General features: G+C 56.6%; 103 protein-coding genes, 1 tRNA gene and 1 pseudogene (2 of these 105 only partly in view). 56 read left to right on the top strand and 49 right to left on the bottom strand.

All coding sequences use genetic code 11. From position 1 onward, the window contains the following. From mdlC to metK, 5 genes are all read left to right on the top strand, one after another. Positions 1–361 carry the 3' end of a benzoylformate decarboxylase gene (gene mdlC / locus HMPREF1487_RS07895; RefSeq protein WP_010796105.1) on the top strand. The gene continues 1,226 nt to the left of window position 1, outside the view, so 361 of the gene's 1,587 nt are visible here — the last part of the coding sequence; the start codon falls outside the window, past its left edge; it ends in the stop codon at positions 359–361. Positions 362–437: 76 nt separating this feature from the next. Next, positions 438–1,787, top strand: a complete 1,350-nt coding sequence (locus HMPREF1487_RS07900; RefSeq protein ID WP_010796106.1) for an MFS transporter — start codon at positions 438–440, stop codon at positions 1,785–1,787. Positions 1,788–1,803: 16 nt separating this feature from the next. Beyond that, entirely contained in the window at positions 1,804–3,282 is a 1,479-nt protein-coding gene (locus HMPREF1487_RS07905; RefSeq protein WP_010796107.1) for an aldehyde dehydrogenase family protein, read from the top strand. 101 nt (positions 3,283–3,383) lie between these two features. After that, positions 3,384–4,367 carry an ArsR/SmtB family transcription factor gene (locus HMPREF1487_RS07910; RefSeq protein ID WP_010796108.1) on the top strand — a complete coding sequence of 328 codons (984 nt, stop codon included), beginning with the start codon at positions 3,384–3,386 and terminating at the stop codon, positions 4,365–4,367. A 102-nt stretch (positions 4,368–4,469) separates the two neighbouring features. After that, positions 4,470–5,660, top strand: coding sequence for a methionine adenosyltransferase (gene metK, locus HMPREF1487_RS07915; protein WP_010796109.1), 1,191 nt, complete (start codon positions 4,470–4,472; stop codon positions 5,658–5,660). Positions 5,661–5,710: 50 nt separating this feature from the next. On the opposite strand, the gene HMPREF1487_RS07920 is transcribed toward metK, so the two are convergent. From HMPREF1487_RS07920 to dadA, 5 genes are all read right to left on the bottom strand, one after another. Beyond that, entirely contained in the window at positions 5,711–6,139 is a 429-nt protein-coding gene (locus HMPREF1487_RS07920; RefSeq protein ID WP_010796110.1) for a c-type cytochrome, read from the bottom strand. Positions 6,140–6,159: 20 nt separating this feature from the next. Then, positions 6,160–6,714 (bottom strand): cupin domain-containing protein, encoded by a 555-nt coding sequence (locus HMPREF1487_RS07925; RefSeq protein WP_010796111.1) that lies wholly within the window; start codon positions 6,712–6,714, stop codon positions 6,160–6,162. 152 nt (positions 6,715–6,866) lie between these two features. After that, positions 6,867–7,943 (bottom strand): alanine racemase, encoded by a 1,077-nt coding sequence (gene alr / locus HMPREF1487_RS07930; RefSeq protein ID WP_010796112.1) that lies wholly within the window; start codon positions 7,941–7,943, stop codon positions 6,867–6,869. Between the two features lie 84 nt (positions 7,944–8,027). After that, positions 8,028–8,381, bottom strand: a complete 354-nt coding sequence (locus HMPREF1487_RS07935; protein ID WP_010796113.1) for a RidA family protein — start codon at positions 8,379–8,381, stop codon at positions 8,028–8,030. Further along, the gene (gene dadA / locus HMPREF1487_RS07940; RefSeq protein WP_010796114.1) at positions 8,356–9,654 is read right to left on the bottom strand and encodes a D-amino acid dehydrogenase; all 1,299 of its coding nucleotides are present in this window, start codon (positions 9,652–9,654) and stop codon (positions 8,356–8,358) included. The genes HMPREF1487_RS07935 and dadA overlap by 26 nt, the downstream gene beginning before the upstream one ends. 157 nt (positions 9,655–9,811) lie before the next feature. Between dadA and HMPREF1487_RS07945 the strand changes: the two genes are divergently transcribed. Beyond that, positions 9,812–10,300 (top strand): winged helix-turn-helix transcriptional regulator, encoded by a 489-nt coding sequence (locus HMPREF1487_RS07945; RefSeq protein WP_010796115.1) that lies wholly within the window; start codon positions 9,812–9,814, stop codon positions 10,298–10,300. Positions 10,301–10,384: 84 nt separating this feature from the next. Further along, positions 10,385–11,698, top strand: coding sequence for an NAD(P)/FAD-dependent oxidoreductase (locus HMPREF1487_RS07950; protein ID WP_010796116.1), 1,314 nt, complete (start codon positions 10,385–10,387; stop codon positions 11,696–11,698). Between the two features lie 45 nt (positions 11,699–11,743). On the opposite strand, the gene argC is transcribed toward HMPREF1487_RS07950, so the two are convergent. After that, positions 11,744–12,697, bottom strand: coding sequence for an N-acetyl-gamma-glutamyl-phosphate reductase (argC, locus tag HMPREF1487_RS07955; protein WP_010796117.1), 954 nt, complete (start codon positions 12,695–12,697; stop codon positions 11,744–11,746). Between the two features lie 290 nt (positions 12,698–12,987). Between argC and HMPREF1487_RS07960 the strand changes: the two genes are divergently transcribed. The 8 genes from HMPREF1487_RS07960 (at position 12,988) to HMPREF1487_RS07995 (ending at position 19,774) form a co-directional block, all read left to right on the top strand. After that, a complete protein-coding gene (locus tag HMPREF1487_RS07960) occupies positions 12,988–13,227 on the top strand; it encodes a DUF1127 domain-containing protein (RefSeq protein WP_010796118.1) in 240 nt (79 codons plus the stop codon). Positions 13,228–13,274: 47 nt separating this feature from the next. After that, positions 13,275–13,592, top strand: coding sequence for a DUF2388 domain-containing protein (locus HMPREF1487_RS07965; RefSeq protein WP_010796119.1), 318 nt, complete (start codon positions 13,275–13,277; stop codon positions 13,590–13,592). A 95-nt stretch (positions 13,593–13,687) separates the two neighbouring features. Then, on the top strand, positions 13,688–13,978 hold the full coding sequence (locus HMPREF1487_RS07970; protein ID WP_371106374.1) for a DUF2388 domain-containing protein: 291 nt from the start codon (positions 13,688–13,690) through the stop codon (positions 13,976–13,978). A 32-nt stretch (positions 13,979–14,010) separates the two neighbouring features. Continuing rightward, positions 14,011–14,331, top strand: coding sequence for a DUF2388 domain-containing protein (locus tag HMPREF1487_RS07975; protein ID WP_010796121.1), 321 nt, complete (start codon positions 14,011–14,013; stop codon positions 14,329–14,331). Positions 14,332–14,354: 23 nt separating this feature from the next. Further along, a complete protein-coding gene (locus HMPREF1487_RS07980) occupies positions 14,355–16,331 on the top strand; it encodes a DUF7844 domain-containing protein (RefSeq protein WP_167670395.1) in 1,977 nt (658 codons plus the stop codon). 101 nt (positions 16,332–16,432) lie between these two features. After that, on the top strand, positions 16,433–17,359 hold the full coding sequence (locus tag HMPREF1487_RS07985) for an AEC family transporter (protein ID WP_019367304.1): 927 nt from the start codon (positions 16,433–16,435) through the stop codon (positions 17,357–17,359). Positions 17,360–17,584: 225 nt separating this feature from the next. Next, positions 17,585–18,922 carry a CitMHS family transporter gene (locus HMPREF1487_RS07990; RefSeq protein ID WP_010796124.1) on the top strand — a complete coding sequence of 446 codons (1,338 nt, stop codon included), beginning with the start codon at positions 17,585–17,587 and terminating at the stop codon, positions 18,920–18,922. Between the two features lie 87 nt (positions 18,923–19,009). After that, entirely contained in the window at positions 19,010–19,774 is a 765-nt protein-coding gene (locus HMPREF1487_RS07995) for a TerC family protein (RefSeq protein ID WP_010796125.1), read from the top strand. Between the two features lie 118 nt (positions 19,775–19,892). On the opposite strand, the gene typA is transcribed toward HMPREF1487_RS07995, so the two are convergent. Beyond that, a complete protein-coding gene (typA, locus tag HMPREF1487_RS08000; RefSeq protein WP_026004159.1) occupies positions 19,893–21,713 on the bottom strand; it encodes a translational GTPase TypA in 1,821 nt (606 codons plus the stop codon). A 217-nt stretch (positions 21,714–21,930) separates the two neighbouring features. After that, complete coding sequence (gene thiI, locus HMPREF1487_RS08005) at positions 21,931–23,385, bottom strand: tRNA uracil 4-sulfurtransferase ThiI (protein WP_010796127.1); 1,455 nt, start codon at positions 23,383–23,385, stop codon at positions 21,931–21,933. 369 nt (positions 23,386–23,754) lie between these two features. On the opposite strand from thiI, the gene glnA reads away from it, so the two are divergent. From glnA to ntrC, 5 genes are all read left to right on the top strand, one after another. Continuing rightward, positions 23,755–25,161: a glutamate--ammonia ligase gene (glnA, locus tag HMPREF1487_RS08010; RefSeq protein ID WP_010796128.1), complete on the top strand. Its 1,407-nt coding sequence runs from the start codon at positions 23,755–23,757 to the stop codon at positions 25,159–25,161. Positions 25,162–25,295: 134 nt separating this feature from the next. Then, complete coding sequence (locus tag HMPREF1487_RS08015; protein ID WP_010796129.1) at positions 25,296–25,823, top strand: DUF4124 domain-containing protein; 528 nt, start codon at positions 25,296–25,298, stop codon at positions 25,821–25,823. 9 nt (positions 25,824–25,832) lie between these two features. Beyond that, positions 25,833–26,471: a DUF4124 domain-containing protein gene (locus HMPREF1487_RS08020; RefSeq protein ID WP_010796130.1), complete on the top strand. Its 639-nt coding sequence runs from the start codon at positions 25,833–25,835 to the stop codon at positions 26,469–26,471. A gap of 198 nt (positions 26,472–26,669) precedes the next feature. Further along, entirely contained in the window at positions 26,670–27,746 is a 1,077-nt protein-coding gene (gene glnL, locus HMPREF1487_RS08025; RefSeq protein WP_010796131.1) for a nitrogen regulation protein NR(II), read from the top strand. After that, positions 27,743–29,173 carry a nitrogen regulation protein NR(I) gene (ntrC, locus tag HMPREF1487_RS08030; protein ID WP_010796132.1) on the top strand — a complete coding sequence of 477 codons (1,431 nt, stop codon included), beginning with the start codon at positions 27,743–27,745 and terminating at the stop codon, positions 29,171–29,173. The genes glnL and ntrC overlap by 4 nt, the downstream gene beginning before the upstream one ends. A 371-nt stretch (positions 29,174–29,544) precedes the next feature. Here ntrC and HMPREF1487_RS08035 read toward each other — a convergent pair whose 3' ends face one another. Further along, positions 29,545–30,138, bottom strand: coding sequence for a hypothetical protein (locus HMPREF1487_RS08035; RefSeq protein ID WP_010796133.1), 594 nt, complete (start codon positions 30,136–30,138; stop codon positions 29,545–29,547). Positions 30,139–30,237: 99 nt separating this feature from the next. On the opposite strand from HMPREF1487_RS08035, the gene HMPREF1487_RS08040 reads away from it, so the two are divergent. After that, entirely contained in the window at positions 30,238–30,702 is a 465-nt protein-coding gene (locus tag HMPREF1487_RS08040; RefSeq protein WP_010796134.1) for a tRNA (cytidine(34)-2'-O)-methyltransferase, read from the top strand. A 52-nt stretch (positions 30,703–30,754) separates the two neighbouring features. On the opposite strand, the gene secB is transcribed toward HMPREF1487_RS08040, so the two are convergent. The 3 genes from secB to HMPREF1487_RS08055 are packed head-to-tail and all read right to left on the bottom strand — an operon-like array spanning position 30,755 to position 31,953. Beyond that, positions 30,755–31,225 carry a protein-export chaperone SecB gene (gene secB, locus HMPREF1487_RS08045; protein ID WP_010796135.1) on the bottom strand — a complete coding sequence of 157 codons (471 nt, stop codon included), beginning with the start codon at positions 31,223–31,225 and terminating at the stop codon, positions 30,755–30,757. A gap of 28 nt (positions 31,226–31,253) precedes the next feature. Continuing rightward, positions 31,254–31,508: a glutaredoxin 3 gene (gene grxC, locus HMPREF1487_RS08050; protein ID WP_010796136.1), complete on the bottom strand. Its 255-nt coding sequence runs from the start codon at positions 31,506–31,508 to the stop codon at positions 31,254–31,256. Between the two features lie 22 nt (positions 31,509–31,530). Further along, entirely contained in the window at positions 31,531–31,953 is a 423-nt protein-coding gene (locus tag HMPREF1487_RS08055; protein ID WP_010796137.1) for a rhodanese-like domain-containing protein, read from the bottom strand. A gap of 152 nt (positions 31,954–32,105) precedes the next feature. Between HMPREF1487_RS08055 and gpmI the strand changes: the two genes are divergently transcribed. The 4 genes from gpmI (at position 32,106) to HMPREF1487_RS08075 (ending at position 37,215) form a co-directional block, all read left to right on the top strand. Continuing rightward, entirely contained in the window at positions 32,106–33,641 is a 1,536-nt protein-coding gene (gene gpmI / locus HMPREF1487_RS08060) for a 2,3-bisphosphoglycerate-independent phosphoglycerate mutase (protein WP_010796138.1), read from the top strand. A gap of 179 nt (positions 33,642–33,820) precedes the next feature. Next, entirely contained in the window at positions 33,821–35,086 is a 1,266-nt protein-coding gene (locus HMPREF1487_RS08065; RefSeq protein ID WP_010796139.1) for a murein hydrolase activator EnvC family protein, read from the top strand. A gap of 24 nt (positions 35,087–35,110) precedes the next feature. Further along, positions 35,111–36,457 (top strand): S41 family peptidase, encoded by a 1,347-nt coding sequence (locus HMPREF1487_RS08070; protein WP_010796140.1) that lies wholly within the window; start codon positions 35,111–35,113, stop codon positions 36,455–36,457. Next, positions 36,454–37,215: a divergent polysaccharide deacetylase family protein gene (locus HMPREF1487_RS08075; protein ID WP_010796141.1), complete on the top strand. Its 762-nt coding sequence runs from the start codon at positions 36,454–36,456 to the stop codon at positions 37,213–37,215. Before HMPREF1487_RS08070 ends, HMPREF1487_RS08075 begins: the two co-directional genes overlap by 4 nt. Positions 37,216–37,266: 51 nt before the next feature. Here the strand turns inward: HMPREF1487_RS08075 and HMPREF1487_RS08080 are convergent, their stop codons facing one another. From HMPREF1487_RS08080 to HMPREF1487_RS08110, 7 genes are all read right to left on the bottom strand, one after another. Then, positions 37,267–38,022: a substrate-binding periplasmic protein gene (locus HMPREF1487_RS08080; RefSeq protein WP_010796142.1), complete on the bottom strand. Its 756-nt coding sequence runs from the start codon at positions 38,020–38,022 to the stop codon at positions 37,267–37,269. 63 nt (positions 38,023–38,085) lie between these two features. Beyond that, positions 38,086–38,805, bottom strand: coding sequence for a substrate-binding periplasmic protein (locus HMPREF1487_RS08085; protein WP_230382179.1), 720 nt, complete (start codon positions 38,803–38,805; stop codon positions 38,086–38,088). Positions 38,806–38,916: 111 nt separating this feature from the next. Then, positions 38,917–39,687 carry an imidazole glycerol phosphate synthase subunit HisF gene (gene hisF, locus HMPREF1487_RS08090; RefSeq protein WP_010796144.1) on the bottom strand — a complete coding sequence of 257 codons (771 nt, stop codon included), beginning with the start codon at positions 39,685–39,687 and terminating at the stop codon, positions 38,917–38,919. A gap of 27 nt (positions 39,688–39,714) precedes the next feature. Beyond that, positions 39,715–40,452 (bottom strand): 1-(5-phosphoribosyl)-5-[(5-phosphoribosylamino)methylideneamino]imidazole-4-carboxamide isomerase, encoded by a 738-nt coding sequence (gene hisA / locus HMPREF1487_RS08095; protein WP_010796145.1) that lies wholly within the window; start codon positions 40,450–40,452, stop codon positions 39,715–39,717. Positions 40,453–40,597: 145 nt separating this feature from the next. Further along, entirely contained in the window at positions 40,598–41,236 is a 639-nt protein-coding gene (gene hisH / locus HMPREF1487_RS08100; RefSeq protein ID WP_010796146.1) for an imidazole glycerol phosphate synthase subunit HisH, read from the bottom strand. Next, positions 41,236–41,829: an imidazoleglycerol-phosphate dehydratase HisB gene (hisB, locus tag HMPREF1487_RS08105; RefSeq protein ID WP_010796147.1), complete on the bottom strand. Its 594-nt coding sequence runs from the start codon at positions 41,827–41,829 to the stop codon at positions 41,236–41,238. Before hisB ends, hisH begins: the two co-directional genes overlap by 1 nt. A 160-nt stretch (positions 41,830–41,989) precedes the next feature. Further along, a complete protein-coding gene (locus tag HMPREF1487_RS08110; RefSeq protein ID WP_010796148.1) occupies positions 41,990–43,648 on the bottom strand; it encodes an OFA family MFS transporter in 1,659 nt (552 codons plus the stop codon). 308 nt (positions 43,649–43,956) lie between these two features. Between HMPREF1487_RS08110 and HMPREF1487_RS08115 the strand changes: the two genes are divergently transcribed. The 6 genes from HMPREF1487_RS08115 (at position 43,957) to HMPREF1487_RS08140 (ending at position 49,920) form a co-directional block, all read left to right on the top strand. Continuing rightward, complete coding sequence (locus HMPREF1487_RS08115; protein ID WP_010796149.1) at positions 43,957–46,176, top strand: AsmA family protein; 2,220 nt, start codon at positions 43,957–43,959, stop codon at positions 46,174–46,176. Further along, positions 46,173–47,237 carry an A/G-specific adenine glycosylase gene (mutY, locus tag HMPREF1487_RS08120; RefSeq protein WP_010796150.1) on the top strand — a complete coding sequence of 355 codons (1,065 nt, stop codon included), beginning with the start codon at positions 46,173–46,175 and terminating at the stop codon, positions 47,235–47,237. Before HMPREF1487_RS08115 ends, mutY begins: the two co-directional genes overlap by 4 nt. Continuing rightward, positions 47,234–47,506: an oxidative damage protection protein gene (locus tag HMPREF1487_RS08125; protein ID WP_010796151.1), complete on the top strand. Its 273-nt coding sequence runs from the start codon at positions 47,234–47,236 to the stop codon at positions 47,504–47,506. The genes mutY and HMPREF1487_RS08125 overlap by 4 nt, the downstream gene beginning before the upstream one ends. 114 nt (positions 47,507–47,620) lie before the next feature. Beyond that, positions 47,621–47,696, top strand: a tRNA-Phe gene (locus HMPREF1487_RS08130). 190 nt (positions 47,697–47,886) lie between these two features. After that, positions 47,887–48,639 carry a transporter substrate-binding domain-containing protein gene (locus tag HMPREF1487_RS08135; RefSeq protein ID WP_010796152.1) on the top strand — a complete coding sequence of 251 codons (753 nt, stop codon included), beginning with the start codon at positions 47,887–47,889 and terminating at the stop codon, positions 48,637–48,639. A gap of 57 nt (positions 48,640–48,696) precedes the next feature. Further along, positions 48,697–49,920: a methyltransferase gene (locus tag HMPREF1487_RS08140; RefSeq protein WP_010796153.1), complete on the top strand. Its 1,224-nt coding sequence runs from the start codon at positions 48,697–48,699 to the stop codon at positions 49,918–49,920. Here HMPREF1487_RS08140 and nikE read toward each other — a convergent pair. The 5 genes from nikE to nikA are packed head-to-tail and all read right to left on the bottom strand — an operon-like array spanning position 49,917 to position 54,830. Beyond that, positions 49,917–50,720 (bottom strand): nickel import ATP-binding protein NikE, encoded by an 804-nt coding sequence (nikE, locus tag HMPREF1487_RS08145; RefSeq protein WP_010796154.1) that lies wholly within the window; start codon positions 50,718–50,720, stop codon positions 49,917–49,919. The genes HMPREF1487_RS08140 and nikE overlap by 4 nt on opposite strands. Next, positions 50,717–51,490 (bottom strand): ATP-binding cassette domain-containing protein, encoded by a 774-nt coding sequence (locus tag HMPREF1487_RS08150; RefSeq protein WP_010796155.1) that lies wholly within the window; start codon positions 51,488–51,490, stop codon positions 50,717–50,719. The genes nikE and HMPREF1487_RS08150 overlap by 4 nt, the downstream gene beginning before the upstream one ends. Then, a complete protein-coding gene (gene nikC, locus HMPREF1487_RS08155) occupies positions 51,490–52,335 on the bottom strand; it encodes a nickel ABC transporter permease subunit NikC (protein WP_010796156.1) in 846 nt (281 codons plus the stop codon). Before nikC ends, HMPREF1487_RS08150 begins: the two co-directional genes overlap by 1 nt. After that, positions 52,329–53,273 carry a nickel ABC transporter permease subunit NikB gene (gene nikB / locus HMPREF1487_RS08160; RefSeq protein ID WP_010796157.1) on the bottom strand — a complete coding sequence of 315 codons (945 nt, stop codon included), beginning with the start codon at positions 53,271–53,273 and terminating at the stop codon, positions 52,329–52,331. Before nikB ends, nikC begins: the two co-directional genes overlap by 7 nt. Positions 53,274–53,276: 3 nt before the next feature. Then, positions 53,277–54,830 (bottom strand): nickel ABC transporter substrate-binding protein, encoded by a 1,554-nt coding sequence (gene nikA / locus HMPREF1487_RS08165; RefSeq protein WP_010796158.1) that lies wholly within the window; start codon positions 54,828–54,830, stop codon positions 53,277–53,279. A gap of 97 nt (positions 54,831–54,927) precedes the next feature. On the opposite strand from nikA, the gene nikR reads away from it, so the two are divergent. The 10 genes from nikR (at position 54,928) to HMPREF1487_RS08215 (ending at position 67,763) form a co-directional block, all read left to right on the top strand. Beyond that, a complete protein-coding gene (gene nikR, locus HMPREF1487_RS08170) occupies positions 54,928–55,362 on the top strand; it encodes a nickel-responsive transcriptional regulator NikR (RefSeq protein WP_010796159.1) in 435 nt (144 codons plus the stop codon). A 225-nt stretch (positions 55,363–55,587) separates the two neighbouring features. Continuing rightward, positions 55,588–57,075, top strand: a complete 1,488-nt coding sequence (locus HMPREF1487_RS08175; protein ID WP_051370176.1) for an MDR family MFS transporter — start codon at positions 55,588–55,590, stop codon at positions 57,073–57,075. Between the two features lie 523 nt (positions 57,076–57,598). Then, positions 57,599–59,017 (top strand): undecaprenyl-phosphate glucose phosphotransferase, encoded by a 1,419-nt coding sequence (locus HMPREF1487_RS08180; protein WP_010796161.1) that lies wholly within the window; start codon positions 57,599–57,601, stop codon positions 59,015–59,017. A gap of 194 nt (positions 59,018–59,211) precedes the next feature. Continuing rightward, on the top strand, positions 59,212–59,649 hold the full coding sequence (locus tag HMPREF1487_RS08185) for a low molecular weight protein-tyrosine-phosphatase (protein WP_019367274.1): 438 nt from the start codon (positions 59,212–59,214) through the stop codon (positions 59,647–59,649). Positions 59,650–59,666: 17 nt separating this feature from the next. After that, positions 59,667–61,889 (top strand): polysaccharide biosynthesis tyrosine autokinase, encoded by a 2,223-nt coding sequence (locus tag HMPREF1487_RS08190; protein ID WP_010796163.1) that lies wholly within the window; start codon positions 59,667–59,669, stop codon positions 61,887–61,889. Between the two features lie 195 nt (positions 61,890–62,084). After that, positions 62,085–62,960, top strand: a complete 876-nt coding sequence (locus HMPREF1487_RS08195) for a glycosyltransferase family 2 protein (RefSeq protein ID WP_010796164.1) — start codon at positions 62,085–62,087, stop codon at positions 62,958–62,960. Then, complete coding sequence (locus HMPREF1487_RS08200) at positions 62,953–63,711, top strand: WecB/TagA/CpsF family glycosyltransferase (RefSeq protein WP_010796165.1); 759 nt, start codon at positions 62,953–62,955, stop codon at positions 63,709–63,711. Before HMPREF1487_RS08195 ends, HMPREF1487_RS08200 begins: the two co-directional genes overlap by 8 nt. Before the next feature lie 90 nt (positions 63,712–63,801). Next, positions 63,802–65,067, top strand: coding sequence for a hypothetical protein (locus HMPREF1487_RS08205; protein WP_010796166.1), 1,266 nt, complete (start codon positions 63,802–63,804; stop codon positions 65,065–65,067). 60 nt (positions 65,068–65,127) lie between these two features. After that, complete coding sequence (locus HMPREF1487_RS08210; protein ID WP_037029841.1) at positions 65,128–66,363, top strand: flippase; 1,236 nt, start codon at positions 65,128–65,130, stop codon at positions 66,361–66,363. Positions 66,364–66,650: 287 nt separating this feature from the next. After that, positions 66,651–67,763: a polysaccharide biosynthesis/export family protein gene (locus tag HMPREF1487_RS08215; protein WP_010796168.1), complete on the top strand. Its 1,113-nt coding sequence runs from the start codon at positions 66,651–66,653 to the stop codon at positions 67,761–67,763. Positions 67,764–68,082: 319 nt separating this feature from the next. Here HMPREF1487_RS08215 and HMPREF1487_RS08220 read toward each other — a convergent pair whose 3' ends face one another. From HMPREF1487_RS08220 to glyA, 9 genes are all read right to left on the bottom strand, one after another. Then, positions 68,083–69,135, bottom strand: a complete 1,053-nt coding sequence (locus HMPREF1487_RS08220; protein WP_010796169.1) for an acyltransferase family protein — start codon at positions 69,133–69,135, stop codon at positions 68,083–68,085. 504 nt (positions 69,136–69,639) lie between these two features. Further along, positions 69,640–69,936, bottom strand: coding sequence for a YciI family protein (locus tag HMPREF1487_RS08225; protein ID WP_010796170.1), 297 nt, complete (start codon positions 69,934–69,936; stop codon positions 69,640–69,642). Between the two features lie 105 nt (positions 69,937–70,041). Then, the gene (gene fdhA / locus HMPREF1487_RS08230) at positions 70,042–71,241 is read right to left on the bottom strand and encodes a formaldehyde dehydrogenase, glutathione-independent (RefSeq protein WP_010796171.1); all 1,200 of its coding nucleotides are present in this window, start codon (positions 71,239–71,241) and stop codon (positions 70,042–70,044) included. 366 nt (positions 71,242–71,607) lie between these two features. After that, complete coding sequence (gene purU, locus HMPREF1487_RS08235) at positions 71,608–72,465, bottom strand: formyltetrahydrofolate deformylase (protein ID WP_010796172.1); 858 nt, start codon at positions 72,463–72,465, stop codon at positions 71,608–71,610. A gap of 182 nt (positions 72,466–72,647) precedes the next feature. Further along, entirely contained in the window at positions 72,648–73,280 is a 633-nt protein-coding gene (locus tag HMPREF1487_RS08240; protein ID WP_010796173.1) for a sarcosine oxidase subunit gamma, read from the bottom strand. Continuing rightward, on the bottom strand, positions 73,273–76,290 hold the full coding sequence (locus HMPREF1487_RS08245; protein WP_010796174.1) for a sarcosine oxidase subunit alpha: 3,018 nt from the start codon (positions 76,288–76,290) through the stop codon (positions 73,273–73,275). Before HMPREF1487_RS08245 ends, HMPREF1487_RS08240 begins: the two co-directional genes overlap by 8 nt. Then, positions 76,287–76,610 carry a sarcosine oxidase subunit delta gene (locus HMPREF1487_RS08250; protein ID WP_010796175.1) on the bottom strand — a complete coding sequence of 108 codons (324 nt, stop codon included), beginning with the start codon at positions 76,608–76,610 and terminating at the stop codon, positions 76,287–76,289. Before HMPREF1487_RS08250 ends, HMPREF1487_RS08245 begins: the two co-directional genes overlap by 4 nt. A gap of 12 nt (positions 76,611–76,622) precedes the next feature. Beyond that, positions 76,623–77,873: a sarcosine oxidase subunit beta family protein gene (locus HMPREF1487_RS08255; protein ID WP_010796176.1), complete on the bottom strand. Its 1,251-nt coding sequence runs from the start codon at positions 77,871–77,873 to the stop codon at positions 76,623–76,625. 124 nt (positions 77,874–77,997) lie between these two features. Next, on the bottom strand, positions 77,998–79,251 hold the full coding sequence (glyA, locus tag HMPREF1487_RS08260; RefSeq protein WP_010796177.1) for a serine hydroxymethyltransferase: 1,254 nt from the start codon (positions 79,249–79,251) through the stop codon (positions 77,998–78,000). A gap of 348 nt (positions 79,252–79,599) precedes the next feature. Between glyA and HMPREF1487_RS08265 the strand changes: the two genes are divergently transcribed. Continuing rightward, complete coding sequence (locus tag HMPREF1487_RS08265; RefSeq protein ID WP_010796178.1) at positions 79,600–80,478, top strand: sugar phosphate isomerase/epimerase family protein; 879 nt, start codon at positions 79,600–79,602, stop codon at positions 80,476–80,478. A 6-nt stretch (positions 80,479–80,484) separates the two neighbouring features. Here HMPREF1487_RS08265 and HMPREF1487_RS08270 read toward each other — a convergent pair whose 3' ends face one another. The 3 genes from HMPREF1487_RS08270 to pap all read right to left on the bottom strand — a co-directional run bounded on the left by HMPREF1487_RS08270 (position 80,485) and on the right by pap (position 83,422). Beyond that, positions 80,485–81,168 (bottom strand): DUF2238 domain-containing protein, encoded by a 684-nt coding sequence (locus HMPREF1487_RS08270; RefSeq protein ID WP_010796179.1) that lies wholly within the window; start codon positions 81,166–81,168, stop codon positions 80,485–80,487. Between the two features lie 122 nt (positions 81,169–81,290). Continuing rightward, entirely contained in the window at positions 81,291–81,914 is a 624-nt protein-coding gene (locus HMPREF1487_RS08275; RefSeq protein ID WP_010796180.1) for a class I SAM-dependent methyltransferase, read from the bottom strand. A 17-nt stretch (positions 81,915–81,931) separates the two neighbouring features. After that, positions 81,932–83,422: a polyphosphate:AMP phosphotransferase gene (gene pap, locus HMPREF1487_RS08280; protein ID WP_010796181.1), complete on the bottom strand. Its 1,491-nt coding sequence runs from the start codon at positions 83,420–83,422 to the stop codon at positions 81,932–81,934. Positions 83,423–83,579: 157 nt separating this feature from the next. Between pap and HMPREF1487_RS08285 the strand changes: the two genes are divergently transcribed. The 3 genes from HMPREF1487_RS08285 (at position 83,580) to HMPREF1487_RS27280 (ending at position 86,303) form a co-directional block, all read left to right on the top strand. After that, a complete protein-coding gene (locus tag HMPREF1487_RS08285; protein ID WP_037030590.1) occupies positions 83,580–84,365 on the top strand; it encodes an ion transporter in 786 nt (261 codons plus the stop codon). Positions 84,366–84,703: 338 nt separating this feature from the next. Then, positions 84,704–85,666 (top strand): CHAD domain-containing protein, encoded by a 963-nt coding sequence (locus tag HMPREF1487_RS08290; RefSeq protein WP_010796183.1) that lies wholly within the window; start codon positions 84,704–84,706, stop codon positions 85,664–85,666. A 346-nt stretch (positions 85,667–86,012) separates the two neighbouring features. Further along, the gene (locus HMPREF1487_RS27280; RefSeq protein WP_010796185.1) at positions 86,013–86,303 is read left to right on the top strand and encodes a PepSY domain-containing protein; all 291 of its coding nucleotides are present in this window, start codon (positions 86,013–86,015) and stop codon (positions 86,301–86,303) included. Positions 86,304–86,354: 51 nt separating this feature from the next. On the opposite strand, the gene cydB is transcribed toward HMPREF1487_RS27280, so the two are convergent. The 4 genes from cydB to HMPREF1487_RS08320 form a co-directional block, all read right to left on the bottom strand. Then, on the bottom strand, positions 86,355–87,362 hold the full coding sequence (gene cydB / locus HMPREF1487_RS08305; RefSeq protein WP_010796186.1) for a cytochrome d ubiquinol oxidase subunit II: 1,008 nt from the start codon (positions 87,360–87,362) through the stop codon (positions 86,355–86,357). A gap of 4 nt (positions 87,363–87,366) precedes the next feature. Then, positions 87,367–88,740 carry a cytochrome ubiquinol oxidase subunit I gene (locus HMPREF1487_RS08310; protein ID WP_010796187.1) on the bottom strand — a complete coding sequence of 458 codons (1,374 nt, stop codon included), beginning with the start codon at positions 88,738–88,740 and terminating at the stop codon, positions 87,367–87,369. 116 nt (positions 88,741–88,856) lie between these two features. Further along, positions 88,857–90,386 carry a sensor domain-containing diguanylate cyclase gene (locus tag HMPREF1487_RS08315; RefSeq protein WP_010796188.1) on the bottom strand — a complete coding sequence of 510 codons (1,530 nt, stop codon included), beginning with the start codon at positions 90,384–90,386 and terminating at the stop codon, positions 88,857–88,859. A gap of 73 nt (positions 90,387–90,459) precedes the next feature. Then, positions 90,460–92,862, bottom strand: coding sequence for a sensor domain-containing diguanylate cyclase (locus tag HMPREF1487_RS08320; RefSeq protein WP_037029843.1), 2,403 nt, complete (start codon positions 92,860–92,862; stop codon positions 90,460–90,462). A 736-nt stretch (positions 92,863–93,598) separates the two neighbouring features. On the opposite strand from HMPREF1487_RS08320, the gene HMPREF1487_RS08325 reads away from it, so the two are divergent. Continuing rightward, positions 93,599–93,937, top strand: a complete 339-nt coding sequence (locus HMPREF1487_RS08325; protein WP_010796190.1) for a hypothetical protein — start codon at positions 93,599–93,601, stop codon at positions 93,935–93,937. 107 nt (positions 93,938–94,044) lie between these two features. Here the strand turns inward: HMPREF1487_RS08325 and HMPREF1487_RS08330 are convergent, their stop codons facing one another. Then, complete coding sequence (locus HMPREF1487_RS08330; protein WP_051370177.1) at positions 94,045–95,337, bottom strand: sensor domain-containing diguanylate cyclase; 1,293 nt, start codon at positions 95,335–95,337, stop codon at positions 94,045–94,047. A gap of 248 nt (positions 95,338–95,585) precedes the next feature. Between HMPREF1487_RS08330 and HMPREF1487_RS08335 the strand changes: the two genes are divergently transcribed. Genes HMPREF1487_RS08335 through HMPREF1487_RS26735 form a run of 3 tightly spaced genes read left to right on the top strand, consistent with a single transcriptional unit; the run spans position 95,586 to position 97,376 of the window. Further along, positions 95,586–96,332: a 2OG-Fe dioxygenase family protein gene (locus tag HMPREF1487_RS08335; RefSeq protein ID WP_010796192.1), complete on the top strand. Its 747-nt coding sequence runs from the start codon at positions 95,586–95,588 to the stop codon at positions 96,330–96,332. A gap of 43 nt (positions 96,333–96,375) precedes the next feature. Continuing rightward, positions 96,376–97,080, top strand: a complete 705-nt coding sequence (locus tag HMPREF1487_RS08340; protein ID WP_010796193.1) for an AzlC family ABC transporter permease — start codon at positions 96,376–96,378, stop codon at positions 97,078–97,080. Next, a complete protein-coding gene (locus HMPREF1487_RS26735) occupies positions 97,059–97,376 on the top strand; it encodes an AzlD domain-containing protein (RefSeq protein ID WP_010796194.1) in 318 nt (105 codons plus the stop codon). The genes HMPREF1487_RS08340 and HMPREF1487_RS26735 overlap by 22 nt, the downstream gene beginning before the upstream one ends. Here HMPREF1487_RS26735 and HMPREF1487_RS08345 read toward each other — a convergent pair. Further along, on the bottom strand, positions 97,293–98,216 hold the full coding sequence (locus HMPREF1487_RS08345) for a LysR family transcriptional regulator (RefSeq protein ID WP_010796195.1): 924 nt from the start codon (positions 98,214–98,216) through the stop codon (positions 97,293–97,295). The genes HMPREF1487_RS26735 and HMPREF1487_RS08345 overlap by 84 nt on opposite strands. A gap of 218 nt (positions 98,217–98,434) precedes the next feature. Then, a complete protein-coding gene (locus tag HMPREF1487_RS08350) occupies positions 98,435–99,532 on the bottom strand; it encodes an FAD-binding oxidoreductase (RefSeq protein ID WP_010796196.1) in 1,098 nt (365 codons plus the stop codon). A 318-nt stretch (positions 99,533–99,850) separates the two neighbouring features. Here HMPREF1487_RS08350 and gbcA point away from each other — a divergent pair, with 318 nt between their 5' ends. The 7 genes and pseudogenes from gbcA (at position 99,851) to HMPREF1487_RS08380 (ending at position 107,044) form a co-directional block, all read left to right on the top strand. Next, positions 99,851–101,149, top strand: coding sequence for a glycine-betaine demethylase subunit GbcA (gene gbcA, locus HMPREF1487_RS08355; protein ID WP_010796197.1), 1,299 nt, complete (start codon positions 99,851–99,853; stop codon positions 101,147–101,149). A gap of 213 nt (positions 101,150–101,362) precedes the next feature. Further along, positions 101,363–101,938: a DcrB/PsbP domain-containing protein gene (locus tag HMPREF1487_RS08360; protein WP_010796198.1), complete on the top strand. Its 576-nt coding sequence runs from the start codon at positions 101,363–101,365 to the stop codon at positions 101,936–101,938. A gap of 165 nt (positions 101,939–102,103) precedes the next feature. Beyond that, positions 102,104–102,871, top strand: a pseudogene (locus HMPREF1487_RS28340) (MCP four helix bundle domain-containing protein); the annotation flags it as partial. 78 nt (positions 102,872–102,949) lie between these two features. Continuing rightward, positions 102,950–103,726, top strand: a complete 777-nt coding sequence (locus HMPREF1487_RS28345; protein ID WP_371106375.1) for a methyl-accepting chemotaxis protein — start codon at positions 102,950–102,952, stop codon at positions 103,724–103,726. Positions 103,727–104,252: 526 nt separating this feature from the next. Then, positions 104,253–105,872, top strand: a complete 1,620-nt coding sequence (locus tag HMPREF1487_RS08370; RefSeq protein WP_010796200.1) for a methyl-accepting chemotaxis protein — start codon at positions 104,253–104,255, stop codon at positions 105,870–105,872. A 108-nt stretch (positions 105,873–105,980) separates the two neighbouring features. Beyond that, complete coding sequence (locus HMPREF1487_RS08375; RefSeq protein ID WP_010796201.1) at positions 105,981–106,628, top strand: HAD-IA family hydrolase; 648 nt, start codon at positions 105,981–105,983, stop codon at positions 106,626–106,628. Continuing rightward, complete coding sequence (locus HMPREF1487_RS08380; RefSeq protein WP_010796202.1) at positions 106,625–107,044, top strand: DUF2141 domain-containing protein; 420 nt, start codon at positions 106,625–106,627, stop codon at positions 107,042–107,044. Before HMPREF1487_RS08375 ends, HMPREF1487_RS08380 begins: the two co-directional genes overlap by 4 nt. 829 nt (positions 107,045–107,873) lie before the next feature. On the opposite strand, the gene HMPREF1487_RS08385 is transcribed toward HMPREF1487_RS08380, so the two are convergent. The 6 genes from HMPREF1487_RS08385 to HMPREF1487_RS08410 form a co-directional block, all read right to left on the bottom strand. Further along, positions 107,874–108,653 carry an electron transfer flavoprotein subunit beta gene (locus HMPREF1487_RS08385; RefSeq protein ID WP_010796203.1) on the bottom strand — a complete coding sequence of 260 codons (780 nt, stop codon included), beginning with the start codon at positions 108,651–108,653 and terminating at the stop codon, positions 107,874–107,876. 63 nt (positions 108,654–108,716) lie between these two features. Next, positions 108,717–109,958, bottom strand: a complete 1,242-nt coding sequence (locus HMPREF1487_RS08390) for an electron transfer flavoprotein subunit alpha (protein ID WP_010796204.1) — start codon at positions 109,956–109,958, stop codon at positions 108,717–108,719. A gap of 81 nt (positions 109,959–110,039) precedes the next feature. Beyond that, complete coding sequence (dgcB, locus tag HMPREF1487_RS08395) at positions 110,040–112,022, bottom strand: dimethylglycine demethylation protein DgcB (protein WP_010796205.1); 1,983 nt, start codon at positions 112,020–112,022, stop codon at positions 110,040–110,042. Between the two features lie 140 nt (positions 112,023–112,162). Continuing rightward, positions 112,163–114,223 carry a dimethylglycine demethylation protein DgcA gene (gene dgcA / locus HMPREF1487_RS08400; protein WP_010796206.1) on the bottom strand — a complete coding sequence of 687 codons (2,061 nt, stop codon included), beginning with the start codon at positions 114,221–114,223 and terminating at the stop codon, positions 112,163–112,165. Positions 114,224–114,282: 59 nt separating this feature from the next. Further along, positions 114,283–114,813, bottom strand: a complete 531-nt coding sequence (locus tag HMPREF1487_RS08405; protein ID WP_010796207.1) for a DUF5943 domain-containing protein — start codon at positions 114,811–114,813, stop codon at positions 114,283–114,285. Between the two features lie 146 nt (positions 114,814–114,959). Beyond that, positions 114,960–115,343, bottom strand: partial view of a dipeptidase gene (locus HMPREF1487_RS08410; RefSeq protein ID WP_010796208.1) — the 3' end only. It continues 594 nt past the right edge of the window; 384 of the gene's 978 nt are visible here — the last part of the coding sequence; its start codon lies beyond the right edge, outside the window; the stop codon is at positions 114,960–114,962.

The following is a 115,343-nucleotide window of genomic DNA, read 5'->3' on the forward strand; positions in this document are numbered from 1 at the left end:
AGCAGTGGGCGTTCAATTGGCGCAACCACAGCGCAGGGTTATTGGAATCATAGGTGACGGCTCAGCCAATTACGGAATTACCGCGCTGTGGACGGCGGCCCAGTATCGCATCCCTGTCATTTTCATCATTCTCAAGAACGGCACCTATGGAGCGCTTCGCTGGTTTGCCGGCGTGCTTAAGGTTGACGATGCTCCCGGCCTGGATGTGCCCGGCCTTGATTTCTGTGCCATTGCCCAGGGCTATGGTGTGAAAGCCATACATACCGATAACCGAGAGACCTTCCGGCGCGCATTAACGGAAGCACTGGCTGGCAACGAACCTGTACTGCTCGAGGTACCTACCGTGACTATCGAGCCGTAACCGCGGGTATAGCTATCCGATCGGACACCTATACCCCTGCGCTGCGACACCCACAACAAAAACAAAAGAGGTGGATATGCAACAGACATCAGTTGCCGAAGTCATTGGCAAAGCACGCTTGAACCGCACACACTTTACGATTTTGTGCTGGGGCTGTTTCATCATGTTGTTTGATGGCTATGACATGGTGATTTATGGATCGGTAGTCCCGCGATTGATGCAGGAGTGGTCCTTAACGCCTGTACAAGCCGGTACGCTGGGCAGCTGCGCCCTGTTCGGCATGATGTTTGGTGGAATGCTGCTTGCCCCACTGGCCGATAGGCTGGGTCGGCGAAAGCTGATCATTTCCTGCACATTGTTGGCCAGTGCTGCAGCCTTCACGACAGGCCATGCCACGACACCGTGGATGCTAGGCACCTGCCGTTTTGTCACTGGGCTTGCCTTGGGCGCGCTAGTACCTAGCTCGATCAACCTGATCAGTGAGTTTGCGCCTGCCTCACGGCGCAGTACGGCTGTTACCGTCATGTCAAGCTTTTATTCCGTGGGTGCAGTACTGTCAGCCTTGATTGCTATCGTCCTTATTCCCCGCTGGGGCTGGCAATCGGTGTTTTACGTGGCGGTCCTTCCTGTTCTGGCCATTCCATTGATGCTGCGTTATCTGCCGGAGTCCGTAGCGTTCCTGGCGCTTAAAAATCGTCGTGATGAACTGGACGGGCTACTGCGAAAACTCGATCCAACTTACCAGCCCGGGATGCCACTGAATCTGAATACTCCAACCGCAGCCCAGCAGCGTGCTCGGTTACCGCAATTATTCGAGGGGCGTCAGGCGCTATGCACGCTGCTGTTATGGGTAGGCTTCGCAATGTGCATGCTGATGAGCTATGGACTTAATACTTGGCTGCCCAAGCTGATGGTGGCTGCAGGGTACCCGCTGGGGTCAAGCCTATCTTTTCTGGTAACCCTGAATATAGGGGCCACGCTTGGTGCACTATTTGGCGGCTGGCTGGCCGACCGTTGGGGTGCACGTGGCACACTCTGCCTATTTTTTGCCCTGGCTGCGGTCTCTTTGGCTTTACTTGGTTTGAAACCCGGCCCCATCTTACTCAACGCGCTTCTTCTTGTTGCAGGCGCAACCACTATTGGTGGTCTAGCGGTCATTCACGCCTTCGCTGCTTTACTGTACCCCACCCATATTCGCTCGACGGGCGTCGGCTGGGCGGCGGGAGTTGGTCGTCTGGGAGCCATTGCCGGCCCGCTGTTAGGGGGCAGCCTGTTCGCCTTGAACCTACCATTCCAGCAGAATTTTCTGGCATTTGCATTGCCAGGACTAATAGGGGCTATAGCTATTGGCTGCATTCACGGTCAGTCCCACAACCCTTACTCTGCAAACAAGCAGGCTCGCCCTACCGTAAAAAAACTCGTTTGAACGAAAGGAAACCGGAATGACCGATTCTACACCGAATGCCTTTACCGACTTTCATCTGCAGCCCCTTGGTGGGCAATGGCGCAAGGGTCGCGCAGACAAAACGCTAACGGTCAGTGATCCGTTCAACGGCGAAACTCTAGTCAACATTCCCCAGGCGAACCGGGATGATCTTGACGAGGCCTATCAAAAAGCAGCACAGGCACAACAGGAATGGGCCGCCCAAGGACCTTCTGTACGCGCAGCCGTTCTGCTCAAGGTGGTCGAGATTTTCGATCGCCGCCGCGAAGAGATTATCGACTGGATCATTCGGGAATCCGGCAGCACTCGCTTGAAGGCTCAGATTGAGTGGAGCTCAGCACGCAGTATTACCCTGGAAGCGGCTTCATTCCCCAAACGTGTACACGGACGTATCGTCGAGTCTGACGTGCCAGGCAAGGAAAGCCGCGTTTATCGCTCGCCTATTGGCGTCATCGGTGTGATAAGCCCATGGAATTTTCCGCTCCATCTGACTCAACGCAGCCTGGCACCTGCATTGGCGCTAGGCAATGCCGTGGTGATCAAACCGGCCAGCGATACGCCGATCTGCGGAGGCCTGTTGCTGGCTCGTATTTTCGAGGAAGCCGGCCTTCCCTCTGGTGTCCTCAGTGTTGTTGTAGGGGCTGGTAGTGAGATTGGTGACGCTTTTGTTGAACATCCGATTCCAGGGCTCATCACCTTTACAGGCTCCACACCCGTTGGCCAGAACATTGCGCGTCTAGCGGGAGGAGGCAAGTATCTCAAACATGTTGCCTTAGAACTGGGCGGGAACAGCCCCTTCGTCGTTATGGCAGACGCAGACCTGAATCAGGCCGTTAATGCAGCAGTCATGGGTAAATTTTTACATCAAGGTCAGATCTGCATGGCGGTCAACCGCATTATCGTTGAGGAAGATGTCTATGATGACTTTGCTGCACGTTTTGTAGAGCGCGTCAGACAACTCAAGGTAGGCGACCCTTCACGTGCAGAAACGGTCATTGGTCCGATTATCAACAAGCGCCAGTTGGAAGGGCTTCAACAGAAAGTCGAACAGGCCCGCCAGGAAGGTGCCAAAGTGCTGCTTGAGGGCAATGTCGATGGACAGCTTTTGTCACCTTATGTGTTTGGCGAAGTGACACGCGACATGGATATTGCACGCAACGAAATTTTCGGCCCGCTCGTTGGACTTCTACGTGCCCGAGACGAAGCCCATGCCCTTGAGTTGGCAAACGACAGCGAATTCGGCCTTTCCAGCGCCGTCTTCAGCGGCAATACAGATCGAGCTGTACGGTTTGCCAGGCAAATCAAGGCTGGCATGACGCATGTGAATGATATCTCCGTCAGTGATGAGACCAATGCGCCCTTTGGAGGTGAAAAGAACTCTGGGATTGGTCGGTTCAATGGCGATTGGGCGATTGACGAATTCACGACTGACCATTGGATCACCGTCCAGCACGTCCCGCGTCACTATCCCTTCTGATCAGTAGGCCGGTCATGCCACCATGACCGGCCTCTTTCAATATCAAAACTTTTTGATGCTTCTCTTGCAGCTGGTCTCGGCGGCCACTAGACTGCGCACCCATGAACCATTTGCGCGTGCCTACATTTCGCCATGATGACTGCGACGAGCTGGCCGCGCTGTGCAAGGCGGGCGGTGATCCGCTGCGCCTGAATGTGTTACGTGCCTTGGCAAACGATTCGTTTGGTGTACTGGAGCTGGCTCATATCTTCGATACTGGGCAATCCGGGATGAGCCATCACCTGAAGGTACTGTCACAGGCGCGACTGGTGGCAACACGCCGGGAAGGCAACGCGATCTTTTACCGTCGCGCCCTGCCCCGGCTGGACACTCTGGGTGGCGCGCTCCACGCAGCGCTGCTGGCAGAGGTGGACGGGTTGCAGTTGCCAGCTGAAGCGCAGGCACGTATTGAGGCGGTACATGCTCAGCGGGCCGAGGCGAGCCGGGATTTTTTCGCCAGGATGGCGGACAAGTTTCAGGCGCAGCAGGATTTGATTGCCGGATTGCCTCAGTATCAGGAGAGCCTTCTGGCCCTGCTGGACACGATGGCTTTTTCGCCAGAGGCAACAGCGATCGAGATCGGGCCTGGAGATGGAGGGTTTCTGCCCGAACTGGCAAGACGCTTCACGTCGGTCACGGCGATTGATAACAGCCCAGCCATGCTGGAGCTGGCATGTCAGCGATGTGAGCGCGAGCAATTAAACAATGTATCGCTGGTATTGGCCGATGCCTTGGACAATGCCTTACTGAGCGCCGATTGCGTGGTCTTGAACATGGTGCTGCATCATTTTGCGGCACCCGCTGAAGCCATGAAATATCTGGCGGACTGGGTCCGTCCCGGTGGCAGTTTATTGATTACAGAGTTGTGCAGCCACGACCAGAGTTGGGCCCGGACGGCCTGCGGCGATCTCTGGCTCGGGTTCGATCAGGAGGAATTGGCCCGTTGGGCCGTTGCCGCAGGGCTTGTGCCAGGCGAAAGCCTCTATATAGGTTTACGCAATGGCTTCCAGATCCAGATCAGGCATTTCGCCCGTCCTGGTTCGTAGACGATGCATAGGGTTGGCAGCTTGTCTGTCCAATCCGCAAGAGTGACTGTTTTAGACATGGCCTTCGGGCCGCCTCACCCACCGGTATATAGGAACCGTTAGATGAGCGAATACTCCCTGTTTACCTCCGAGTCCGTGTCTGAAGGACATCCGGATAAAATCGCCGACCAGATCTCCGATGCGGTGCTCGACGCCATCATCGCAGAAGACAAACACGCCCGTGTAGCCTGTGAAACGCTGGTCAAGACCGGTGTGGCCATTGTTGCCGGTGAAGTGACCACCTCCGCCTGGGTAGACCTTGAGCAGCTGGTTCGCGATGTCATCGTCGATATCGGTTACAACAGCTCCGATGTCGGTTTTGATGGCGCTACCTGCGGTATTGTCAACATTATCGGCAAGCAGTCCGTGGACATTGCCCAAGGCGTTGACCGCAGCAAGCCGGAAGACCAGGGTGCAGGTGATCAGGGCCTGATGTTCGGTTATGCCTGTAACGAAACCGACGTGCTGATGCCTGCTCCGATCCGCTTCTCCCACGCACTGGTCGAGCGCCAGGCCGAAGCTCGCAAGTCAGGCCTGCTACCTTGGCTGCGTCCGGATGCCAAGTCCCAGGTGACCTGCCGTTACGATGGCAACAAGGTTGTAGGTATCGACGCAATCGTCCTGTCTACCCAGCACAACCCCGAGGTCAAGCACACCGACCTGCAGGAAGCTGTGATGGAGCTGATCATCAAGCACGTCATTCCGGCTGAACTGCTGCACAAGGACACCAAGTTTCACATCAACCCGACTGGCCAGTTCATCATTGGCGGCCCGGTGGGTGACTGTGGCCTGACCGGCCGCAAGATCATTGTGGACACCTACGGCGGCATGGCCCGTCATGGCGGCGGCGCGTTCTCCGGCAAGGACCCGTCCAAGGTTGACCGTTCCGCAGCATACGCGGGTCGTTATGTTGCCAAGAACATCGTGGCCGCCGGCCTGGCTGACCGCTGCGAGATTCAGGTGTCCTACGCCATTGGCGTGGCTCAACCGACGTCCATCTCGATCAACACCTTTGGCACTGGCAAGGTGAGCGACGAGAAGATCATTCAGCTGGTTCGCGAGCATTTCGACCTGCGTCCCTACGCAATCACCAAAATGCTTGATCTGCTGCACCCGATGTATCGTGCTACAGCGGCTTACGGCCACTTCGGCCGTACTCCCTATGAGATGACTGTAGGTGAAGATACCTTCACTGCATTCACCTGGGAGAAGACAGACAAGGCTGAAGCGCTGCGCGCGGCGGCTGGCCTGTAAGGCTACAACCGACAAGAGAAACCCCACCTGGTGTGGGGTTTCTCTTGTGCCTATTCGAGGCCGGACATCATCTGGATTGCACGGCGTAGATCATCGTTCGTACAGTCAGAACAGGCACCTTTGGGCGGCATGGCGTTTACACCTTTGATGGCGTTGCGCAGCAGGCCATCCATTCCCCCTTTCTGGCTCGCCAGAACCTCCCAGCTGGCTTTGTCACCTATTTTGGGCGCTCCCAGGAGCCCACTGGCGTGGCAACTTCTGCAACTGCGGTCGATGACCTGAGCGGGATCTTTTCCGGCAGGCTTTTGCTCATGGCTTCCCTTACCGGACTCTGCAAGGCAGTCCTGTCCTTGAATACAAACCTTGCCCACCGGCGCCAGCCGCTTCTCCAGGGCGTCTCTGTCTACCTGTTCGGCCTGTGCAGAGAACGTCCAGATCAACAGCATAAAGGCATATACCAGGATGTCTCGGGCGTTCATACCCAGTCTTTTAAGCACTGCTAGAAGTTGGCCGGAGTCGTGGCGCTGATCAAACGCGCCGGCTCATCGAATGGATTACGGAAGCGATGCGGGCGGCTGCTTTCAAAATAATAACTATCGCCTGATTCCAGCAGGTAGGTTTCCCCACCAACCGTAAGCTCCAGACGGCCTTCAATCAGCAGTCCTGCTTCCTCCCCCTCATGAGCCAGCATATCCATGCCAGTGTCGGAGCCTGGCGGGTAGGTCTCGTCGAGAAAGGCAATGGCGCGGCTGGGATGTGCCTTGCCGATCAACCGCATACTGACGGTATTGGCGCCACTGGAAATGTCGATCAGCTCGCTGGCCTTGTATACCACTTGAGTAGCGGACTCGTCCGCCAGATCCATGGAAAAGAACTCCACCAGGGACATGGGAATGCCGCTCAGGACTTTTTTCAACGAGCTGATGGAAGGACTGACACTGTTCTTCTCGATCATCGAGATGGTGCTGTTCGTCACACCGGCCCGCTTGGCGAGTTCACGTTGTGAGAGACCTTTGAGTTTGCGAATGGTTTGTAGACGAGCACCGACGTCCAAGGGGGGTGTCCTCCTTCTCATGACAGACAGGCAGAGGTGAACGGCAGGCGCCGCAGAGCGCCGGGCGCGCCGTATCATGGCAACAGCGTTCAGTATTTACAACAGAACGATGGAAAATCCTGCGCAACCCGACGAGCGCGGTGCTTTAACGGTTATTCACCCATGTATTGGCGTGGAACCCGTTTCAGGTTGCAAAACAGCTGATAGGGGATCGAGCCACAGAGACCGGCCAGCTGACTGGCGGATACTTGCCTACCCCAAAGCTCTACCTGACTTCCCACCCCCGCCTGCGGCAGGTCCGTGAGATCAACCGTCAGCATGTCCATCGATACGCGACCGACAAGACGAGAGGCGTGGCCATCAATCATGACAGGAGCGCCATCAGGCGCATGACGTGGATAACCATCCGCGTAGCCCATGGCGACTACACCAATACGGGAGGGCTGGCGGGTAACAAAGCGTGCGCCATACCCAACCGGCTCACCAGGCGGTAGCTCACGCACACTGATGATCCGCGACTCCAGTGTCATGACCGGCTGCAGCTGATCGGCCACAGGCTGTTCGGTTTCAAACGGCGTAGCACCGTACAGCATGATGCCAGGGCGAACCCAGTCACTGGGCACTTCTGGCCAACCGAGCACGGCAGGCGAGTTCCGCAGACTGGTTGCGCCTTCCAGGCCGGCCGTAGCCCGCTGAAAGGTCTTGAGCTGACCGATAGTGGCTGAGCAATCCAGCTCATCGGCACGGGCGAAGTGCGTCATTTTCACAACCTCGTCAACCTTGCCTGTCGCCTTGATCCGCTTATAGGCTGCTGCGTAATCCTCAGGAAAGAACCCTACCCGGTGCATGCCGGAGTCCAGCTTCAGCCAGACACGGATAAGCCCTGATAGAGCGGTACGTTCAAGCGCCTCGATTTGCCAGGGCGAATGGATGACGCACCACAGATTGTGGCGAGCGATCAATTCCAGCTCGCTGGCTTCGAAAAATCCTTCCAGCAGAAGTATCGGTGCCTTGATACCGGCTTCGCGCAGCTCCAACGCTTCTTCGATACAGGCAACCGCGAAACCATCCGCCTCATTCATCAGTGCCTGCGCACATCGAACAGCACCATGTCCGTAGGCATCCGCCTTGACAACAGCCAGCGCCCTTGCCCCGCTACTGAGTTCACGAGCAAGCCGATAGTTCTGGCGTAAGGCGTTAAGGTCGATCAAGGCACGGGCGGGGCGCATGGTTATCTCTCAGAAAACAGGCGGGTAATGAAAAGACAGGACGTATAAAAAACCCGGCAGGCGCCGGGCTCTTTGGTTCTTTATTTACGGTAGCGCAGCCACCACGCTCATTTCGACCAGAATTTCCGGTTCACAGAGTTTGGCTTCCACAGTTGCCCGGGCAGGCGCTACACCTTCAGGCAGCCATTCGTCCCAGACACTGTTCATGCCGGCAAAGTGGGCGTCGATATCTTTCAGATAAACCGTAACGGACAGAATATGGTGGGTATCCGTACCGGCTTCCTTGAGTAGACGCTCGATGTTGGCCAAGGTCTCACGAGTTTGTTGTTCCACACCGGAGTTCAGGTCTTCACCGACCTGACCGGCCAGATAAACAGTACCGTTATGAACAACGATTTCACTCATGCGGCGATTAGTGTGCAGGCGCTGGATGGCCATTCTTACGGGTCTCCTTGGAGTCGCTGTAGCGAGAAATATCAAGGCCTTCGGCGCTGATCTGTGGACGTTTCCTACCGATGACATCGGCCAGGAAACGTCCGGAGCCGCAGGCCATGGTCCAGCCCAGTGTACCGTGACCGGTGTTCAGAAACAGGTTGCGATAACGGGTAGCGCCTACGATCGGAGTACCATCCGGTGTGGTGGGCCGTAGTCCAGTCCAGAAAGTTGCCGCCTGCAGATCCCCTCCCTGCGGGTACAGGTCGTTTACGATCATCTCCAGGGTCTCGCGGCGGCGGGGGTTAAGCGAAAGGTCATAACCCGATATTTCCGCCATGCCACCTACACGGATACGGTTATCGAAACGCGTCAGCGCCACTTTGTAGGTTTCATCCAGAATCGTGGACTTAGGGGCCATATCGCCATTGGTGATCGGCACGGTAAGCGAATACCCCTTGAGCGGGTATACCGGTGCCTTGATGCCAATGGGTGCCAACAGCTGAGGTGAGTAGCTACCCAATGCCAGGACATAGTGATCGGCTGTTACCAGCTGACCGTCAATCCAGACGCCATTGAGACGATCTCCTACCGCTTCGAGCCGTTCGATCTTCTGACCAAAGCGGAATTCCACACCCAACTGACGCGCCAGCTCGGCGAGGCGATTGGTAAAGAGGAAGCAGTCACCTGTCTGGTCATTCGGCAACCGCAGCGCACCAGCCAGCTTGTCCTTGACATGGGCGAGCGCAGGCTCGGCGCGGGCGATACCGTCGCGATCCAGCAACTCATAGGGTACGCCGGAACGTTCCAGCACAGCGATATCCTTGGCAGCGGCATCGACCTGCTGCTGCGTTCGGAATACCTGAGTCGTCCCTAACTGGCGTCCTTCGTAGGCAATACCCGTTTCGGCACGCAGCTCATCCAGACAGTCGCGACTGTACTCGGACAACCGCACCATGCGCTCCTTGTTGATCGCATAGCGCTCGGCCGTGCAGTTGCGCAGCATCTGAGCCATCCAGAGGTACTGATGAATATCGCCGGTCGGCCTGATTGCCAGAGGCGCATGCTGAGTCACCAGCCATTTGATGGCCTTGAGGGGCACGCCAGGAGCCGCCCACGGCGAGGCATAGCCAGGAGATACCTGACCTGCGTTGGCAAAGCTGGTTTCCAGCGCAGGGCCTTCCTGGCGGTCCACCACCACCACTTCAAAACCGGCCCGCGCCAGGTAATAGGCACTGACGGTACCGATTACACCACTGCCAAGCACCAGTACTCGCATAACTGTGTCTCCTCGCCGCGAAGAATCGCCTACGTTTCATAAAATCTGAGGCAGATATGAAAAGTATAAAAAGCCTTAAGCAGTGGTATTCACTAAATGAAAGGCTATATTTGGTGTAATTCTTCGGTTAAGACACTATTTTTGGAGACGCCTAGGTATGCGAACCCAGCACCAAGCGAGACGCGAGCTCGACAAGATCGATCGTAACATCCTGCGTATCCTGCAGGAGGACGGCCGCATCTCGTTCACCGAGCTGGGCGAGCGAGTCGGCCTGTCCACGACACCCTGCACGGAGCGGGTACGCCGGCTGGAGCGGGAAGGCGTGATACTGGGCTACTCGGCGCGCCTGAATCCGCAGCATCTCAAGGCCAGCCTGCTGGTCTTCGTCGAGATCAGTCTAGATTATAAATCGGGTGATATCTTTGAGGAGTTCCGCCGCTCCGTCCTGAAGCTGCCTCACGTTCTAGAGTGTCATCTGGTTTCCGGCGCATTCGACTATCTGGTCAAGGCGCGCATTTCAGAGATGGCGTCCTATCGTAAGCTTTTGGGTGACATCCTGCTCAAACTGCCCCATGTGCGGGAGTCGAAGAGCTATATCGTGATGGAAGAGGTCAAGGAGTCCCTGACGCTTCCCGTACCGGACTGAGCCAGGTCTGCACTTCCCTGGCTTGGCGCAGGCGCCTACAAACGTTTATTGTCCGACCTCAACGCTTCGCCAGGATTGTCTTTCATGGATGCAACGACCCATTCATCCACTGACCCACACGCACATGCTTCGTCTTACTACGCGGCAACGGTTAACCGAGCGCTGCAGTTCGCCCCGATCAAGGGTGAGATTCGGGCAGATGTCTGCGTAGTAGGTGGCGGGTTCTCCGGGCTCAATACGGCTATTGAGCTAGCAGAACGTGGGTATTCGGTTGTGCTGCTAGAGGCCCACCGGATCGGCTGGGGTGCTAGCGGGCGTAACGGCGGACAGCTGATCCGAGGCGTTGGCCATGATGTCGAGCAGTTTCGCCCAGTCGTTGGGGATGAGGGCGTACAGGCATTCAAGCAGATGGGGTTTGAAGCGGTAAACCTGGTACGCCAACGTATCGAGCGCTACGGCATCGAATGCGACCTTACCTGGGGTTACTGCGACCTGGCCCTGAAACCGCGTCACCTGGAAGACTTCAAGGCCGAACTGGAGGAGTTGCATCAACTAGGCTATCCCCATGCGGTTCAGCTCGTTGCGCGCGACAGAATCCGCTCCGTAGTGGGTTCGGAGCGCTACCTGGGTGCGCTCATAGACTCCGGCTCCGGTCACCTGCACCCGTTGAACCTTGCCTTGGGCGAGGCAGCCGCCGCCCAGTCACTGGGGGTGCGTCTGTATGAGCAATCTGCGGTCACTCACATCGAGTATGGGTCGGAAGTATGCGTTCATACTGCGCGAGGTCAGGTGCGAGCCGAAACGCTGGTCCTCTGTTGCAACGCCTATCTCAAGGATCTGGAACCGGCTCTCTCCGGGAAGGTGCTTCCGGCAGGCAGCTACATCATTGCAACTGAGCCACTTCCCGAAGCGTTGGCCGAGGAAATCCTGCCCCATAATCGAGCCGCGTGCGATCAGCAGATTACTGTCGATTATTTTCGACTCTCACGTGATCGCCGATTGTTGTTCGGAGGCGCCTGCCACTATTCAGGCCGTGACCCGAAAGACATAGCAGGCTACATGCGCCCCAAAATGCTGAAGGTGTTTCCTCAACTCGATCGGGTCACCATCGATTTTCAGTGGGGCGGCATGATTGGAATCGGGGCCAACCGACTTCCACAAATCGGCCGTCTCAAGGATCATCCCAACGTTTTTTATGCCCAGGCTTATGCCGGCCATGGGCTGAACGCCACGCACCTGGCAGGCCATTTGCTCGCGGAAGCCATTGCTGCCCAGTCGAAAGGGTTCGACCTGTTCAACAGCGTTCCTCACGCCACGTTTCCAGGAGGGCAACGCTTCCGCTCTCCTCTGCTTGCCTTGGGTATGCTCTGGTATCGCCTGAAAGATGCCTTCCACTAAAAAGCCGCGGCAGTTACCCGGCGCGGCTTTTTGAACACAAAGCGTTTACAGACCAGTGTTCAGGCTGGTTGCTTCGTCTGCGCCAATGTGGATGTTCATGCATTGAACCGCTGCGCCTGCAGCCCCTTTGCCTAGATTATCCAGACGAGCCACCAGGGTCAGACGCTCCTCATTTCCGAACACGAACAGGTCGGCGCGGTTGGTATCGTTGCAGCCCTGTACATCGAAGAATCCCTCGCCAAGATTGCCGGCATCCTCAACCGGCATGACGCGAATGAACTGCTCGCCCGCGTAATGCCTGGCGTATGCCGCCTGGATCGCCTCGGCATTGGCGCCTTGGGCCAGGTGCTTGACATGCAGAGGAATCGTCACGGCAAGCCCCTTCAGGAAACTGCCCACAATTGGACTGAATACGGGCGCCTCATCAATACGACTCTGCACCTGCATCTCAGGGAGGTGCTTATGCCCCTGGGTCATGCCGTATGGCCGTGGACTGGCCAGCTTGGGCTCATTCCCAGCCTCGTAATCGGCAATCATCTTCTTGCCACCACCGCTGTACCCCGTGAGGGAAAAAGCCGACAGTGGATAATCAGGCGGTAGAAGACCAGCCTCCACCAGAGGGCGAACCAGCAGGATAAATGCCGTGGCGTGGCAGCCGGGATTGGCAATGCGCTTGCTGGTACGGATTTTTTCACGCTGTCCAGCGGCCAGCTCAGGCAGGCCATAGGTCCAGCTGCTATCGGTACGAAACGCCGTGCTTGCATCGATGATGCAGGTGTTGGGGTTATCTACCAGCGCCACGGCTTCGCGAGACGCAGCATCGGGCAGACACAGAAAGGCTACATCCGCTGCGTTGAGGAAACGAGCACGCTCGGCTGGATCCTTACGCTTGTCATCGGCGATACGTAGCAGCTCGATGTCATCGCGGCCGGACAGATAATCGAGCAGACGCAACCCTGTGGTGCCTTCCTGCCCGTCAACGAATACTTTGAACGTCATGACTTGCCCTCATGCAAAACGCGCCGGCCAGGCGTTGTATGAAACGGACCTAACAGCCGCAATGGAACATGCATTGTAGCCAGACCCTACTGTTTGACGCAGCCCTATTGCCAAACAGTTATCGGCCTGATGATCGGATCAGCACGCTTCATTGCCCTGCCGGGTGAGCTTTTTACCGGTACAGCAGGCTGCGTCACGAGGCTGTACCTCCTTCATTTCAACATGTTGTGTCTGGAGAACACTGGTGGTTGAAGCCACAGTAAAATGCCGTCCTGAACCTGGATATTGCCATGCGAGATCTATCTGCGCTGCCTTCTCTCAGATCAATCCATTTGTCTGTTCATGGTTGTCATTGGCTGGCACGCTGTGCCCTGGGTGTATTACGCGCCGTCTACTGTATGCTGCAGAAATGGCAGCAGAACGCCAAAACGCGAAGACAGCTGGCTTTTTTGAACGACCGTGAACTAGCGGACATCGGTCTGACCAAAACTGAGCAACAATGCGAGCTGAACAAGCCGTTCTGGCGCTAGTCTTGTAAGGACGGTACATACCGCGCCTTATTGTTCAGGAGAGATTCATGACCCGTTTGCACCTGCTGGGCGCTGCTGCCCTGCTCAGCCTGTCTACTGCTGCGTCAGCATCCAGTTTCTTTGTGACCACCGACATGATCGTCGACGCCATTGATGCGACGTCCGACGCCACATCCGGTATCACCCATTCCATTCGTGACGACAAGATCGTCCTGGCTGCACGTGACGATGCCGCCAGTTTTGTGGCTACCGAAGGCGGCATTCGCGGCGTACGCCTGGAAGCGGCCCTGGATCGTATCCGTGCCCTGCAACCGCAGCTCGAGGCAAGCGACGCTCAGCTGGCCCAGGCCATTCTCACGTTGTAAGTCCATCGGAACGGCACCGCTGGTGTCAGCGGTGCCGTTCCGTTAGCCTTGGCCTGTAGTTTTTCTTGAAAGAGTTACCCTACCTGCCTATGCGCCTGCGTTATCTGTTCATTCTAGGCATTGCCGTTACGACCATGCCCGCCTTCGCGTTCGATCCCACTACAGGATTTATTGTTCGCAGCCTCTATGTCACCAGCAAGGTGACGTCCGCTCCGTTCGATAACAAAGTAGTACGTGATGCACGTGACGATGCGGCATTATTTGTTGCCAGCGGCGGGGCTCAGCGTAGCGTTGAGCTTGAATCCGCCTTACGTTGGCTGCGTTCACATAATCCAACGCTGACCGCCAGCGATGAGGAACTGGCTGAGGCCATCCTCGCTCAATAAGCTGCTTTACCGTTCCGTTCAGGAGATTTTCCATGCGTCGTTCCTTATTTCTTGCAGCCGCGCTAGTTTTGGGTACGTCCAGCGCCGCGCACGCTCATACCGTTGTGGCGACCAGCAACATCATCGTGCGTGCGCTGGATCGCAGTATCGATTTCACTTCCGATACCACGACCTCCATCCGTGACATGAAAGTGGTGCAGGAAGCCCGTGGCGATGCGGCCAGCTTCGTTGCATCCGATGGAGACATCCGAGGCGCTCAATTGGAAGCGGCCTTCATGACCCTGCGTGAGCGTCTGCCGGAAGCACGCCAGGCCAGTGATACCGAACTTGCCCAGGCGATCCTTGCACTGTGAAACCTGCCCTTCGCCGAGCGCTCCTGGGAAAGCTCGGCCGCCTCGCCAGACCAAGCCTTCTCTGCACCGCGTTTATCGCCTGGCTAGGGGCCGGTAACGCTCACGCGGCGTTGAACCTGCATCTGGACGATCACTCATTGTCGCCAGAGCAGGCCCAGGCCACCCAGCAGTTACTCAACGAGGCACTAGGCAAGCTGCCTCCCCGCTTCAAGCAAGCATTAGATGAGGATATCTCCGTCCGCTGGAGCCAGGACCTTGAGCCGCAGGCATACGGTCGTGCAGACCGTCGTACCCTGCTGCTCAATGAGCGCCTGCTACCGGCATTGACTGACGGCAGCGATGCTCATATTCAAACCGGTCGCCCCCATGGCACCCAGCGAGAAGAAATGCTGGCGACCGTTCTGCATGAGCTTACTCATTTTTATGACCGGGAGCGGGCCTGGACTCCAGCTGAGCGCAAGGAAATAATCGCCTGTAGCACCCTGGCCTCCTCGACCAAATCTGCTGACCTTCCTATCCATTGCCAGGGTCAGGCCGGTCGCCGCTATACCTTGTCCGATGATCCCCGCCTGCTGGATCTGGCTGGCTGGCAGGTCAAGGTCAAAAAGCATGGCGCTCGCGAGAGTCGCAACAACTTCATTGCACGCAGCCCCGATATCTACGAGGTAACCAACCCTCGTGAGTTCGTAGCAGTGAACATGGAGTACTTCCTGCTGGATCCCAGCTACGCTTGCCGTCGCCCGGCCCTGGCGCGCTATTTCACCGAGCACTTTGGTTGGTCTCCCCCTCATGATACCTGCTCCAGCAAACTACCCTATCTGAACGCGGGCAGTGACTTTGGCAAGACCCCGCTAGGCTGGCTTGATCCTGAGCGCGTCTACGAGGTGGACTATCTGTTCGCCGAGGGTAACGAGCATGTCATGAGCCGCTGGGGACACAGCATGCTGCGTCTCGTCGTGTGCGCCCCCGGACGTCCGCGTGGCCCCGACTGTCGCCTGGACTTGCAGGAGCATCTTGTGCTGTCGTTCCGGGCCTTCGTCAACGATGTACAGATCTCCAATTGGGATGGCTTGACCGGTTCCTATCCTTCCCGGTTGTTCGTGCTTCCGCTGGCTCAGGTAGTCGAGGAATACACCAAGATCGAGCTGCGCGGCTTGCAATCCGTTCCGCTCAAACTCAGCCGTCAGGAAATCGCCGATCTCCTGGAGCGGACCGCTCAAACCCACTGGGGTTATGACGGGCATTATTACTTTGTCTCTAATAACTGTGCCGTCGAGACCTTCAAGCTCCTGCATGACAGCGTGCCGCGTCTGCAACAGACTCCGCTCGACAGCATTACGCCAATCGGCTTGCTGGACGCCCTGCGAATAGAGGGTGTCGCCGATACCTCCGTATTAAACGATCAACGTGAAGCCTTGCGCCTGGGTTATCGATTCGACTCCTTCCGGGACCGCTTCCAATCCATGTTCAAGGTTGCTCGTGATCGGCTTAACCTACCTCAGCAGAAAGTCGAAGACTGGCTTGAGCTGGAGCCACGGCAGCGCCGCGAATGGTTCGACCGAGCCGACCTGCGTGCCAGTGCCGCGTTGCTGTTATTGGAACAGGCGGCGCTCAGACGCGAGCTGCTCCGCGCCCAGAATGAGCTCAAGGATCGCTACCTGGGCCAGAATGGCGCTCAGGAGAAGGCTCGCTTCAGCAAGGCGGGCGAGGCATTACAACAACTGCTAGCCGATAGCGGTTATCTCAGCCGACCTTCGGAGCTTTTGGGAGCCGGTGGCTATGGGCTTCCACAGCCAGGCGAATGGGATAAATTGACGGCTGAAAGTCAACGACGCCAAACCCACCTGCTCAGCTTACGCGAAACCCTCAACACGGAAGTCCGCACGCTATTAGATAGCCAGATACAGCGAGGTCTTGACGACACCGAAGCCAACCTCAAACAGCTGGGTGATCACTTAAGAACCCTGCACAAGGCTTCGGGAGGACTGGAGCTGCCATGAGGCAGCTCCCTATTTTTCGCGTCATTCACAGGTACTGGGAACTGCTAATATTGTCCGTGCCTTGATCTATAACGATAAGAAACCAACTGGCTGCGCCCTTTGTGACTACCATCCTTCTTGCTCTCTGGCCGCTGTTCGCCCTCATCGTGGCGGGATATTGGATGCGCCAAAAAGGCTTTCCTGGCGACGCGTTCTGGCCCGCAGCGGACCGACTCAATTACTTCATTCTTTTTCCATCGCTTCTGTTCAACAATCTCGCTACAGCACCACTTGATGACCCCGCTCTGGCGCATCTGGCGCTGGCGGCCCTGACGGGGCTGGGTGCTTTATGGATTGCCCTGTTGCTTGCTAGACGTTTTTACCACTGGCCCGCCGAGCGATTCGGCGTCATTGCCCAGGGCACCCTGCGCTTCAATACCTACCTGGGGCTAGCAACCGTAGGCAGTCTGTTGGGCAAATCGGGCCTGGGACAGGCTGCGTTACTGCTGGCCCTGATGGTGCCTACCGTAAATGTCATGTCGGTTTGGGCACTGAAAGCCGAGCGCGGCGCTCGCTTGGGTGAGTTGTTATTACCCGTCCTACGCAATCCCCTTATTCTGGCCTGCGCAGCAGGCGCGTTGGTGAATCTGCTGGGATGGGGACTGCCCTTTGGCACGGATCGGCTACTGGGGCTTCTGGCAGCAACCAGCCTGCCTCTAGGACTTTTCTGCGTAGGCGCCGCCCTGAAACTTCAACAGATCGCCGGCGAATGGCGAGCCATTGGCACCATGACACTGTTCCGCCTGCTGGCATGCCCTCTCCTGGCAGGGTTGATCGCTTACCTTCTAGGCCTGCCACCTCATGAGAGGCTTCTGCTCGTTCTGTTTTTCTCGCTGCCTACCGCACCGACCGCTTATGCATTGACCCGCCAGCTGGGTGGGGACAGCGCGCTCATGGCAGGTGTGATCACATTGCAGACACTTGTGGCTGCGTTCACATTACCACTGGTGATTTCGCTGCTGGGGGGCAGCCTCCCGCAAGGTTCATGAAAGCTTGCCCGGTTAGGATCAATTATCCAAAGGGTTAATGGCCCACTTATGGCAATGCCATGACGTGCACCTGCGGTACTAACAAAAACAAAGGATTAACTCCATGATTCGCTTGTCCCCAGCAGTGGCCCCCGCCGCTCCATGCCTCTCCATACGCTACTCGTGAGCCCTGAATCGCGCTTCGGTCGTTTCTTCACCTTTCACGCGTAACCGTTGGAGTTTTCCATGCTGACATTCCTTGGCTTCGCCATGGTCGTGACCTTCATGTTCCTGATCATGACCAAGCGGCTCACCCCTCTCATTGCGCTTACTATGGTCCCGATTCTCTTTGCCGTACTGGCATGGGCGTTGGGTAATCACTTTGCCAGTCTTGGGCATATCCAGCTCAATTCGCTCGGTCCCATGATGCTGGATGGATTGCGCACACTGGCGCCTACTGGCGTGATGCTGCTGTTCGCCATCCTCTATTTCGCTATCATGATTGATACCGGCCTGTTCGATCCGGCAGTTCGCTGGATTCTGAAACTGGTAAAGGGCGACCCGCTCAAAGTTGCCATCGGTACGGTCTTCCTGACCCTGGTGGTATCGCTCGACGGTGACGGTTCGACGACTTACATGATCTGCGTGGCAGCCATGTTCCCGCTGTACAAGCGTCTGGGTATGAATCCGCTGATCATGACGTGCCTGATGCTGCTGTCCAGTGGCGTCATGAACCTTACGCCTTGGGGTGGCCCGACGGCACGCGCAGCCAGTGCGCTGCACGTAGACCCGGCAGATGTTTTTGTCCCGATGATTCCTGCCATGTTGGCCAGCATTGCCTGGCTGTTTGTCCTCGCCTATCTCTATGGACGCCGTGAACGGGCGCGCCTGGGCATTCTGGAAATCCATGAAAGCGAAGGTGCCAAGGTTACCGTTTCTCAGTGCGAAGAAGCCCGCCGTCCTCATCTGCGCTGGTTCAACGGCCTTCTGACCCTGGCCCTAATGGCAGCGCTGGTCAAAGGCATTCTACCCATGCCAGTGCTATTCATGATTGCCTTCGGCATCGCCATGACTATCAACTACCGCAATATCGATCTGCAAAAACAGCGTGTTGCCGCTCATGCGGAAAATGTTCTTGCGGTAGTTTCACTGATTTTCGCCGCCGGGATCTTCACAGGCATCCTATCAGGCACCGGCATGGTGGACGCTATGTCCAAAAGCCTTTTGGCCGTTATTCCGGAAGCGCTTGGCCCGTATATGGCCGTCATCACTGCGCTAGTAAGCATGCCGTTTACCTTTTTCATCTCCAACGATGCGTTCTACTTTGGCGTACTGCCCGTATTGGCCGAAGCAGCTGGTCACTACGGTATCGCTCCAGTGGAAATTGCCCGTGCGTCCATCGTAGGCCAACCGGTGCATCTCCTAAGCCCATTGGTACCTTCGACCTACCTGCTGGTGGGTTTGGCTAAAGTAGAGTTTGGCGATCATCAACGCTTTACTTTGAAGTGGGCAGTCGTGACATGTCTGGCTATGCTGGTAACAGCTTTGTTACTAGGTGTGTTTCCGCTGTTCAGTGGTGCCTGAACTAACGAAATTTTCACATTTACCTGATTAGTTTTGTCGGTTTGTTTTCGGTACTCGTCGTACCGACGTTAATGAAGAGGAATTGGAATGGAGTGGCTGACAAGCCCGGAAATCTGGGTGGCTTTCTTTACCCTGACGGCCCTAGAAATCGTATTGGGTATCGACAACATCATCATGATCTCGATCCTGGTGAGCCGTATGCCCAAGGCGATGCAACCACGCACACGTTTCTTCGGCCTGGCACTGGCCATGGTGACACGGATCCTGCTGTTGCTCTCGATCACTTGGGTGATGCGCCTGACGGCCGATCTGTTCCATGTGTTTGGCCAAGGCATCTCCGGGCGCGACCTCATTCTGTTCTTTGGTGGCCTGTTCCTCCTGTACAAGAGCAGTACCGAGATCTATCACGGCCTGGAAGGTGAAGAGGAAGAAAGCGACGAGCCCAAGGGCAAGGGCGGCAGCTTTATCTCTACCATCGTCCAGATCGCGATCATCGACATCGTGTTCTCGCTGGACTCGGTCATTACGGCAGTGGGTATGGTGCAACATGTACCAGTGATGGTTGCGGCGATCATTGTTGCAGTACTGGTGATGATGCTGGCAGCGGGTGGTATCAGCAGCTTCATCGACAAGCACCCTAGCCTGAAGATGCTCGCACTGTCCTTCCTGATCGTAGTAGGTACTGTGCTGATCGCTGAGAGTTTTGAGATTCACGTACCCAAGGGCTATGTCTACTTCGCCATGGCGTTCTCGCTGGCAGTGGAAGCCATCAATATCCGCATGCGTACCGCAGCCGCCCGCAAGAAGGCCCAGCAAGGGCATCCTGTGAAACTGCGTAAGAATACGCCGTAAGCCCTACGGCAGTGAAAGCCCCGGTTTACCGGGGCTTTTTTATGGCTTCCTTTCACCAGGCATAAAAAAGCCCACCCGCCTTTCAGCGAGTGGGCTTTTCAGTCGCGCGGTCGGGTTATTACACCTTGCTGCGCTCGTAACGCTTACGATCGTTTTCGTTGAGCAGCTTCTTGCGCAGACGAATCGACTTCGGGGTTACTTCAACCAACTCATCTTCAGCGATGAATTCCAGGGCCTGTTCAAGGGTGAACTTGATTGGCGGAACCAGGGCGATAACCTCGTCCTTGCCGGAAGCACGCATGTTATCGAGCTTCTTGCCCTTGGTGGGGTTCAGCACGAGGTCATTGTCACGGCTGTTGATACCGCACAGCTGGCCTTCATAGATTTCATCGCCAGGCGCGAGGAACAGCTTGCCGCGGCTCTGCAGAGTTTCCAGCGAGTACGTCAGTGCAGTACCGGTAGCCATGGACACCAGCACACCGTTCTGACGGTTAGTCACTTCGCCAGCCTTGATCGGACCATAGTGGCTGAAGGTCGAGGTAAGGATGCCAGTACCCGAGGTCAGAGTCAGGAAGTTGTTACGGAAGCCGATCAGACCACGTGCCGGAATGGTGTACTCCAGACGAACACGGCCTTTTCCGTCAGGGATCATGTTGCTCAGATCGCCCTTACGCAGCCCCATTTGCTCCATCACGGGACCCTGGTGCTGCTCTTCGATGTCGATGGTGACGTTCTCGTACGGCTCCTGCTTCTCGCCGTTTTCGTTCTCGATGATCACCACCTCTGGACGACCTACCGCCAGTTCGAAGCCTTCACGGCGCATGTTCTCGATCAATACGGACAGGTGCAGCTCACCACGGCCAGAGACCTTGAACTTCTCAGGAGATTCGCCCTGCTCAACACGCAGTGCCACGTTGTGCAGCAGCTCCTTGTCCAGACGGTCCTTGATGTTACGGCTGGTCACGAACTTGCCTTCTTTGCCAGCGAACGGCGAGTCATTGACCTGGAAGGTCATCGAAACGGTCGGCTGGTCAACGGTCAGCGGAGGCAGCGCCTCGACGGTCTGCTGGTCACACAGGGTATCGGAAATGAACAGCTCGTCCATGCCGCTGACGCAAACGATGTCACCGGCCTGCGCCTCAGGAACCTCGACACGCTGCAGACCGTGGTGACCCATGATCTTCAGAATGCGGCCGTTACGCTTCTTGCCATCGGCACCGATAGCGGTTACCGGAGTGTTGGCCTTGATGGTACCGCGTGCGATACGGCCAATGCCGATCACACCAAGGAAGCTGCTGTAGTCCAGCTGGGAGATCTGCATCTGGAACGGGCCGTTTACGTCGACCTGGGGAGCCGGTACGTGGTCAATGATGGCCTGGAACACGGCATCCATATTGTCGTCCATCTTCTCGTAGTCCATGCCGGCGATGCCGTTCAGGGCGCTGGCGTAGACGATCGGGAAATCCAGCTGCTCATCAGTGGCGCCCAGGTTGTCGAACAGGTCGAAGATCTGGTCGATAACCCAATCTGGACGCGCGCCCGGACGGTCGATCTTGTTCACGATCACGATCGGACGCAGGCCCGCCTTGAACGCCTTCTGGGTCACGAAACGGGTCTGAGGCATGGGGCCGTCTTGCGCGTCCACAACCAGCAGTACGGAGTCAACCATCGACATTACACGCTCTACTTCACCGCCGAAGTCAGCGTGACCGGGTGTATCCACGATGTTGATGTTATAGCCGTTCCACTTGATCGCCGTGTTCTTGGCCAGGATGGTAATACCACGCTCTCTTTCCTGGTCGTTGGAGTCCATGACGCGCTCGCCTTCGGCTTCCTTGCGGTCCAGCGTACCGGACAGCTTCAGCAGCTTGTCTACTAGCGTGGTCTTGCCATGGTCAACGTGGGCGATGATGGCGATATTACGAAGATTCTCGATCACTTTTTCAGTCTCGTTATCAAGTTGAGCCGGGCCGCAGCGGCTGATCACAGCAAGCCCGACACGACATTCAGCAAAATTCATTCAAGCCCAAAGGGCATTTAATCCAGAGAAACAAAGGCGCCAATGAGATCTGCGCCTACGAGCAGCCCGACAGGCCTGCCCTCAACCCCGGTCGGGAGGGCGATGGCGAATGCTGCCGCCAAACAGCCCGGGCTGTTTAGTCCGGGCGATAAACACGTACATTCGCATGCCCCTCATTGAGCAAATGATGAGCATGCAGGCGACTCATGACACCTTTGTCACAGTAGAGAAGGTACTGGCGACTCTCGTCCAGTTCCTTGAATCGATTGTTCAGTGCAAAGAATGGCATAGCCTGCACTTCGACACCGTCCACGGCCAGAGGATCATCCTCCTGACTATCTGGGTGACGAATGTCGAGCACGATCTGACCAGGCAGCGCCTGGCTGACTTCCTCAACCTTCAAATCCTTGCCAAGCTCGTCGATCACCTTGTCGACTGTCATCATCGTAGCGCGCTCAAGGGCTGCGTCCAGGATGGTCATGTCGAATTTGGTTTCTTCGTGCTCGATACGGTAGCCCTTGGCCTTGGTCGTCGGGTTCACCGAAATCACGCCGCAGTACTCCGGCATGTGCTTGGCAAATGCCGCCGTGCCGATCTGTTCGGCCGTGTCGATGATGTCCTGCTTGTGACTGGCCAGCAGTGGACGCAGCACCAGCGTATCGGTGACACGGTCGATTACGGCCAGGTTGGGCAGGGTCTGGCTGGAAACCTGCGAGATCGCCTCGCCCGTGACCAGCGCATCGATGTCCAGGCGCTCAGCCATGCGGCTGGCTGCGCGCAGCATCATGCGCTTGAGGATGACGCCCATCTGGCTGTCATCCACCTTGGTCAGGATCTCGCCGACCACCTCTTCGAACGGCACGCTGATAAACAGCACGCGCTGGGAACGGCCGAATTTCTCCCACAGATAATGGGCAACCTCCATAACGCCCAATTCATGAGCACGCCCACCCAGATTGAAGAAGCAGAAATGACTGACCAGGCCGCGACGCATCATTTGGTAGGCGGCAACGGTTGAGTCGTAACCACCGGACATGAGCACCAGCACCTGTTCGAGAGCACCCAGTGGATACCCTCCCAGACCGTCGTGCTGCCGATCAATCACGAACAGGCGGTCATGGCGGATCTCGATGCGTGCAAGCACCTCGGGATCCTTGAGGGAAATCCCCGCACCGCCACAGCGCTGGCGCAGTCCGCCCCCGACGTAGCGCTCTATGTCCATGGAGCTGAAATCATGTTTGCCGGCCCGCTTGCAGCGCAAGGAGAATACCTTGCCGCGAATGCGCTCACCGAAATGCTGGATGCATTTGTCGAGAATATCTTCGAAGTCGCCCAGCGGGTATTCATGGACCTCCAGGAAATGACCGATCCCTGGCGTGCAGGTCAGGCGCTCGATCATCTCGCGCAGAACCTTCGGCTCGGTCTGCTGTGTTTCGACTTCCAGGTTATCCCACTCACCCTCCACCGTCAGGTTCGGGTCCAGATCCCTCAAGACCACCCGGATATTCTTCGCCAGCTGGCGAATGAAACGCTTGCGCACCGGACGACTTTTGATAGTGATTTCCGGAAAGACTTTGACGATGAGCTTCATGAAATTTTAAAGAAGAGCGGAAACGACGAGAAAAGGTCGACAAGTATAGCTCAAACTGAAAGTTCTGACTTCCATTGGTCTAAATACATAAAAGCACCAATTTGGTGCTATAAAAAATATAAAGCACGCTTTTGGTGCTCAGTGGTCTATTCCAAAGGCACTATTAACGGCCAAGGCCTAGTGTTAGTGCGGCCCTGTCCATTACAGGGCACTGGCACGCTACTTGCTCCCTTGTGAGGCAGTAGCCCTTAGGCGAGGATAGGGCTCTTCTGAAAGCGCAACCGTTTTCAGAAGTGCCCTTGCTACGGGTACACCTGATCCTGGGAGTTACGCCAACCGCTCCCAGCCTCAATCCCTCTGGAGGAAAACATGTCGAAGGCGGTTCAACTGATCAAAGAAAACGACGTGAAGTGGATAGACCTGCGCTTCACGGACACCAAGGGAAAGCAGCAGCACGTTACTATGCCCGCTCGCGACGCCCTCGATGAAGACTTCTTCGAACACGGCAAAATGTTCGACGGCTCCTCCATTGCTGGCTGGAAAGGTATCGAAGCTTCCGACATGATCCTGATGCCGGACGACAGCACCGCCGTGCTGGATCCGTTCACTGAAGAGCCGACCGTGATCCTGGTCTGCGACATCATCGAACCGTCCACCATGCAGCCTTATGAGCGCGATCCCCGTGCTATTGCCAAGGCTGCCGAAGAGTATCTGAAGTCCACCGGTATCGGTGACACTGTATTCGTAGGTCCAGAGCCCGAGTTCTTCATCTTCGACGAAGTGAAGTTCAAGTCTGACATCTCCGGCTCCATGTTCAAGATCTTTTCCGAACAAGCATCCTGGAACACTGACGCTGATTTCGAAAGCGGCAACAAGGGTCACCGTCCGGGCGTCAAGGGCGGTTACTTCCCGGTTCCGCCGGTCGACCACGACCACGAAATCCGTACGGCCATGTGTAATGCGCTGGAAGAAATGGGTCTGGTTGTTGAAGTTCACCACCATGAAGTGGCGACTGCCGGCCAGAACGAGATCGGCGTGAAGTTCAACACGCTGGTAGCCAAGGCGGACGAAGTCCAGACGCTGAAGTACTGCGTACACAACGTCGCTGATGCCTACGGCAAGACCGTAACCTTCATGCCGAAGCCGCTGTATGGCGATAACGGCTCGGGCATGCACGTTCACATGTCTATCTCCAAGGAAGGCAAGAACACGTTCGCAGGCGAAGGCTATGCCGGCCTGTCCGATACTGCCCTGTACTTCATCGGCGGCATCATCAAGCATGGCAAGGCTCTGAATGGCTTTACCAACCCGTCCACCAACTCCTATAAGCGTCTGGTTCCCGGCTTTGAAGCACCGGTCATGTTGGCCTACTCGGCTCGCAACCGTTCCGCCTCGATCCGTATCCCCTACGTTTCCAGCCCGAAAGCCCGCCGTATCGAAGCGCGCTTCCCGGACCCGGCGGCCAACCCTTACCTGTGCTTCGCTGCACTGCTGATGGCGGGTCTGGATGGTATCCAGAACAAGATTCACCCTGGCGATGCTGCCGACAAGAACCTGTACGACCTGCCGCCAGAAGAGGCCAAGCAGATCCCGCAGGTATGTGGCAGCCTGAAGGAAGCACTGGAGTCCCTGGACGCTGACCGCGCGTTCCTGACCAAGGGTGGCGTCTTCACTGATGAGTTCATCGATACCTATATCGAGCTCAAGAGCGAAGAAGAGATCAAGGTTCGCACCTTCGTTCACCCGCTGGAATACGACCTGTACTACAGCGTCTAAGCCACCGGTTGTACAGCAGAGGCCTCCTTCGGGAGGCCTTTTGCTTATGGGCGCTTGTCATAAGGGCCTGTCAGTGCAACGCTTATGACTTACCTCTTTCTCTATGTGACGCCAGTGTCACCCTAGGAACAGATATGCGCCTGCTGTTCGCCAGCCTAGTGTTTGCCATGACCTTGCCTGTTCACGCCGAAATCTATCGCTCGGTAGGCCCGAACGGCCAAACAGTCTTCAGCGACCAGCCGCCAGCGAACGCGCCTGCCGAACGGGTCGAACTGCAGCGCCCCAACACCGTGAAAGCCGAGACGCCGGCGTCGACCGCGCCCTCTCCGTCCCCGCCCGACACGGGCGCAGCCACGAGTCAGCCCTATCAAACCCTGCGCCTGGATGCGCCTGACGATGAAGCGCTACGAGCGAACAATGGCACTTTTTCCATTAGCGCGACCATAACGCCTGCCCTATCGCCCGGCCATGAACTTCGCCTGCTGGTGGATGGGCAACCTTATGGTGAGCCGACCCGAGCACCTTTTTTTCATCTGACTAACATAGACCGTGGCACACACAGCCTGGCCATAGAGGTGGTCGAAGGTACACGTGTCGTACAACAGAGCGAGCCCGTTGAGATCACGGTGCAACGCATCAGCCTCAACAGTCCGAGTCGTTGATCCTTACCGATGCGCTTCATTTATCTGCTTGTACTACTCTTCCTGACGCAGCCGACCTTTGCAGCCGTGTACACCTACACCGATGCCGAAGGTAACCGCATCTTCACAGATAGCCCTCCAAAGGGCATCAAGGCCAACCCTGTTACGATTCAGCCTTCCAACAGCATGCCGTCGCCTGCTGCACCACGTACGATCAAGCTGTCACCCTCTAATCCGGATATTCGTAAACCGGTGCAGCCATCCGCCCCACCGCCACCGGCTCAGATCGCGTCCTACCAGATGCTGCGCATTCTTGTACCGGAGCCGGACGCTACGATTCGGAGCAATGCCGGTGAGCTGATCGTAACAGCCACCAGCGATCCAGAACTGATGCCTACTCATTTCTACCGGCTGATTCTGGATGGCCAACCCGCAGGAGCCCCTGGGCGCAGTCCGGTATTTCCACTTGAAAACCTGGATCGGGGCACGCATCAGATCGCGGTGGAGATCGTTACGGAAGGCGGCGTCGTGGTCGAGCGTACGCCTAGCCAACCTTTCCATATGAAGCGCATGTCGCTGTCTCAGCGGCGTCTGGCCAACCCCTGCAAGGACGGTGAGTGGGGTATTCGTCCCGAATGTCCGCTTTCTGAAAAACCCGAAGAAGAATAAAGCGCCAGCCCCTTATGCACCATATCAGTGCAATACTGTAGGTCGCACCAAAACGAGACATCCTGATTAGCTAGAAAACAGCTTAAGGCTACGTGCAGTGCACAGGTTATGGGCTTGCCCTAACACAGGGCAGCCTATTTACGTAGCTTGGTTTGTTTCTTGCATTTTCATGGGTCGTCACATCAAAGCTGATTCGCCATGCCTACGGAAATGATGCATCGTCTGCTGCTGGATAACCTTACGACGGCAGTCATTCTGCTCAACGCCGAGCTGCGCCTTGAGTACATGAATCCGGCAGCTGAAATGCTGTTGGCCGTCAGCGGTCAGCGTAGCCACGGTCAATTCATCAGTGAATTGTTCACCGAGTCGCCGGAAGCGCTCCAAGCCCTTCGTCAGGCAGTGGAGCACTCGCACCCGTTTACCAAGCGTGAAGCACTGCTGGTGTCCACTACAGGCAACAACCTGACGGTGGATTATGCTGTTACGCCTGTGCTCAGCCCTTCTACGACCTACCTGTTGCTGGAAGTGCATCCCAGGGATCGTCTCCTGCGAATTACCAAAGAGGAAGCCCAGCTTTCCAAGCAGGAAACGACCAAACTGCTGGTTCGCGGGCTTGCCCATGAGATCAAGAATCCCCTAGGGGGCATCCGTGGCGCTGCGCAACTCCTCTCTCGGGAGTTACCGGACGAGTCCCTGAAAGATTACACGAACGTCATCATTGAGGAGTCTGACCGCCTGCGCAACCTGGTGGATCGCATGCTCGGCTCCAACAAGCTGCCCAAACTGGCACGTACCAATATTCATGAGGTGCTGGAGCGTGTTTGCAGTCTGGTGGATGCTGAAAGCCAGGGTGGTATCTCCCTGGTACGCGATTACGACCCGAGCATCCCGGACCTCCTTATCGACAAGGAGCAATTGATCCAGGCGGTCCTCAATATTGTGCGAAACGCCATGCAGGCCATTTCCGAACATAATGAGCTGCGCCTGGGGCGTATCACGCTGCGGACGCGTGCGCTCCGCCAGTTCACTATTGCCCATGTTCGCCATCGGTTGGTGTGCAAGGTCGAAATCATCGATAACGGCCCAGGTATTCCTGCCGACATGCAGGAAACCATCTTCTATCCGATGGTCAGCGGTCGCCCAGACGGGACCGGTCTGGGCTTGGCCATCACGCAAAACATCATTTCTCAGCACCAAGGCCTTATCGAGTGCCTGAGTCAACCTGGACACACTGCCTTCAGTATTTTCCTGCCGTTGGATAAGGAGCCTTTATGAGCCGTTCGGAGACCGTCTGGATCGTCGACGACGACCGTTCCATTCGCTGGGTACTAGAAAAGGCCCTTCAGCAGGAAGGCATGACGACCGTTGCCTTTGAGAATGCGGACAGCGTCATGAATCGGCTCGGCCGCCAGCAGCCGGATGTCATCATTTCCGATATTCGCATGCCTGGCGCCAGTGGCCTGGATTTGTTGTCTCGCATTCGGGAGGTTCACCCTCGTCTGCCTGTGATCATCATGACGGCACATTCGGATCTCGACAGCGCTGTCGCCTCCTATCAAGGGGGCGCGTTTGAATACCTGCCCAAGCCGTTCGACGTCGATGAGGCCGTCGCGTTGGTCAAGCGCGCCGGCCAGCATGCCCAGGAACAGCAGGGATTCGAGGAGCCCGCTCACCTGACGCGAACACCGGAAATCATTGGTGAAGCGCCGGCAATGCAGGAGGTGTTTCGCGCCATCGGCCGGCTCTCCCATTCCAACATTACGGTTCTGATCAATGGCGAGTCGGGCACAGGTAAAGAGCTGGTTGCCCATGCCCTGCACCGCCACAGCCCGCGTGCGGCTGCGCCTTTCATTGCGCTGAACATGGCCGCCATTCCCAAGGACTTGATGGAGTCCGAGCTGTTCGGCCACGAAAAAGGGGCCTTCACAGGCGCGGCCAACCAGCGTCGAGGCCGTTTCGAGCAGGCCGATGGCGGAACCTTGTTTCTTGATGAAATCGGAGACATGCCAGCTGATACCCAGACGCGCCTGCTGCGGGTCTTGGCCGATGGTGAGTTCTATCGCGTAGGGGGCCATACCCCAGTCAAGGTGGATGTCCGCATCATTGCCGCAACCCACCAGAACCTGGAGGGTCTGGTCCGGGATGGCAAGTTTCGCGAGGACTTGTTTCATCGCCTCAACGTGATTCGTATCCACATCCCTCGCCTGGCTGATCGCCGGGAGGATATTCCGGCGCTGGCCCGGCATTTCCTGGCACGAGCGGCGCAAGAGCTGACGGTAGAACCCAAGACGCTAAGACCGGAAACCGAGGAGTACATGAAGGGCCTGTCCTGGCAAGGTAACGTCCGGCAACTGGAAAATACCTGTCGCTGGATCACGGTGATGGCGTCCAGCCGGGAGGTACTGATCGATGACCTGCCGCCGGAACTCCTTAGCCAGCCGCAGGATGCGCAACCCGCCGCCAACTGGGAACAAGCCTTGCGTCACTGGGCGGATCAGGCATTGACTCGTGGACAGTCAAGCCTTCTAGACAGTGCCGTGCCTGCTTTTGAGCGAATCATGATCGAGACCGCGCTCAAGCATACCGCCGGCCGCCGTCGTGATGCCGCGGTTCTCCTGGGCTGGGGACGCAACACGCTGACCCGGAAGATCAAAGAGCTGGGCATGAAAGTCGATGGCCCCGATGAAGAGGGTGAAGACTAAGCCCTGTAGGCTAAAAGGCGCCTTAAACGGCGCTTTTTTATGCCTGAACTTTTTGTTCAGAAAATTATGAAAAGTTGGCACGCCGCCTGCTATGTACTTGGTAACCAACCTTTTTGGGGACCTCGGTACAGGCAGGCTGGGGAATCCCCTTTTTATTTCAAGACCACCTTCGGGTGGTCTTTTTTTGTTCTGAGATAAAAGGCTACTTTTCAGGCCTTTAAAATCAATGGGTTACAGATACAAAGCTGAAACCCTTCAATTGCACTGGCTTTACAAGGAACACAGCACCATAAAAGAAGAATAATGTTTAGCATTCAAGGCTTGCACCAAAAATGTGCAGCAATTGAAATTTGCCTTAATTGTGCGCACGTTTACTGGCCAGCTGAGATCAGTGGAACCTCAATGACCAACTCCCAGTGGTCGCCTTCCTTTTTGTCCAAGTGGTCCTGAGTAGCCAGGGCTCCTCCTAGTCCAACTACAAGCACGTTGACGTCCTTGCCCTGCTGAATGACTGACCAGGAAAAGCTGCGTGACTCTTTTGTTTTTACCTGAGCACTTTGATTGCCGCCTACCAAACTTATGTTGGGCAAACGCAGATTCAACGCACCGTCTGGGCGATAGCGCTCATACTGAAGGGCCTTGTTCAGGGACAGCACCAGACGATACATAGGCCTCCCAGAGCCTTCGTCAACGTATTCTGCAGCCTGAGCCACGCGTACCTGAGGAACGATTGGCTGCCGAGGCCCTACATCGCCGTGATAGATCCGGCCGACCATCAGCCCGAACAGCAGCCCGCCCAGTGACATGGCGCCCAACCACACTAGGAGGCGGCGATTGCGAGTCTGTAGCTCACGGCGTAGCTCTTCAGGGTCATCCACCCGTTGGAGTTCTCTTTCACGAGCAGCCTTGGCTTCGCGTACCTCGAGAAACAGACGGCGTACGGCATGAAACAGACGTCTCAACATGCCATCGTTCCGCAACCAGCCCATATCCACCGTACGAAGCAGCAGCCATTGTCGCCGGGTGGCGTTACCATACCGCTCTTTATTCCTGTGTTAGCTACCATGTTTGACGTCATTTTGTTCGAGCCGGAAATTCCGCCCAATACGGGCAATATCATTCGCTTGTGTGCCGTTACCGGCTGCCGTCTGCATCTGATCGAGCCACTTGGCTTTGCGCTTGACGACAAAAAGCTGCGTCGCGCCGGGTTGGACTACCATGAGTGGTCGACCGTGCGGTGTCACGCATCGCTGTCAGCTTGTATAGCAGATTTACAACCCCGTCGGCTGATGGCCTTTTCTACCAAGGCTACACAGTCCTATGCCGATGTCCGCTATGAAGTAGGCGATGCCCTGCTGTTTGGTCCCGAGAGCCGCGGGCTGCCAGCCGAGGTGCGTGATGCCCTTCCCCACGAGCACCTGCTACGCCTGCCCATGCTACCGGATCGTCGCAGCCTCAATCTCTCCAACGCGGTAGCCATTACCGTTTACGAAGGCTGGCGCCAGCTGGGCTTTTTCATGCCGGAATAAATCACTGCGGCATAAAAAAACGCCCCGAAGGGCGTTTTTTCTACAGCGTAGATCAGGCCTGACCTGCAGTCTGCATGCGCGACAGCTCTTGAGCGTACAGCGCATCGAAGTTCACCGGCGACAGCATCAGCGCCGGGAAGGAACCACGCACGACCATGCTGTCCAGTGTTTCACGTGCATAAGGGAACAGGATGTTCGGGCAGAAGGCGCCCAGCGCATGACTCATAGAAGAGGCATCCAGACCCTTAATCAGGAAGATACCGGCCTGTTGTACTTCAGCAACAAAAGCGGTGTCTTCACCGTTCTTCACCGTTACGGTCAGCGTGAGGACGACTTCGTAGAAATCTTCGTTCAGCGCCTTCTGGCGGGTGGATAGATCCAGGTTGACGTTTGGCTGCCAGTCCTGACGGAAGATGTCCGGGCTCTTGGGCGCCTCGAAAGACAGGTCGCGAATATAGATACGTTGCAGGGAGAACTGAGCGCCTTCTTCAGTCTGCTGCGCTCCGTTTAGGTTATCAGTCATGACAGAACCTTATTGTTTATCGGTTAATTCAGGCAGAGAGGAGCGGGTCGAGACGGCCTGAGCGCTCGAGCGCATACAGATCGTCGCAGCCACCCACATGGGTTTCGCCAATCCAGATCTGCGGAACACTGGTCCGGCCGGCCTTGCGTGTCATTTCACTGCGCACTGCAGGCTGGCCATCGACGGCAATTTCTTGGTACTTCACACCTTTACTGTCGAGCAGGTGCTTGGCTCGATGGCAGTAAGGACACCAGGCACTGGTGTAGATGATGACTTCAGGCATGAGAGTACCTCCTGTCCGACAATTAGTTTTTCACGAGCGGCAGGTTTTCCCCACGCCAGGTAGAGAGACCTCCCGTCAACCGGGCCGTAGTGAATCCGGCCTGTTGTAGCGGCGTGCAGGCAGCGCCGGCCTGCTGACCATTGCTGTCGACAACGATAAGGGTCTTATCCTTGTGCTTCTCCAGTTGGGACAGGCTGCTGGCCAGTTTGTCCTGAGGAATGTTCACTGCCCCGACGATATGACCGGTAGCGAACTCCTTCTTCGGACGAATGTCCAGCACAATGCCCTGCTCTGTATTGAGAAGCTTGGTCAGCTCCGCCGTTGACAGGCTGCGCCCGCTACGACGTGTCTCGTGTATCAGCAGAAGGATCAAGAGCACCAACAAGGCGCCAACAAGCAAGTAATGGTGAGTGGCGAACTCGATCAGCCGGGAAACGAATTGCATGGCACGAAGTATCCGGAGTCAAAAAATGCTGGCCAGTATACACACGCGACCTCATGCACCATACCCTGCATGCGTGGCGTCGCTAGGCGTTTGGCAGTTACACTTCAGATAACCGTTGCCTTTCGAAACAGCGCTAACAAGAGTCCGAAATCATGGCATTCACACCCAAACCTCTGGTCCTGATCATCCTCGACGGCTTTGGCCACAGCGAGGAAACCAAGCACAATGCCATTTACGCGGCAAAAAAGCCGGTCTGGGATCGCCTGCTGGCGACACAGCCCCATGGTCTGATCTCCGGCTCCGGCATGGATGTGGGCCTGCCTGACGGCCAGATGGGCAACTCCGAGGTAGGACACATGAACCTGGGAGCCGGCCGTGTGGTGTATCAGGATTTCACCCGTATCACCAAGGCCATCCGCGATGGCGAGTTCTTCGAGAATCCGGTCATTGGCGAAGCCGTCGACAAGGCAGTCGGCGCAGGCAAGGCCGTCCATATCCTGGGCCTGATGTCCGATGGCGGCGTCCATAGCCACCAGGACCATCTGGTTGCCATGGCAGAGCTGGCGGCCAAGCGTGGCGCCGAGAAGATCTACCTGCACGCCTTCCTCGACGGTCGCGATACACCGCCCAGGAGCGCGCAAAGCTCGATCGACCTGCTAGACGCCACGTTTGCCCGCCTGGGCAAAGGTCGTATCGTGTCGCTGATTGGCCGCTATTTCTCCATGGACCGCGACAATCGCTGGGACCGCGTATCCGCTGCGTATAACCTCATTACGGACGGCACCGCGGAATACCATGCGGCAACGGCCACCGAAGGCCTCAACGCAGCGTACGAGCGCGGCGAGAGCGATGAATTCGTCAAGGCAACGACCGTCGGGACTCCCGTCAAGGTGGAAGACGGTGACGCCGTGGTCTTCATGAACTTCCGTGCTGACCGCGCCCGTGAACTGTCCCGTGCGTTTGTCGAGCCGGACTTCAAGGAATTCCCCCGTACCCGGACGCTAAACCTGGCAGGCTATGTCATGCTGACCCAATATGCTGCCAGCATTCCTGCACCCAGTGCCTTTGCCCCGGAAAGCCTGAACAATGTCTTGGGTGAATACCTGGCCAAGAACGGCAAGACTCAGCTGCGGATTGCCGAAACCGAGAAATATGCGCACGTCACGTTCTTTTTCTCGGGCGGTCGGGAAGAACCCTTCGAGAGCGAGGAACGTATCCTGATCCCCTCCCCCAAGGTTGCCACCTATGACATGCAGCCTGAAATGAGCGCCCCGGAAGTGACCGACAAGATTGTCGATGCGATTGAAAACCAGCGCTACGACGTCATCATCGCCAACTATGCCAATGGCGACATGGTGGGCCATACCGGTGTATTCGAGGCGGCAGTCAAAGCAGTGGAATGCCTGGACGCCTGCATGGGACGCATTGTGGAAGCGCTGGACAAGGTCGGCGGCGAGGCCATCATTACGGCAGACCACGGCAATGTCGAGCAGATGGAAGATGAATCCACGGGTCAGGCGCATACTGCGCATACCACCGAGCCGGTTCCGTTCGTCTATGTAGGCAAGCGCTCCGTTCACATTCGTGAAGGCGGTGTACTGGCCGATGTAGCGCCCACCTTGCTGACGCTTATGGGTATGGAGCAACCCAAGGAGATGACCGGTCGTACGATCATTACCGTGAATTAAATATCACGGCCTGCTCATTTACCCGATTGGGAGTATCGTTGCGTCTCTGAGGACTCAGCGGTACTTCTGATCATCAACCAATAAAAGAGCACCTAGTCATCTACGGCTCGTCTCGCCGTTTTTTTTGCTAGCCGCCCCGTGCATACTAGGGCGCTTCCTCATGGGATATTTGTTACTCGATGCTTCGCGCCCTTACCCTCGTTCTTCTTGCATGTCTGCTTACTCCGGCCGTGGCCGATCAGCGCGAGGATACCCAGCGCCAGCTGGAAGCCACCAAGCGTGACATCGCCGAACTGCAGAAGCTCTTGCAAGGCATCCAGACCGAAAAGTCCGGCGTGCAAAAGCAGCTCAAATCGACCGAAACGGAGATGGGCGACCTGGAAAAGCAGGTCAAGGATCTCCAGGATCAGTTGGATCAAGGTCAGGAAAAGCTGAAGAAGCTGGATGACCAGAAAAAAAAACTCGATCAGTCACGCCTTGAGCAACAAAAACTGATCGCTATTCAGATTCGTGCCGCTTATCAAAGCGGCCGTCAGGAATACCTGAAGTTGCTCCTCAATCAGGAACAACCGGAAAAGGTCAGTCGCACCCTGACCTACTATAACTATGTCAATCAGGCCCGCCTCGACCAACTCGCGACATTCAACGACACCCTGAAACAGCTAGCCGGGGTAGAGAGTGACATTCGTAACGAGCAATCGCAGCTGACCGCTCAGCAAGCCGCTTTGCAGGAGCGGCAGGACAAGCTGGCCGAAGTCCGCAAGGCACGCCAGGAGACCCTGGCCAAGCTGAACAGCAACTACTCCGACCGCAACCGTGCGCTGCAATCGCGTGAGCAGGATCAGGCTGAACTCGGCAAGGTCCTGAAAACCATTGAAGAGACACTGGCCCGCCAGGCTCGTGAGGCTGAGCAGGCTCGCCAGCGTGCACTGGCACAGGCGCGGGAAGCGGAAGAGCGTAGTCGCGCAAGCAGCAAAACGACACGGCCAACGAACACACCGGGCCTTGCGGTGTCTAGTTCTGCACCAGGCTTTGGCGGTCCGTTTGCCAGCGCACAAGGCAAGCTGCCTTGGCCTGTGAACGGTCGCCTGCTGGCACGCTTTGGCAGTCCGCGTGGCGATGACCCGCGCGCCAAATGGGATGGTGTACTGATTTCAGCCAGCGCAGGCACCCAGGTACACGCTATTCATGCGGGCCGGGTAGTGTTTGCCGACTGGTTACGAGGGGCCGGACAGCTGGTGATCATTGATCACGGCAACGGCTATCTCAGTTTATACGGGCATAATCAAAGCTTGTTAAAGAGTGCAGGTGATCAGGTCAAGGCGGGCGATGCGATTGCAACCGTCGGGACCAGCGGAGGTCAGGACACCCCTGCCCTCTATTTCGCCATACGTCAGAAGGGTCGTCCGTCGGATCCGCTTACCTGGTGCCGTGCCCAGGGTTAGTGCCGGACACATTAGGAGCTACGCATGCCGCATTGCTTTCGTCTCACCGCCTTGGCTTTCTCGCTGATAGGGCTGAGTGGCGTTTCAACCGCCTGGGCCCAGCAACAGACGCCAGGAGAAGTGCCCGCCGCGGTGACCCCGGTCGAAGGGGCAGCAGCGCCCATCAACAACGCGCCGCTTCCACTCGAAGAGCTGCGTACGTTCGCTGAGGTGATGGACCGCATCAAGGCAGCCTATGTCGAGCCGGTGGATGACAAGACTCTGCTCGAAAACGCCATCAAGGGCATGCTGAGCAACCTGGACCCGCATTCGGCATACCTTGAACCCAAGGATTTTGCTGAGCTTCAGGAAACCACCAGCGGCGAATTTGGTGGTCTGGGGATCGAAGTGGGTCAGGAGGACGGTTTCGTAAAAGTGGTCTCCCCTATTGATGACACGCCGGCTGCCAAGGCCGGTATCCAGCCGGGAGACCTGATCGTCAAGATCGATGGCCAGCCCACCAAGGGTCAGTCCATCAGCCAGTCCGTAGACAAGATGCGCGGCAAGATCGGCAGTCCGATTACCCTGACTATCGTACGCGGCGGTGGCCGCCCCTTCGATGTCAAACTCAACCGGGCCGTCATCAAGGTCAAGAGCGTCAAGGCGCAACTGCTGGAGCCTAACTATGGCCTGCTGCGCATTTCGCAGTTCCAGGTAAACACGGGCGATGAAGTAACAAAGGCCTTCCAGCAGCTTCGCAAAGAGAACAAGGGCAATAAGCTCAACGGCCTAGTGCTCGACCTGCGAAATAACCCCGGCGGCGTTTTGCAGGCCGCTGTCGAGGTTGCGGATGCCTTTATGACCAAGGGGCTGATCGTCTATACAAAGGGTCGCATCCAGAACTCCGAGCTGAGCTTCTCGGCCGACGCGGCTGACCCCAGCGAAGGTGTTCCGCTGGTCGTCCTCATCAATGGTGGCAGCGCGTCGGCGGCGGAAATCGTGGCGGGCGCGCTGCAGGATTCCAAGCGCGGAATCCTGATGGGTACGGATACGTTCGGTAAAGGCTCGGTGCAAACAGTTCTGCCGCTTAACAACGACCGCGCACTCAAATTGACCACAGCGCTGTACTTCACACCCAAGGGCCGATCCATTCAAGCGCAGGGCATCACCCCTGATGTGGCGGTCGCACCCGCCAAGGTCACCCCGGAAGACAATCCTGAGTTCTTCAAAGAAGCTGATCTGGCCGGTCACTTGGGTAATGCCAACGGCGGCCCGGATCGTCCTACCGGAAGCAAGGCGCCTAACCAGACGCCCCGCCCGCAAGATGATGACTTCCAGCTGTCCCAAGCCCTCAGCCTCCTGAAAGGGCTGAGCATCACGCGCAATCAGTGATCAGGCGTTGGATTGGCTCGCTCCTGCTGCTCGCTCTGGCAGCTGGAGCCGCTGCGGCTGAGCCACCACGCCTGAGCATCGTAATCGATGACCTGGGACAGAACCTCTCCCAGGATCGTCGCGTTCTTGGTCTGCCCGGGCCGGTGACCCTGGCCATCATGCCGGGCACATCCTTCGGCGCGACATTGGCTCGCGAAGCCCATAAGGCAGGCCGTACGGTCATTCTGCATCTGCCTATGGATCCCGCGGGCGGCCCCTTCGCCTGGCATCCCGAGCTTTCCGGTGAGGAGCGCCTTAAGCGCCTCGAAAACGCCCTGGCGACTGTCCCCTATGTCAGCGGGGTCAACAACCATGAAGGTAGTCGGATGACGGCTGATCGTCCGGCCATGAGTCAGCTCATGCAAACCCTGCAGGCCAAATCGCTATTTTTCCTCGATAGCCGTACCAGTGCAGCCACGGTTGCAGCCGCCGAAGCTCAGAGGATTGGGCTGGCGAGCCTTTCCCGCGATGTGTTCCTGGACAATGTAAACCAAGCTGATGCAATCGCAGCGCAATTGCAGGAAGGCGTCAGGCTGGCACGCAAGCAAGGCACGGCCGTTCTGATTGGTCATCCTCGTCCAGCCACGCTAAGCGTTCTGGAGCGAGAGCTGCCCACTTTGATCGCTAATGGCATCGAGATTATCGATGTCGAGCAGATGATTGCTCTACGCAGCAATAAAGCCATGGCCGGTCATGGCAAGAATGGTGTGTACCGCTGAAACAAAAAACCGGAGCCCAGGCTCCGGTTTTGCTACAGGGCCCCTGAAGGGTCACAGGTAGTTATTGGTAATCTGATCGACTATGCCTTCCTTGCGCATCTCATCCAGCGTCTTCTGCAGCTTGGCAACTACATCATCCGGCGTATCCTTGTTGACCGCCAGGTATAGGTCTGCCTCATCGATGACCAACGCGGTTTGCAGATTGGACACCCCTTCCTGTTTGGCCAGATACCGAGCCACAACATCGGTCGTTGCCCAGAAGTCGATTTCGCCCCTCTCCAGCTTGCCGACGTTTTCCTGGTCGCGAAGGGACTCGGTAAACGGAATCTTCTTGTCAGCCAGGATCTGGCTGACCGCCGAGCTTTTGTAAGTACCGATCTTGTACTTGTTCGCGCCTTCCAGGTTGGTCAACTTGATATTGCTGGCGTTAGTCGACATTAACACCTTACGCGTCTTGCCCAGGGGCCCTACCCATTTGAACTGCGACTCGCGGGCAGGTGTGCGGGACGTGGAGAACAGCGCGTAATTAGGGTTTTCCAGCGCCAGGTTATAAAGCCTGTCCCAGGGGAAACGCAGAGAAAGGGAATAGTTGACTCCGGCACGCTTGAACATTTCACGGACAATATCCGTGCTGATGCCGTCAATCCCGTCATCCTTGGCGAAATTCTTTTCGTCGACAGCCATATTGAATGGCGGGAAATTCTCAGTCAGCAGGACCATCGAGTAATTATCGGAGACCGCAGCCTTTGCTGCGCCTGCTCCCAATAACAACCCCAACATCACCACACGCAATATCGACTTGGACATCACTTCAGCTCCTTGTTTCTTATAACTGCTGTGCCACCGGCAAAGGCACAATCGAATGCTTATTTAAAGGTAATGCTCCAGGATGCGCTGGACTTCACCATCCTTGCGCATCTGCTCCAGTGCGTTTTGCAGTTTTTGCACCACATTGTCAGGTGTCTGCTTGTTCAAGGCTAAAAAGAGCTGGCTTTCGTTAAACCGCAGAACGGTCTTGAAGTCAGTAACCCCTTGTTGACGCGCCAGATAACGGCCCGCCGGATCGCCGGTGGCCCAGACGTCAATCTGCCCTGCCTGAAGTTTTTGAACGTTTTCCTGATCCCGCAGTGAGAGGTCTAGGTTTATGCCTTGCTTCACTAAACTTTCGGCGATCGCGTCACCTTTATAGGCGCCAATGCGCAAACCCTGACGCTTTACGTCATCCAGGCTGCCAATTTTTAGCGATGAGTCCGCACGGGCAAGCAGAATCCAGTCATCAGGTCCTATCGGCCCCACCCACTTGAAAGAATCTTCCCGTTCGGGGAGACGAGCCGTCACGAAAACACCGTAGCCAGGCTGCTCCAGCGCGGTCTTGTAGATACGCTCCCAGGGAAAGCGGAGCGTCATCGAGTAAGCAACCCCGGCCCGCTTACAGGCTTCCCGGACGATATCCACGGCTATTCCGCTCAGGCTTTCCTCCTGTGCGAAGTTCTTGCCATCGACCGACATGTTGTAAGGGGGAAAATTTTCTGTCAGCAGATCAATACGATTGTTGGCACTGGCTGCCTGGGCGGCCCCAGCACTCACCATCAATACACTGACCCAAAACGCCATGACAACGTTGAACATGGACACGCCTCCTGCTTTGTTTTGGGCAATTTCTTTAACAGGAAGCGTGCCAAGCGTGACGCAAATCTCTATTTATCGGACCACAATACCCCGTTCAGCCATATAGGCCTTGGCTTGAGGCACGCTGTATTCTCCAAAATGGAAAATGCTGGCAGCCAATACCGCCGAGGCCTTGCCTTCCAGAATACCGGCAGCCAGGTGCTCAAGATTACCGACACCACCTGATGCGATAACAGGAATATTGATGGCCTCACTGATGGCACGTGTCACTCCGAGGTCGAACCCGCTCTTGGTGCCGTCCTGATCCATGCTGGTCAGCAGGATTTCACCCGCTCCCAAGTCCTCCATCTTGCGTGCCCAGGCAACGGCGTCCAGCCCGGTCGGCTTACGGCCACCGTGGGTAAAGATCTCCCAGCGCGGCGTTTCGCCCGGTGCCGAGACCTTCTTGGCATCGATGGCGACAACGATGCATTGCGAGCCAAAACGGTCTGCGGCTTCTCCGACGAACTCGGGCGTAAAGACTGCTGCAGTATTGATCGAGACCTTGTCTGCACCCGCGTTGAGCAGGTTACGAATATCCTGCACGGTACGAACGCCACCGCCCACGGTCAGCGGAATGAACACCTGACTCGCCATACGTTCGACCGTATGCAGGGTGGTATCGCGGCCTTGGTGGCTGGCGGTGATATCCAGAAAGGTGATTTCATCTGCGCCCTGCTCGTTGTAACGACGGGCAATCTCTACCGGATCTCCGGCGTCACGGATATTTTCGAATTTGACGCCCTTCACCACGCGGCCATTGTCCACGTCGAGGCAGGGAATGATTCTCTTGGCAAGTGCCATACGGTATCCCTCGTCTGTCGGCCTGTCTTATGCCTGATAACGATCGCACAGGGCCTGAGCCTCTGCGACGTCCAACGTGCCTTCGTAGATCGCGCGACCGGTAATGGCACCGATGATGCCGGGTGCCTTGGCATCCAGCAGATTCTGGATATCGCCTAGGTTATGGATACCGCCCGATGCGATGACAGGAATTCGGGTAGCGTTTGCCAGCGCGGCAGTAAACGGTACGTTGCATCCCTGCATCATGCCGTCACGGGCAATATCGGTGTAAACAATCGCCGAAACGCCGTCTGCCTCGAAGCGCTTGGCCAGATCGATTACCTGTACCTGACTGACTTCCGCCCAGCCATCAGTCGCCACGAAGCCGTCTTTGGCATCCAGTCCAACGATGACCTTGCCTGGAAAGGCTCGGCAGGCTTCAGCCACGAACGCCGGCTCCTTTACGGCTTTGGTGCCGATGATCACGTAGCTCACGCCAGCCTTTACATAGTGCTCGATGGTTTCCAATGAGCGGATACCGCCACCGATCTGGATAGGCAGGGAGGGATAGCGCTTGGCGATCGCGGTAACCACTTCGCCATTGACCGGCTGGCCTTCGAACGCTCCGTTAAGATCGACCAGGTGCAAACGACGGCAGCCGCCTTCGACCCACTTGGCCGCCATGCTTACAGGATCGTCGGAGAAAACCGTGGAATCTTCCATACGGCCCTGGCGTAGACGCACGCAGGAGCCATCTTTCAAATCAATCGCAGGAATAATCAGCATAGATCTCTACCCAAGGCATTCGGGGCGGCCTGCATGGCACAGGTTCAGCGCCAGGAATGCGTTCGCTAATGGTGATAAAACGCCACGGGTTGGTTTTGTGCTTGCGCTCAAGCCTTGCCATGGCGGCTAGTACAGTCAGCCAGGCTTACCAGCGGCCATCCCAGGCAACGAAGTTCTGGTAGAGCTGCAAACCGCAGGTTGCGCTCTTTTCGGGATGGAACTGCGTGGCAAAGCGCGGACCGTCAGCCAAGGCGGCGGTAAAGTCCACGCCATAATGGCCTCGGCCGGCTACCTGGCGAGCGTTGGCGGCCTCGATGTAGTAGCTGTGCACAAAGTAGAAGCGGCTCTGGTCTGGAATACCATGCCAAAGCGGATGATCGAGGGTATGCGCCACCTCGTTCCATCCCATGTGCGGGACTTTAAGCTTTTCACCATTCTCTACCATATCGGCAGGGAAGCGGCGCACCCGACCGGGAAACAGGCCGACACAGTCAACACCGTTGTTTTCCTCGCTGGTTTCCATCAAGGCCTGCATGCCCACACAGACGCCCAGGAAGGGACGATCCTGGCTGACTTCGCGAACCAGCACATCAATGCCCAGGCGGCGGATCTCAGCCATACAATCGCGGATAGCGCCTACGCCGGGCAGGACGATGCGGTCTGCCTCCCGAATGATCTGCGGATCGCCCGTGACCAGCACGCGTGCGCCGCCTGAATACTCAAGCGCCTTGGCAACCGAGTGCAGGTTGCCCATGCCATAGTCGATGACTGCTACCGTCTGCATCAGAGGCACCCCTTGGTAGACGGCATCTGTCCGGCCATGCGCTCGTCCTGGCTGACTGCCATGCGCAGCGCGCGTCCAAACGCCTTGAAGACCGTCTCGATCTGGTGGTGAGTGTTGATGCCACGCAGGTTATCCACATGCAGCGTTACCTGCGCATGGTTGACGAAGCCCTGGAAAAACTCGATGAACAAATCGACGTCGAAGCCTCCGACCGTAGCCCGGGTAAACGGTACATGCCAGTGCAGACCGGGACGCCCGGAAAAATCGATGACGACCCGGGACAGGGCTTCGTCCAGTGGCACATAGGCATGTCCGTAACGGTAGATGCCTTTCTTGTCGCCAATGGCCTGGGCAAAGGCCTGACCCAGCGTGATGCCCACGTCCTCAACGGTATGGTGATCGTCGATATGCAGGTCGCCCTTGCAATGGATGTCCAGGTCGATCAACCCGTGGCGGGCGATCTGATCCAGCATGTGCTCAAGAAAGGGAACCCCGATGTCGAATCGGGCTTGCCCGGTGCCATCCAGATTGATGGATACCTTGACCTGGGTTTCCAGGGTATTGCGCTCGACGGCTGCCTTGCGTTCGGCCATTACCTGCTCCGCGAAATGAGAGGGCAAAAAAGGGTAAACAGTATAGAAGCCATAGCCAGGAAGCAGAAGCCGTGAAAGGTACCTAAACGCAAACGAGAGGAAGGATGGGACGAGTGGCGGGAAACGCGGCAGGCATTGCACCTGCCGCGAGCGGTATCGCTTAGCCGAACAGCACAGCCGTTTTGCCCAGGGTAATGAGAACACCCCATGCCAACGGAATGACGACCACAGCCCACGCCAGAATGACCCAAGTCTTGCTGGACGGGTCAGCCGACCATTCGATCACTAGATTGTCGAAGTTGTTGTCGTTGCTCTTGGAACGCTCAACAGCCAGCTCGGCCTCGGTCATGAAGTGCTTGTCTGCCACCGGGCGTACCAGCAGGTTACAGATAAAGCCGAGGATCAGCAGGCCCGACAGGATATAAAGCGTAGTGTCATAGACAGCTGCACGCGGAACCCCCAGGCCCAGCTGGTACTCACGCAGGTAGTTCACCAGCACCGGACCGAAAATACCGGCAGCGGCCCAGGCCGTCAGCAGACGACCATGGATCGCCCCCACCATCTGCGTACCGAAGAGATCCGCCAGATAAGCCGGCACGGTAGCGAAGCAGCCGCCGTACATGGACAGAATCAGGCAGAACGTGAACACGAACAGCGCTACGCTGCCCATGTGGCTGGTCCACGGAATGATCGCGTACAAGGCAAAGCCCAGCGCAAAGAACACGAAAAACGTGATCTTGCGACCGATAAAGTCCGAGAACGATGCCCAGAAGAAACGACCGCCGATGTTGAACAGACTGAGCAGGCCAGTAAAGCCGGCAGCGATCGTGGCGATCTGCGCCAGCTGATCCTTGTTCAGGTCATTGAAGCGGATACCAACGCTGATCAGGCGACCACCGAATACTTCCTGCAGCATGGGCGATGCCATACCCAGGATACCGATACCAGCGGAAACGTTCAGACAGAGTACCGCCCACACCAGCCAGAATTGAGGCGTGCGCCAGGCCTTGCTGACATGCACGTGGCGACTGGTGATCATGTCATTGCCGGTCTTTTTCAGCGAAGGCGACCATCCTTCCGGACGCCAGCCAGGCGGCGGTACACGGTACGCAAGCGCGCCACCTATCATGAAGACAAAATAGACGCCGGCCAGGACCAGGAAGCACTGCCAGACACCAACATCTTCAGCCGTTGCGAAATGGCGCATCAGCATGTCGGCCAGGGGCGCACCGACCATCGCACCGCCGCCGAAGCCCATGATCGCCATGCCGGCCGCCATGCCCCGCTTGTCAGGGAACCACTTCATGAGTGTCGAAACTGGCGAAATATAGCCAAGCCCCAGCCCGATCCCCCCGATCACACCAGCCCCCAGCCAGAGCAGCCAGATGTGGTGGGTATACACGCCCATGGCCGAGATCACCAGACCGCCGCACCACAGGAATGCCGACACGACGCCTGCCTTGCGAGGACCGGCGTGCTCCAGCCAGCTACCGAAAAAGGCAGCCGAGCAGCCCAGGAACAGGAAGAACAGGGTATACATCCAGCCTAACTGGGAGATTTTCCAGTCGCAGCCCGTGGCGAAAAGCTGATCGAAAAAACCCATGGTGGGCGCGCAGGCAATGGGTGCATCAATGCCAACGGCACGAGACAGCGGCAACCAGAATACGGAGAAACCGTAGGCCATGCCGATACACATATGAATGGCCAGTGCTGCTGGCGGTACCAGCCAGCGGTTGAAGCCATGGGTGGCAACGATCCGTTCCTTGGATAGGAAAGCGGGACGAGCGGAAGTGCCGCTCTGTGTGAGCGTAATGCTCATGAGAAATCCCCTATATGAAGTGTTGACGACTCGCTGAAGTGTTCGCAGAAAAGACCGGGCATTCCCCAATGCACCGTTTTTTCAAAAACGCGAACGAATTCTCCTTTAGTCGGGGCGCGACAATAGAGCGCATGCCGTGTAAATACCAGAGCACAGCACTCAATTTTCGTGCCTACACGCCAAACGGCATTTACAGCGCGACAGAGAGTCTGAGGCCGATATCGCGCTTCTGACGTTCATCCAGCCAAAACGACCACTTGGCAGCGTTATACTCGGCCATTACTTAAGCTTTAGATAAGGACCCGTCAATGAAAGCGTTCGGAAAAGTGCTCGGCCTTGTCTTTCTTGGGCTGCTGCTGATCATCGTGGCGCTGGGCTTTGCCTTGACCCACTTGTTCGACCCCAACGATTACAAAGACGAAATCCGCCAACTTGCTCGGGACAAGGCCAACATCGAGCTGACCCTTAATGGCGATATAGGCTGGAGCCTCTTTCCATGGCTTGGCCTGCAACTTCATGATGCGACCATCGCCAGTGCCACCACACCACAAAAGCCGCTTGCCAACGTACAGCGGTTGGGCTTCTCGGTGCGCGTATTGCCGCTGCTTCGCCATGATGTCGAGATGAGTGATATTCGCGTGGACGGCCTCAACCTGACGCTGGCACGCGACGAACAAGGCCAGGCCAACTGGGAAAACATTGGCCGCCCCGCACCCGATAAAACCCCCGGTACGCCAAACGACCAACCGGCGGAGCAGCCAGCCGGCCAGGATGACTCGCCACGCCGTCCACTCAAGCTGGATATCGATAGCCTGACGGTCAAGGACTCACGCCTCGATTACAGCGATGCCCGCAGCGGCGTGCATTATGCGTTCGAAGGCCTTGACCTGAGCACTGGCAGCATCCGCGAAGGTACCAATATTCCGCTGAAACTGCTGGGCACCCTCACGACCAATCAACCGCCCGTCAATGCCTCGGTGGTCTTGACTGGCGAGCTGCGCTTTGACAATGCCTTGCAGCGCTACCAACTGGACAATGCCAACCTGTCCGGCGATGCCACAGGCGAACCCTTCGGCGGACAGCTGCTGAAATATTCAGCGGAAGGTCAACTTCTTCTGGACCGGGCCGCTAAGGTTGCTGAGTGGAACGGCCTCAAGCTGACTTTCAACCAGCTCAAGGCGCTGGGTGAACTCAAAGTGCATGACCTTGAAAAGGCACCCAAGCTTGAAGGCGGCCTGTCCATTGCACAGACCGATCTGCGCGCCTTTCTGACCGGCATTGGTGTTGCCCTGCCGGAAATGGCTGACGCCAACACGCTCAAGCAAGTTGAGTTCAATACACGCCTGTCCGGCAGCCAGAACAGCCTGGCGCTGGAAGACCTGAACCTTGTACTGGATGGCGGCACCTTCTCGGGTCGTATTGCCGTAGAAGACTTCGCCCGTAAAGCCTTGAGTATTGACCTCAAAGGTGATCGCCTCGACCTGGATCGCTACCTGCCCGCCAAGACGGCTGCCGCTCAGCACGAGAGCAATACGGCTCGCCAGAACGAAGTGACTACAGCCGATGCGGTTGCCAGCCAGGGCAATTCACCGCTTCCCTCCTCCCCCACTCAGCATGCCTGGAGCAGTGAGGACATTCTTCCTGTAGAGCGGCTCAAAGCACTGGATCTGAACGCTTCGCTCAACCTGGATCACTTCGTGGTCACCAAGCTGCCTATTGATAACGCCAGCCTCAAGCTCAACGGTAAAGACGGCCTCGTCACACTGAGCGAATTGCGTGGCGACTTGTTCAGCGGTCGCTTTCAGGCCAATGGTGCCCTTGATGTTCGAGGAATCACACCCAAACTCAATGTGACCGAACGTATTGCTCAGGTACCGGTTGAAAAAATTCTCCAGGCCCAGGGCCAAAAGCCACCCGTACGGGGGGCGCTGGATCTGGATGCCAACCTGACCGCGCAAGGCAATAGCCAGAAGGCATGGATGGATAGCCTGGATGGAACGGCGCGCTTTCGTCTGAGCAATGGTGTACTGGCCAATGCCAACCTAGAGGGCCAGCTCTGCCAGGGCATCGCGCTGCTCAACAAAAAGACACTTGCCAGTGCGCATGATGGCCAGGACACTCCGTTCCGCGAGCTGAGCGGTAGTCTGACCATCAATAATGGAGTCGCCAGCAACCAGGACCTGATTGCCCGCATTCCCGGCCTGACGGCCAAGGGCAACGGTGATATCGACTTACGCGTGCTGGGCTTGGACTACCGCATTGGCGTAACCGTCGAAGGCGACAAGAGCGACATGCCCGACCCGGCCTGTCAGGTCAATGAGCGCTATACCGGCATCGAGTGGCCGTTGCATTGCCGGGGTCCGCTGGAGCTGGGCGCCAAGGCCTGCCGCCTGGATCGCGACGGCATGAGCAAGATCGTCGCCCGACTGGCGGGTGATCGACTTAATGAGAAACTGGATGAAAAGCTCGGAGACAAGGTCAGTCCCGAACTCAAAGATGCCATCAAGGGGTTATTCCACAAACGATGAATCCGGAACGCTTTTCCAGCGCAGTCCTGAACTGGTACGACATTCATGGCCGTAAGGACCTGCCCTGGCAGCAGAATATTACCCCTTATCGGGTCTGGGTCTCGGAGATCATGCTCCAGCAGACCCAGGTCAGTACAGTGCTGGGCTATTTTGACCGTTTCATGCAGGCGTTACCCGATGTCCAGGCGCTTGCCGCTGCCTCTGAAGACGAAGTACTGCACCTCTGGACGGGACTGGGGTATTACAGTCGCGCCCGAAATCTGCACAAGACGGCAAAGATTGTCGTCACCGAGCACAACGGTGAGTTTCCACGCAGTGTCGAAGCCCTCGTGGTCCTGCCAGGCATAGGCCGCTCGACGGCAGGTGCCATTGCCAGCCTGTCCATGAACATTCGCGCGCCGATTCTGGACGGCAACGTCAAGCGGGTTCTGGCTCGCTATTCGGCACAGTCCGGCTATCCCGGCGAGCCCGCCGTCGCCCGAGCGCTATGGGACGTGGCAGAGCGCTATACACCTCACATTCGTGTGGGCAACTACACTCAGGCCATGATGGACCTGGGCGCTACACTGTGCACACGCAGCAAGCCCACCTGCCTGCTCTGTCCATTGAAAGAAGGCTGCCAGGCCCATCGGCTGGGACGTGAAACCGATTTTCCCGAACCCAAGCCACGGAAGACCTTGCCGCAAAAGCGGACCCTGATGCCACTGATCATCAATGATGACAATGCCATCCTGCTCCACCGGCGCCCTTCTTCCGGACTCTGGGGTGGTCTCTGGAGTCCACCTGAGCTCGATACGGTCGATCAGCTGGGGGCCCTGACTGAGCGCCACAGCCTGATCATGGAGCAGCGTCAGGCCTTGCCTGGCCTTACACATACCTTCAGCCATTTCCAGCTCAACATCGAGCCCTGGCTGATTCATGTGGACAGCCGCAATCAATCCATGACCGAACCGGACTGGCTTTGGTATAACCTCGCCAATCCGCCACGCCTGGGGCTGGCAGCCCCGGTCAAGAAATTGCTCAAGCGCGCCGAAGAGGCGTTGAAAGGAGAAACCGTATGACCCGCACTGTCATGTGCCGCAAGCTCAAGCAAGAACTGCCTGGCCTGGATCGCCCGCCTTATCCGGGCGCCAAGGGCGAGGACATTTACCTGAATGTATCCAAGCAGGCCTGGGATGACTGGCAGAAACATCAGACCATGCTGATCAACGAGCGCCGTCTGAACATGATGAATGCCGATGACCGTAAATTCCTTCAGCAGGAAATGGATAAATTCCTTTCTGGCGAAGAGTACGCGCAAGCCGAAGGATACGTACCGCCAAGCGAATGATCTGGGGCTAGCCCTTCTGATTTTGGGCTAAACACTTAAGTCACGGTAAAAATTGAATTTTTTTTCAACTCGCGCTTGACACAAATCGTTTATAACGGTTTAATGCGCCCCGTTGCCCAGGTAGCTCAGTTGGTAGAGCAGGGGATTGAAAATCCCCGTGTCGGCGGTTCGATTCCGTCCCTGGGCACCATGATTCTAAAAGCCCGATCACTGATCGGGCTTTTTTTTGCCTGCATTTTTGTCCCGCCTCGTATCACTGCCCTGAAAGGCTTCAGCACGATTCTCTCCCGCTCGCCCAATTGCTCATCTTGGGTCTTTTATTTGACAACCTGCGGTTAAACAGCTGTAAAGCTTATACAGACCTGTAGATGGAGGAATGAATGAAGCGGCTCAAGCGATGGGTTATTTCTTTGATGACGGGTTTAAGCCTGTGCGGCACAGCTCTGGCGGCCGACGTTCTCAAAGTGGGCGTTCAAGGCTCGCTCCCCCCGTTCAGTAGCGTTAGTGGTAACGGCAAGCTGACCGGCTTCGATGTGGATATTGCCCAGGCACTGTGTGCAGAACTCAAGGTACAATGCCAGTTCGTGATCACCAGCTGGGATCGCATGCTGCCTTCACTGAACGCACGCAAGTTCGACGCCATCATTTCCTCGATGTCGATCACACCGGAGCGCGAGCAGCTCGTCTCCTTCACTATCCCCTACTACATGAACAGCATTCAGTTCATTGCCCCCAGGGATAAACCGTTCAGCACAGACCCCCGCGGACTCAAAGGCAAGGTTATCGGTGCCGGCCGCGCGACGCTTTCGGCAGATTGGCTCTCTAACCATCTGGGCGGTCAGGTCAACATGCGATTCTACGACTCCCAGGAGGAAGCCAACCAGGCCCTTGCAGATGGGCGTGTGGATGCCGTATTGGGAGACCGCTTTGCGCATTACGCCTGGCTGCAGACCCCAGAGGGGCAACGCTTCGAGCTTAAAGGCGAACCCGTTTTGCAAAAGGACCGCATTGCGATAGCGGTACGCAAGAACGATCCGCTGAAGGCCCGCCTGGATGAAGCTCTCAAAGGTATTCTCGCCAACGGGACATACCAGCAGATCAACGCCCGATACTTTCCGTTCAGCCTCTACTGATCACAGCGACAGGGCGGTGCGTTATGCTTCGCCGCCCCGTTAGCCTCCGTGATCGGCATGAGTGAGACCTATCCTGCTTCCTTCCTCCAGGGCAGTGCGTTAGAAGCACGCTTCAATGCCTTGGACAGCTTCCTGATACAGCACCAGGCGCTCTGGCGACCCAAGCCGTTCACCCAGCCAACACTGCCTTGGGAGAAGGCCAACCCGGGGCTATCCTCGTGGCTTCGCGCCCGCTCACTTGAAGAGGCGGAGGCTACGCATACACATCCCCATGCACTCAAGGCCCCCTCGCCTTTTCCAGCCTGGGCCGAAGAGGCACGTCAGCTGTGCATGATCGGCGAGTTGCCCAGGCAGTACAGCGAAGCGCCTAACAGGCTGAGCGTGGACGTGCCGGGACGCAAATGGCAGCAGGTGGAGGCCTTCGCTCACCACGCCTTGTTCAACAGCCCTCCCTCGCATTGGCTGGACTGGTGCTCAGGCAAAGGTCATTTAGGACGACGCCTGGGCGTCCATGGCGCTGCGTTCGACTGTCTGGAATACGATCCCTCACTGGTAGAGACAGGGCAACGTATCAGCGAGCGCCTGGGGCTTTCAGCCCATCATTATGAACAGGATGTAATGGCTGATTCTGTTACGGAAAGGCTTAAGGCCTTTCACACGCCTGTAGCGCTGCATGCGTGCGGTGATCTCCATGTGCGGTTGATGCAGGTAGCCAGCCAGACAGGCTGCCCTGCCTTGGCGTTAGCGCCCTGTTGCTATAACCGTATCAGCGGCGATGAGTACCGCCCGCTTTCCGCGAACGCCAGGCAGTCAGCACTTCTCCTGAGCAAGGAGGACCTTGGGCTGCCCCTGTGTGAAACCGTGACCGCCGGTGCCCGGGTTCGCCGCCAGCGTGACCTCTCCATGGCCAGAAGGCTGGCATTCGACCTGCTTCAGCGAGAGATGCGCGGAGCCGATGAATACCTTCCTACTCCTCCACTGGCAACCCACTGGCTGCAACGCACCTTTCGCGACTACTGCCTGGAGCTTGCCACGCTCAAAGGCTTGCCGCCCATCCCTGAGCGCAATTGGGAGGCACTTGAGGCCGCCGGCTGGAAGCGTCTCGCCGCTGTTCGCAATCTTGAACTGGTCCGCGGGCTTTTCCGGCGACCGCTCGAGCTCTGGCTGCTCCTTGATCGGGCGCTCTTTCTGGAGGAACAGGGCTACGAGGTCAGACTAGGCCGCTTTTGCGACCCTAGCCTGACACCCCGCAATCTGATGCTGCTGGCTGAGAAACCTTAGAGAACGGCCGGCGCGCGCCTTACAGGTCGAGCCGGCAGAATGGCTTTCTGTAACGCCACTCCAGCCGGATGCTCAAAACGCAGCCCCGTGGTTACCTTACACTCTTCGGCCAGCCGCCCCTGATCCAGCACAGCCACCCGATGGCACAGCCGCTGTACCAGGCTTAGATCGTGGGTAATCAACAGAAAGGCTGTTCCTTGTGTTTCACGTATTTCGCTGAGCATATCCAGTATCTGCACCTGAAGGACTCGATCCAGATTGGACAGCGCCTCATCCAGTACAATGAGCGAGGGGTTTGATGCCAGCGCCCGCGCAATGCCGACCCGCTGGAGCTGTCCGCCACTGAGCTGGCCGGGGAGCCTGTCAGCCATGGAAGCCGCCAATCCAACCTGCTCCAACAGCTGAGCAACTCGCCGCAAACAGTCCGGCCTGGAAAGACCCATCAAGTGTCGAAGCGGTTCAGACAGACTCCAGCCAATCGAGTGGCGAGGGTTGAATGCGCCTGGTGCATCCTGGAAGACCAACTGGACACGGCGCTGAAACGTACGAAGCGCTTCACCCCGTAGCTCGGATAGCACCTCATTCCGAAAGCTGACGCGCCCGGTTATCGGTCTTTCAAGTCCCAGCAACAGACGCGCCAATGTACTTTTACCACTGCCGCTGTTTCCCAGAAGACCAACGCTTTCCCCTTCGTCAATGTGAAAATCCACACCCTGCAATACGGTCTGCAAGGGCCGCCGTGACCAGAAACCTCCCGAGCGATAGCCGTGCCCGATACCCTCAGCGCTGAGCAGTCTCATTCATAATCCTCCGCCAAGGTGAGCGCCTGATGCGCAGCCAGCAGATCACGCGCGGCAGGGCTACATGGTGCGTCAAACAATTGCTCGACAGACGTAGCCTCCACAAGGCTCCCTTCATCCATCACCAACACATCGTGGGCGCAACGGGCAACAACTCCCATGTCATGCGTTACCAGCAGAATTCCTAGACCTTTCTCTTCAACCAGTCGATCAAGTACATCCAGCACACGTGCCTGCATGAGCAGATCAAGATCCGTTGTTGGTTCATCGGCCAATAGAAAAGGGGTTTCAGCCAGCAGTGCCAACGCAATCATCATGCGCTGTAACATGCCGCCACTCATTTGAAAGGAATAAAGGTCAAGCACCTGAGAGGAAGTATTCAGGCCAACATCCACCAGGCAGGCGTCCAGGCGTGCCTGGGCATCTGCACCATGGATGTTACGCAGCGCCAGCACTTCGTAAGCATGCGCCCGCATCGTCAGTACAGGATTAAAGGCAGAACGGGGATTCTGCATGATCATGGAAACCTGACGCCCCCGCAGATGCTCGCCGCTCGTCCTTTGTCCGTCGCACAGCACGTGTCCTGACACCCTTGTCACGCCTGCGGGAAGTTGATCGAGCATGCCCAGACAGGTCATGGATTTGCCAGAGCCACTGGAACCCACCAAAGCGGTAACACGCCCGGTCCTGACCGTCAGGCTCAGATCCTTGACCAAGACGTGATCACTAACAGCCAGAGTCAGGCCCTGGACTTCCAATACACGACCCATCAATGCCCTCCTGTGCGCAGCGAAGGATCCAGGCGATCCCGCAACGCATCCCCAAGCAGGTTGAAGGCCATTACGGTCAGAAAAATCATGAGGCCCGGCCAGAGTAAGAGTTGAGGATGCGTCCAGAGAAACTCTTTGGCGTCGTTTATCATCACGCCCCACTCCGGCGTAGGCGGGCTGACACCCAGACCGAGAAAGGACAAACCTGATACGTGCAGCATCATGTGGCCAATATCCAGCGAGGCCAGGACCATCAGTTGACCCAGCACACTCGGCAGAATGTGGCTGACAAAGCTCTGCAGACGTGACGCACCCGCCAGACGGGATGCCAGCAGATAGTCTCGCCCACGCAGCGAGATCACCAGGCTGCGAACCATTCGGGCATACCAGGCCCAATGCGAAAGAGCGATGGCCAGGATGACATTCGAAAGCCCTGTTCCCAGCACACCAATAAAGAAGAGCGCCAGAACAAAGGTGGGTACGGTCATGAACAACTCGCCGACTCGCATCAGCACCGTGTCCAGTCGACCACCGATAAACCCGGCCACACCGCCTACGACAATGCCAAGCGTGAGGATCAGGCATAGCGTAAGCACAACCGTACCCAGCGACAAACGTGCCCCAGTAATGAGGCGCGACAGGACGTCACGACCCAGATGGTCGGTTCCCAGCCAATGTGCTTCGCTCATCCCCTGTAACCGCTGGCTCACATCGACGGCAGTCGGATCGTAGGGAGCCAACCAGGGCCCCAGCAGCGTCAAGGCGAGCAGAAGGATGACCAATACACCACCCAGCCAAGCCCCCCATGAGCGCGTCCGGGGCGCGTTCATCGTCTGTACTAGCATGCCTGTGCTCCTTCCAATCGCGTGCGAGGGTCGAGCCAGGCGTACAGTACATCCACAACCAGATTGCAGAGGACAAACAGCCCGGTCATCAACAGCGTAAAGCACTGCAATACAGGGAAGTCCCGGTTGTAAACGGCACTGACTGCAAAGCGGCCCAGCCCGGGCCAGGCGAAAATCGTTTCGATGACCAGCGTGCCGCCAATCAATTCACCGACATGCATCCCGATGGCTGTCACGACGGGTAGCCAGGCGTTGCGCAGGATATGTCTGCGCCATACCTGCCCTTCCGGCAGCCCACGCAGGCGTGCGTACAACACATGTCGCTGCCCGCTGGCTTCCAATAGGCTGGCACGAAGAAGTCGCGCGTTGATCGATAACGACATCAGCGCCACTGCCAGTACCGGCATGACCAGATGCGCTATTCCCCCCCGCCCCATGGGAGGCAGCCATCCCAGGGTCACGGAAAACAGGGCAACCATCAGGAACGCTAACCAGAAACTGGGCATCGAGACGCCAAAAAAGGCGATAAACCGTACAAGCTGATCCGGCCAGCCACCCGGTCTGCGGGCCGCCCAGATGCCCAGCGGCAAGCTGACCAGCAAAGTGACCGCCAGCGCAGCGCCTCCTAGCTGAAGGGTGGCGGGCAGGTAATAGAGAAGATCACTCAGGACGGGCCGTCCCGTCACGAATGATGTTCCGAAATCCAGATGCAGCGCGCGCCAGAGCCACATCAAGTACTGCTCAACCAAAGGACGATCGAGCCCCAGCGTATGCCGCGCCTCCGCCAGGGCCGCGTCCGTAGGCGGAATCTGGGAGAGACGCAGGTAATCCAGAGCAGGATCACCCCGCCCCATATGCAGCAGCACGAATACCAGTAGCGAAACAGCAAGCAGGATGGGTATCAGCAGGGCCAGCCGATAGGCGATATAACGCAGCATAAGTTACTCTCCGCCCGGCTTCATGACCTCGAAAGGCACGTCGAAAAGAGTCGCGCCGAACTGCACGTTTTCGACTGAATCGCGGCTTACGCTGGTAGCGGTCAGGTATGAAATCGGCACGTAAACCGCTTGCTCATGCAAAGTAGTTAACACGTCCTTGTAGAGCGCCTGCCGTTTGCCCTCCTCTACCGACGCCAATATTTCACCGATCTCTTGGTCAATGGCGGCCTTCATTGGCAGGCCTTGCTGTGCCTGATAATCCGCATGCCCGGCATAACGCATGGAGCTGACGAAAGAGTGCGGATCGTAGGGTGCGCCCCATGTCTCTGCGAAGATCATTCCAAAGCGACCATCACGTTGGCGCTCTACCAAAGCCCCCTCGTCCTCTCCCTTGAGAACCACATCGAAACCCAGACTACCCAGGTTGGCCTGAACAACCTCAGCCACACTCTTCTGCAATGCATTTGCCCCATAGAAGCACAGCTCCAGGCGTAACGGCTGCCCATTCTTGTAGCGAATCTTCTCGCCTGGACTCAGTATCCAGCCAGCCTGTTCCAGCGCCTCGCTAGCCTTCTCAGGAGAATAGCCATACGGCTTCAGGCCAACATCGGTATACGGCAGGTTGGTTGAGAAAAGCGTATCGGCCCGTGGTTCCAGGCCATACAGGACGTGCTTGACGATCGCATCCTTGTCGACGGCCCAATTGATGGCCTGTCGCACCGCCAGCTCATTGGTAGGCGCAAGGTTGGTATTGAGTGCAATGACCCGGGTCGCCAGAGGCGCTGAGATAGCCGTATGGTAGCCCACCTGTTTCAAGCGAACGAAAGTGTCGGCGGAAACCTCACCCTCGGAACCCTGGATCAGGTCAAGCTGCCCCGTTTCGAGCGCAATCGCCCGCCCACTCGGGTCAGGAATGACCTTGACCAGCACCTCGTCATAGGCAGGCTTTGGGCCCCAGTAATAAGGGTTACGGGCAAAGCGATCAAACTCGCCTCGACGACTTTCAACCAGTTGCCAGGGGCCTGTTCCTATAGGCTGTCCAGGTTGAGCATTGGGCACTGCAAACCGCAGGGGGCGCACCTGTGCCAACTCAAGCAGGGTAGGATAATAAGGATGCTTTAAAACCAGACGCAGCGTATGGGCATCTGGCGCTTCGGCATGATCGATGGTTTCAACCAGCTCCATCCAGGCATGCCGTTTGCGATTTGCCAGAACGGCTTCGATGTTGGCTTTTGCCGCTGCCGCATCAAACGCGCTGCCGTCACTGAAGCGCACGCCATCGCGCAGGGTAAACGTATAGGTCCGTCCATCCGGGGATATATCCCACCGGGTCGCCAGCCAGGGCTCGACACTGCCATCGGCCTTATAGCGTACCAGTGGCTCATAGACCATCGCCTGGGCATACATCTGGTTCGGTGAATAACCGCGAGGATCAAGCGGCCCGGCATTCGTCGGCCAGGAGTAGGTAAGCCCCTCAGCTTGCGCCATAACAGGCAGAACCAATCCCGCTGCCAATAGAAGCACCCCGAGCTTTCTCTTGAAGCCAAGCTGATTCACACTCCCACTCCCGTTATGCGTAGACAAGCGCGGGAGAATAGTCAGGGAAGAGTATGATGTCTACGAGAAAACTTCATACTGAAGGTGATTGGTTTTTATGCAACGAGTAACGATTACACTGGATGACGACCTGTTGGCCGCTGTTGACGATCGTGTGGCGAGCCACGGTTATCAAGGACGCTCCGAGGCCATCCGGGACCTGCTGAGAGAAGGCATGCGCGAGCCCGTCGCGCAGGATCTGCCAGCCGACTCCACCTGTATCGCCACCTTGAGTTATGTCTATGACCATAATGCTCGTGAACTCTCGAAGCGGCTGACCCGTACGTTTCATGCCCACCACGACCTTACGCTGGCTACTTTGCATGTCCATCTGGATCATGGAAGCTGCATGGAGGTCTCAGTGTTGAAGGGAACTACCGCGGAGGTCCGAGAGCTGGCCCAGCATGTCACTGCAGAGCGTGGGGTACGCCATGGCAGAGCGTTCATCGTACCGATGCCCCCTGCCACTCATACCCATGAGCATGACCTCTAAAACCTGTGGATAACTCTGTGCGCAGTTTCTGTATAGCCTGTAGGAAAAGCCCTGATACCAAGGCTCTTGGTAATTTTCAATAGGTGAATAAGAAAATTTCAGCCTTAGAAAAAAGCACTATAAAAAGGAGGCAGACCTGTCCTTATTAGGCCTTATCCATACATTGCTACTGATACTACGAAGCGATCATGGAAACAGACCGGTATCGTTCCTATCTTATCGAGAATGCAGTTGAACTCAGACGCGGCACGTTCACATCGCATAAAGGCCATTATGCCGGCACCCATGCTGGCTATTTTGCTGGCCGCTCTGGATCAAACGATCGTGGCGGTTTCGCTGCCGGCCATCTCTGCACAGCTCAATGACACCGGACTTCTAGCCTGGGTAATATCGGGCTACATGGTTGCCATGACCGTCTCGATGCCGCTCTACGGAAAGTTTGGCGACCTCTATGGCCGACAAAAGATGATGTCGGCAGCTTTCAGCCTCTTTACGGTAGCGTCACTCGCTTGTGCGCTTGCCCAAGACATGCCCCAACTGATCCTGGCCAGAATCTTACAGGGCTTGGGTGCAGGAGGGCTGATTGCCGTAAGCCAAGCGGTCATTGGCGACGTCGTACCGCCACGCGAGCGAGGCCGTTATCAAGGCTATATCAGCAGCATGTATGCGCTGGCCAGTATCGCAGGCCCCGTATTGGGCGGCTTGATGACCGAGTATTTATCCTGGCGCTGGGTTTTCTGGATCAATTTGCCCGTTGGCATTGCCGGGCTCTTCATTTGTTACCGCGTTCTAGCCAGCCTTCCCGTGCCCGGCCGCAAGGCCATCATTGACTACCCGGGCATTCTGCTACTGGCTACCGGCCTTACTGCGCTTTTAATGGCTACAACATTGATCGGCAAAGGAGCGCCCTTAAGCAGCGGCTATCTTCTCTGGCTTGCCGCTGCGGCAATAACAGCTTTGACATTATTCGCATACCATGAGCAGCGCGCCAGAGAACCACTTCTGCCCTTACGCCTACTCCGGAACAGAACGGCCGGGCTCTGCTGTATGCTCAACTTCCTTACCAACTTCCAGGCCATAGGGCTAACGCTGCTGATCCCCTTATGGTTTCAAGCTGGCGCCAGCCATGACATGAGCAAAGCGGCACTGCATCTGATTCCGTTTGCAGCGGGCATTCCCTTGGGTGCCTTTACCTGTGGGCGGCTGACCGCCGTGCTGGGACGTTACAAACCTCAGATCCTGGTGGGTACGCTAATCATGCCATGCGCTCTGGTAATGCTTGCCTTTATTGATCCGCGCAGCGGGTTACTGGCCGGCGGCAGTCTGTTTCTGGCAGGACTTGCAACGGGCATGCAGTTTCCCACTGCACTGGTTGCCGCCCAGAATGCTGTTCCACAGGCTGATATCGGGGTTATGTCCAGTACGATTTCGCTGTTCCGTTCATTGGGAGGTGCGGTAGGCGCCGCTGGCTTGTCCGCACTACTCTTGCTATGGCTACCCCCTATGCAGGGTCATGCGGACTCCGTTGAAAACGTGCTGCAGACATACCTGGTTGGGTCAGCCGGTACGATCGATCCATTACGCCAAACGCTTCTTGCAACCTTTCATAAACTGTTTCTGGTATCGGCTGGGCTTTCCCTGCTTGCACTTGCCTGCGCGTTGTCTGTACCCGAGCGTCCCTTGCGCGGCCCGACCGACCAGGCAGATCGATGATCCAAGCGATACGCGGAGCGGTATATCGAGCACGCTCCATCTGAAGCACTTGAAGGAATCCAATGATCTTTCAAGCCGCAAAGACAACAACTGTCACTCAAGGTCTAACGAACAGGTTTCAAAAAGAATTTTCTAGAATTTGTAACAGATTCACAGCGACCTTTTATCCCTATGAGCACCGCTTATCGGTGTTGGAATACCTATAAAACTTGAACATCCGCCCACTTTTAACCATTAAAAGGTGATCCAATTCACCTTTTAAAACGACTATAACCACGCCTTCACCTTTTGCTCCTTGAATGAGTCGGTAACCACTTATCGAGGGTTTCAAAGTCAAGGAACCTTTGAATCTTCGGGCGGTCCTACCGACGGCTATAGTCACCGTTGAAGCATTCCCTGAGTCAGCGCGATGGAATCCTAAACACGTTCGGTTGTTATCGACTACGAATGTTCATCGATCGTTGTCCATGACTATTCGGTCCTGTTGAAGTTCGTGCATACGTTTATGCACAAGGATGGAACTATGAATTTTAAAGAACGTGGTATTTTACATTCGAATTCATCAGCGATCTCACTATCACATCGCTTGTTAGATTTAATGGTAATTTCAGGAACAGCTTATCTGGCTGGCTCCGTGATTCCTGGCGTCCCCATGAAACCTGAGCACTGGGTAATAGTATTCCTTGCTCTTTTGATATTTCATTTCCTGACAGAAATGAATCAAATGTATCTTTCATGGCGTGGCGAAAGAATATCCAATGAACTAATAAAAATATCAACTTATTGGGTATTAACATTCTCAACTGTTTTCATGGTTGATTATTTCTTCTTTAATGAATCCTTTTTAATCAGCAGTACCATGAAGGCATGGCTGGCTCTTTCATTGATTGGCCTGTGCGGATATCGGGTGCTGCTGCGCTCTGTTATGCACTCGCTGCGAAAAGCCGGTTTCAATACGCGCCGAGTAGCCATCGTAGGTGCCGACAAGATCGGTCAGCGTCTTGCCCATACAATCGACAGAGCGCCATGGATGGGCCTGCAACTGCTCGGTTTCTATGTCGAGAATCCGCTAGACCATCCCGAGCTCAACCGTAGCGAGCCCGGTTTTTCGATTCGCGGCAACCTGGAACAGCTGGTAGACGATGCGCGCGCCGGTTATATCGACAAGGTCTACATCACCCTGAGCATGGCGCACCAGGAGCACATCAACTGGCTGGTGCAAGAACTCAGCGATACGACCGCTTCGGTCTACATCATTCCTGACGTCTTCATGTTCCACCTGCTCCATGCCCGCAGCGAAAGCATCGATGGTTTGCCCAGCATCAGTATCTTCGATACGCCAATGGATGGTGCCAGCCTGATCGTCAAGCGTATCGAGGACATCGTTCTGTCCCTGATCATTCTGTCGATCATTTCCATTCCCATGCTGGTTATCGCCATTGGCATCAAGCTGTCCTCTCCTGGCCCGGTATTTTTCCGCCAGAAGCGTTATGGCATGGACGGCAAGCCGATCGAAGTCTGGAAATTCCGTAGCATGAAGGTCATGGAGAATGGCGAAAAAGTGACGCAGGCGACCAAGAACGATAGCCGCATCACACCCTTTGGCTCGTTCCTACGACGCACGTCACTCGATGAGCTTCCCCAGTTCATTAACGTACTGCGTGGTGAGATGTCGATCGTAGGTCCACGACCCCATGCGGTTGCTCACAACGAACAGTACCGCAAGCTGGTTCAAGGCTACATGCTGCGCCACAAGGTCAAGCCCGGTATTACAGGGTGGGCCCAGGTCAACGGCTGGCGTGGTGAGACGGATACCCTGGACAAGATGCAGAAGCGCATCGAGTTCGACCTGGACTACATCCACCACTGGTCCTTCTGGTGGGACGTCAAGATCATCTTCCTGACCCTCTTCAAGGGTTTCATCAACAAGAACGCTTACTGAGAACTGCTGCCGGACCTGACGACCGAAAAGTGATTCAGGCCGGCAACAGCTGAACTTTCTAAGGTAGAGATGTCAGAGCTTGCCTGATCGAATCCCAGTAGGAGTTCAGATGCGGAAGACATGTCAGGGTGAGCTCCAGATACGATTGGTAAATGCCATCAAGAGCATCTGATTTCCCGTCTGGAAGAGTTTTCATGATTAAGTCAGTTTTAGTGGTTTGCGTTGGAAATATTTGCAGAAGTCCAATGGCCGAAACGCTTCTAAGGGAAGGCCTGAAAGGGCGGAATATAGAAGTCAGTTCAGCGGGTATTGGTGCATTGGTAGGCCGCCCTATGGATAGTACGGCTCAAGAAGTACTAAGAGAAAACGGACTTGAGCTATCGACACATAAAGCTCGCCAGGTTGATGCAGAAATGCTTCGGAAGGCAGACCTTATTTTGACGATGGAAGAATTTCATTCTCGTTCTGTTGAAAGTATGGCGCCAGAAATCAAAGGGAGAGTTTTTCTGATTGGTAAATGGGTAAATAACCGTGAGGTACCCGATCCATACCGCCTCTCAAAAGAAATGTTCAAAGAAGTACATATACTTTTAGCAAAATGCGTAGATAGCTGGCTTCCATACATTAGATAAGGGGAAGAAGGAATTTCATGACCACGATGCCTCGTTTTACGGCCACTGAAGTTAAGAACGATACCGATATTAATTTCTCAGCACTGTTTGGAATCCTCGTTGATTACAAATGGCAGCTTCTTTCTATTATCGGTATCTTCACTTTCCTCGGTATTGCTTATGCCATGCTGGCTACGCCCATGTATGCATCCAATGCAATGCTGCAGATCGAAGAAAAGAAAGGTGTAACACGCCTGACTGATCAAACATCCGGCATGCCACCGCCACTTCCGGAGGCAGTGACTGAGATCGAGTTGCTCAAATCCCGTCTGGTGATTGGCAACGCGGTCAAGAATCTGCACCTGGATGTTGTCGTAACGCCCAAGTACTTCCCTATTTTTGGTGGCTATGTCGCTCGTCATTTCAAAGCTGAAAGCGAAGACGAAGTTGCCTCCCCTGTTCTGGGCCTGAACAGCTTTGCCTGGGGCGGTGAGGATGTAGAAGTCGCTGAGCTGCGCGTCCCCGACAGCGCCCAGGACAAGCCTATGACACTGAAAGTCGAAGAAAACCAGAGCTTCACGGTTTTCGATGCCGACAATCAGATCCTGCTGCACGGCACTGTCAACCAGCCTGTCGAGCAGGATGGCTACTTCATCCAGGTCAGCAAGCTGCAAGCACGTCCCGGTACTGAATTCACAGTCATGAAGAAGCGACTGTCCAGAACGATTCAGGAATACCAGGGCCGCATCAGCGCAGGCGAGCGTGGCAAGCAGTCAGGCATTCTGTCTGTTGCCCTGCAGGACTCCGATCCTCTGCGTGCTCAGCGCATTGTTCAAGAAGTGATCGATCTGTACGTTGCTCAGAACATTGACCGCAACGCAGCAGAATCGACTCAGAGCCTTGAGTTCCTGCGTAGCCAGATTCCTTCTGTCAAGAAAGAACTGGAAGACGCGCAGCGTGCGCTGAACGAATATCAGACCAACCGCCGCTCTGTTGATATCGACAGCGAGACCAAGGGTGTTCTGGATCAGATCGTTTCGCTGGATGGCCAGATTTCCGAGCTGAACCTCAAGCGTGTTGAGATGAGCCGCAAGTTCACCACTCAGCACCCGGCATTCCAGGCCGTACTCGGCCAGCTGCGCCAGCTTGAAGTTGAAAAGGACAAGCTTGAGAAGCGCGTAGGCAATCTGCCTTCTACTCAGCAAGAGCTGCTCCGCCTCAAGCGTGACGTTGACGTGACCAGCCAGACCTACACCCTGATGATGAACAAGGTGCAGGAGCTTGATGTTATCCGTGCTGGTACTGTCGGCAGCGTGCGTATCATCGATAATGCAAACGCGAACATTGATGATCCTGCAAGCCCCAACAAGCCGCTGATCGTAGTTGCTGCACTGGTTCTGGGCTGCCTGCTGGGCCTGGCCGTTATCTATACCCGCCATACCCTCAAGCGCGGTATTGAAACACCTGAAGCCATCGAGCAGTTGGGTCTGCCGGTTTATGCTTCGATTCCATACAGCCGCAACCAGTCCGAATCCGAAAAGCTCTTTGGCCGCGGCTCCCGCAAGATTGGAGAATCGGCGCTGCTGTCCATCGCTCATCCTACGGACCTGAGTACCGAGGCGCTGCGTAGCCTGCGGACCAGCCTGCACTTTGCGATGATCGAGGCTAAGAACAACATTCTGATGATCTCCGGCCCAAGCCCGGATGTCGGTAAGTCCTTCGTTTCATCCAACCTGGCAGCCGTTATTGCCGAGTCGGGTCAGCGCGTTCTGCTGATCGACGGGGACATGCGCAAGGGCTACATGCACAAGATCTTCAATGTGAAGCAGAAAGACGGTCTATCCGATCTGCTGAGCAATCGCATTGCAATCAACGATGCCATCAAGAAGACCGAAGTCGACATGCTTGATTTCATGTCTTGTGGCCAGTTCCCGCCGAACCCTTCCGAACTGTTGATGAGCCATCGCTTTACCACTGTTCTGAAGCAACTCGGCGACCTGTATGACATCGTGATCATCGATACTCCGCCGATCCTGGCCGTAACCGAAGCCGCCATCATTGGCGCCCATGTAGGTACCAGCCTGATCGTCGCCCGCTTCGGCATGAACAGTGCCAAGGAGCTGGAGGCTACCAAGCGTCGCTTTGATCTCAATGGTGTACCGCTCAAGGGTGTGATCCTGAACGCTGTAGAGCGCAAGGCTTCCAACTATTCCTCTTACGGTAACTATCAGTACGCCTATGAGAGACCAAGCAAGAGCTGAAGCCTGTTATAGGCAGCAGCGCTTGCAAACATGGAATGGGACTAAAAAGCACCATGCATAGCATGAGAAAGCTTCAATTGAACGATGAAGCATAAAAGTCCACAGGTAGGAGCTCTTTTGAGCTCCTACGTTATTTCAAGGCTTTTGACCGTTTCAGATCAGTAAATTGATTTTCTAGGCTAAAGGGATATCGAAATGAACGTTGCAATGGTGCTGAACTACAAGGCTCCGCAAGAAAGCATTTCCTGCGCTGAAAGTATTCTTAATTTTTGTAAGACAATCGATCATGTCGTCCTGATAGATAACGACTCCAAGGACGGCTCTTACGAAACGATGAAACAATGGAAAGAAACCCATAACGTAGACCGGGTTTCCGTTATCGCCAGCCCTGTTAACAGCGGCTATGCCGGTGGTAACAACTTTGGAATGAAATGGGCACGCGAACAGTTCAAGGTTGAGAACTTCTGGATTCTCAACAACGACGCCTATGTTAAAGACGATGCCTTCAAGCCGTTACTGGATAAGATCACGGCTGACAAGAACACCATTGCCGGCTCGGTCATTCTGAGTTCTCAAACAGGAAAGATCGAATGCTATGGTGGCGGGATCATGTATCCCCTGCTAGGCAAATCCAAGCTTCTCGGCAAAGGGCTTTCCATTGATGAGATCGGCCAGCTCAACCGTGAGCCGGACTACATCATGGGCTGCAGCCTGGCCTTCAACGCCGAGATACTGGATAAGGTTGGCTACATGGACGAATCCTACTTCATGTACTCCGAAGAAGTGGATTGGCAGCACCAAGCGAAAAAGCACGGTATTGCACTGTATGTCGCACCGGATAGCCAGCTCTATCACTATGGCTCAATGAGCTCAGGCGGAAAGTCCGAGTTTTACTACTACTTCCGTAACCGTGCAGCCACTCGCTTCAATAAGAAGTTCTATGGCTCACCGTATGCACTCATGTCTGCGGTTTTCCTGTCCGGCATAACCGTATTGAAGGAATACAAAAGTCCAAAGCTGGCCTGGTCTGGTATCAAGGGCGCGTTCAAAGGGGCAACAATGCATGTCTAATGGAGTAGTAAGCCAGGCATTCGGTATCGACTTTTTCCTGGGCACCAAGGATGAGCTACTGAAGCATATTTCAGCCAGCCTGAAAAAACCCTACACCTATATCGTTACGCCAAACATTGATCACGTTGTCCAGTTCCAGGAAAACGAGAATCTGCAAAAGGCGTATCGCACCGCTGACAAGCGTGTCTGCGATAGCCGTATCCTGTCGCCCTTGCTCAAATCCCTGGGCGTTGAGATCAAGGAAGTGATCACAGGCAGCGACCTTACGGTCTCGCTTCTGAAGAAAGCTGACCAGGAAGACTTGTCCATTACGCTGATTGGCTCCGAAGAAAAGGACGTGGTAAAGCTCAAGGCTTTGTATCCACGTATCCGGTTGAATCACTACAACCCTCCGATGGGCTTTATCAACAAGCCTGACGAAGTGCAGAAGTGCCTCGACTTCATCTATGCCAACCCTTCGGACCTCATTTTCTACGCGGTTGGTGCGCCACGGCAGGAAATGCTGGCCAGCATGGTCGATGCTACCAAGCGTACAGGCGTTGGCCTTTGCATCGGGGCCTCGATTCTGTTTGCTACCGGCAGCCTGAAGCGAGCGCCGGTCTGGATGCAGAAAGCCCGTATCGAGTGGCTGCATAGAATGCTATCGGAGCCCCAGCGTCTGGTGCGTCGCTATGTTCATGACGCCACCCATATTCTTCCTATCTATCTCAAAGAAAGATCAGGAAGACGAAGCAGTGAAGAAGTAAATTAATCGATTGCGACTGCATTTTTTGGCCAGTCTGAGGACAGGGAAGACAGCCATGCTGGATGGAATGCAACGTTACGCTGGATGGGAAGCGATATGAGAGCAGTAAGCAAAAGCGGTGCCTACTTCATATTATTAATTTTCGTCTTCGTATTACATTTTGGTATTTTCGAAGAAACCCCCCATAACCCGATTGGCATCTTGTATGTCAGCGAGTTGTATCTGGTTATTTGTCTGGCGTTTACAGCCTTCTATGTACTGGCGTCCGTGGGAAAAGAGCAAAAGGATTTGAAAATCCTTTTAACTTATTGCGCCTACTCGTCGGTTATCTTCATTCTGCTGCCAGCGATTTTCTCGAATCTCTACTATGGGCAACCATTGATATACGGGATTATCGAAGAGCGTCGCATACTGTATTGCTTCACTTTTTCCGTCATGCTTTACCTCGCCCGGAACATGAGTGCTGCCCAATTTGAAAAGGCGTTCCTGTTTGTAGGTTTCATGGCGTGCATTCTGGCCTGGATGTTCAAGTTCTCTGTATTGCCGGACCTGCGGGACAAGGTGGCATCCTTCGACCGGCCAGACCGCTCCTCAATCGGTGCACTGGCACAGTGCCTGGCTTATTTCTATTGCATTCAGGTATGGAATAAAGGGATATCGCCCATTGATGGCTCGCCCAGGTCCAAGACGCCTTATATTGTGTTCGCCTGCTTCATTTTGCTGACTCTGGTCTTTGCAACACAAACGCGCCAGCTGATCTTCCTGTCCCTTTGCTTCACGCTGCTTTGCCTGAAGAGCAAGTCGGTTATCTGGATCGTGGTATCGGGTATTTTGATTTCTCCTCTCTACCTGTTCCCGGATCTGCTGAAAGAGCTGGGACTCAATCTTGACTTCTATGCCGAATCGCTGGAAAACGGTCCAACCGATAATGTCCGTGAACAAACCATCGGTTATATCTTCGGCCATTTGCATGCGAATAACTGGTTACCCAGTGGCTCCTTGTCCCTGATGTGGAACAATGGCTTTATCCCCCACTTTGGCGAGTACTTCTTCCTTTCCGACGTTGGGATATTCGGTACGCTGTTCAGATTCGGCTTCCTGGCCTTCCTGATCGTCCCACTGACCCTGTTCTGCTATTACTACTTCGCCAAGCGCTTACACAGGGATACCAGCTTCACCGTTACCGCCCTGCTGGCGTATATGGTGATCTGGCCGCTTCAGGGTATCTTCGAATATATGCAGGCAACGATTGCGTTCCTGCTTGTGATTCAGGCACTCAAGGCCTACCACCGAAACGTGGAAAGCCCAGCGCTGGATTCGTATGTTGAAGAACATCCACTGATGCAACCCAGCTTTAGATAGTCCCCTCCCCTGCATGTCTGTCCAACCAGGGCAGACATGCCTTCTGCAAAAGAGCCCTCCATGACAATGCTGAAAAACAGCACCTGGAATATTCTGGGTGTAGTCATTCCAAGCCTTATCGCACTCCCTACCATGGGTGTTCTTTCTCGAAAGTTAGGTATCGAGCAATTCGGCCTGTTTACACTGGCGTTTGCCATTGTCGGTTATGCCACCATTTTTGACGCAGGACTCACACGCGCCGTCATACGAGCCGTGGCCATGCACCATGGCAATGTCGAAAAGAATAAATCCGTTATCGCGACTGCTACTTATGCGGTGGTCGGTCTGAGCGTACTCGCGGTGCTCTTGTTATGGCTGGGCGCAGGAGAACTCGTTTCCCTGCTACACGTTTCGGCAGAAAACGTTGACGTTGCGGTGGCCGGCTTCAAGTGGCTAAGCCTTTCGATACCGCCCTTTCTACTCACCATGATCTGGTTTTCCTATCTGGAAGGAAACGAACGGTTTGCAGAATTCAACCTGTTACGCACCATCACCAACTCCATTCTGGCTGTTTCCCCCCTGGTAGCCGTGCTGGTCGATGGGTCTTTTACCGCGACGGCAATAGGGCTTGTCATCGCCCGCCTTATTTCGATGGCCGTGGCGTTCATTCCATGTTGGCGAGAATTTCCGCCGGGCTTTTACCGATTTGAAAAGAGCGTCTTCAAGGAACTCTTCGCGTTTGGCAGCTGGATGACTGTGAGCAATATCATCAGCCCTGTCATGGTCTATTTCGATCGTTTCATCCTGTCCAATATGGTCGGAGCCCAGCGCGTTTCCTTTTATACCGCGCCCTCTGAAGCCATCTCGCGCATGCTGATCATTCCCAATGCTGTCGCTCGGGTTATTTTCCCGCTTCTGAGCAAGCGCTCGGCGGATGCGACCGCTCAGGCCAATCGAGCGTTCTGGGCCCTGCTCGCCGCCTGTGTAGTCATGGTGCTACCTCTATTCATACTCGCCCCCATGGTCATGACTTTATGGATGGGACCGGAATATGGTCAGGAAGGCGCACAGGTGCTGCGTATTCTCCTGATTGGCTTCATCTTTAACGCGCTGGCACAGATTCCCTTTGCGAAAATCCAGGCGAAGGGCCATTCGAAGATCACCGCTTTTATCCATCTGGCTGAGCTTTTGCCTTATATAGGCTTGCTGGTCGTGTGCATACACCTGTTTTCTCTTCAGGGAGCTGCCATTGCCTGGTCGATCAGGGTGGCTGTTGACTTCATTGCTCTGGAAGTTATGTCACGAAAAATCAGCTAGTGGCTTATTGACATATAACGTCAGGATAAAGCCAAAAATTGGATCGATTTACTTTTAAAAAGAGTGTTTCCGCAAAAGTGAACTAATTTTTTAAGCTTCTGTCACAGCCTGCGCTGATATGTATGGTTTGGTTGGATACGGAGCTGTTACGAATTATCCAGCGCCAGGCGCGCCACAGGCCTACATGATTCATAAAGTTTCTTATGCCCAAACACGTTCTGACGCTTATAAATCGATCGATACGAAGTTTTTAAAAACTTTTTTACAGCGATCAAGGAAGAAAATAGATGAAACGTACCTTTACCCTTGCACTACTTTCCACCCTGCTTCTGCAGGGCTGCGTATGGTCTCCAGGCCAATACCTGCACCGGGACGATTTGAAGACCAACGGCTCCATTGAGGGGACAAAGGTTGAGCTGATTCCTATCACATCGGCTTATTTGAAAAGTCATGACTCCGTTAACCCGACTGCAGACACTGGGAACTGGCAGGAACTGCTCAAGTATCATCCAGCGGCTTATCGTGTAGGCAAGGCGGACCTGCTGTATATCACTGTATGGGATCACCCCGAGCTAACCGCTCCTTCTGGTGCCCAACAGCAGATCGAGGCGAACGGTCGACTGGTACGTCCTGACGGTACTATTTTCTATCCGTACGTTGGCACCCTGACAGCAGAAGGCAAGACGCTTGAGGAGATCCGTAAGGTCATCTCGACTCGTCTGGCGACCTTTATCGACAATCCTCAGGTCGACGTGAGCGTCCTGCGCTTTGGCAGTCAGAAAGTCACCCTGTCAGGTGCCTTTACCAAGGGCGACTCCATTCCGCTGACAACTGTGCCGATGACTTTGGTCGAAGCATTGGGTCAGGCGAACGTTGACACCCAGACAGCTGACCTGAGCGGCCTGACCCTGGTACGTGACGGCAAGGAGTACCGCCTGGATGCCGACACCTTGAACCGTAAGGACTCCAAGCTGTACGGCGTATACCTCAAGGATGGCGATAGCATTCACCTACCCTACAACGATAACCGCAAGGTTTACGTGATGGGTGAAGTGAGAAGCCCACTGGCAGCCAACTTCAAGACTACCAGCCTGACGCTGATGGATGCGCTCGGCCAGGCAGGCGGCCTGAACCAGGAAACTGCCGATGCGGATGAAGTGTATGTAATCCGTGGTCCGGAGAATTTCAACTCTTCTCCAGCCGCGAAAGCTCAAGTGTTCCACCTGAGCGCTTCCTCACCAACCGCTTTCGTTCTGGCACAGCACTTTGCACTACAGCCGCAAGACGTTGTATTCGTAGGTCCTGCCGGAATCACCCGCTGGAACCGCTTCGTCAGTCAGCTGCTGGGCTCCTCGAACGTGCTTAGCTCCACTGCAAACGCCAACCAGAGCTTCAAGTAAGAGCTTTCTGGATGGTCAAAAAGCCCTTCGTTTGAAGGGCTTTTTTTATGCCTTAATAAATCCTTCGGAACCGCCTTACTGTTACTGTAGGCTCCCCTACAGGTATTAATGCTCAGGACAGGCTTAGCTGAATCTTCAATGCCGCGATATAGCCATAGCTGCTACACATGTACTTACAAGCAATAACTACCTGCAGCACTCAGCCGATACCAGGTCAAGTCAATACGCGACACTCTGCGAAGGGATCTTTATAACGAAGTTATTTGGCAGGCATAAAAAAGCCCAACGTTAGTGTTGGGCTTTTTGCTTATTACATGCCTTAACTAAGCGAGACTTTTTCCTGCAACTTCATTGCAGGCTTCTTCTTTGACTGTATACCAAAGAATGCCAGATTAAGCAGACTGAAACGACCGACTGCCTTCTTGAGGGCCACTGGCAGGATAAGCCCCAGAATCATACTGACTGTAAAGGTAATCCATACATCATGGATTGCCAGTTTGTTCAGTACGATACGGCTGCCCGCCGTTCCAAATACATGGAATAGGTAGATTTCGAAAGAGAAATACCCCAACCATGCCAACGGCTTGAAATAGACCCGGCGGGTGATGATCATGTAAATAGCAGTAATCCCCAGAGCCGTCCCTATGTAATCCATTCCACGATCACTAATGGAAAGTTGATTCCACAGATAGGCCTGATCAATGACAACCAATGCCGCCAGCACGACGCCAATCACTAGCTGTTTTGAAGCGGTATTCAACTGGTCGGAGAAGCGATAAAGCCCCAGCCCCAACAGGAAGAAGGGCAGCAATTGGATGGCCTTGTACAAGCAGAAGAAGTCCGGGAATACTTCGTAGTGCAAGGAGCCCACCAGGGCGATACACATGATGATCAGGTAATTCCTGAGAGAGGACAGCAGGCTGAACTTCTCCATCAGGGCAATCATGACAAAGATGCAGAAGATGGACTGCAGGAACCAGAAATGGGCATAACTGAAGAAATAGATACCGAACACATCGCTCCATTCCGGCTTCGTATTGGTGTTGGGCACCAACGCTTGCGAGATGAAGAAGAGCGTTGAGACAACGATCATCGGGATCAGAATCCGGCGAAACTTGCCCTGGTAGAAACGCGGCAGGGAGCTTGCGGAAGTAACGGGTCTCAAGGCATATACATACCCCGAGATGGCCGTGAAGAGCGGCATGCGAATGTAAACAAGCGAGTCGTAGAGATAACGGAGGAATGAGTCATCCGCGACTTTCATTCCCTGATCACCCGAACTGCCAATAACGTGACCGGCTACCATTAAAAATAGCGCCAACCCCCTGATCGTTTCGATCCTTAAATCTTTTTCGGGTTTGGTAGTGCTCATTAGGCGCCCTTCCTTAAATCAATACATATGATATCGCTCGGATATCGACCACTATTAATCTACTGACCTGAGAGGATAGGCCACAGAAAGCCCTCCATTTTTATATTCACTCAATACTTGGCTTGTATTTGAACTGAATCACTTTCTAACTGCCATATGCTGACCGATGTACAGCGTTTAAGCTCGGAAGGATGCAGTAGTTTTCAATTAATATTGCGTCTCTTCATTGAAAACCTGTGAAATAGAGCTCGCCAAGTCGCTCAATTATCTTTTGTATCTGCCAGTGTCAAACTAAGCGACATATCGATATCGTATTGATATCAGACTTCAGCGAACTCAAGCAGGATAAGGACAGATCAATACCCTTATTGTTCGGGTTTATATATTTTTTTTGAGTGAAACTCATTACAAATAGATAAACGGGACTGTTTTGATGGCGGGCGTATCTGCAACGGTCCGCATTTTAGCCGCATGCCGTGACAGATACGCTATGAGCATTATGCGTTAGACGAACGCCTTACCGTCCAGGACTGCTTTACGCCACCGCACGATATTGACCTTTTCTGGCAGGCCAACCTGGCTGAAGGGATCCTGTGCCAAAAAGGCCTCGGCTTCTTCGCGGGTTTCGACATCCACGATATAGATACTTCCGCTGGCGTTTGCCCCTTCGTCGTCAAGCTTGGCTCCACAGGCGAGCAGCTTGCTGGCATTTTCACGGAGGAAATCCAGATGGGCAGGACGGTTGTCCTGGCGCAGCTGGGTAGTGTTGGGCTTGTCCCAGGTTTCGATCAAAAAAGGCATGGCGTTTTCCTTGGTTGATAGCGTCTCCCTAGCATACCTGTATGACCAGGCCCTGGGTAAAGCGTATCGATCAAGGAGGCATGTCCTTATGCCTCGCCAACCGCGTTATGCCGCGCGGAACAAAGCGTGCGGATCAATCACAAACTTCTTGGGTACGCCCGCATCAAATTCGCTATAGCCCTTGGGTGCATCATCCAGGGTAATAACGTCGACACCTACAATGTCAGCAATCTTAATGCGGTCCCACATGATGGCTTGCATCAGCTGTCGGTTGTACTTCATGACAGGCGTTTGCCCGGTATGGAAGCTATGAGATTTAGCCCAGCCGAGGCCGAAGCGAATACTCAGGCTACCCTGCTTGGCTGCCTGGTCCGCAGCACCAGGATCTTCCGTCACGTAGAGGCCAGGAATACCGATCTTGCCGGCGACACGTGTAACACCCATCAGTGAGTTAAGGACTGTGGCAGGTGCTTCGTGCTGTGATCCGGAGTGACCATGGCCGCGGGCTTCGAAGCCGACCGCATCCACGGCGCAATCCACCTCCGGCTCGCCTAGAAGTGCCGCAATTTGTTCATGTAGGGGCGTGTCTTGGGACAAGTCAGCAATTTCAAACCCTTGTGCTTTGGCATGAGCCAGACGTACCGGATTGACGTCACCCACGATGACGACCGCAGCGCCCAACAGGCGCGCTGAAGCAGCGGCGGCTAGGCCGACAGGACCTGCGCCGGCGATATAAACGGTACTACCCGGTCCGACGCCCGCCGTGACGGCTCCGTGGTAGCCGGTGGGCAGAATGTCCGAAAGGCAGGTCAGGTCGCGGATCTTTTCCATGGCCCGATCCCGGTCAGGCAGCTTGAGCAGGTTGAAATCGGCATAGGGCACCATGACATATTCCGCCTGGCCACCGACCCATCCACCCATGTCAACGTAGCCATAGGCGCCGCCAGCGCGGGAGGGATTTACCGACAGGCAGACGCCGGTGTGTTGCTCTTTGCAGGTACGGCAGCGGCCACAGGCTACGTTGAAGGGGACGGAGACCAGATCCCCTACCTTGAGGTTTTCCACCCCTTTGCCCGCCTCGATGACTTCTCCAGTGATTTCATGGCCCAGTACGAGACCCTCGGGGGCTGTAGTACGGCCACGCACCATGTGCTGGTCGGAGCCACAGATGTTGGTGGAGACGACTCGCAGGATCACACCGTGGTCGATTTGACGTCCCTGGGGCGTTTCCATTTTGGGGAAGGGAATGTTCTGTACTTCGACTTTTCCAGCGCCCAGGTAGACGACGCCTCGATTGCCTGACATACGCGTTTCCTCTTGTTGTTTTAGTAAGCCCATGAGTGGGCGGTGGTTCATGAAAAGCAGTAAAACATTGAATCCGATGAGGTAGCGCTGCGCTTGAACCCTCCTGCGATGGGTATGTTGAGCGTAGAAAGCACGAGCCGAACGTCAATCAAAGCGTGCGATGAGCGCACAAAAGTGGCAGGTTCTACTTTTATAATGGTTATCGGTTGGACTGGATTTGATGGGTATCCCGTTGCTCAACCCTCCTACAGGCCACGCTCCATTGCATTATCCGGCGAGCCTTGATTCATTGCGCTGCCAGAGCCCTCTAGAAGGCTCAACCTATCCTTTCGAGAAAAGCTTTCGTAGTGACATGGAGGGTGGCGGTTACAGCACCACCGTCCGGTTGGCATTCAGGAAAACACGGCGCTCCAGGTGATACCCCACAGCTCGAGCCAGGGTCAGGCATTCGATGTCTCGGCCCTTGGCGACAAGGTCTTCCGGGTAATACGCATGATCCACGCTCTCTACCCCTTGGGCGATGATCGGCCCTTCGTCGAGGTCATTATTGACGTAATGGGCAGTGGCACCGACCAGCTTTACCCCCTTCTGATAGGCCTGATGGTAAGGCTTGGCGCCCTTGAAGCCTGGCAATAGGGAGTGATGGATGTTAATTGCCCAGCCATCGAGACGACGGCACAACTCGGGCGAAAGAACCTGCATGTAGCGTGCAAGCACGACCAATTCCGCCTGGGTATCCTGCAGCACCTGCCAGACGCGGGCTTCCTGGGCAGGTTTGTCGTGGGGGTCCAGCGGAAAGTGGTGATAGGGAATGCCATGCCAGCGGGCCAGGGGTTCAAGGTCCGGGTGATTGGAAATCACTGCGACCACATCCATCGGTAATTGGCCGATGCGCTGGCGATAGAGCAAGTCGTTCAGGCAATGATCGGCTTTAGAGACCATGATCACCACCTTTGGGCGGTAGCCTGGCGCGGTCAGCTCCATTTGCATGTCGAACGGTCCCAAGGCATCGGCAAGACCGGCACGAAAAGCAGTCTCGTCGAAGGCAGTCGGCGCCTTGAACTCCACGCGGATAAAAAAGCGCGCCGCCAGTCGGTCATCAAAGGAGTGATGCTCGGTGACGTAGCACTGCTGCTCGAACAAAAAGCGGGTCACGACGTCCACGGTCCCCAGTCGGCTTGGGCTCTGGGCAGTGAGAATCCAGGTATCAGGGGTGCGGCTCATGGATAGCTACCGAATAGGTTGGATGTTGTGGGTTGAATGACCTGGGGCCAGGGACACAGGTATCGCTGCGCCCCACGCACCTTACTGATCAAATGTATACGTTTAACCTGTGGTATCCAGCCAAATGGTTAGTTCGCAGAAGGATGGGATCGATACGCACAACCCATCCTGTCCGTACGCTGTCAGTTGGCGATGGCCAATCCGTATTCGGCGCTGGCGTCTTGCAACCAGAGCCAGATGTAGTCGGCAAAACTGCGGCGAACGACCAGTTCCCATGTCTCTTCACCGGTGTGACGGATAACCAGCTGGGATTTGGCAAATACCGTCCCGACCGCCTTGCCTACCGGAAATTGACTGGGGTGGACATCGTAGGATGTGGACTTCATCAGGACGTTGCGTACATTCGGTCCTGTCAGCTCATACAGGGTCTGGCCACCGCTGACATTGACGATGGAAATATGCCGATCGCCGATCGCCTCACGCAGGCTCAGTTCGGTGGAGTACTCCTCGCCCTGCGGAACGATCAGGAGCCACTCATCCGGCCCCAGCCATTGCAGGGAGGTTTCACCTTTCACAGTCAAGCCCAGGGCGGCGGGCAACTCCAAACCCAGTACGGATTCGACCGCACCGGTAAAGCCGGTATCGCTGGCCTCTCCTCGCAGGACCAAATGGCCCCGCAGCTTTTTCTCGCGCAAGGTCACACCCGCGCTGCCGACGCTCCGGCCCGCCAGCTTGTCGAGCTCAGCATGGAACAAGGAGGATTCGGCGCGTGCAGGTCCGGCGGGACGCTGCTGATAAACGTTCACGTTAGACATGCTGACGCTCCCCTTTCGGATCATAGAACACGGAAGAAACGATTTCGGCTTCGACGAACGTGCCATCCCTGAGCGCGGCATAAACCTTTTGTCCCATCTTGCCCAAGCCACCCCTTACAACGGCCAAGGCGAAGCCAAAGCCCATCGAGGCGCTGTAATAACTGGATGTGACGTGCCCCACCATGGTCATTGGAATCGGCTGCTGAGTGTTGAACACCAGCTGTGCACCTTCCGGTAGAACCGCCTTGGGATTGGCCGGCTTGAGGCCCACCAACTGCTTGCGGTCTGCTTTAAGACAATCCTGCCGGTTCATACCGCGTTTGCCGATAAAGGAGAACGGCTTGTTCATGCTGACGGCCCAGCCCATGCCCAAGTCCTGTGGGGTGACGGAGCCATCGGTATCCTGACCCACGATGATGAACCCCTTCTCGGCCCGCAGTACGTGCATGGTTTCGGTACCGTAGGGCGTTAGGCCGTACTTCTTGCCAGCCTCTATCAGCTGCTCCCATACGCCCATCGCATAATCGGCCTGGACGTTAATTTCGTAGGACAGCTCGCCGGTAAAGGAGATGCGGAACACCCGAGCCGGTACGCCGCCCACGGTGCCTTCCTTCCAGCTCATGAAGGGGAACGCATCCTTGTCCAGATCGATGTCGGTCAGCTCGGCGAGCAGGTTACGGCTTTCCGGACCAGACAGGGTCATGGTCGCCCAATGGTCGGTTACCGAGGTGAAATACACCTTGAGGTCCGGCCATTCGGTCTGATGGTAGAGTTCCAGCCACTCAAGGATACGCGCGGCGCCACCGGTCGTGGTGGTCATCAGGAAATGATTGTCGGCCAGGCAGGCCGTGACGCCATCGTCCATGACCATGCCGTCTTCCTTGCACATCAGGCCGTAACGGGCCTTACCGACCTCCAGCTTGGTCCAGGCATTGGTATAGACGCGATTGAGAAACTCACGGGCGTCCGGGCCCTGAATATCGATCTTGCCGAGGGTCGAGGCATCAAGGATGCCGACTTTCTCGCGTACGGCCTTGCACTCGCGGGCCACGGCGGCATGCAGGTCCTCTCCGGCCTTGGGGAAGTACCAGGGGCGCTTCCACTGACCGACATCTTCAAACAAGGCACCCTGCTTGACGTGCCAGCCATGAAGCGCGGTGAAACGTACCGGCTCCATGAGATGGCCGCAGTGGCGACCGGCGACGGCACCGAACGTGACCGGTGTGTAGTTAGGGCGAAACATGGTGGTGCCGACTTCGGGAATCGCCTTGTTTTGCACACGCGCGGCGATGGCAAGGCCGTTGATATTGCCCAGCTTGCCCTGGTCGGTGCCAAAGCCCAGGGCGGTGTAGCGCTTGACATGCTCGATGGACTCGAAACCCTCACGGCACGCCAGCTCGATACCCGCTGCCGTCACATCGTTTTGCAGATCGACGAACTGCTTGGGTGCGCGGGCCGTGGATTTTTCGTGAGGCACCTGGAAAAGCGCCAGCGAAGGCTCTTCGAAGCGGTGCTCCGCCCGGGGCACTTCGCCGGCTACCGGCTTCAAACCCGCCTCGCCAGCAGCCGTGGCGCCCGCTTCAAAGCCATCGGCCAGCACATCGCCCAGGGCGAACACGCCGTTCACGGCGCCAGCACAGACGCGCTTTTGCGGAGCCGGGCCCGGTACGAACGCCTGGATATCCTCACGCCACAAGGGACGCCCGCCCAAGTGGGATGCCAGGTGCACCACAGGGCTGTAACCACCGGATGTGGCGATCAGGTCGCAGCTCAGCCACTCGCCGGGACTGGTAGTACGGAACCCCTTGATGTCGATGGCGACGACACGCGCGCCGGTCACCCGCGTTGAGCCACGGGCTTCGGTAACCGCTGCGCCGGTCAAGACGCGAATCCCCTTCGCCCTCGCCTCTTCAACCCAGGCCCCACGCGGATTTTGACGTGCGTCGGCGATGGCAACGACTTCACGCCCTGCTTCCAGCCAGTCCAGCGCGACACGGTAGGCATAATCATTGTTGGTGGACAGCACCAGTTTTTGACCCGGCGCGACGCCATAGCGACGTACATACGTGGAGACAGCACCCGCCACCAGGTTTCCAGGCAGGTCGTTGTTAGCGTATACCAACGGACGCTCATGGGCACCACTCGCCAGAACGACACGCTTGGCGCGGACACGGTGCACTCGGTGGCGCACCTGTCCCATTGGGGCCTTTTCGCCCAGATGATCGGTGAGACGCTGGTGGATGGTCAGAAAATTGTGGTCGTGATAGCCGTTGACGGTCGCCCGAGACAGCAGGGTCACGTCGGGAGTGGCTTCCAGCTCCGCGATGGCCTTGGCAACCCATTCGGCGGCGGGCTGGCCATCCAATAGCTCACGTGTGTCGAGCAGGCTGCCGCCAAACTCTTCCTGCTCGTCAGCCAGGATGACACGCGCCCCACTGCGGGCAGCCGCCAGGGCGGCAGCCAGACCAGCCGGTCCGGCACCTACCACCAGCACATCGCAGTGCTGGTTCATGTGGTCGTAGCTGTCCGGGTCGACTTCGGTCGGCACGCGACCCAGCCCCGCCGCCTTGCGGATGTACTTCTCATACGTCAGCCACAGGTTTTGCGGATACATGAACGTCTTGTAGTAGAAGCCGGGCGGCATCATCTTGCCGCCGACCTTGCCAAGAATGCCCATCAGGTCATTGTTCACGCTCGGCCAACCGTTGGTGCTGGCGGCTACAAGCTCTGCGTAGAGGGGCTGTTGGGTAGCACGCACGTTGGGAATCTGCGTGGCCTCGGTGGAGCCGATCTGCATGATGGCATTGGGCTCTTCAGCCCCAGCGGCCACGATGCCGCGCGGGCGGGAATATTTGAAGCTGCGCCCGATGACATCGACACCATTGGCCAGCAGCGCCGACGCCAGCGTATCGCCGACAAAGCCCTGGTAGCGCTGACCATTGAAGGTAAAGGTCAACGGCTGACGGCGATCGATCCGACCACCGTGGGTAAGGCGATTGACCTGACTCATACGGTTTCTCCTTCGATAGCCTTGGCCACTACGACCGGCTTGCCGTTTACCTGCGGTTGCTCGCCAATCTTGTACGTTTCGAGAATTTCGTAGGTTTCCGTATTGCGGGTCACGTTGAAATAGTGACGGCACCCGGTGGCATGGACCCACAGTTCATGGTGGATGCCCCGCGGGTTATCGCGAAAGAACATGTAGTCGCCCCACTCCGCATCGGTGCAGTTGTCCGGGTCCAGCGGGCGCGGGATATGCGCCTGGCCTGCCGCATGAAATTCCTCTTCGGAGCGCAGTTCCCCACAATGAGGGCAATGGATGTGCAACATGATCAGGGCTCCTTAGTGCGCGACAGCCGCCGCGCCATGCTCGTCGATGAGCGCGCCGGTATGGAAACGGTCGATGGAGAACGGAACCGCCAATGGGTGCATTTCCCCTTTGGCGAGCGAAGCAGCGAAGACGTTGCCGGAGCCGGGAGTGGCCTTGAACCCACCAGTGCCCCAGCCGCAATTGAAAAACAGGTTTTCTACCGGTGTCTTGGAAATGATTGGACAGGCATCAGGCGTGGTATCGACGATGCCGCCCCACTGGCGATTCATCCGTACGCGGGAGAGAATCGGAAACATCTCGACGATGGCTTGCAGAGTGTGCTCGATGACCGGGTACGAGCCGCGCTGACCATAGCCGACATAGCTATCGATACCGGCACCGATCACCAGATCGCCTTTGTCCGACTGGCTGATATAGCCATGCACTGCATTGGACATGATCACACTGTCGATCACCGGCTTGAGCGGCTCGGACACCAGCGCTTGCAAGGGGTGGGATTCCACCGGCAAGCGAAAACCGGCCAGCTTGGCCATATGACCCGAATTACCGGCCGTCACGACACCGACGCGCCGGGCCCCAATGAAGCCCTTGTTGGTCTCGACGCCAACGACTGCGCCATTTTCCTTACGGAAGCCAACGACCTCGGTGTTTTGAATCAGGTCCACGCCCAGCGCATCGGCTGCACGGGCGAAACCCCAGGCTACCGCATCGTGGCGGGCTACCCCGCCCCGGCGTTGTACCGTCGCGCCCATGATCGGATAACGAGTGCTCTTGCTACAGTCGAGGTAAGGCACCTCTTCGGCCACCTGCCTGGCGTCGAGCAGTTCGCCGTCTACGCCATTCAGGCGGTTGGCACTGACGCGGCGCTCGGCTTCGCGCATGTCCTGCAACGTATGGCACAGGTTGTAGACGCCGCGCTGCGAAAACATGACGTTATAGTTCAGGTCCTGCGAGAGCCCTTCCCATAGCTTCATCGCATGCTCATACAAGTGAGCCGATTCATCCCACAGGTAGTTGGACCGTACGATGGTGGTGTTGCGCGCCGTATTGCCACCGCCCAGCCAGCCTTTTTCGATGACCGCGACGTTTTTGACGCCATGCTCCTTGGCCAGATAATAGGCCGTTGCCAGACCATGACCACCGCCGCCCACGACAATTACGTCATACACCGGCTTGGGGGTTGGCGTGCGCCACATGCGCTGCCAGTTTTCATGATGGCTTAGGGAATGCTTGAAAAGGCCGAAACCGGAATAGCGCTGCATCTGTTTGACTCCTGAACCTGTCCCCACGCATGAATAAGGATTTTCGTAGGGTGGCCTATGACTAGCTGACTCAATCGAACAGGGGTGGGTTACGCGCCTGCCAACCCACCTTATGAAGGGCTAATTAGCGGTAGACGGGATAATCTGCGCAGAGCCCGGCCACACGTTCGGCCACATGCGCCTCCACATCGGCATCGCCCAAGTGATCGAGGATGTCGCAGATCCACCCGGCCAGCTCCTGGCACTGGGCCACGCCCAGGCCACGCGTGGTCACAGCCGGAGTGCCGATTCGCAGGCCGGAGGTCACAAAGGGCGACTGAGGATCATTGGGCACGGCGTTCTTGTTGACCGTGATACCGGCGCGCCCCAGGGCGGCGTCGGCATCCTTGCCAGTAATGCCCTGTTTGATCAGGCTGACCAGGAACAAATGGTTGTCCGTCCCGCCGGAGACCACGTCGTAGCCGCGCTTGATGAACACCGCAGCCATGGCCTGGGCGTTGTGGATGACCTGCTGCTGATAAGTCTTGAAGCCGGGTTCCAGGGCCTCCTTGAAACACACCGCCTTGGCTGCAATCACGTGCATCAGGGGGCCGCCCTGGCCCCCCGGGAAGACGGCGGAATTGAGCTTTTTCTCCAATTCCTCGTTGGCCTTCGCCAGAATCAGCCCACCGCGGGGGCCACGCAGGGTCTTGTGGGTGGTGGTGGTGACCACATCGGCAAACGGAAGGGGATTGGGATACAGGCCTGCAGCAACCAGCCCCGCCACATGAGCCATGTCGACGAACAGATAGGCACCGACTTTGTCGGCAATCTCACGGAAGCGCGGGAAGTCGAGCGTTTTCGAATAGGCCGAAAAACCCGCAATGATCATTTTCGGCTGATGTTCTACGGCCAACCGCTCGACCTCGTCATAGTCGATCAGGCCCGTTGCGGGATTCAGCCCATATTGCACCGCGTTGTAGAGCTTGCCGGAAAAGCTGACCTTGGCACCATGGGTCAGATGTCCTCCATGAGCCAGACTCATGCCCAGCACTGTGTCACCTGCTTGCAGCAAAGCCAGGAAGACCGCCGCGTTGGCCTGGGAGCCAGAGTGCGGCTGAACGTTGGCGTAGTCAGCACCAAAGAGCTGCTTGGCCCGCTCGATGGCCAACTGCTCGACCTTATCGACGAACTCGCAACCGCCGTAGTAGCGCTTGCCCGGATAGCCTTCGGCATACTTGTTGGTCAACCCGCTGCCCTGCGCCTCCATTACCCGTTGGCTGGTGTAGTTCTCCGAGGCGATCAATTCGAGGTGAGCTTCCTGGCGACGCTCCTCTTCGCTCATCGCAGCGAACAAGGCGTCGTCGTAACCCTGGATGCGGTCTTGCTTGGTAAACATCGCGTCTCTCCTGCAGCGCAGCGGAAGGCCGGCATGGCCGTCAATGGGCTGATCCTTGAGAGCGATGGTAGGACCGAGGCTGCGCATCAGAATGCCTGTTCACGCCACAAGGCGGTGCGTTTGCGACATCGCCCTCGCATCCATGCGCCAGACGAGTCGGCTGCATCGAACAGGCCGTCGATCACAGGTGCACAGGTAGGCATACATAAGAATGGCGCCATTGGTCTCTTGTCGCCTGTGAGTCAGGAACCCCGACATGCCCTTACGGCTCACACCAGAACGGTGCCGGTCTGGCTAAAACCCTTATGCCAGAGCGGATGCATTTATCCTGTGATCGTGTGAGGCCTTATGACCACACCCCGCTTCGCCATCAGTCAACTCACCACCACACCCTGGCCACTCACACGTGACCTGGAGCTGTTTGCCCATCTCAACGCCGACATCGAGCTGGCGGAAATGAAGTTCGACAAGGACGCCGGCAAGCTCGCCGAACAATTCGCTCAGTTGAATGCGCATGGATTAAGGCCCGTCTCGCTGCAGCCTGAAGTCCGTACGATTTATCCGGCGACCAGTGCACTCGAACCGGCTGATCCTGCTGAGCGTACGGCCCTGATCAAGGCTACGATCGATCGCTTCGCTCCTTTTTGCACAGGCATTCCGGTCATTACTAATACCGGCGCGCTCGGCCAGAGCGGCAACGAGGCGGAAGTCTGGGAGGGCTGCATAAAGCACTATCGCGAACTGGCCGATCACGCCGCGGACCAAGGGTTGAGCATTGCCATCGAGCCGCTCAGCCCGCCCATGATGAGCCGCGACAGCATTCTCTACACCTTCATGCAAGGGTATGAGCTGGTGCAGGCGGTGGCACGAGAGAATGTGGGGCTGTGCCTGGACCTGTATAACAGCTGGCAGGATGCAGACCTCTCCAACGCCATTCGACTGGCGGGTGACCGGATTTTTCTGACCCAGCTTTCCGACTGGCAGCGCCCGCGGTCCTATTTTGATCGTCGTTCCCTGGGCGATGGCATCATTCCGGTCAATCGCCTGCTCGCTGCCGTGAATGAAACCGGCTACGACGGGCCCTACGTTCTGGAAATTTTCTCGTCTGATGTACCCGGCGCGCTCTGGGAGGACGATGACGCGCTTGAGCAGGCCATTCTTCGCAGCAAGGCCCGCTTCGAAGAAGCCTGGGCCACAGGAGATGCGTTGGCTAATCTGGGCATCTAGGAACCCTCAGGGGGCCTGCTCGTGTCGGGGCGCCGGCCGATCCAAAGGCGGTCGGGCGGCTGAGGGTGTCGGCCGGTGGGCTTCCAGCTGGCGAATCTGGCGATCCTGCAACCGCGAGCAGGTCACGAGCGCTACTGTTGCACCGATCAGGGCATAGAACATGTCGGACTGGGTATCCCATTCATACCCCTGCGTACCTAGAAACTCCTCTGCGCCCTGCCCCAGCGCCAATGCAGCCCACCACTCGATCATCTCGTAGACGGCGCTGACCGCCACCGCCACGCACCCGCAGAGAAACGCGAGCATCTTGTAACCGGACACCTGCCGCTCACGGATCAGGATCTCGCGAGCCAGCAGGCACGGCACGAATCCCTGCATGAAGTGCCCCAGCTTGTCATAGGGATTACGGTCCATACTCAGCCACTCCTGGATCCAGCTACCCAAGGGCACGCGGGCGTAACTGTAGGCGCCTCCTGCAATCAGCCCCAAGGCGTGAATCGTAATCAGGATGTACAGCAGCGGTGTGAGGCTGAAGCGCTCATGCGTGGTGATCAGCAGCGGCAGCACAATCAGCACCGGAAAGATTTCCATCAGCCATGTCGTGCGGTCATAGGGCGTGATGCTGGAGGCGACCAGTGCCGCACATACGATGAGGACGAGTGATCGAAGCAGCCATTTGTGTTGAGTCATTCCATCCGCCTTACGTCGTTCCGCAGTCAGGCCAGCCTGCGAGGAGCAGACCGCATTACAGAACGGTAGACCGCAGGAAGCCAGCGTTGGGTCGGTGGCAGACTCAATTCGTTACGTTACGTTTATACCTTGCGCCAGACCGACGCCAGCCAAGGCTGCTGCTCCCGAGGCAAACCGGCGGGCCGGTAATAGTGTTCCAGTTCGACGAACCCCGTGTCGGTTAGATAACGCTTCCAGCTGTCGAAGTCGTGGTAGGCACCATAGCGCCGACCATTCCAGCCTTCGCGGTTGTCACCTCGCGGATTGGAGCTGAACAGCACGCCGCGCGGCTTGAGCGTGGCATGCAACGCCTTGAGTACGCGTGGTAACTCGCTGAGCGGGACATGAAACAGCGTGGCGTTGGCAAATATCCCATCGAAATGCGCTGGCGGAAGATCCAGGGCAAGAAAGTTCTGATGCAAGACCTCGCACCCCGAATCGGCGCGAGCCATGGCTACGAATTCGGCAGACCCGTCGATGCCCACGGGAGAGTGCCCCAGACGCGTGAACGTTTTCAGGTCCCGACCCGGCCCACAGCCAAAGTCGAGAATGCGCTGCGGGGCCTGACCTTCCAAATGCCTGAGCAGCGCTTCGATGTTCTGGCTGACATCATGATCTCGTGTGCCCTCGCGAAAACGCTCGGCCGTCTGGTCGTAGTCCGCCAGCGTCAGGGCAGTGATTCGTTCGAGCTCATCAGGCAAGGTCATGGCGTCGTCCAGGTCAATCAACGGTTTCGTTCAAATGCCGCTTCCAGGGCATCGTTGATGGTACGCAATACCTTGACCCGGGCGAAGCGTTTATCGTTGGCTTCGACCAGTGTCCAAGGGGCAATTTCGGTGCTGTTGCGCGCGACCATGTCTTCGACTGCGGCGCTGTACACATCCCACTTGTCACGGTTGCGCCAGTCTTCCTCAGTGATCTTGAACCGCTTGAACGGGGTCTCCTCACGTTCTTTGAAGCGCTTGAGCTGCGTATCCGAATCGATGGCCAGCCAGAATTTGACCAGTACGATACCGGCATCTGTCAGCTGCTCCTCGAAATCGTTGATTTCGCTGTAAGCCCTGAGCCAGTCCGCCTCGTTGGCAAAGCCTTCTACCCGCTCTACCAGCACGCGGCCATACCAGGAACGGTCAAAGACGGTAAAACCGCCTAATCGTGGAATATGCCGCCAGAATCGCCACAGATAGGGTTGCGCACGCTCCTCTTCAGACGGTGCGGCAATGGGAATGATGCGGTATTGCCGAGGATCGAGTGCCCCGGTTACCCGGCGGATCGTGCTGCCCTTGCCAGCGGCATCGTTTCCCTCGAACACGGCGACCAGCGCATGACGCTTGAAGCGCTTGTCCCGCACGAGTCCGGACAGCCGTGCCTGCTCGGCGATAAGCTGCTCCTTGTATTCGTCCTTGCTAAGGGACTGGGACATATCCAGGCTGCTCAACACCCCGCGCCCGTCGAGGTTAGGCGGCAGCGGTGCGGTGTGCGGGCTGCGGGGCGGCTGTGCGTCTCGCTCAAGCGCGCCGTTCAAGGCTTCGAGCAGGATGTTGCCTACCATCAGGCTGCGGTAATTTTCGTCGTAACCGGCTACCACATACCAGGGCGCATAGTCGCGGCTGGTCCGCCGCAGAACGTGCTCGCCGTGCTCGACAAACTTGTCGTAGGTCCGGGACTGTTGCCAGTCCAGCGGGCTGATGCGCCAGCTATGCAATGGGTCGTCCTTGAGGACCTTGAGCCGGTGCTTGAGCTGTTTCTTGGACAGGTGAAACCAGAATTTGAGGATCAATGCACCCTCGTCACTGAGCATGCGCTCCAGACGCTCGGCGTCGCCGATGCCCTCTTCCAGCTCAGCCGATTTGATACGTTTTTCCACGCGGGCATGCAGGAGCTGGCTGTACCAGTTACCAAAGAAGATGCCGATCCGCCCCTTGGGCGGCAGGCGCTGCCAGTAGCGCCAGGCCGGTGGGCGCAGCCGCTCTTCCTCGGTTCGCTCCAGAAAGGATTCGACCTGGATCAGGCGCGGGTCCATCCATTCGCTCAACAGCTTGACTGTTTCGCCCTTGCCGGCACCCTCTACGCCATTGATCAGCAGAATGACCGGAAACCGCCCCTGCTCCTTGAGTTTATACTGCGCATCCAGCAGCGCCTGACGCAGCTTTGGTACAGCCGCCTCGTAGGTTTCCCTGTCGATGACGTGATCGGTTTCGGCGGATTCAAACATGCGGCTCTCCCCTGTCAGCCCAGCCTTTCAAGCGCGTATGGCACAGTAATCGTCTTGTATTGGAACCCAAGCGATGCGGGTCGTTCGTTCCAGTGAACGTGACTTTACCGGGTCTAACGACCCCTACATTCAAGATACCGTAATTACCGGACGCTTCATGAAAGAACACATTACGCCTTTTCAACTGCTGATCCTGGTCTTGTCGTTTTATGTATTGGGCTCACTGGTAGCCGATCTGTTTTTTGCCCTGCCGCCAGAAGTCTCGCAGTTGCTCGGTTATCTGGATAATGGGGTTTGTGTCTTTTTCTTCATCGACTTCTGTTTGCGCTTTCGCGCAGCGCCCAACAAATGGCATTTCATGCGCTGGGGCTGGCTTGATCTGCTGGCCTGTATTCCTGCAGCCGGTTTTCAGGGCGCCAAGCTGGTCCGCGTGGTGCAGATCTTGCGCATCCTGCGTGCGATCAAGTCGCTTGCGATGATCTGGCGACTCCTGTTTCGCAATCGCGCCGAAGGCATTGTTGCATCGGCCGCCACGGCGACCCTGCTTCTGGTGGCATTTGGTGCCATTACCATGCTAATGGTCGAAGCACCCAACCCTGAAAGCTCCATTAACACTGCCGAAGAAGCGCTCTGGTGGGCCTTTGTGACCGTGACCACCGTAGGCTATGGCGACTTTTATCCAGTCACAACGCTAGGCCGCATCGTGGCTGTCATGCTGATGATTGGCGGCGTGGGGTTATTCGGCAGCTTTGCCGCGTACATCGGCTCGCTGGTTCTGACGGACAAGGATGAGCAGGACGCCCACGAGCAGAACACTGACCGCGAGATGATGCGTGCCTTGATGGCCAAAGTAGATGAACTGCACGAGGAAGTCCGAACGCTGCGCCAGGAGCTGCATGCCACCCGCGCGGCGGAAATACCGCATCCGACCAAGGATAGCTAAGGCTGCGCCCTGCTGAATTGACCGGGATTAAAAGAAAACGTCGATGAGCGTCAGTTGGACTGGCGTCTTTATCAGCATGCTAGATCTCTAGTGGTAAAACTCCCCGGCGTGACCGGCCACACGCTCTAGGGCCGAACTAACCCCCTGCTTTTTCACTCATCTTTACTGAACCCACCGCTTGGCTGACAGCGAAACGCACAGGCAAATCTTTAACTATTGTCAGGCTTATATGACAGTTTGATGAAGATTGATCGACGCCACTGGTTCGCCAGCAATGCCCCCGATACTCTCGGAGGCGATATGCTCAGCTGAGCACCAAGTCCTTACAGGAGAGGGAAATGTCGTTTCGTATTCAAGCGCGTAAGCGGGTTGACGATGAGATCCGCCGTGTAGTGGTTGAACGGATAGAAAAAGCCCAGGAATCCTTGAGCGCAGGCTCGGCCAAAGGCGTGCACAACGCCCGCAAGCGGCTGAAAGAAATCCGCGCCGTGCTGAGACTGGTGCGCGAACCCTTAGGCAAAAAAGTCTTCACGGCTCAAAACATTCGCTTTCGCGATCTCGGTCAGGGCTTGTCCAGCCTGCGTGATGCCGCAGCCGTCATCGAAAGCTGGGATGCCCTGACCGAAACCAACCGCAAGCGCTTCAATTCACCGGCCATGAAGCGCGTCAGGGGTCGACTCGTCGAGCGGGCTGAAAAGGCGTCCCAAGGCGAGGCAGCCAGTTCCCATGCCGATCTGGTGGAAGAACTGGAAGACGCCAAGTACAAGGTGTCTACCTGGAAGTTCAAAGGCAAAGACTTTGGCCTTTTGGAAAGCGGCATTCTCAAGACCTACACAGATGGCCGCCTGGCACTCAAGGTCGCTCGCAGCAACGCCACAGACGAAACCCTTCACGAATGGCGCAAGCGTGTGAAGGATCACTGGTATCACACACAGCTGCTAATGGACGCCTGGCCAGAACACTTCAAATCACGCCAGAAGTGCCTGGAAAAGCTGTCTGCCTATCTGGGTGATGACCACGACCTGGCGGTGATGCAGCTTTTGCTCGAGCAGGAGTCTGATCTGTTTGGTGCAGTCAGCACACGCCAAGCCATCAACGAAAGCATTCTTGCCCACCGCGCGCAATTACAGGCCAAGGCCATGGAGCTGGGGCAGCGTATTTACGTAGATAAGCCGGACGCGCTCCTGGAGCATTGGGAAAAGCTGTGGAACATCACAGCCATGCCGAGCAAAGCTAAAAAAGCCAAGAAACACGAGCCAGCCGGCCTGTTGCCCTATCTGGTCGAGCCGGTCACCGCATAAGCGGATCGACTCGCCTCATGCGGGTCAGGGCAGCTAATCGCCGCTCTGGCCCGAGCTAGACATGTTCCTGCCTTTTTCTGCAAATTTCGCAACATTAACGGGCACATTTCCTTCAATTAGCCTTGGAACTTGTCTTCCTCGGTGCGCTTCGAAGCTAGTGTTCGATGCGGGATGGTCGGTCAAGCCAGGCAAAAAGATCAAAGGGAGCGGCAACAGCGCCTGCACTCTTTCAGATATGGCCAGATCAAGCCGACCGTCACAAATCAACACTTTGTGCATGACGCATGCTGGACGAGACGTGCCAGCCCGTGCGGCGGCCATCCCCTATTTCCTTGAGGTGTGTGCCATGAAGACGAAACACGTGATTGCAGGTCTGTTGCTGTCGGTTGCCGGCACTGGCTTCGCCTGGGCCGATCAGCCTGGTGCGGACTGGATGCCCAAGAAAGAAGTCGAAGCCAAGATCATTGAAAGCGGTTATACCTCCGTGAGCCGCCTGGATGCCGAAAATGGCGAATGGGTTGGCAAGGGCCTCAAGCTCAACTCGGAGAAGTATCGTTTCCGGGCCGATCCCCGTACCGGCAATATCATCCAGGAAGAAATCGATCGTGAAGAAGTAGGTCGTAAGACGATCGATTGATCCGCTGTTCACCAGCCCTGCGTAGAACTTGGTCTCTTGCAGGGCTGAAACCTATTCTCCATCAGCCTTTTCTCGTGGACGGATCTTGCCGCGGAACACCCAGAAGCCGTACGTGCTGTACGCCAGGGTGAACGGAATCAGTACGGCAAACCCAGTCAGCATGAACGCTTGGCTCGCGGTCGGTGACGATGCCTGAAAAATGGTCAGCGCAGGCGGGATGACCAAGGGGTACAAGGCCAGAATCAAGGCGGCATACGCCACCATAAACCAGCCCAATACGGCAAACAGGGGCAGGTAATGGATGCGGCACGGCAATGTCTTCCAGAAGGCCAGCGCCAGAAGCGCCATCAGTCCTAGAAGGGGGATCACCCACTCGACCTGGGCCCAGCGCTCCCGATACAGGGGGTGAAGTCCTGCGGTCCACACGATGACCAGCCCCATGAGCAGCAAGGTGAACCCACCCAACAGCGATGCCTGTTTTCGGGCCCGAGCCTGCAAGTCACCCTCCGTGCGCCAGACCAGCCAGCAGGCTCCCAGTAGCGCGTATCCCACTACCAGACCGATCCCACAGGTCAGCGTAAAACCACTTAGCCAGTCCCAGCCATTACCCGTGTACCGGCTGCCATCGTTTGGAATCCCCTGAATCAACCCACCCAGGACAATGCCCTGGCAAAGGCCGGCCAGCGTAGACGCCCCGGCGAATGCCACATCATGCCAGCGCCGATGTGCCGGAGTTGCGCGGTCACGAAACTCCAACGATACGCCCCGAAACACCAGAGCCAGCAACATGGCAATGATGGGTACATACATGGCGGTAAAAAAGATACTGTATGCCGCGGGAAACAGAGCCAGCAATCCGCCGCCACCCAGCACCAGCCACGTCTCGTTGCCATCCCAGATGGGGAGAATGGAAAACGCCATGACATGGCGGCTCTGCGTCTCCTTGTGGAACGGAAACAAAATACCGACACCCAGATCCGTCCCGTCCAGTACCACATAAGTGATGATGGCGAATGCCAGCGCCGCGGCGGAGAGTTGATGGATCAAATCGGCGGACATGGAGTTACTCACCGGTCTCGTTGGCAAGGGAGGGTTCGGGGCCCTTTTCATCAGCCCTGGGTGCCCTGGCCATGGCCCGAAGCATATAGAGAAGCCCAATCCCGAAGACGATCACATAGGCAGCCAGAATGCTTAAGGTTGAGGTCATAACGAAAGAGAAGGACTGTGCCGAACTGCTGTCAGCCGTGCGCAACAATCCATAGACCGTGAATGGCTGTCGCCCGGTCTCGGTCACGACCCATCCGGCCAGCATGGCGATAAAGCCGGCCGGTCCCATCGGGAGCACGATCCAGTGCAGCCAGCGGGCGGTGTATAGGCGCCCACGCGTACGCACGATCAGGCTGGCAATGCCGACGGTCGCCATCAGCAGGCCCAGCCCCACCATGAGCCGAAAGGCAAAGAATACGATAGGGACTGGAGGGAGATCGCTGGCCGGAAACTCGCTCAGGCTTTGGATGGTGCCGGTCCAGTTGTGGCGCAGGTACAAGGAGCCAATGTGCGGGATCGCCAGCTCGAAATGATTACGCTGCTGATCCATATCCGGTACGGCAAACAGCCGTAGCGGCTCGCCCTCCCCCGGTGCCGGTCGGTTCCACGACCCTTCCATGGCTGCGACCTTCTGCGGCTGATGCTCCAGGGTATTTTCCCCATGCAGATCCCCGGCAATGATCTGCAGCGGCCCAACGATGGCTACCACCCACATGGCCATGGAAAACATGATCCGCGCCCGCGGATTCGACGCATCGCGCAGCAGATGCCAGGCGCCAACAGCCCCCACCATGAAAGCGGTGCCTAGAAAGGCGGCAAAGGTCATGTGAACGAAGCGGTAAGGAAAGGAGGGATTGAAAATAATGGCGAGCCACTCTTCCGGCACGAAACGGCCATCCGGCCCGATGGAGTAACCGGCAGGCGTGTGCATCCAGGAGTTGGCGGCCAGAATCCAAAAAGCGCTGAACAGCGAACCCACCGCTACCGCACAGGTTGTGAAGAAGTGGAGCTTGGGGCCTACCTTCTTCATGCCAAATAGCATGACGCCAAGGAAACCGGCCTCCAGAAAAAACGCCACCATGACTTCATAGAACATCAACGGGCCGATGATCGAACCCGCCTGGGTCGAGAGGCGTCCCCAGTTGGTGCCGAACTCGAACTCCATGACCACACCCGATACAGTTCCGACCGCCACGTTCAGCGCAAAGATCTTTAGCCAGAACTTATAGAGATCAAGATAGGCCTGCTGTCTTTTCCACAGCCAGAGCCCTTCTAAGGCCATGAGAAAATTGGCGAGTCCGATGCTGAACGCAGCCAGCACGATATGAAAGCCGATAGTGATGCCAAACTGGGCTCGGGCGATCTGCAGGGCGGGATCAGTGACGTCCATAAAAACCTGAAGGGCAAGCGTTACGAAGCGAGAGGCTTTGGCCGCTCGGCTTCAAACCTCGCTATTGCGACAACAGGGATGGCGTTTCAATTCCATTTTAATACTGACCCAGCGCCTCACATCTTGCTTAGCGGAGGATAAACCCGGTCGCGCCCGGCCGCCTTGGCGGCGTAGAGCGCCTCATCGGCTGACTTGATCAAGTGCTGGCTGGTCGCGCCCCTGCCCTTGGGTACGCAACTGAAGACACCGGCACTGATCGTGACGATACGGCCGTTTTCATTACCCTCATGCAGGATCGCCAATTTGCGAACAGCGTTGAGCATGTTTTCGGCCACCTGATGAGTACCGGCATCATCCGTATCCGGGAGCAGCACTGTAATCTCTTCGCCCCCATAGCGGACTGCCAGGTCGACAGCGCGACGGGTACAGGACAGCACGGCTTCCGCTACAGCCTTGATGCACTCGTCGCCGGCTGGATGACCATAGAGGTCGTTGTAGCGCTTGAAATGATCGATGTCGATCATGATGATGCCCAGCGACGTCTGCGCCCGCCGGGCCCGGCTGATCTCGGCCTTGAGGGCCATGTCGAACTGCCGCCGGTTCGCAAGCCCGGTCAGGCTGTCTTCCATGGCCATTTTCTCCAGCGCATGGTGCGACTCACGTAGCGCCCGCTCCGTCTCCAGGTCGATACGGATCTGCCGAATCAGGGCCAATCCGAACCCGGCTACGGCAATCAGCAGAATCCCGGTAATAAACGACCGGCTCATGTCCTTGTACCAGGACGCCAGGGCCGCTTCCTTGGAAACAGCCGCCATGACCACCAGTGGGTACTTGTCCATCTTGCGGTAGGCCGACATACGCTCGACCCCATCCACAATGGATTTCACCATGCCCGTCCCGGTTGCTGAGACCGGTAGCAGCTCGCTGAAGATACGCCCCTTGGCCAGGCTTTTGCCGATCAAGGCTTCGTCAAACGGGCGGCGCACCAGTATGGTTCCGTCATGGAGGGCAAGGAAGATAGTCCCCTGCTGATCGATATCGAAGTCTGCGTAGAAACGATTGAAATACTCGACTCTCAATGTTGCCAGCGCGACGCCGGCGAAGCGCCCGTCGGGATGATTGATCCGCCGAGACACCGGAATTACCAGCTCGTTTGTCGTGCGGCTACGGATGACCGGCCCGATATGCGGTCCCAGGTCCTTATGGGTACGGTGATAGGCAAAATATTCCCGATCCCCGTTGTTTATGTTTACCGGATCCTGACTGTTCGAGGTGACGATCCAGCGCCCGTCCTGGTCGTAGATGAACAACCCATGCAGCTGGGGCAGTGCATTTATCCGATCCTGCAGCCAGGCCTTCATGCGGACCCGGTTGGTCTCTTCGATTCCATCCCAGGCCAGTCGCTCGGCGATGCCGGCCAGAACAATATCGACCTCTTCGACCGTATCGTCGGCATGTTGCGCCAGTGAGCGTGCCAGGTTGGAAGTGGCAACCTCGGCCTCCTGAAGCCGCTCGCCCCGCCCCCGTAAGGCCTGCCAGATATCCAGACTGAAAAGGGACAGACAGACCAGGATCACGAAGCCGAGCGCGAGACGCTGTGACGGCCATCGGCTGGCCCTCTTCGAGATCTCGTGGGGGTCTGGCATGCTTCGCTATCCTTATAATCTTCTTACGACGGCGAACCCATCACCGCAGTGTTTCAATCATAGCCAAAGGTCATCAGACAAGCCGCTGTTTTATTTGATCTTCTGGTGTCAATGAGGTCTGGGACAGCGCGAATCCCTTCTTGCCGCGCCGCTTGACCTCATACATGGCCCGATCGGCATTCTTGAGCAGCTCGTCCAGATCCACACCCTGCTCCGGATACAGAGCGATACCGATGCTGGTAGAGAGGTAAAGGCGGTGCGGCCCGATGATCAGGTCAGCCTCAATGGTCTTCAGGATCTTCGTGGCGACATTGCTGGCATCCTCGATCCGCTTCAGATCACCCAACAGCACAACAAACTCATCGCCCCCCAGGCGGACCACCGTATCACTCTGGCGTACAGCACTCTTCAGGCGATGCGCTACTTGCCTGAGGACTTCATCGCCCACGTCATGCCCCAGGGTGTCGTTGATCTCCTTGAAGTGATCGAGGTCCATCAGCATGACCCCCAAGACCTCCTGGTTTCGCTTGGCCCGCTCGATGGCCATGCTCATCCGGTCGGCCATCAGCGTGCGATTGGGCAAGCCGGTCAAACCGTCATGCAGAGCCTGGTAGCGCATCAGCTCCTCGGCCCGCTTGCGCTCGGTAATGTCGTAGGCAATCCCCAGATACCCCGTGATCTGCCCCGCCTGGTCACGCAACGCCGTCACTGCCAGGTTGACGGGTAACCTTACCCCGCCACGGCAGACAAAACCGCATTCGTGTTCCTCCTCGGGCTTTTCCTGCGCCAGCCTGACAAAGCTCTCCCACTCCGTCACCGTACGGCTCAGCGCCTGGCTCAGCTGCTCGGCCTTGACCGATTGCTCATTGGCATCCAGCAGGTCGCTGATGTACTGCATCTCGACCAGCTCTGCCCGGGAGTAGCCCAGCAGCCGCTCACCGGCCGGATTAACTGTACGCAGGCGGCCCTCAGGATCGGTCGAGAAGATGCAGAACGGCGAATGCAGCAGGATCGCCTCGTTCAGGGCACCTGTCATCAGAGCCTGCTGCCGTGCCTGATGCAGGTCAGTCTGGTCACTGATCAGCACAATCAAACGCTGGACTCCATCCTGCTCGGCGACCGTAATGGCCATATTCAGGCTGCGGCACTGACCTTTTGCCGACGCGTATTGCGTGTCGAGCCAGACACTGCTGGCCGTACCCTGACGCAGATCATCCAAAATGCGATCACCTTTCACAGCCAGCAGATGCGCCAGCGAGCGCCCCTTGGCCTCAGCAGCCGGCAAGCCCAGCATCTGCTCACCTGCTGGATTGATTTTCAAGACAGTCATGGCCGGGTCGCTTTCCGTGATCACGATGCCTTCCGCCGCCCCGTCGATAATAGAGCGTATCCGCGCTTCGCTTTCCCGGTAGGCGCGACTCATACGATCTGCCAGTTGCTCGGCACGGGCACGCATGGTGGCCAATGACGCCACCAACACACAGAGCAGCAGGGTAAGTCCCAGACCACTGAACAATACGACCTGTGCACGGCTGGCAGGGGCTGCTGTCTCGAAGGCAGGCAGGGTAACGAAACGCAATGTCCACTGCCGTCCGGCTACGTCAATATGTTGGAGGCTGTCGAAGCGGGGTATGTAACCTGGCAGGGTACTCACCAGATCCATACGCCTTGAATACAGGCGGTTTGCCGCTGCAGGTTGCTCACCATCGTAGATTTCAAGTGCCAGATCATCGGCACGGTCTTTCAGGGCGGCCGTCATCAGATCGCCCATCCTGAAGGGGGCGAAAACAAATCCTCGCAAGGCCTTACGTCGCTGCTCGACCGTCTGGGTCGGCATGTCGCTGAAATAGGACGGTACGAACATCAGGGTACCGGCCTGAGGGTTCTCGGTCTCCTGCACAAGCGTGATCTTCCCGCTCAGGCTTACCTGGCCTGAGTCACGGGCCTGTTCGGCCGCCGCTCGCCGGTTCGCCTCGGAAAACATATCGAACCCGAATGCCCTCAGGTTGCGTCCCATAAAGGGCTCGATAAAGAGAACAGGAATGAACGTATCGCGTCCGCTGCCGGTTCTGATCTCGTAACCTGGAAAGCCCTCTTTCTGGACACGCTCCTCAAAACTGCTCTTATCGTAAGCGGCAATCAACGGGGCGAAACCAAAACCCTGCATCCCCGGGTAATCCTCTTCGAGTCGCATGTTTTCGGCAAACTGGCGCCATTCCAGTCGGGAAATTTCATCGCCGGCATTGAACAGACTACTCCCCGCCCGCAACAGGTGTTCATAGCGTGCCATTGCGCCATCCAGCTCCCGGGTAATTTCCGATGTGCCACGGGAAAAGCGCTCACGGGCGGCCTCCTGCTCTGAACCTTGCAGGATGTACCAGGCAAGCAGCGTCACAGTAAGCCCAAGGGCCGCCACGCTGGAAACCAGTACGAGGGAGCGCTGGGTAAGCCACAGGGAAAACGAGGATCGAAACATGATCATTCAACGAGACAGTCAGATGGACAGGCGGTAACCCAGTCTTCATATCGGCAGAAAGCAATGGAGTTTAAGGTCTGACTTGCAGCGAAAGCCGACCGGTGCGAGGCATGCGCATGCGGATGCAGATGAGCGCAGAACAGGTATAGCCAAAGGCTTACATGCACAAGGCGTCATTGGCTCTAGGTATGAATGCATAAGGTGCGTAATCTACACCTATCGGACTGCAGCGCAGGAAGCGCTCAGGTAGATCAAGGATGAATGACCAGGCCAGGATGGCAGCTCGACAGGACGTTGAGTAAGGTCAACCAGAAAACCCGCTTCGGCGGGTTTTTTGTTGCCCGCCAGAAAGTCTTTTTCCTCGCCTTACCATCCCCGCGTACCCATGCAAGTCGTTTAGCCTGTTTTTCTTGCCGCGGTCACATAACGTGATCAGAAATCAGTAGCAGGATGCCAACCGTTTCACTACCCTACGCCGCTTCTTGTTGGCAAATAGCCATCAATCGGCAAGGCTAGCAGCAGATGATCGTCCGTCTGCCCGTTGCACCTTCGTACTCATGTTTTTGTGAGGGGCGCCGATACAACGATCAAGCTGATTGAGCTGATGAAGCCAACTGAAAACGCTCAGGCATGAGCCTTAGGTGGCAGGAAATTCGACGGACCGTAAATACCGTCCAGTTAGTTTGCGTCATCCAGTTTGCTGAGCCTTGTTAGCCCTTAGAAGCAAATACAGATCATGAATACACACAACACTCAAAAGCATTACGAACAACGCCAGCCGCAAGCCTATCGGGGCACGCCGTTTTGTGTGCATTCGACCCAGTGGCTGGGCGCTGTACTGCGCAAGTTTGATGTCGCTGAAACCAATTATGCTTCGGAGCAGGCCCGCTATTCGCGCCTGAATGCCAGCTCCGATCCGGAAGAAGTACTCGCCTTCTTCGTCCTGATAAGCACCCTGGTAACCCAGGCACTGGACTGCCATCCGTTCCCCGAGCCGCTGCAGGCTGAGTTGGAGCGTCTGGAGCAGCACCTTGAGATGACTGTCAACGGCATGCGCGCCCTCTGCGACGCGTGACTGTTCAGGGGCAGGCCTTGCCAGACAATGCCTGCCCTCCTGCGTTACCCTCTTTTTAATACCCCGCCCCGTCTGCCAAACCTGGCGCCTGTCTATTCGCTTTGCCTTTACCCGGTGTAGACCATGACACAGGCTCGCCCCGCCCGCTTGGCCTCATACAGGGCTTCGTCAGCATGACGCAGCAGGGTGTGCACAGACAGACCGGCGTCAGGGTAAAGCGCCACACCAATGGACGAAGTGGTCTTGAGCTCTCCACACGGCAGCGTCCATGGCGCTTGCAAGGCCAGACACAACCGCTCGGCAATGGTGACCGCCTGGGCCTCGTTCACCTGAGCCAGTACGATCACGAACTCGTCACCGCCAATACGGGCATACAGGTCGTTGGCACGCAGGTTCTGCTTGAGCCTGCTGGCAAATTCAATCAGCAGCTCGTCCCCCACATCGTGCCCTCTCTCGTCATTGATGGGCTTGAAACGATCAAGATCCAGGTACAGGACGGCAAAACTTGAACCGGTCGACGCCTGATCGATCATGAGCTGGATCTGGTCCATGAGGAAGCGTCTGTTGGGCGCGCCCGTCAGAGGGTCGTGGTAGGCCAGCGTTTGAAGATGCTGATCGTAGGCTTTACGTGCTGAGATATCACGGCAGGCAAAAACGACATTGTCCAGAACGCCCTCATTCATATAGGTACTGGAGAGATGCGTTTCGAACCATATGTAGTGTCCCTGAACGTGACGGCAACGACATTCGACCGTCGTATGCGAGGCGGTACCCTCCAGTAGCATTCGAAACGCACTGCGCAAGGGATCGATATCGTCCGGGTGGATCAGTTCGAACATGTCACGTCCTAGATAGGCAACTGCCCGATGCCCCAGGACATGCTCAAAGGAAGGCGAAACATATTCGATGCCTACTTCCGGCTTGAACACACCAATGATGTCGAGCATGTTGTCGGCAATCAGCCGATAACGCTGCTCGCTGGCTTCGAGCGCCTGCTCTGCCAGACGCCGCTCGGTAATATTGCGGCTGACGATCACAAGCTGGTGGCGATTACCCGCTTCATCGAAACTGGGTGTCTTGATCACTTCCCACGTGTTGAGATGGCCGTCCAGCCCCATGAAGGATTTCTGGATACGCAGCGCCGACCCTTTTTGCCAGGCCTGCTCGTCGGTCTGCACGTTGTAGACAAAAGCCTCATGGAACTCCGGTCGAATCAGCGCCAGCTCCATGTCGGTCTTGCCCACATAGTCAACGCCTTGCAGGCGATAGGTGTCGATCACGATCCTGTTGGTAATCAGCCATCGTCCCTGCCCATCCTTGAGAACAATGAACTCCTGTATGGCATCGATAAGGCCACGGAGCTGAGATTCGCTATCGAGCATGAAAGCAGAAGTGGTCATGGCAGAAGTCTGGTAACTGGGGTGCCTCCAGGTAGGACGCATCTTGTACACCCTGTATCGGCGCAGCCTGCAACAAATTGACATGACCATCCGATCGCCCGATGAATGACCATCGGACCGTGGGCACCTCATGCAGGCAGCAGGCCCTCAGCCAATCTCAACTTTTCGTTGAGATGCTTTAAATTATTTCTCATAGAGCAAATCTGCCCAGCGCTTAGAGTGGATCGTTCAATGGAGCGGAGACGATCATGATTGTTCTCAACAAGGCGGTTGGTGACGCCCTGCGTCAAAACAAGTTTGCCAATGTGAAAGGCGCAGACTTCAGCCTGACGGGCAACTTTGACGAATTCGTCCGGCTGACTCATAGCTGGGAAGCCATGGAGCGCGACAGTTATTATGGCCAAGCCGAGTCAGGCGCACGGTTCAGACGCTACAGCGATTTCGAGTACCACCCCGTCAATCAGGAGCTGCGCCAGCTCGAACATCGCCCCTATGTACAATCCTTGGCTAACAATCGCTATGTAGGCGGCATGGAGCGGCACTTCCAGGATTTCTCCGATGAAGTGATCGCCTCCCCTGTTCTTCGCAGCCTGATCGCCCTGGATTTCGAGGTGTACAAAAGCGTATTGCCAGCGCACCTGCATAACGACATGTGGCAGTGCCAGATTCATCAAATTCGGATCGAGATCAACCCCGGCCAGCAGGTCGAAATCACGCCTGAGGGAATTCACTGCGACGGCTACCCCTTCAGCGCAATGCATTTCTGGGGTCGGCATAACATTGCTGGTGCCGAAAGTCGGTTATATAACGTACAGGAGGAGCTGCTCGCCGCGCTGACTTACGAGCACATCCTGGACACGACGTTTTTCCTGGACCGGGAGATGCGTCATTACGTGACGCCTGCGTCCACGAAGGACCCAAAGCGCCCGGCATTCCGTCAGATCATCGCCATCTCTTTCTCTAAACCTGGGACGGCCCATGACATTGTGCGGTAAACCTATGAACGGTCCGATTTCAGCCCGGCAATGAGAGAATGGTGTGAATACGCGTGTTTTAACCCGGAAAGCTCCTGAGCTACGCACCTTCAGCGAGGCCAGTCCGGTCGTCGCTGGCTATTTTACGGTCTCGTTCGTTTTCGGCCTGATGGCCGTGAGTGCAGGCTATCCGCTCTGGTTACCGGTCGCCATGTGCTTGTTCGTCTATGCCGGTGCCTCGCAGTTCGCCGCTCTGGCACTGATGACGGCGAACGCCTCGATCGTCACTATCGTGATGACCACCTTTCTGATCAACGCCCGTCACATGCTGATGTCGATGTACATGTCCAGAGCCCTGCGCACGACAGGCCTGAGCCGTCTGGAACGGTGGGTGTATGCGGCGGAGCTGACGGACGAGTCCTTTGCCTTTCACAGCAGCAAGTTGCAGAAAGGCGTTGCGGTCAATGCCCGTTACCTGATCTCGTTCAACCTCTTCTGTCACAGTGCCTGGGTGCTGGGCGCGCTGCTGGGTGCTCTCAGCTCGACCTACACTGCCCACCTGATCCAGTACAAGCTCGACTATGCCTTGACCGCCATGATGCTGTACGTGCTGGTCTCGCTTTGTGATTCCAAGGGCAAGCTGGTAGCTGCTCTAGCGGCGGTGGCCTGCATGGGTGTGCTGAACCTGCTGTTCGAGTCCGCCCTGAATGTCTTTATCGCCACGTTCTTTGGCTGCTGGATAGGCGTATGTCTCAAGAAACGTTCCTGATCCTGATAATCGTCCTGATGACCGTGGTGACACTGCTACCACGGGTGCTACCGATGCAGCTCAGTACCGAGCGCTGGCCAGGATTCCTCACGCGAACGCTGGAGTTTCTGCCCGTCTGCATCGTTGCGGCCATTACCCTCACACCACTGGTGGTGACGGAAAAGCATGTGAGCCTCATGCGGCCCGAATTCGCTGCTGCCATACCGACGCTGTTATGCGCTTATTTCAGTAAGAACCTGCTCCTCAGTGTGGCGGTAGGCCTGTTGTCGTATATTGCGCTGGGGCGAGTGCTGTAAGGGACGGGTCAGCTGCTCCAGGGCACGAATAGGCAAGTCGACATTGTTGACGACCAGGCGTACCGGCAGCGAATCCTCAAACCCCGGTACGATGGACAATCCATGCTTGCAAGCCGCCGCCCGTGAAACGACGCCCAAGCCATCGAGTTGTTTGATCAGCGAGACGGTCAGGGTTTCGCTACCCGAATAGATCATGCGATGCCCCCATTGGCTCACCGTCTGACCACTGTCTAGAAACCGCTCGAAACTGGTGGAATAAGGGCAGTCGCTGGTCGGCCTAACAAGCAGCTTGTCACTCAGGTCGCTGTACGCCTCTGCATCGGCACCGTGGTAAGCACCTACGACATCAATATGAAGATCAGCCAGCTCAAGGCTGGCCAGATCGGCTTGCGGTGGTCCGATCAGTACCGCAAGGTCGATATTATCGTTACGCAGCTTGCTGAGGTTCTCGATGGACTCGGCAAAGCTGAACTCCAGGTGATAATCGCTGAAGACCTGCATCATCCGCTTGACGATGCACTGGTTGATATCGGCCGGTAGCGTGCTGTTCAGTGCGGCCCGCAGCAGCCGTGGCGTGGCTTGGCTCAACTCGGCAGCCTTGCTGTCCAGTTGCCGGGCGGACTCCACCACCTTCTCGATATAAGGCATGAGCGCGTGACCACGCTCGGTCAGGTGCAATCCCTTGTTGGATCGCTTGAAAATCCTGAACCCGAACTGGTCTTCCGCCTTGTTCAATTGCGCCGCCAGGGCCTGCACGGTCAGGCAGGCCTCATCTGACGCGGCAGACAGAGAGCCTGTACGCGCCACCCGCGTCAGGTTGCGCAGCGTTCTGACATCCATTTTGACGCCCTCGATCAGAAAGGAGCGATGCTGTAGCGATCTGATCACACAATGCTGCGATCTTCTACCTTACCTTAGCAGCTGTCTCAGTGCCTGGCGGTATTAGAGCAGGAATAACCCCTATGAAGAATAGGGGCATTGTGCCGCTGCGGTAATATCAGACGGGAAAAGGAAACGGTGACGGACACGCCCAAACAGGCATGTCCGCTGTAGAGTATTTAGAAATCGATTTCAACGTCCCCTTGCGGAACGCTGCAGCAGGACAGGATGTAACCTTCGGCCTCGTCCTCTTCGGTAATGCCGCCGTTGTGCTCCATGACAACCGAACCACGGGTCTTGAGCACCTTGCAGGTGCCGCAGATGCCCATGCCGCATGCCTTTGGAATATGCAGGCCCAGCTTGGCAGCCGCTCCGTGCACAGTCTCACCTGGTCCAACACGTACACTCATGCCGCTGCCCGCAAATAACACCTCGCACTGATCCGCCAGCGGAACCGGCGGTGTGTCGGCCGCAAGACCGGCCTGTTCGAGAACTTCTTCCTTGACATCCGCAGGCGTCGCGCCAAAGGACTCCTCGTGATAACGGGCCATATCGTAGCCCAGCTCGCGCAGCATGGTTTTCACAGCATTCATATAAGGTGTCGGGCCACAGCAGAACACCTCGCGATCACGAAAATCCGGCGCCATTAATTCCAGCATGCGCCGATCAAAGAAACCGCGATATCCCGCCCAGGCCTCCCCAAGATCACTCCGCTCGCACACAAGATGCAGCGAGAAATTAGAGACCCGCGAGGCCATGTGCTCCAGCTCGCGGTGATAGATGATGTCCTTTGGCGTGCGGGCACTGTGTACAAACACCATGTCCACGTTAGCGTTCGTGTCGAAAAACCAGCGGGCCATGGACATCACCGGTGTGATACCTACGCCACCGGAGAGCAGCAGGACCTTGTCGGACGGGTAGTCAATGGCGTTGAACAGCCCCACCGGCCCATGCACCGCAAGCTCCTGCCCTTCACGCAGGTTGTCATGCAGCCAGTTCGATACCTTGCCACCCGGGACACGCTTGACCGTGATCGAGAAGCTGTAGGGCACGGAGGGCGAGCTGGAGATTGTGTATGAACGCATCACCTGCTGCCCCTCGATCTCAAGCTCCAGCGTCACGAACTGACCGGGCTTGAAAAAGTACATCAGGGGTACGTCCGCCATGAAGCAGAAGGTTCGTACATCCCAGGTTTCCTGAATCGCCTTGACGCAACGTACCGCATGGCGACCATTGGCCCAGGTCTGCGTAGTAACCGGATTCAGAAAGCTGTTCATGCACGTGCCCTCACGCGTTGAGACCCGCCGCATCTTCAGGCGGTGATGGGGCGATTGTGGAGAGGCCCTTTCGTCGGCATTTACCTGCCAACGACATCGGCATGCTTAGAGCGACCAGCCCAGCGTCCACGGGACTTGCCGCGTCGGGAAATGATTCGACCATGTCGCGCGTGGATAAGGCCCCATCCAGACGCAGCCCCACACTGATTTCACCAACCACACGGGCAGCCTTGAACAAGCTGTCCAAACGCCTTGCATCACAACCCTATCAGCCACTTTTTCACCGGCGCACCTGTATGCCGCCGCATGAGGATACCGATGGACGTCACCTACCCTTTGAGTCTGGGCGATCCGCTGGAATCGGCCCGCAAGGCCACCGCAGAGATGCTGCGTACCCGTGAGCGAACTTACTCGATGCCACAGCCGTTCTATAACGATGAGCGTCTGTTCCAGATCGACATGCAGGAGATCTTTGGCAAGGAGTGGCTGATTGCCGGAATGACGAGTGAAATCCCTGCCAAAGGCAATTTTCTCACGCTGCAGATTGGCGATAACCCCGTCATGGTGGTGCGTGGTGCTGAAGGCAAGGTACACGCTTTTCATAACGTGTGTCGGCACCGCGGTTCTCGCCTGTGCGTCAGCGAGAAAGGCAAGGTGGCCAAGCTGGTCTGCCCCTATCATCAATGGACCTACGAGCTGGACGGCCGCCTGCTGTTTGCCGGTACCGAAATGGGCGCTGACTTCAACATGGCGGACTTCAACCTGAAGCCGGTGCATGTGAAAACGGCGGGCGGATACATCTTTATCTGCCTGGCCGACGAGCCTCCCGCTATCGATGACTTCCTGCGTACGCTCGACCATTACATGGAGCCGTACGACATGGAAAACACCAAGGTCGTAGCCCGTACGGACCTGATGGAAGCCGCCAACTGGAAGCTGGTGCTTGAAAACAACCGCGAGTGCTACCACTGCAACGGCTCACACCCAGAGCTGCTCAAGACACTCCTGGAATGGGACGATGTAACCGATCCACGTGCCAACCAGGCCTTCAAGGATCACGTTGCCGAAAGCGCTGCCGCCTGGGAGGCCGAGCAGATCCCGTATGCCCACGCCAGCTTTGGCCTGCGTAACCGCATTGTGCGCATGCCGCTACTCAAGGGCACGGCTTCCATGACGCTGGATGGCAAGCCCGGCTGCAAGAAGCTGATGGGGCGTATCAAGAACCCGGAGTTGGGCTCCATGCGCATCCTGCACCTACCGCACTCCTGGAACCACGCCATGGGGGATCACCTGATTGTGTTCACTGTCTGGCCAATCAGCGCCCAACAGACCGTGGTTACCACCAAGTGGCTGGTGCACAAGGATGCAGTAGAGGGCGTCGATTATGAGGTAGAAAATCTGCGCAAGGTTTGGGATGCCACTAACCAGCAGGACCGAATGCTTGCCGAGGAAAATCAGCGCGGCATCAACTCCAAGGCCTACCAGCCCGGCCCGTATTCACAGACCTATGAATTTGGCGTCATTAATTTCATTGACTGGTACAGCGAACGCCTACTGGCCAACCTGGGCGAGGAGCAGCCCGCACCGCACCTGCGTCAAGTGGGTGCCGATGGCTGATTAACTACTTTGTTTTAAGAACCCCGCTTCGGCGGGGTTTCTTTTGTTCAGTCAAAAACCGTTGCATTTTCAACTGCCAAGCACTGCACGCTTCAGGAAAGCGCAGCGCAATGCAGGCTTGTCGCTATGAAATAATCCGGCCAGTCGTTGGGCCCTGGCTGCCAAGCCTTTCGGCACCCAAAGGACTCAACGCAATCCATTCAAGGATCTGACATGAACAACAATAGCCTGAAAATGGCCCTGGCTTCGGCTGCCCTTGTATTCGGCCTTGTCACTCTACCGGTCCAGGCTGCCAGCAAGGCCGAAACCACCCAGACAGCCAATAGCCGCCCCATCTCCCTGCTGAACCATCAGCTAGTGCTGGCATTACCCGAGGGGTTCGATGTCAGTCCCCTGCCGCCCGGCACAACTGCCGAAGACCCATCAGCACGCGGCAAACTGTATATCAACAAGGCCAGCCAACAGTTGATCGTTACCTCTGAAACGCCGGTGCCAGAAGATAAAAGCGCCAGCAACCGAGTCGTGCTTGCCAAGGCCAAAGCCGCATTCTATGCACGGCAAAAACTGAGCGGCAGCAAATTCAAAGTGCTCAAGGAAAAGACCCTAAAGCGCGACGGCCTGACCCTTCAGCAACTGGAAACCACGTCAGTCATGAACGGCACGCCCATGCGCAGCACCGCCTTTATTGCCGAGGCAGATGCGCGGGTTGCGGTTGTACAGCTGCTGTCCGACCGAAAGGACGAAGCCGCTCACAAGGCCCTGGTACAACACGTCCTGGGCGAGCACTGATTCTGTCTCAGCTATCTTCGGCGGCCCTGGTCTTTTCCTGTCAGGCTGCAAGCGTTTAGCCTTTTGCTGATGGCTACCCTTAAGCATTCCCGATCGCGTCCGATATGCAGGCATCCCTTACAGAGCGAAGGATCGCCTGCCCTTATTTTTCTAACAGGACCGATCATGTTCAGACATTTGAAGATCTCTTACCGGACCCTCTTGAGCTTTGGAGCAGTAGCCGTGCTACTGATCATCCTTGGCATTTCCAACCTGATACAAATGGCTGAGATCCGCCACGCGGGACAAGTCATCGAAAACAATTCCATGCCGAGCCTTGCAACGGCCGATGAGATTGCGTTGAACATCACTCGCCTTCGGGTCGAAGTATTGCGTCTGGTAGCGAACCCGGATAAAGCCGTTCAAGCCAAGAGTAACCAGACCATCGCCACGCTGAGCGAGAAGATCAAGGATTCATTCCAGAAGTACGAAACCCTCCTGTCCAGTGACCAGGAGCGCAAGGCAGTCAATACGCTTAAAACGACGTTTCAGGAGTACATGAATATCCTGGCAACTGTTCAGATGTTCGTAGCCAAGGAAGACGTACCCTCAGCCAACAAGTTGATCAATACTGAACTGGCACCCCGTGGCATCATCGTTAACGACCAGAATTTGCTGCTGCAAAAGATCAATCAAGAATCGGCTACCATAGCCGGTCAGGCTGCAGCTGAAAGCTATCAGCAGGCCCAAATGATCGTTGTTGTTATTATCGTACTGGGAGTAATCGTCACGATTGTTCTGGCACTGTTGCTAACTGCCAGCATCGTCAAGCCGATTGGTCAGGCAGTTACTGTTGCCAAGCAGATCGCGGGTGGCGATCTTAGTCAGGATGTAAAAGCCGAAGGCAAGGACGAAGCTGCCGAATTATTGCAAGCACTGGGGAGCATGCAAGTCAGTCTTCGCCAGACCATCGGCCAGATCAGCGACTCGGCTACTCAGCTATCGTCCTCTGCCGATGAGATGAGTGCAGTCATGGAAGAGTCTACCCGTGGTCTTCAGCGCCAGAACGATGAGATCGAGCAGGCGGCTACCGCTGTGAACGAAATGACGTCTGCTGTAGAAGGCGTTGCCAGTAACGCGGTCAGCACCTCTGAAGCATCACAGGCGTCCAGTCATTCGGCTCAACAGGGCCGTGCACAACTAAGCGACGCCATTGCCTCCATTGAAGCACTGACCAGCGATGTCTTGGGCGCTTCTCAAAGTGCCGAGGAACTTGCCGAGCAGGCCCTTAATATCAGCAAGGTCCTGGATGTGATCCGCACCGTGGCTGAGCAGACCAACCTGCTGGCGCTCAACGCCGCTATTGAAGCCGCCCGTGCAGGTGATGCTGGCCGTGGCTTTGCCGTCGTGGCCGATGAAGTCCGTGCCCTGGCACACCGTACCGGGGAATCGACCCGTGAAATCGAATCCATGATCGGTAGCATCCAGCAGGGGACCGGCCAAACCGTACAAGCGCTTCAGAGCAGCGCCGAGCGTGCACGTAGCACGCTGGAAAAAGCCAACGCGGCCGGCGAAGCCCTGTCGACCATCACGTCGAATGTGGCCGACATCAACGACCGTAACCTGCTGATTGCCAGCGCCTCCGAGCAGCAGGCTCAGGTCGCCCGTGAAGTGGATCGCAGCCTGGTCAGCATCCGTGACTTGTCGGTACAAACGGCAGCCGGGGCACAGCAGACCAGCGTCGCCACCCAGGAGCTTTCTCGCCTGGCGGTAGACCTCAGTGGTCTGGTACGTCGCTTCTCGCTGTAACCCTACAAGGTGCCGGGTACCTCCGGCACCTTCTTCAAACATATTCAGCAAAGCGAGATAGTGCTCTTGCCCGTCTGGCTTGTTGTAAATGGCCAAAGCACTGCGTTCGAAATTGGGCTGGGAAAGACGCTATGTTTGATAACTGCTTGCGTTAATAGCCTTTTGTGTACGCAACCACTGTGCCTGATAGGGGGCTCTGCACGACCATAGAACGCCGCCGCCGGAACTCGCAACGCAATAGACAGTTTGACTGTCTGACTAAATATTCTGAAGTCATCTGTAAAACGCCCATATCGTTATATGAAAGTTGCTGTCAGGAAAATTATGGGCCTCAGTCGTTCACGTCTTATCGGTTTTGAAGGCTCGGCCAAGAGCAGGTGAACCGATTCATCTTTTGTTGCAACTTAATGTCGACCATCGATCATCTAAACCTCCAGAAATAACAGAACGCTCCGATATTTCGTCATAACCCTTTATCCCACTGCCTGGGTGCATAGCTAGTTTGTGCCTGTCAGGAGAGCTTGTTATGAGAAATCTAAAAATCGCCCATCGGACGTTGCTCTGCTTTGGTGTCATCGCGGCGCTCCTGCTGGCATTGGGTACGTTCAATTTGACCCAACTATCCAAGATTCGCGAAGCGGGGAGCGAAATCGAGCAGAGTTGGCTACCCGGCTTGGCGAGTGTCGATAAGATAGCCATCAATATCGGCACCATTCGCCTTGAAGCCCTGCGGCTCGTTACCGATGACGATCCGGCCATCTTAAAAACATCAAACGTTCTGATCGAAAAACTGGCTACCGATGTGCAAGCTCAGTTAGCCGCCTATGAAAAAACCATTTTCCTTGAAGAAGACCGGCAGTTGTTCAATGAGGTCCAGGTTCACTACAGGGACTACATGACGGGTGTTGCCACTATTCAAAGGCTGGTTGCACAACAGCAAATTGAGCAGGCGCGTCAATTTGTGGCGGATAACATGATAACGACGGGTCGTAACCTCGCCGGAAGCCTATTAAAAGCGCAGCAATATAATCTCGACGAAGCAGATAAATCCGGCACTGTGGCTAGCACTCTGTATGGGCATGTACAGTGGGTATCAGTTCTCGTGATTCTGTCAGCGCTTGTCATTACAGGTGTGTTGGCCTGGATCATGATTAGCAGCATCGTTGCGCCTATTCGCCAAGCCGTCCAGGTTGCCAAGCACATCGCTGGGGGCGACTTGAGCCAAGCCATTACGGTAAAAGGTCAGGATGAAGCGGCTGAACTGCTTGGCGCCCTTTCTACCATGCAGGGCAATTTGCGCTCCACGATTGGTCAAATCAATGATTCTGCCCATCAGCTTTCCAGTGCTTCGGAAGAAATGAATGCGGTCATGAGCGAAAGCACTCGCGGCTTGCAGCGCCAGAACGATGAGATCGAGCAAGCCGCCACCGCTGTGAACGAGATGACCGCTGCGGTAGAAGATGTTGCTGGCAATGCCGTTTCGACGTCAGAAGCTTCCCGAGCTGCCAGCCAGTCTGCTGCACAAGGCCGTACTCAACTGACCGAGGCTATCAATTCTATCCAAGCCCTGACCACCGATGTCCTGGGTGCCTCCCAGAGTGCCGAGGAGCTTGCCGAGCAGGCCCTTAATATCAGCAAGGTCCTGGATGTGATCCGCGCTGTGGCTGAGCAGACCAACCTGCTGGCGCTCAACGCCGCTATTGAAGCCGCCCGTGCAGGTGATGCTGGCCGTGGCTTTGCCGTCGTGGCCGATGAAGTCCGTGCCCTGGCACACCGTACCGGGGAATCGACCCGTGAAATCGAATCCATGATCGGTAGCATCCAGCAGGGGACCGGCCAAACCGTACAAGCGCTTCAGAGCAGCGCCGAGCGTGCACGTAGCACGCTGGAAAAAGCCAACGCGGCCGGCGAAGCCCTGTCGACCATCACGTCGAATGTGGCCGACATCAACGACCGTAACCTGCTGATTGCCAGCGCCTCCGAGCAGCAGGCTCAGGTCGCCCGTGAAGTGGACCGCAGCCTGGTCAGCATTCGTGACTTGTCGGTACAAACGGCAGCCGGTGCACAGCAGACCAGCGTTGCCATCCAGGAGCTTGCCCGCCTTGCCGTAGACCTCAACGGCCTGGTGCGTCGCTTCTCGCTGTAACCCTGATACAACCGGTGCCATCACACTTGGCACCGGTTGTATTTGTCGCAGGCGTCCGCCCCGGCTACTCTCTCTCTTCTCTTCCTATCACGGCCAGCCGCCCTGCCCATGCGCTACCAACTCGTCATTTTCGACTTTGATGGCACCCTGGCCGACAGTTTTCCATTCTTTCTCGAGTCGCTCGACACACTGGCTCAGGCACATCGCTTCAACCGGTACGACCCAGCCGACTTTGATCGCATCCGCAGCTACGATACCCGCCAGCTGCTGCGTTACTTTGATATTCCACTGTGGAAAATCCCACGTGTCGCGCACCACTTTCAACGCCTGATGGCGCACGGCGGCCATACCATACACCCTTTCGAGGGCGTACCCGCCATGCTGGAGACCCTGCATCAGGCCGGAATACAGTTGGCGCTGGTCACGTCCAATTCACTTGAAAATGTCGAGTGCATTCTTGGCCAGTCGGCTCGCTATCTGGACCATGTCGAGTGTAACGCGCCCCTGCTCGGTAAAAGCTCACGCCTTAAACAGGTAGTCGCCCATTGTAATGTCTCGCCCGATGCCACGATCTGCATTGGCGATGAATTGCGGGATATTCAGGCGGCACGCAAGACAGGTATTGCCTGCGGTGCGGTCAGCTGGGGGTATGCCAGCCCAGAGGCATTACGCAGAGCCGGGCCCGACTATCTTTTCGAACGCCTCGACGCTATCACTTACACCCTTGTTTCTCACCCTACAACGGAGCTTGCATGAAGCGCTTGCCCCTCTGCGTTTTCGGCCTTATCTGGACACTGGGCCATGCCCATGCTGCTGATCTCAACGTGACCTTTACCGATATCGAGGAGGCCAAAGGTGAATTGCTGGTAGCCGTATTCGCTTCGGCCGACGCGTGGGATAACGACAAACCGTTGGAGGCATCCGCCCATATCCCAGTTACAGGGACCACGGTGCAGCATACCTTCAAGAACCTGAAGCCCGGCACCTATGCGGTATCGGTCATTCGAGATGCCAACGGCAATCAGAAGCTCGATACGAACTTTATCGGGATGCCAACTGAGCAGTATGGCTACAGCCAGAACCCTCCACTGAAGATGCGTAAGGCCACGTTTGAGGAAACACGCTTCGAGCTCAACGACTCTATTCAGGCCATTACCATCAAGCTTCGCTGACTAACAAAACTGCTCAAAAAACGATCAATCCTCTGGAGGCCTTGTATGTCGTGGCCTCCAGGCAATCATGAACACTGTATCCACAAGCGAAACCACAGTAATAGTGAGTAGAAAAATCGATCTTGAATTGATTGATCAATAAATGAGCAACTGTCTGGACCCTGCATGGCATAAGGCTTGGCGGCATTAACGAACATGCTGTCCACAGCCAGACGCACAGTAATTGTGGGAAAGCGGCTGGCATGGCTTGAACGAGCAAGTCCTTTGGATGGCTCTGCCTGAATAAAAGGCTAAACCGTCTCATAACTGGCCTGTAATGGCTTAATAATGGCCTTTGTGGATGACAGAGTTTTTTCATCCAAGTCATTGACAGATGAGTTAACCAACCCTCAGCAACAGCTTATCCACAGCTCTTCCCACGGTTCATTCACCTTTTCAGGGCATTTTTAGCTTTATATCGGGTGGATAACTCAATGAAGCGCATGCTCTTCATACAGTGCTGAAATAGAGGGCTCATTAGCTTTGTCAACACTGATCAACAATACAGTAGTTGCCTCTATCCCTTTAAAATCAAGGCTTACAGCCTCTTCCAAACATATTACTCACAAACTTATCCACAAGTTGTTGTGATTACAGGAAAAGCCGCACCTGTTGTTTTGATCAAAAAGTGATCACCTTAGTTAAAGCCGCATGGTTACTAGGGTCGAATAATTATCCAACAGATTATCCACAGGCTCGTGCACACAATTTGTGGGCTTGAAGGGATAAAAAGACAGGCACCCAAAAGCCTCCAGCAAGCCGGAAGCCGACATGAGATATGAAAGTCGTCCTACCGAACGACGCCTTCCTCACGCAGGACCTTGAAAATGGCTTCTGCGCCCGCCTGCGGGGTGACATCTCTCAGGATCTGACCGCCATCTCCTGTTGCCTTGGCCGTGGCGGCGCGAAAACGATCGGCAGCCGTCTTGGCCTTGATGACTTTCAGCCGCTTCGGCCGTGGACGAGCCGGCTGCAAGACAGCCTCTTGCCACAGGAGGTCATCGACGATATCCACGTCTTCAACCTTGATCTCTCCACGCCTTGCGGGCCCAAAGGCGCTTTGACGGGCGGCTGGCGCTGCGTTGTCCACACTGGCGACAAAAGGCAGGCGTACCCTTAGCCGTCGCCTTTGTCCGCGCGGCAGGGCTTGCAGTACCTGGGCATGTCCGGCGTCTACCGATTCAACGTCTGCCAGCCCAACTACCAGGGGCCAACCCAGCGATTCGGCCAGAAGATAGGGCAGCATGCCCGACCCTTCCCCGGTCTCGGCTTGAGTGCCGGTCAATACAACCTGGACCTGAGCCTCCCGAAGGTATTCCACCAGCACCGGTAGAGCATCGGCGCCCTTGGGCTGCTCCAGGACATGCAGGGCAGGCAATCCCATACCCAGGTAGGCGCGCAGCGACTCCTCGTAGGGATTACCGGCATGCAGTACCGTGAGTCGATCACCCGCCAGATGCAGCCCCAGCTCGACCGCTCGGGCATCCTGCTCTGCGCGGCGGGCGCGGGCCGACATGGGATGCGACCCCACCGATACCAGCGTAATCACATTCAATTGGCCGTCGGACATACCGTTTACCTCCATCAAGACTCACGTTGCGTTGCTGAAGCGGTAGTCCTGCGGACGACCGCTTCAGGCCGCTTCCCTCTGCTCACCGCGGCGGTAGGCCTCGACCAGATCGATCAGGGCTTCCAGCACGGCGTTCGAATCTGCAATGACTGACAGGTCTGCCCGCTTGATCATGTCGCACCCCGGATTGAGGTTAATGGCAATGACCTTGTCGCAGGCACCTATGCCCTGTAAGTGCTGTACCGCGCCGGAAATCCCGACGGCCAGGTAGACCCGTGCCGTTACCCAGGTCCCCGTAGCGCCTACCTGCCGGTGACGTGGCATATGCCCGTCGTCTACCGCCACCCGCGAAGCCCCTTCTGTTGCCCCAAGCGCCCGGGCTGCCCGATGGAAGAGATCCCAGTCCTGAACGCCATTGCCACCGGACAGGATGAATTCCGCCTCGGCCATGGGAACAAGCGCCGGATCGACGGCCACGGCTCCCATGTCCTCGATACGCACAAGCGCTCGCAACTGATTGCCGTCAGCCAGCGTGACCGTACGAGCCTCATGTCGTGTTTCACTGACCGGCTCCGCACACTCGGCGCAGGCCAACACTACCCTGGGGACAGGACGCGTCAGATCTTCGCTGCCTGCGCCGGCACGGCCGGTACATAGGCCATCCTTTATCTGCCAGACACGTGTGGCAGGCCGCTCATGTAGCGTAGCAGCGAAACGACGACCCAACTCGCCACCACCGGTACGGCTGTCCGGCAACAACCAGTGACGTGGCAAGAACTGGCTCTCTACTGCACGCAGCGCCAGCACGCGCTGTTCAGGCGAGTATCCCGTGTATTCATGACCGCTCAATTGCAATAGCCGGTCAACGCCTGCCTTATCGAAGCCAGACTCCTTGTGCTCGCCAAAGACAATGGCCAACACTGCCCCTGTTGAGCCTGCCAGCTGTCGCGCCAGGCCGAGCAGATCGCGGTCGTGACTGGAAAGCCGTCCCCCTATCAGATCGGGCACTACGGCAATAATGAAGGCGGGCTCTTCGACCCGATGCAACGGCAGTAGCACCTCCTGGGCCTCACCCAGCCGACGAACCCCGTTGCCCTGCTGAGCGCCACTGCGATCGATACGGCGCAAGCCGCTAGGCCCCTTGAAGCCCAGAGCTGCGTGGGGATTCTTGCGAATGATGCCGTTGGGGCCCATCCAGCGAGGCTGCTCATCGCGCGTACTCGCCTGCATCAAAGCGTGCAGGGGATGAAGCCGGTTACGGGCGATCCATTCGGCATGCGGATCACGGCGGATGATGTCAGTCATGCCCTGCTCCTTTGAAAAACGTCCGTGCCTGAGTGGGTATCGCGGCGCTCATGGCCAATCGGGTAATACAGGATGCGTTCATCAGGAGATCTCCACCGCTTCACGCCTGGGCGTGATTGGTTGCTTTACCAGCACGGCGGGTGCCTCGATTACAACTTCGGCGACCAGCTCGGCAATGTCCTTTACCTCTGGACGGGGCGCGACTACCCCCTCCAGCATGGCGGTACATTGAGGGCATCCCACAGCGACAACCTCCGCTCCAGTCGTCTTGATATCGGCCATGCGCATGTCGGGAATCCGCTGCGTGCCGGGAATATCGGTAATCGGCGCGCCTCCTCCACCGCCACAGCAGCGAGCCCGGAAGCCGGAGCGCTCCATTTCCTTGACCTCAATCCCGATGGCCTTGAGTACCTTGCGAGGCGCCTCGTACTCTCCGTTGTATCGACCCAGATAGCAGGGGTCGTGGTAGGTCACGCTGCCCCCCTTGTGCTGCCCGAGATGAAGCGCCTGGGCATCCAGCAGCTCTGCCAGAAAGGTACTGTGATGCAGGACCGTATAAGCTCCGCCCAGCGCGCCGTATTCGTTTCTCAGCACGTGAAAGCTATGCGGGTCGCATGTCACGATCCGGTTGAAGCGGTACCGCGACAGCGTGGCGATATTGCGCCTGGCCAATTGCTGAAAGGTCGCCTCGTCCCCCAGGCGTCGCGCCACGTCACCGCTGTCGCGCTCCTCCAGCCCCAGCACGGCAAAATCAACCTTGGCAGCCTTGAGAATCTTGACGAAAGCCCTGAGGGTCCGCTGGTTGCGCATGTCAAACGCGCCATCACCCACCCAGAACAACACATCGACGCGCTGTTGGTTGGCGATCAACGGCAGATCAAGATCCGCAGCCCAGTTCATCCGGTTGACCGGGTTGAAGCCGTTGGGGTTATCCGTGGCAATCAGATTATCGAGCACCTCAGCGCCCTTGTTGGGGGTCGCCCCTTTCTCCAGGGTCAGATGGCGACGCATGTCGACGATGGCATCGACGTGCTCGATCATCATCGGGCACTCTTCCACACAGGCCCGACAGGTGGTGCAGGACCATAGCGTCTCGGCATCGACCAGCGCCTTGCCTTCAAATGAAACAATGGGCGAATGGGCATTGCCGCCGTGCTCACCAATTGGCTTCCCGGGATAAGGCGAGCCGAAATAACGCGCGTCGGTGCCACCCGCCATGCCGATAACCATGTCCTGGATCAGCTTTTTCGGGTTGAGCGGCTGGCCGGCCGCATAAGCGGGGCACATGGCCTCGCAGCGCCCGCACTGCACACAGGCGTCAAAGCCCAGCAGCTGATTCCACGTAAAGTCCTTGGGTTTCTCCACACCCAGCGGCGCAGCAGGGTCATTCAGGTCCAGGGCCTTCAAGCCACTGGATCGCGCCGCGCTGGCATTGAACGGCGTACGAAAGCGCTCGGGACGGCGGTGAAAAGCCAGATGCAAGGCACCGGCAAAGGCGTGCTTCATTGGGCCACCCCAGGTCATGCCGAAGAATAATTCCGACACGCCCCAAGCCACGCCTACGGCCAGCACGGCCGCCAGTATCCAGCCGCCAAAATTTTCCGGGAGTACGCCCGCTACGGGCAGCGTAGCAATGAAAAAGCTCGCGGAAAACATCAGTAGGCTTTTGGGCAAGCGCATCCATGGCCCTTTGGACAGGCGTGCCGGTGGGTTGCGGCGACGCTTGGCCACGAACAAGGCACCCGTGAACATGCAAGCGGTGGCCGCCAATAGCGCCCAACCCAGAACACGGTTATGCAGGCCAAATCCATGAACCAATACAGCCAGCACGGCGGCCAGAACGAAGCCGCCTGCGGTGGCCACATGGGTTCGCGACATATAGCGATCTCGCTCGACCACATGGTGCAAGTCCACCAGATAGCGCCGCGGCATGGCCAGCAGACCCCGAATCAGATCGACATGGGCGGGCCGGCCCTGCCGCCAGAGCCGTACGCGTCGAAAAGCACCGATCGCAGCCAGTGCCAGGGCCGTAAAGAGCAGAACGGGAATAAGGATATCTAACATACCGGAGCCTCGTAGGGTGGGTGAGCCAGAGGCATTACCCATCCTCAACATGTCAGGCGGTACCTAAACCGCGGGTAGCCCTCGTGGTGGGTCAGACTGCTCTGCAGCTAACCCACTCTGCGGTTCGCAAAGGCGCGTACTTAAAAGTCCTTGCACAGCCGCAATGCGTCGTAGATTGCGGCGTGGGTGTTGCGCTGCGCCACGCAGTCCCCGATGCGATACAGGAGATAACCGCTACCCTGCTCATTCAAGGCGGGTTGTGGCTCGATAGCAAACAAGGCCTCGATATCGATCTGGCCCTTGTTACGCGAACCGCCCTTCAGCGCGTAGTACAAGGTCTCGTCCGGTCGCACGCCGTTCTCGATGACGATCTGATCGACCACCCGCTCCTCCTTGGCGCCGGTGTATTCGTTTTCCAGTACGGCAATCTTCTTGTCGCCCTCGGGATATACCTTTTCCAGCATGAGATCGCCGGTCATGATCACCTCCTTCGGGTAGAGGCTGCGGTAGTAGGTCGGGAACGTGGTCCCGCCAATGGCTACGCCCGGTTTGATGTCATCGGTGACGATTTCCACCTGTGCGCCTTTATCGGCCAGATAATCAGCTGCCGACATTCCGGAAAATTCGCAAATGGTGTCGTAGACCAGCACGTTTTTGCCCGGCTCGACCTTACCGGAAAGAATGTCCCAGCTGCTGACGACCAGGCCTTCGGCCGCGCCCCAATGCTCGTTCTGCTCCATGAATGGATGACCGCCATTGGCCAGCACAACGATGTCCGGACGCAGATCCATGATCGTGTCAGGATCAGCCGCCGTCCCCAGCCGCAGATCGATATTCAGGCGAGCCAGCTCCAGTTGATACCACCGCGTGATACCCGCGATCTGGTCACGCTGAGGCGCCCGGGCCGCGAGAGTAATCTGCCCACCCAGCTGCTCCTGCTTTTCGAACAGGGTCACGTCATGCCCCCGCTCAGCCGAGACGCGGGCCGCTTCCATTCCCGCCGGGCCGCCGCCGACAACGACTACCTTGCGCTTGGGCCCGGTGGATTTCTCGATGATGTGCGGAACCCCCATATACTCACGGCTGGTTGCGGCGTTCTGAATACACAGCACGTCCAGCCCCTGGTATTGACGGTCGATGCAGTAGTTGGCGCCAACACACTGGCGAATCTGGTCCACCTGCCCCATCTTGATCTTGGCGATCAGATGCGGATCGGCGATGTGGGCACGGGTCATACCGACCATGTCCACGTAACCGCCCTCAAGGATGCGTGTCGCCTGGTTCGGATCCTTGATGTTCTGCGCATGCAGTACGGGCACGCTGACCACATCCTTGATACCGGCCGCCAGATGCAGGAACGGCTCCGGTGGGTAGGTCATGTTGGGAATTACGTTGGCCAGGGTATTGTGGGTGTCGCAGCCGGAGCCGATTACGCCAAAGAAGTCCACCATGCCGGTGTCGTTGTAATACTTGGCGATCTGTTTCATATCGTCATGGGTCAGGCCGTCCGGGTGGAATTCATCACCACAGATCCGCATGCCGACACAGAAGTCATCGCCAACTTCGGCCCGTACAGCCTTGAGCACTTCCAGGCCAAAGCGCATACGGTTCTCGAAGCTGCCGCCCCATTCATCGGTACGCTTGTTCACACGGGGCGACCAGAACTGATCGATCATGTGCTGGTGCACAGCAGACAGCTCGACGCCATCCAGCCCACCCGCTTTCGCCCGGCGTGCGGCCTGGGCAAAATTGCCGATCACCCGCCAGATCTCCTCCGGCTCGATGGTCTTACAAGTAGCGCGATGCACAGGCTCGCGGATACCGGACGGCGACATCAGGGTTGGCCAGTGACCACCGTCCCAACGGGAACGGCGACCCATGTGGGTAATCTGGATCATGATCTTGGCACCATGCCGGTGCATGGCATCAGCCAGGTTCTGGAAGTGCGGAATGATGCGGTCGGTAGCGAGGTTTACCGAACTCCACCAGTGCTGCGGGCTGTCGATCGCCACGACTGAGGAACCGCCGCAAATGGCAAGGCCAATGCCGCCCTTGGCTTTTTCTTCGTAATATTTGACGTACCGTTCGGTCGTCATGCCGCCATCAGTGGCATACACCTCGGCGTGCGCCGTGCTGAGTACGCGGTTGCGAATCGTCAGCTTGCCGATCTGGATTGGTTGGAACATTGCTTCAAAGGCCATCACGGCACCTCATCTCAGCGAATTACGCACGGTCGGTCTTGTTATCGTTCATTGCGCCGTTACAGCGGCTTCACCACGAACAGGCCGTCGTCATGGCCTTCTTCCGCCCCGCTGTACACCTGCTCGGCCACGGTACGGACCGCGCTGCCTCTGGCGGCGAGGATCTGGTCCATGGCCCCGGCAAACCAGCCGGTAAACATGTAATCCACCTTCCGGTTGACCTTGCCGTACACGTAAACGAAGGCGGAATACCGCAGCCGAACCTGGGCCGTACCGGCATCCACGTCGATCTGCTCGATATCGAAGAGCCCCCAGCCGCGTTGGGAGAGGCGCTTCATGTAGTGCTCATACACCTCGACGCCAACCAGTCCATGGCACTCGGCCTCTTTCTCGCACCAGTGCCAGGCGGACTTGTAGCCAGCCTTGTAAAGAATCTCGGCATACTTCTCTGCACCGAGCACCTCTTCGATCCCCATGTGGTTATTGACAAAGAAATGACGCGGTACATACAGCATGGGCAGTGCATCGGTGGTCCAGACGCCGGTTTCGTCGTCGACCTGGATTGGCATTTCGGGAGCATGTGTGGCCATGGTGAAACTCCAAACGAATGTGCTTGTGTAGGGTGGGCTACGCCGCGGTACGGTTGATCCACCCTACCGGTGATCGTCGAAGATCAGTGCAGGCTGAATCAGGTCATGGCAGGATCCAGCCGCGGATCTTCAAGAAATGAAATGACTTACTCGCCCCACACCTCGCTGAGTACCCTTACCCAGTTCTCGCCCATGACCTTGCGCACAGTGCGCTCGGACATGCCTCGCTTGAGCAGCGTCTCGGTCAGGTTGGGAAATTCGCCTACGGTGCGGATGCCCAGGGGGTTCACGATCTTGCCGAAGTTGGTCAATCGACGGGCGTAACCCTTGTCATGGGTGAGGTATTCGAAGAAGTCCTGGCCGTGGCCTTGGGTAAAGTCGGTACCAATGCCGATGGCGTCTTCGCCAACGATATTCATCACGTACTCAATGGCTTCGGCATAATCATCGATAGTGGATTCGATGCCCTTGGCCAGGAACGGCGCAAACATCGTAACGCCCACGAAACCACCATGATCGGCAATGAACTT

Source organism: Pseudomonas sp. HPB0071 (genome assembly GCF_000478505.2).
In the GTDB taxonomy this organism is placed as follows: Bacteria; Pseudomonadota; Gammaproteobacteria; order Pseudomonadales; family Pseudomonadaceae; genus Chryseomonas; species Chryseomonas luteola.

Bases quoted from the DNA above. Each gene is read 5' to 3' on its own strand.
- HMPREF1487_RS07900 (WP_010796106.1), top strand. From the start codon at position 438: ATGCAACAGACATCAGTTGCCGAAGTCATTGGCAAAGCACGCTTGAAC.
- HMPREF1487_RS07905 (WP_010796107.1), top strand. From the start codon at position 1,804: ATGACCGATTCTACACCGAATGCCTTTACCGACTTTCATCTGCAGCCC.
- HMPREF1487_RS07910 (WP_010796108.1), top strand. From the start codon at position 3,384: ATGAACCATTTGCGCGTGCCTACATTTCGCCATGATGACTGCGACGAG.
- metK (WP_010796109.1), top strand. From the start codon at position 4,470: ATGAGCGAATACTCCCTGTTTACCTCCGAGTCCGTGTCTGAAGGACAT.
- HMPREF1487_RS07920 (WP_010796110.1), bottom strand. From the start codon at position 6,139: ATGAACGCCCGAGACATCCTGGTATATGCCTTTATGCTGTTGATCTGG.
- alr (WP_010796112.1), bottom strand. From the start codon at position 7,943: ATGCGCCCCGCCCGTGCCTTGATCGACCTTAACGCCTTACGCCAGAAC.
- HMPREF1487_RS07935 (WP_010796113.1), bottom strand. From the start codon at position 8,381: ATGGCCATCCAGCGCCTGCACACTAATCGCCGCATGAGTGAAATCGTT.
- dadA (WP_010796114.1), bottom strand. From the start codon at position 9,654: ATGCGAGTACTGGTGCTTGGCAGTGGTGTAATCGGTACCGTCAGTGCC.
- HMPREF1487_RS07945 (WP_010796115.1), top strand. From the start codon at position 9,812: ATGCGAACCCAGCACCAAGCGAGACGCGAGCTCGACAAGATCGATCGT.
- HMPREF1487_RS07950 (WP_010796116.1), top strand. From the start codon at position 10,385: ATGGATGCAACGACCCATTCATCCACTGACCCACACGCACATGCTTCG.
- argC (WP_010796117.1), bottom strand. From the start codon at position 12,697: ATGACGTTCAAAGTATTCGTTGACGGGCAGGAAGGCACCACAGGGTTG.
- HMPREF1487_RS07960 (WP_010796118.1), top strand. From the start codon at position 12,988: ATGCGAGATCTATCTGCGCTGCCTTCTCTCAGATCAATCCATTTGTCT.
- HMPREF1487_RS07965 (WP_010796119.1), top strand. From the start codon at position 13,275: ATGACCCGTTTGCACCTGCTGGGCGCTGCTGCCCTGCTCAGCCTGTCT.
- HMPREF1487_RS07975 (WP_010796121.1), top strand. From the start codon at position 14,011: ATGCGTCGTTCCTTATTTCTTGCAGCCGCGCTAGTTTTGGGTACGTCC.
- HMPREF1487_RS07990 (WP_010796124.1), top strand. From the start codon at position 17,585: ATGCTGACATTCCTTGGCTTCGCCATGGTCGTGACCTTCATGTTCCTG.
- HMPREF1487_RS07995 (WP_010796125.1), top strand. From the start codon at position 19,010: ATGGAGTGGCTGACAAGCCCGGAAATCTGGGTGGCTTTCTTTACCCTG.
- thiI (WP_010796127.1), bottom strand. From the start codon at position 23,385: ATGAAGCTCATCGTCAAAGTCTTTCCGGAAATCACTATCAAAAGTCGT.
- glnA (WP_010796128.1), top strand. From the start codon at position 23,755: ATGTCGAAGGCGGTTCAACTGATCAAAGAAAACGACGTGAAGTGGATA.
- HMPREF1487_RS08015 (WP_010796129.1), top strand. From the start codon at position 25,296: ATGCGCCTGCTGTTCGCCAGCCTAGTGTTTGCCATGACCTTGCCTGTT.
- HMPREF1487_RS08020 (WP_010796130.1), top strand. From the start codon at position 25,833: ATGCGCTTCATTTATCTGCTTGTACTACTCTTCCTGACGCAGCCGACC.
- glnL (WP_010796131.1), top strand. From the start codon at position 26,670: ATGCCTACGGAAATGATGCATCGTCTGCTGCTGGATAACCTTACGACG.
- ntrC (WP_010796132.1), top strand. From the start codon at position 27,743: ATGAGCCGTTCGGAGACCGTCTGGATCGTCGACGACGACCGTTCCATT.
- HMPREF1487_RS08035 (WP_010796133.1), bottom strand. From the start codon at position 30,138: ATGTTGAGACGTCTGTTTCATGCCGTACGCCGTCTGTTTCTCGAGGTA.
- HMPREF1487_RS08040 (WP_010796134.1), top strand. From the start codon at position 30,238: ATGTTTGACGTCATTTTGTTCGAGCCGGAAATTCCGCCCAATACGGGC.
- secB (WP_010796135.1), bottom strand. From the start codon at position 31,225: ATGACTGATAACCTAAACGGAGCGCAGCAGACTGAAGAAGGCGCTCAG.
- grxC (WP_010796136.1), bottom strand. From the start codon at position 31,508: ATGCCTGAAGTCATCATCTACACCAGTGCCTGGTGTCCTTACTGCCAT.
- HMPREF1487_RS08055 (WP_010796137.1), bottom strand. From the start codon at position 31,953: ATGCAATTCGTTTCCCGGCTGATCGAGTTCGCCACTCACCATTACTTG.
- gpmI (WP_010796138.1), top strand. From the start codon at position 32,106: ATGGCATTCACACCCAAACCTCTGGTCCTGATCATCCTCGACGGCTTT.
- HMPREF1487_RS08065 (WP_010796139.1), top strand. From the start codon at position 33,821: ATGCTTCGCGCCCTTACCCTCGTTCTTCTTGCATGTCTGCTTACTCCG.
- HMPREF1487_RS08070 (WP_010796140.1), top strand. From the start codon at position 35,111: ATGCCGCATTGCTTTCGTCTCACCGCCTTGGCTTTCTCGCTGATAGGG.
- HMPREF1487_RS08080 (WP_010796142.1), bottom strand. From the start codon at position 38,022: ATGTCCAAGTCGATATTGCGTGTGGTGATGTTGGGGTTGTTATTGGGA.
- HMPREF1487_RS08085 (WP_230382179.1), bottom strand. From the start codon at position 38,805: ATGGTGAGTGCTGGGGCCGCCCAGGCAGCCAGTGCCAACAATCGTATT.
- hisF (WP_010796144.1), bottom strand. From the start codon at position 39,687: ATGGCACTTGCCAAGAGAATCATTCCCTGCCTCGACGTGGACAATGGC.
- hisA (WP_010796145.1), bottom strand. From the start codon at position 40,452: ATGCTGATTATTCCTGCGATTGATTTGAAAGATGGCTCCTGCGTGCGT.
- hisH (WP_010796146.1), bottom strand. From the start codon at position 41,236: ATGCAGACGGTAGCAGTCATCGACTATGGCATGGGCAACCTGCACTCG.
- hisB (WP_010796147.1), bottom strand. From the start codon at position 41,829: ATGGCCGAACGCAAGGCAGCCGTCGAGCGCAATACCCTGGAAACCCAG.
- HMPREF1487_RS08110 (WP_010796148.1), bottom strand. From the start codon at position 43,648: ATGAGCATTACGCTCACACAGAGCGGCACTTCCGCTCGTCCCGCTTTC.
- HMPREF1487_RS08115 (WP_010796149.1), top strand. From the start codon at position 43,957: ATGAAAGCGTTCGGAAAAGTGCTCGGCCTTGTCTTTCTTGGGCTGCTG.
- mutY (WP_010796150.1), top strand. From the start codon at position 46,173: ATGAATCCGGAACGCTTTTCCAGCGCAGTCCTGAACTGGTACGACATT.
- HMPREF1487_RS08125 (WP_010796151.1), top strand. From the start codon at position 47,234: ATGACCCGCACTGTCATGTGCCGCAAGCTCAAGCAAGAACTGCCTGGC.
- HMPREF1487_RS08135 (WP_010796152.1), top strand. From the start codon at position 47,887: ATGAAGCGGCTCAAGCGATGGGTTATTTCTTTGATGACGGGTTTAAGC.
- HMPREF1487_RS08140 (WP_010796153.1), top strand. From the start codon at position 48,697: ATGAGTGAGACCTATCCTGCTTCCTTCCTCCAGGGCAGTGCGTTAGAA.
- nikE (WP_010796154.1), bottom strand. From the start codon at position 50,720: ATGAGACTGCTCAGCGCTGAGGGTATCGGGCACGGCTATCGCTCGGGA.
- HMPREF1487_RS08150 (WP_010796155.1), bottom strand. From the start codon at position 51,490: ATGGGTCGTGTATTGGAAGTCCAGGGCCTGACTCTGGCTGTTAGTGAT.
- nikC (WP_010796156.1), bottom strand. From the start codon at position 52,335: ATGCTAGTACAGACGATGAACGCGCCCCGGACGCGCTCATGGGGGGCT.
- nikB (WP_010796157.1), bottom strand. From the start codon at position 53,273: ATGCTGCGTTATATCGCCTATCGGCTGGCCCTGCTGATACCCATCCTG.
- nikR (WP_010796159.1), top strand. From the start codon at position 54,928: ATGCAACGAGTAACGATTACACTGGATGACGACCTGTTGGCCGCTGTT.
- HMPREF1487_RS08175 (WP_051370176.1), top strand. From the start codon at position 55,588: ATGCAGTTGAACTCAGACGCGGCACGTTCACATCGCATAAAGGCCATT.
- HMPREF1487_RS08180 (WP_010796161.1), top strand. From the start codon at position 57,599: ATGAATTTTAAAGAACGTGGTATTTTACATTCGAATTCATCAGCGATC.
- HMPREF1487_RS08185 (WP_019367274.1), top strand. From the start codon at position 59,212: ATGATTAAGTCAGTTTTAGTGGTTTGCGTTGGAAATATTTGCAGAAGT.
- HMPREF1487_RS08190 (WP_010796163.1), top strand. From the start codon at position 59,667: ATGACCACGATGCCTCGTTTTACGGCCACTGAAGTTAAGAACGATACC.
- HMPREF1487_RS08195 (WP_010796164.1), top strand. From the start codon at position 62,085: ATGAACGTTGCAATGGTGCTGAACTACAAGGCTCCGCAAGAAAGCATT.
- HMPREF1487_RS08200 (WP_010796165.1), top strand. From the start codon at position 62,953: ATGTCTAATGGAGTAGTAAGCCAGGCATTCGGTATCGACTTTTTCCTG.
- HMPREF1487_RS08205 (WP_010796166.1), top strand. From the start codon at position 63,802: ATGAGAGCAGTAAGCAAAAGCGGTGCCTACTTCATATTATTAATTTTC.
- HMPREF1487_RS08210 (WP_037029841.1), top strand. From the start codon at position 65,128: ATGACAATGCTGAAAAACAGCACCTGGAATATTCTGGGTGTAGTCATT.
- HMPREF1487_RS08215 (WP_010796168.1), top strand. From the start codon at position 66,651: ATGAAACGTACCTTTACCCTTGCACTACTTTCCACCCTGCTTCTGCAG.
- HMPREF1487_RS08220 (WP_010796169.1), bottom strand. From the start codon at position 69,135: ATGAGCACTACCAAACCCGAAAAAGATTTAAGGATCGAAACGATCAGG.
- HMPREF1487_RS08225 (WP_010796170.1), bottom strand. From the start codon at position 69,936: ATGCCTTTTTTGATCGAAACCTGGGACAAGCCCAACACTACCCAGCTG.
- fdhA (WP_010796171.1), bottom strand. From the start codon at position 71,241: ATGTCAGGCAATCGAGGCGTCGTCTACCTGGGCGCTGGAAAAGTCGAA.
- purU (WP_010796172.1), bottom strand. From the start codon at position 72,465: ATGAGCCGCACCCCTGATACCTGGATTCTCACTGCCCAGAGCCCAAGC.
- HMPREF1487_RS08240 (WP_010796173.1), bottom strand. From the start codon at position 73,280: ATGTCTAACGTGAACGTTTATCAGCAGCGTCCCGCCGGACCTGCACGC.
- HMPREF1487_RS08245 (WP_010796174.1), bottom strand. From the start codon at position 76,290: ATGAGTCAGGTCAATCGCCTTACCCACGGTGGTCGGATCGATCGCCGT.
- HMPREF1487_RS08250 (WP_010796175.1), bottom strand. From the start codon at position 76,610: ATGTTGCACATCCATTGCCCTCATTGTGGGGAACTGCGCTCCGAAGAG.
- HMPREF1487_RS08255 (WP_010796176.1), bottom strand. From the start codon at position 77,873: ATGCAGCGCTATTCCGGTTTCGGCCTTTTCAAGCATTCCCTAAGCCAT.
- glyA (WP_010796177.1), bottom strand. From the start codon at position 79,251: ATGTTTACCAAGCAAGACCGCATCCAGGGTTACGACGACGCCTTGTTC.
- HMPREF1487_RS08265 (WP_010796178.1), top strand. From the start codon at position 79,600: ATGACCACACCCCGCTTCGCCATCAGTCAACTCACCACCACACCCTGG.
- HMPREF1487_RS08270 (WP_010796179.1), bottom strand. From the start codon at position 81,168: ATGACTCAACACAAATGGCTGCTTCGATCACTCGTCCTCATCGTATGT.
- HMPREF1487_RS08275 (WP_010796180.1), bottom strand. From the start codon at position 81,914: ATGACCTTGCCTGATGAGCTCGAACGAATCACTGCCCTGACGCTGGCG.
- pap (WP_010796181.1), bottom strand. From the start codon at position 83,422: ATGTTTGAATCCGCCGAAACCGATCACGTCATCGACAGGGAAACCTAC.
- HMPREF1487_RS08285 (WP_037030590.1), top strand. From the start codon at position 83,580: ATGAAAGAACACATTACGCCTTTTCAACTGCTGATCCTGGTCTTGTCG.
- HMPREF1487_RS08290 (WP_010796183.1), top strand. From the start codon at position 84,704: ATGTCGTTTCGTATTCAAGCGCGTAAGCGGGTTGACGATGAGATCCGC.
- HMPREF1487_RS27280 (WP_010796185.1), top strand. From the start codon at position 86,013: ATGAAGACGAAACACGTGATTGCAGGTCTGTTGCTGTCGGTTGCCGGC.
- cydB (WP_010796186.1), bottom strand. From the start codon at position 87,362: ATGTCCGCCGATTTGATCCATCAACTCTCCGCCGCGGCGCTGGCATTC.
- HMPREF1487_RS08310 (WP_010796187.1), bottom strand. From the start codon at position 88,740: ATGGACGTCACTGATCCCGCCCTGCAGATCGCCCGAGCCCAGTTTGGC.
- HMPREF1487_RS08315 (WP_010796188.1), bottom strand. From the start codon at position 90,386: ATGCCAGACCCCCACGAGATCTCGAAGAGGGCCAGCCGATGGCCGTCA.
- HMPREF1487_RS08320 (WP_037029843.1), bottom strand. From the start codon at position 92,862: ATGTTTCGATCCTCGTTTTCCCTGTGGCTTACCCAGCGCTCCCTCGTA.
- HMPREF1487_RS08325 (WP_010796190.1), top strand. From the start codon at position 93,599: ATGAATACACACAACACTCAAAAGCATTACGAACAACGCCAGCCGCAA.
- HMPREF1487_RS08330 (WP_051370177.1), bottom strand. From the start codon at position 95,337: ATGACCACTTCTGCTTTCATGCTCGATAGCGAATCTCAGCTCCGTGGC.
- HMPREF1487_RS08335 (WP_010796192.1), top strand. From the start codon at position 95,586: ATGATTGTTCTCAACAAGGCGGTTGGTGACGCCCTGCGTCAAAACAAG.
- HMPREF1487_RS26735 (WP_010796194.1), top strand. From the start codon at position 97,059: ATGTCTCAAGAAACGTTCCTGATCCTGATAATCGTCCTGATGACCGTG.
- HMPREF1487_RS08345 (WP_010796195.1), bottom strand. From the start codon at position 98,216: ATGGATGTCAGAACGCTGCGCAACCTGACGCGGGTGGCGCGTACAGGC.
- HMPREF1487_RS08350 (WP_010796196.1), bottom strand. From the start codon at position 99,532: ATGAACAGCTTTCTGAATCCGGTTACTACGCAGACCTGGGCCAATGGT.
- gbcA (WP_010796197.1), top strand. From the start codon at position 99,851: ATGGACGTCACCTACCCTTTGAGTCTGGGCGATCCGCTGGAATCGGCC.
- HMPREF1487_RS08360 (WP_010796198.1), top strand. From the start codon at position 101,363: ATGAACAACAATAGCCTGAAAATGGCCCTGGCTTCGGCTGCCCTTGTA.
- HMPREF1487_RS28345 (WP_371106375.1), top strand. From the start codon at position 102,950: ATGGAAGAGTCTACCCGTGGTCTTCAGCGCCAGAACGATGAGATCGAG.
- HMPREF1487_RS08370 (WP_010796200.1), top strand. From the start codon at position 104,253: ATGAGAAATCTAAAAATCGCCCATCGGACGTTGCTCTGCTTTGGTGTC.
- HMPREF1487_RS08375 (WP_010796201.1), top strand. From the start codon at position 105,981: ATGCGCTACCAACTCGTCATTTTCGACTTTGATGGCACCCTGGCCGAC.
- HMPREF1487_RS08380 (WP_010796202.1), top strand. From the start codon at position 106,625: ATGAAGCGCTTGCCCCTCTGCGTTTTCGGCCTTATCTGGACACTGGGC.
- HMPREF1487_RS08385 (WP_010796203.1), bottom strand. From the start codon at position 108,653: ATGTCCGACGGCCAATTGAATGTGATTACGCTGGTATCGGTGGGGTCG.
- HMPREF1487_RS08390 (WP_010796204.1), bottom strand. From the start codon at position 109,958: ATGACTGACATCATCCGCCGTGATCCGCATGCCGAATGGATCGCCCGT.
- dgcB (WP_010796205.1), bottom strand. From the start codon at position 112,022: ATGTTAGATATCCTTATTCCCGTTCTGCTCTTTACGGCCCTGGCACTG.
- dgcA (WP_010796206.1), bottom strand. From the start codon at position 114,223: ATGGCCTTTGAAGCAATGTTCCAACCAATCCAGATCGGCAAGCTGACG.
- HMPREF1487_RS08405 (WP_010796207.1), bottom strand. From the start codon at position 114,813: ATGGCCACACATGCTCCCGAAATGCCAATCCAGGTCGACGACGAAACC.